Here is a 115,343-nt window from a genome sequence, read left to right as displayed (position 1 = left end):
CAAAGGTATTACGGCCATGACGTTAGTTGCCAATCATAGTGCGTTAAATGCCCGTATCATAGGATCTAATGAGCATGAGTCCCATTATATTTACGACTTACTACAATCTAATACTAGTGATCTTAAGCCAGATGTCCTCTCAACCGACACCCATGGTGTTAATCATGTTAATTATGCCTTATTGGATTTATGCGGTTATAGTTTTGCGCCTAGGTATGCTCAGTTCACCAGTGTGATCAATGACCTATTTAACGTAACTGAAAGCGACGACGGAAACACGCATCTGGCGCTGAAAAAGCCGATAAAAATGAATGTGATTGAAGAAGGCTGGCAGGATATTCAGCGTATTGTGTTATCCCTTCAAGAAAAACGCACAACACAGGCATTGCTAGTACGCAAATTATCTGGTTATCCATCTAGACACCCTATATTACAAGCATTAACGGAATATAATAGGCTCATCAAAGCCCAATATTTACTTGATTATATTGATGATGCAAGTCTGCGCCAATATGTTCAACGAGCACTGAACCGAGGCGAAGCCTGGCATTTCCTCAGGCGAGCTATTGCATCGGTCAATCGTGACCAGTTCCGTGGAAAAAACGAATCAGAAATAGTCGTCTGGAACGAGTGTGCCCGTTTGACGGCAAATGCTATTATCTACTTTAACTCGATGATCCTAAGTCATCTATTACTGCACTTTGAAGAAGTTGGTGACGAGGAAAAAGCAGCAATAACTCGACAAGTATCACCCGTTGCATGGCAGAACATTAATCTGAGCGGCACTTATCAGTTCGCTAGTAACCGCAAACTACCTGATTTACAGGAAATAACTAGGCCTATTGTTGAAAATGAAGTCTAAAATGAAAGGTAACCCAGCTCCACAAGCCATTAACTGCGAGGGTTGTGGCGATTTATGTTACTTTAGAGGGGAAAATCCCTAGAACCCCTCTGTGGCTAGCAGCCCAAATCGACTTTGGTTCTCCCCAATTGATTTGGGCTGCGTTTTTTCTGGTTAACTAAGCCGTTGATTCCCGCTTAATCAATCTTGGAAGGTAATTTCGAACAACATCTGCTTGTTCATTGGCAGCAAAACTCAGAGCCAACTTAGCGGCATTTTGGGCCATCTCTTCAATCGGGTAGTGCAAGGTGGTTAATTTAGGTCTTGAATAGCGAGACAAGATCACATCATCGAAACCGATGACAGAAACGTCCTGCGGAACCTTAAAACCATTGTCCTCTAGCGTTGATATTGCGCCTATTGCCATTGCATCGTTATAGGCAAAAAGTGCCGAAAAGGGCTTGCCCGATGCCAGTAACTTCTGGGTCGCAATTTCTCCGCCTTTTAAACTCGGCTCGTTTTCACTCACCATATCGTTCTCTAGTTTTAGAGCTTGCTCTACCAATGCCAGGCGAAACCCCTCCAAACGAAGTTTGGGGTCATCAATGGAATAGTTGCTGTTGATGCATGCGATTTGTTTGTGGCCCAAAGAGGCAAAGTGTCTTGCCGCTATGCGGCCGCCCTCAAGGTTATCCAACCAAACACAGCGATCGTTTATCGACTCGATAAAGCGGTCAATCAAAATTAAACCCGGAATGCGCTGGGACAATTCAATTAATGTCGTCTCTGCTAACAATTTACTGTGGATGATTATGGCTTCGCAACGCCGCTCTACTAAAAGGTCAATTGCCTGTTTTTCGCTTTCGGCAGACATAGAACTGGTGCTGATCAGCAATTGAACATTGCTGTCTTTGGCAATTTTATCGACTCCACTGGCCAGTGCTGCAAAAAATGGATCAGAGAGGTCGGGGATCACCAAACCAATGGTCGTGCTTTTTTGAGTGACCAAAGCTCGAGCGTTTGCATTGGGGGTATAACCCAATTCGTTCATTACAGAGAGAACCTTGTCTCTCGTTCTTTGTCCAACTTTTGGACCTTTATTGACGACTCTGGACACGGTCGCGATGGAAACCCCGGCAACTCGAGCGACATCTTTTATTGTGGCCATTTGAAAACGTTTACCTAATATCTAAAATACTTCCCTCGTTATAAAGTATGAATATTTAAAGTCAATACATAGGGTTAATATATCTAGAATCGGTTATTTAGGGAAAACGTTTGCATTTAAAAATGTAAACGTTTACCCTTTTCCTTAATGAATCCCTGATTTTTCATCTTTGGAATAATTATGAGCCAGACTTTTGATCCAACAGAACATCCACATCGTCGATATAACCCACTGATAAATGAGTGGATTTTGGTTTCTCCGCACAGGGCAAAACGCCCTTGGCAAGGTCAAGTTGAAACCTTAGACGAAGAAGAAAAGCCAACTTATGATGAAAAATGTTACTTGTGTGCGGGTAATACCCGAATTAATGGTGAAATAAACGAAAAGTACGAAAAGACGTTCGTATTCACCAATGATTTTGCTGCGTTAAAAACAGACACGCCAGATTATCAAGAAGACGATCCCCTGTTTAAGATGCATACCGAACAAGGCGAGAGCCGCGTTATTTGTTTTTCACCTGATCACAGTAAAACACTGCCTCAGTTAACCGTCGATGAAATCACCGAGGTGGTAAAAACTTGGCAGGGCCAATGTGAAGAGCTGGGGCAAACCTATAACTGGGTACAAGTTTTTGAAAACAAAGGCGCGATGATGGGGTGTTCTAACCCGCATCCTCACGGCCAGATTTGGGCGCAACAACACCTACCGACCCTCGTTGAGAAAAAGCACAACTCACAACAAGCCTATTTTGCTAAGCAAGGTTCAAACCTATTGCAAGATTACGCTAAGCGCGAAGTCGAAAACCAAGAGCGGGTTGTGGTTGAAAACGATGATTGGGTTGTTGTCGTGCCATATTGGGCTGGCTGGCCTTTTGAAACGCTATTGCTGCCAAAATTTGCTATTTCGCGCATGACTGAGCTTACAAGCGAGCAGCAAGTCACCCTTGCCGACATTGTTAAGCAAATTACGACTAAATATGACAATCTGTTTAACTCTTCATTCCCTTATTCAATGGGCTGGCACGGTGCGCCGTATGACAACGAAGAGCACCCTGAGTGGACCTTACACGCCAGCTTCTTCCCGCCACTTTTACGCAGTGCAACGGTTCGCAAGTTCATGGTCGGTTACGAAATGATGGCAGAAGCACAACGGGATCTCACCCCGGAGCAAGCTGCAACAAGATTAAAAGAACTGCCGTCAATCCACTATAAGGAGGCCAAATAATGTCTCGCATTGAAAACCTAACTGCCAAATTTGAACAAACTTTTGAATCTGCACCAAAAACTGTGTGTCACGGACCTGGTCGTGTCAATTTAATTGGTGATCACACCGACTACAACGACGGTTTTGTTCTGCCAGCGGCCATCAATTTTGGTACTGACATAGCGGCTAGTCCTAGAGAAGACCGAACTGTTCGAGTTATTGCCTCGGATATCAGCGAGCAGATGGAAACCTTCTCTTTAGATTCGATTGAATTTAATGAACAAGTCATGTGGGTCAACTATGTTGCGGGCACGCTAAATTGTTTGATGTCCCATTACCCGGACCTTAAAGGTGCCGACATGGTGGTGTCGGGCAATGTTCCACAAGGCGCGGGCCTAAGTTCCTCTGCTAGCTTTGAAATTGCTATTTTACGCACATTCGTGGAGCTCCACGGTTTGCCGCTTGATGGTGTCACTGCGGCACTGATAGGCCAAAAAGCCGAAAACGAGTTTGTCGGTTGTAATTGCGGCATCATGGACCAGCTAATATCCGCTATGGGTAAAGAAGGCAACGCTATGTTGCTCGATTGTCGCAGTCTTAGTTTTGAGCACGCTCCGGTTCCTGAAAATGTTTCTGTCGTGATCATCAACTCAAACGTAAAACGCGGTTTAGTCGATAGTGAATACAACACACGTCGCGAGCAGTGTGAAGCGGTCGCAAAATACTTCGACAAACCGGCTCTTCGAGATGTCTCGCTTGCTGAGCTGGAGGCCGACCAAAGCAATATTGACCCCGTTTTATATCGCCGGGCGAGGCATGTTATTACTGAAAACGACAGAACTGTTGCGGCATTAGAAGCGCTAAAAGCCAGTGATTTAAAGACCATGGGAGAACTCATGGTGCAGTCTCATATGTCTTTGAAAGATGATTTTGAAGTGACAACCAGCGAAATGGATTATTTAGTTGAGATCATTGCTAATGTCATTGGCGACAAAGGCGGCGTGAGAATGACAGGCGGTGGCTTTGGAGGTTGCGTCGTGGCGCTTGCTCCAGATGAAATGGTCGATGGAATTAAAGCGACAATTGAAGAGTTGTATCAAGCCAAAACGGGCTTGTTAGCGGACGTTTATGTGTGTGCTGCCAAGGATGGCGCCTTTTTTAAAGCGTAAGGCACCTTTTTTAGATTCTTCAAGTCAGACTAGATTGGTAGGAAAACCAGAATGAAAGTATTGGTAACAGGCGGTGCCGGTTATATTGGCTCCCACACCGTATTGTGTTTATTGCAACAAGATCACCAAGTTGTTGTGTATGACAACTTGTGTAACGCGAGTGTCGAATCGATAACTCGCGTTGAAAAATTAACGGATAAATCTGTTGAATTTGTCGAAGGGGATATCCGTGATAGAGCAGCGCTGACTGAGGTTTTTCACTCTCATCAAGTTGACGCGGTGATCCACTTTGCTGCGCTAAAGGCGGTAGGTGAGTCGTCTCAAATTCCATTGGCTTACTACCAAAACAACGTTCATGGTTCGGCGACGTTATTAGAGGTCATGGCTGAAAATAACGTTCAAAACTTTATCTTTTCATCTTCAGCAACCGTGTATGGTGAGAGTAATGAACCGCCATATAAAGAGACCATGGTTCTTGGTCAACCGGCTAGCCCTTACGGGACATCGAAAGTCATGGTTGAAAACATCATGCAAGATGTTGCCAAAAGTAATGATAAATTTCGCGGTATTTCGCTTCGTTATTTCAATCCTATTGGGGCGCACGAAAGTGGCCAAATTGGCGAGGACCCAAAAGGTATTCCGAATAACCTTCTGCCGTTTGTTGCACAAGTGGCGGTGGGTAAACGCGAAAAATTAAGCGTATTTGGTGATGATTATGCAACCAAAGACGGAAGCTGCGAGAGAGATTATCTCCATGTTATGGACCTTGCTGAAGGGCATGTTGCTGCGCTCAATTGGTTAGCGTCTAAGCCAGAATTTACGGGTGTTGAAGCGTTTAACCTTGGAACTGGCACGGGCATTTCGGTCTTTGAAATAGTGAACAGCTTTGAGCAAGCGACAGAGCAAAAAATTCCATTTGAAGTGGCGCCCAGACGCCAAGGTGATTTACCAGCATTTTGGGCGGATGCCAACAAAGCAAAAGAACAGCTCAATTGGCAAGCAAAACGCAGTTTAACCGACATGATGAAAGATACATGGCGCTGGCAGTCTGGCAATCCTCAAGGGTATGTCAGTCATGACTAGGCTTAAGCGCCACGTACTGAAAAACGCATCGGGAATGGAAGTTGAAATTCTTAATCTCGGTGCCCGAATTGGCCAGATCTGGTGTCCAATCAATGAACAGTTAGTACCCATGTTGGTTGCTTATGACAAGGCAGAAGGATTTGAAACCGATGAGTTTTACCTTGGTGCTACGTGTGGCCGCGTTTGCAATCGTATTGGCGGCGGCACCTTTGAGCTAGCTGGGCAAACCTATTCACTTGATCAAAACGACGGTGACAACACATTGCACGGTGGTACCGGTAATCTGTCCTTTCAGTACTGGGAAATGGATTTGGAAAATGCCACTTCCGAGAAAGTGGTTTTGTCTGCCCAAAGCCACGATATGCAAGGGGGATTTCCGGGGTTGCTCAAACTTCAAGTCGAGTACTGCTTAACTGATGAAAATGGGTTGGAAATACACTTTCGAGCTAACACTAACAAAGCTACGCCAGTTAATTTAACTAACCATGCGTATTTTAGCTTGGGTGAGGCTACGGCCAAATCTCTAGAGATGAACGTTCAAAGTGAGCAGTTTTTGGAGCGGCTCGGCATCGGTGTGCCGACAGGGGAGTTGTTGTCTAGCGAATTAGTTTCTAAAGATCTGAAAACAGGTGTCAATATTGGCGAGTTGATTGAAAATTCTAGCTATCAGCAAATTCAGCAAGAGCAGGGGCTAGATCATTGTTTTGTTCTGCTTGGTGAGACATCTGAAGCTAAAGCGAGTCTCTCGTCTAAAACGACCGGGATAAAAATGGACGTTTTTACCGACCAACCAACCGCTCAGGTTTACACGGGAAAATTCCTCTGTGGCGAATTTGTTCCCTATCAAGGTGTGTGCATTGAGTGTCATGGTTATGTAGATGCGGTAAATCAACCCCACTTTCCAAGTGTGATTTTACAACCTGACGACACCTACGAAAGCTACATTCGTTATCAGTTTTCTGAAACGGCGTCTAACAGATAAGGCGTCGCAGGTAGAGCGCTTCGTCTACTTAATGATTTCTAGAACGGCTTTGAACTCGGGTGCCTGACTGGATTGGAGATATTGGTAGATACAATTTAAGAATACGTTTGTTAACGTGAATGGCATTAGAGAGTTTTTGGGTAAACTTCAACAGGAAATTAGCTTCTAGTTAAAAAATGCACCGTAGGCCATTTGCATATATTTGAACTGAGACAAGCAAAGCTGCGTGAAGGAGGAGAATTTATTACACCTAGGCCAACATAGGATAATCACGTATAGAAATTAATAGGGTAACAGTTTTCCTTTTTCCTTAATTTTGTTACCCTAATTGTTTTAAGCGAATTGGGAAGCTCTATTGTGGTAACTATAAGAGATGTAGCTAAAGTGGCTGGTGTTTCTACCGCAACCGTATCTCGTGTGGTGAATGGTCAAGGAAAGGTTGGTGAGCAGTGTCGTGCGCGTGTGACTAAGGTAATAAAAGAGCTGGGATATGAAGGCGGTAGTAAAAAGTCTAATACTCCGGTAAACAACGCTCCAATTATAGGCCTAGTTACTCCTAAAATATCTATGACTTTTTTTGGGTTATTAGCTGCTGGCGCTGAAGAAGCTGCGAGAGAATTAGGCTGTAACCTAATGATTTGTAACTCTCTATACGAAAAAGAATCCGAATTACAATCAATTAACTCGTTATTAGAGCAAGGCTGCCAATCAATCATCTTGCACAGTGAATACACCGAGGAAAAAGAACTCGAATCATTAGCGAATAAAATTCCTGGTCTAGTCCTAATCAATCGGTTTGTCCCATCAATCTCTGAGCGATGTGTGTGGTTTGATAATATATCGAGTGCGCAAAAAGGGGCTAATTTTCTAATTGAATCAGGACATAAAAAAATCGCAGTAATAAGCAGTATCTATCAGAACGGTGACCCTAATGCCCGGTTGATGGGAACAAAACAAGCGATGTTGTTGAACGGACTGAACTTAGAAAAAGATATGATTTTTGAAGCCGCTGCCAATATTGAAGGTGGGATTGAGGCGACACTAGAACTCATTAATTCCGGGAATTCATTTACAGCGATAATTGCTTACAATGACTTAATGGGAATAGGGGCTATTCACGCACTTAATGAAGCTGGCATCAGAGTGCCGGAAGAAGTTGCGGTGTTAGGCTTTGATGATCTACCAATAGCAAAAGCGTGTTTACCCAAGCTTTCTACCATGGCGTACCCAATAGAAGAAATGGCAAAATATGCTGTCAATTTATCTAAAACACTTCTGGATGACTCGCCAAAACACTCTAAACAAACCCACCTTTTTGTATCCGAATTGGTTAAACGCCAATCGACCTAGCATGATTAAAGCACCGTCGAAATAGAGTTCTAGTTTTTTAGAATCTCATTCTTAGTATTTTTTAGGAAAGGTAAACAAATCTGATTTGTTTACCTTTTTCATTGTTTAAAACTAAGTCTAGAAGAGTCTCTTATTCAGGAATTCTAGAATCCCACTATAAAAATAGCTATTTAAATTAAAGGTTTAGATGCACTTGGTAAACAAAAGGTTAACAAAGGGTAAAATGATCTTGTTATGTTTACCTCTTGCTGGTATAAATATCCATCAGCGTTACCCAGGCAACGTTTGAATATTTAAAAAATAACAACTAATGTTATGCACAACAGGTGATTACGAATGAATACTAAATTTAAATTAGCTGGTTTATCCCTAGCAGTACTACAAGTATTAAATAGTCCGCTTGCTTTGGCTGATGACACGGCCAAAGTCGAAGCAGAAAAAGATATCGAAGTAATTGAAATTAAAGGTTTTGGTTCTACATTAAACCAAGCGCTTAGAAACAAACGTCATTCTGAATCTACCGTTGAGTTCGTTTCAGCTGATGACTTAGGAATCTTGCCTGACGTCACTATTACTGACGCAATAGCGCGTTTGCCTGGTGTTGCAGCTGATCGCGACCGAGGTAATGCGAGCCGCTTATCGATTAGAGGTTTAGGGCCTAGATTAAACGCGGCTACCTTAAATAATCGAGAATTAGTGAGCGCTGAACCTAGTCGCGATGTACGCTACGAACAATTTCCGTCTGAGCTCATTAGCTCAGTTGAAGTGTATAAAACACCAATGGCAAACCAAGTAGAAGGCGGTATTGCTGGATTGGTAAACATGAACTTCGTAAAACCTCTTTCAAAGGACACATCAATTTTCAACGTGGGCGCTAGTGTCATGCATTACGAACTAGCCGACGACCTGCCTAACGCCGATGCACAGGGCAGTAGAGCAAACATTAGTTATGTCACCCAGATAAACGATAGTTTTGGTATTGCTTTGGGATTATCCACTCAAGAACAACCTTCAATTCAAAGAGGCATAGAATCTTGGAACTATAACAACACACCTGCAAATCAGGGGGATGTAGATGGCAATGGCGTAACTGAAGCTAAGCCGTGGGGAGGTCAAATAGACTCAAAAATGGGTAACAATGAACGTTTAGGTGGTCTTGTTATTCTTGAGTGGGAACCAAACGACGAAATTAACATACTTTTTGATACCTTCTATTCCAAATTCGATATCCAAGAGCAAGAAGACCAAATGTACTTTGACAGTTGGGGCGACTGGCAAGGTGGGCAAAATTGGGCTTATAACAATTCTCAAACTAGTCCAATCATAATTTCAAGTGAGTTCGGCGGCGAACAGTTGGTAGAAGGTGCACTTCCTTGGGCGAGCCATTCCATCCACAATGCGATGTGGTTTCAAGAAAATGAATTGTTAAGCACAGGTGTAAAACTTGAATGGCAGCGAAATGACTGGTTGGTTAAAGCCGATCTTGGTTATTCTGAAGCTAGCATTGAATCGGTCTGGGTGGACATCACTTCTAACTACAATGGCGACGCATACGAACTCGGTTGGAGCACACATGACGCCGACCAACTTTCCGTTTGGTTACAAGAAAATCCAGACAATGGATTAACCAACACAAATATCTCCGATCCAGCTTTGTATTCTTTCAGCGCTATGGCTGCTGACCAAGACAGAGAGTTAACCGATGAAATGCTGAACTTTTCTTTAGACGTTGAACGAATGGTTGACTGGGGTCATATTGAGTTGGTCTCATTCGGTGGGCGAATTTCGCAACGCGAAAAAGCAAACGATGAAGTCAGTTGGTCTCGTGATGTAGTCAATGACCTAGCTTATGCTGATAACGCTATAGCTTACGACTTGGGCGATAAAATTGTAGCGCCTTCACTAGTAGGCCTTAACGATTGGCACTCTGTCGCAAACAATGTGTTCGGTGGTTTAGCTGACCGTTCAACGGGGACTCGAAATGACGTGGCGTCGTGGCAAATTGAAGAGGACAACACCGCTCTCTACGCAATGGTTCGTCTAACCGGTGAACTGTTTGGCCTAGAATATAGCGGTAATGCGGGTATTCGTTATGTATCGACAGAGGTTACGTCATCGGGTACTCAAAGAGTGAGCGAAGGATGGCAAACGGACAATGATATTGACTGGTATGAAGTAGTATCACTAAACCCTGTCACTATCGAGCACGATTACAGTGAGCTGTTACCTTCTGTTAACTTGTTGTTTACACTTTCAGAAGACTCTCAGGTTCGTATCGGCGCTGCTCGTACCATGTCTCGTCCACCACTTATTGAGATGCGCACTGGTTTCGATATCGATTCAACGGTTGTGCCGCCCGCGGCAAGTGGTGGTAACCCAACCTTAGACCCGTTTATCGCCAACCAAGTTGATATTAGTTACGAGTATTACTTTGGCGATGACGCGGCTATCGCAATCAATACTTACTATAAAGACCTTGAGACTCATATTGGTCGCACACAAGATACAATTGTAGTAGGTGATGTGGAGATGCCACTGACAGGCCCCGCGAATGGCGATGGGGGAACTATTAAAGGTGCAGAGGTTCTTTATCAACAGTCACTGACGTTCCTGCCTTATCCATTTGATGGCTTGGGGGTCTATGCAAACTACTCTTACGCTGATAGTGATGTCAAAGAGTTTTACCCTGAAAATAATCCGTTTGCGTTAGGTGGTTTATCTGAACATGTTGGTAATTTCACATTGTGGTATTACAAATCGGGTTTTGATGCCCGCGTTTCATACAACTATCGAAGTGAATACACCACAGTAAGTAGTTGGGAGCCAGAAAAAATCGCTTTGGCTGAAGCAGAAGCGACCGTGGACGTAAGCTTTGGTTACGAGTTAACTGAAAACCTGAAGTTGACTTTACAGGCTCAGAACCTAACCAATGAGCCAGCGGTTTCTTATTATGACAACGATACCACTCGCCCAGCTCAATACAATGAATGGGGTCGCCGCTTCCTAATCGGTTTTAACTATTCTCTTTAATTCTTAAGGCCTCCGGTTCTGGAGGCCGCTTTTCCTTTTTCTCAATTTAAAACAAACGAGGTCGATTATGCGTGCCATAGCCTTTTTCGCCATCTCATTATTCACGCTAGCAGCTTGTCAGCAGGACAAGATAAAGGTGCCGTCACAAACAATAGCGGAAAGCGCACCTGCAATTGTTTCTTTGAATCAAGACTGGCAATTTCAACGATCAGAATACTTACAAGACTCCATTGAACCATCGGATTCAAAATGGCAGATAGTACAATTACCTCATACTCCAAAAGTTGAGCCATTGTTGGTAAATGAACAATGGCAAGGCATTGCTTTGTATCGCAAATCGATGGATTTAAGCGCTTATAGCAATAAACAAAACTTGTTTGTAAAGTTTGAGGGCGCAATGAATGTTGCGGAAGTATGGATAAACGATACTTACCTAGGAAAACACCTAGGGGGTTATTTGCCATTTCAGTTTGATATTTCAAACTACGCAGGGCAGTCAAACGTTGAGCTAAAAGTTAAACTTAACAATCTGGATAATTGGGTGACTGGCCCAAAACCAATGCACCTTCTTGATTTTAATACCTACGGTGGTTTGTACCGTGACGTCAACCTCATCGTTGAGGGGCCCGTCTATATTACTGATCCAGTGTATGTAAACGAAGCCGCTTCAGGTGGTATTTTTGTTACGACAGAATCTATTGATAAGAATGAAGCAAAAATCAAGGTTCGTACCCACATCCAAAATAGCTCGCCGACTGAACAACCTATTGAGTTGGTTCAAGAGCTTTGGTTTGACGGTCAACGCGTATCTATAACCAGTAAATCTCTGTCTTTGGATGCTACCAACGCGAAACAGCATGAACAAGAGATAACGGTAAACAATGCACGTCTATGGCACCCTGACCACCCGCATCTATACACATTGAAGACCCAGATACGCCAACAGGATCAGATATTAGATGTTGATTCTACTCGTATTGGTATTCGTCAATTTACTTTTAACGAGAAACATGAGTTATTGATAAATGGTGAAGTGACTTTCTTGCGCGGTGTTAATCGTCACCAAGAATACCCGCATCTTGGTTATGCAACTTCTCCAAATGCGGATTATCGAGATGCGGTAAAAATAAAATCAGCCGGATTTGATTATGTTCGTTTGTCTCATTATCCCCATTCAAAGGCGTTTATGGATGCTGCCGACGAGCTTGGTCTAGTATTGGTAGATGCTATTTTGGGTTGGCAATATTATTCGCCTTTCCCCGAGTTTCAACAGCAGATCTTTCAGACGTGTCGTGATCTTCTTCGCCGTGACCGCAACCACGCTAGCGTATTAGCTTGGGAGTGTTCATTAAATGAATCGTGGATGCCGGAAGACTTCATCTCGGAACTAGATGGTATTGTTGAGGCTGAGTATCCGGGCGCTTTTTCTGCGGGCTGGCAACCAGAGTACGACATCTATCTACAAGCACGACAGCATAGAATGCAGCACTATGAAGAGCCTACTCAGCCATATAACGTCTCTGAATATGGCGATTGGGAATATTACGCGCAAAATGCCGGTTTGAACCAAGACGCTTGGGGCAATCTCAAAGAGGAAGAGCGTACCAGCAGACAATTATTGGGATCTGGCGAAAAACGCTTGTTGCAACAAGCAACAAATGTGCAAGAAGCACACAATGATAACTTGTCGACGCCTGCCTATTCTGATGGTTACTGGGTTATGTTTGATTATAACCGAGGTTATGCAGATGACTTAGAAGCATCTGGCATTTCAAGTATTTATCGTTTGCCTAAATATTCTTATTACTTCTTCCAGTCTCAGCGTTCACCAAAGATCGTTTCCTCGCAATACGAATCTGGGCCGATGGTTTTTATCGCGAGTGACTGGAAAGTAGGATCGAGTAACAAGGTTCGTGTCTTTAGCAATTCACAAAAAGTTGAATTGTATTTGAACGGTCAGCTAGTTGGATCGAACACGCCTACGATTGACAGTATTTCTAAACACTTAGCTCATCCTCCTTTCTATTTCAGCGTCCCTGAGTTCGAAGCTGGTGAGCTTGTTGCAAAAGCGTATATTGACGACAAACTAGTAGCGACTCACAAAGTGGTTACACCTTCTGACTCGAGCCAGGTTAAGCTGCATATTGATACGGCTGGTAAACCAATAGTCGAAAATGATGTTGTGTTTGTACATGCTGAATTGTTAGATATTCAAGGTAACCCAAGTTTAGAAAACGGCGTAGAAGTAAACTTTGTTGTTTCTGGTGGGGCGGAAGTCGTCAACCCTGGTCCGATAGTCACTAAGCGAGGTTTTGCATCGGCATTGATTAAACTTAAACGTGGTTTTACTGGCGGTTCGATTAGGGCCCAAGTTACTGGTAACCCCGCAATGACCGCAGAAATTAAGTTGTAGGAGGCCGTATGCAATTATCTTCATTAGATACAGGTATATTCATATCTTACGCAATAATATTGCTTGCTATTGCACTTTGGATTTCACGTAAAAACGACGACAAAACGCTTAATACGGAAGACTACTTTTTGGCGAGTAAGGCGCTACCTTGGTGGGCAATAGGCGCATCGCTGATTGCGTCTAATATTTCCGCTGAACAGATAATCGGCATGTCTGGTTCTGGCTACGCGCTGGGCTTGGCCATAGCATCTTATGAATGGATGGCTGCGATAACCCTTATTCTGGTGGGTAAATATCTGCTTCCAATATTCTTGGAAAACAAGATCTACACAATGCCTCAGTATTTAGAACGTCGTTTTGACAAAAAGGTTAAAACGGTGTTGGCGATATTTTGGCTGTTGGTTTATGTCTTTGTTAATTTAACGGCCGTTTTGTGGTTAGGTGGACTGACAATTGAAACCGTCGCTGGTATTGATTGGTTGACCGGAATGACCTTACTCGTTTTGTTTTCCATCGCCTACTCCATGTATGGAGGGTTAAAGGCCGTTGCATATACCGATATCTTACAAGTGGTTTTACTCGTATTCGGTGGTTTGATGCTGAGTTATCTGGCATTGGACGCTGTTTCAGGAGGCGAAGGAATGCTCGCAGGTTTTGGAATCCTTACAGAAAGGGTACCTGGGCACTTTGACATGATTTTATCTCCTGATAATCCGAATTACATGAGTTTACCCGGTATATCAGTCTTGATTGGTGGCTTGTGGGTCATGAATTTCAGTTATTGGGGCTTTAACCAATATATAATTCAACGTGCATTGGCAGCTAAAAATATTGGTGAAGCTCAAAAGGGGATTGTGTTTGCTGCATACTTAAAATTACTAATGCCAATTATTGTCGTTCTACCAGGTATTGCTGCTGTTGTTTTATACCCTGAACTGAGTAAGCCTGATGAAGCTTATCCATCTATGATGAACCTGATGCCTGAAGGTTTGAAAGGCCTAGTATTTGCGGCATTAGTGGCCGCAATCGTTTCGAGCTTGGCGTCGATGACAAACAGTATCTCGACTATTTTTACAATGGATCTTTATCGACCAATTGTGAAAGAAAAGTCACAAAGTCACTATGTTTGGGTTGGAAGATTAACGACTGTTGCGGCGATGGCAATCGCGCTAGCAACTGCGCAGCCTTTGCTAGGAAAGTTCGACCAAGCGTTCCAGTACATTCAAGAGTTCACTGGCATGTTTACTCCAGGTATTGTTGTTATTTTCTTACTTGGTATGTTTTGGAAAAGAACGAACTCTTTGGGGGCGCTATCAGCCGCCTTAGGTTCTGCTATCTTATCATTCGCTTTAAAAATAGCGTGGCCGGAATTACCATTTATGGACCGTGTGGGCATTGTGTTTTTGGTTTGTATACTACTTGCCGTGTTAGTTTCATTATTGAGCGAAGCACCAAAGAACGACGAGTCTGTTTCTCTGGCTAATATTTCTTTTGCGACTAAGCGAACTTTCAACATAGCGTCGTGGGTTTGCGTTTCAATATTAGTTTTACTTTACGTAACTTGGTGGTAGGGCGGAGCTTCGATGCACTTTCATAGAATCAAAAAAACGTCAGTTGGAGGCGCTAAAATGGCTTTAAAATTAGGTAGTGCCGCAGTTTGCGTTGTCGCTTCTTTGCTTAGTATGTTTAGCCATGCGGACAATGCGGTAGTCAAAGATGGAGTCGTGTTTGAAGCAGATGGCAAAGAAATGCGACGTTTTGGCGTCAATTACAATACGCCATTTGCTTTTGGCTATCGCTCTCACCAACGACTCGGTGTGGATCACAAAGCGGCAATAGATATGGACGTCGATCACATAGCCCGATTGGGTTTGGACGCCTATCGAGTTCATATTTGGGATCGCGAATTGAGTGACGCAAACGGTAATTTAGTTGATACTCATCATTTAGAGCTGTTCGATTATCTGATGCTAGCTCTAGAAAAGAAGGGCATAAAATCAATTATCACGCCAATGGCTTGGTGGGGAAATGGCTATCCTGAGCCGGATCTTCAAACCGGTGCTTTTGCAGAAAGTTACACAAAATCACAGATGAATGAAGATCCCAAAGCTGTTAAACAAACTATTAATTTTGTTACCCAATTGTTGCTTCACAAAAATCGCTACACAGGCAAGCCTCTAGGGTTTGACGAAAATGTCATTGCATTTGAGTTGTTCAACGAGCCAAAACATAAATCTGATGTGGAAGACAGTAAAGATTATGTAAATAAGTTGATTTCGTCTGCGAGGGCTAAGGGCGTCACTAAACCACTTTTTTACAATATCAGTGAACAAGGCGATTGGAGAGAGTTTGCCGATGCTATCTGTCGTTCTGAAATAGATGGTATTGCTTTTCAGTGGTACCCAACGGGGCTAGTGAAAAACAGTCGTCTCAACACAAATGTGTTGTTTAATGTGGCTAAGTATCACAACCCGTTTTCAAATTTAAAGGCCTGCCAAAACAAAGGCAAAATGATTTATGAGTTTGATGCTGCGGATGTGACTCGCTCTGTGATGTACCCTGCGATGGCACGCAGTCTTCGCGCTGAAGGGTTTCAATGGGCGACACAGTTTGCTTATGATCCGGCGGCAACTGCCCACAGTAACTCTGAATACAACACACATTATTTGAACTTGTTGTACACGCCTTCGAAAGCAATTAGCTTGATGATAGCGGCGGAGGCTTTTCGCCAATTACCAAAAGACTACAAGCAGAGTCGTTACCCTAAGAGTAATGAGTTTGCGGACTTCGCGTTGGACTATCATCGTGATTTAGCCACTTTAAACCAATCTGACCGTCTAATTTATACCAACGATAATGATTTGTTGGCCTCTGATTCAGTGAAGCACATTGCTGGTGTTGGCCAATCCAAATCGATTCAATATGGTGGTTCAGGCGCCTATTTTTTGGATAAAGTTGAGCCTGGCGTATGGCAGTTAGAAGTTTATCCAGATGTAATTAAGGTGTCAGACCCTCATTTACCGGGCAGTTTAAAACGTCAAGTTGGTGCCTTGATTGTGAGTCAGCATGCTATCAAAGTTGACTTGAAAGACTTAGATGATCGATTCTACTTTTTAGGGCTTAACGAAGGTAATAACCTAAAAGGCCAAGCAGTTGGACGACAATTTGTAGTTAAACCAGGAATTTATTTACTAAGCAATAAACCCACAACTGAAGACTTGGTGAGCCAAATTGACTCGAACTACTATTTGCCAAATACGGTAATAAACGAGCGTTCCGAACCTCACGAGCAAGTGAAAATTTGGCATCAAGTACAAGATAGCTATAACGTATCTGATCGTCGCCGCTTTTCGTTTAACATGTCTTCACCGCATGAAATTGAACAAGCAAAAATCTACGTCCGTTACGCAGGAGATCATAATTTCACTCAATTTGATTTGCGTCGTGAAACGCAGAACCGTTATTCTTTCTTACTTCCTGAAAAATGGACAAAGACAGGGCAATTAGAATATCAAGTTGCCGTGAAGACAAATGCTTCGTGGTCGAGTTACCCAGGGGGCGTAGCTGGCAACCCCAGTGAATGGGACTTTGTTAATCCAACGTCACTTTGGAAAACTAAACTAAGGCCGAAACAGACGATTGTTGAGCTGTTTAACCCGGTATCGGATCAAACCACGTTAATCTATCCTAAAAAAGGGCGCGCAAAATGGGAATTCATCGCCGGCGAAAATGGGTTAAATCAAGCTTTAAAGTTAGGGGTTGAAGGACTATCTCAAGACAATAATTGGCTTGCAAGGTCATCGTTTGCTGAAGACAAATCGCTATCTGATAAAAACCTTAAGGGATACAAACACCTTTTAATTAAAATCAAAGCGCACTCAAAGAGGGAATTTGTTAACTTTTCGTTATTAAATGAAGATGGTCTAGCATTTGGCACTACGTTTGAAGTGAGTAATAAGTGGACATATAAGTTCATCGAGTTGAACAAGTTAAAACCCAACTCAACTATGCTAACAAAATCGTACCCAATGTTTTTACCGATTGAACTGGCGCATCAGAATGACTCGCTGGGCGATCTTGAAAAACTTCAAGGCTTCCAAGTTCGTTTTGAGCAAAATGCCTACGCTAAACCTAAGGATAACAAATGGCATGGTATTGAAATTGAACTTATTGCGCTTCGTTAGTAGTTTATAGGATGAACTAACGTATCACCGAGAATGAATGACTTTGAATAATGTCAAATTAGCACTGGGCAGCGGTTTTTTCGCTGCCTTTTTCGTAGCAAATGGCCTCGCGGCTTTAGCAATTCCATATTATCAGATGGTGCTAGCGGTCGATCCTTTTATATTGGGCTGTATTCTCACGTTACCCGTTTTGATTTCCGCGTTTTTTAGTCCTGTTATCGGTAAAAAAATAGATTCTTTTTGCAACAGTATTGAACAACGTGCTGTCTTATTGAGGTATAGCGGCTGGTGCTGTGCATTGGCTTTTTCCGCGATTTGGGTGGTGCCAGAGAAGTGGTCAAACTATCAAATACTCTTGTATTTGTTTTTCTTTTCTACCTTGTTTTTTGTATCCGCAACCGTCCTTAATATCACGATACGGACCATTGCTTTTCTGAGTATCAAACGTAGTTCTGAGACAAATGAGGTGATGGCGTTTACCAACTATTTTGAAAAGTTTGGGTCGTTAATCTATTTTTGGATGTTTCCGATTGCCCAGTCCAGCCTTTTCATGAGTTTAACGAGTGGAATTAAGGTTGTAGGGGTATCAGTTGGCTGTTTGTTAATAGGCGGATTGAGCCACTTATCCAGTATTTGGTCTAAATCCATTCCTCAGTCGAACAGCGTAAAAACAGAAAAGAAACAAGATGTCAGTATCTCTAATCGAATCAAACCACCTCTAAATATTATTCTGGCGATTACTTTTATTCAGTTTGGCGTAATTGGATGTGTTCTATTTTTTGATTTTTATCTAATTGTCTATCACATGTTCTCGGGAGACCTGAATGACGGCGTTTTCTGGAAGGGTGTGCTTTCAACCGCATATGCGGTCGTTGGCCTCATTACTATTCCATTGGCTAGAAATCTGGTGGAAAAGTTTGGTGTCCTTAAAGTTTTGGTTGCTATCTATAGCCTAAATTTACTAAACGGGATTTCAAAGTGGTGGGTTTTCCAACCTGGGATGGAATATTGGCTTTTATTGGATGCCATTTCGGGTGCTTGGGTATGGACAGCGATGGGCGTTTTACTTCCAATATTGTTAGTCCAGTTATCGAAGCGTAATGCCCAAGAACAAGGCGTCAGTCAAGAGGCTGAAATATTTGCCAAACACAATAAGTTCATTTACCTCGGTCTTTTTTGCTCCTTTTTCTTTTCGGGAATGATATTAAGTTATTTGGGATTCGGCTCAGGTCAATCACTTTTTGACCGCGATGCAGCTATTGATACTCTGAGAGTCATGCTTACTTTTGGCAGTGTTTTGGGTAGCGCAGTGGTTTTACTGTTCTTAAAACGGTTAAAGCCTAAATTGGCAAGTTACAAATAGGCTTTTCTTCTATCCCTTTTGCCGCCGTTCGAAAGTGGAACAGCTTTCCGGCATCGGGAAACGCTAATCTTTGCTGATCCGTCATTGGTGCTGTCGCTGTAGTTATATAAACGTCAGTGTAGTCTTCACCGGCAAATGTAATGTTGGTTACATAAGGTGCAGGTACCTCAATCTTTTCAATCATTTTTCCATCTGGACTATAACAATATATTGCGCCGCCACCCCAGCTTGCAATCCAGATATTGCCATTAGAATCGACAGTGAGTCCGTCAGGGAAGCCTTGGTTTTCGGACCATTTTATGAAGACTGATTTATTGAGTTTTAGAGAACCGTTGCGCTTTGTTAGCTTAAAAACGGTTCTTTCGGTTGAGGAAACCGAGTAAATCGTATTACCTGAACAATCAAAAGCAGGACCGTTTGATACGATGTAATTTGAATCAACCGATATGCATTTTGAGTTGGTATCGAACGTCAGCAACTCGCCTTTAGGCGCTTTTTCAGCTTCATCCATAGTGCCAAAAAAAAGTTTGCCTTCCCGATCACACTTAGCGTCATTTAGCCTTATCCCCAAAGCTTGTTTATCATTTTTCCAAATTAACGTTTTAGATTTTAGTGCTAAATCAAACCGGTAGATACCAGAAACACAGCCGACAATTAAATTTTGCTTGGTATCCATATTAACCCAAGAAATTGTCTCGTCAAATGAGTGGGCTGTTACCATTTTAGTTGTCAAATCTAGCTTGAATAATCTAGGCTTTTTTATGTCTACCCAATAAATGGCCATTTCAACTTTACTGAAGAAAAGTCCTTCGCCAAGAAGCGTTTTGGGAGTTTCTAAAGCGACACAAATGTTTGAACCTGTCATGAGAAATGTAGGAGTGCAAATTAGATAACGAGTACAATACCTGAAAGTGTAGCCACTAGTAAAACTAAGAATCGCATTGCCGACGCGTTGATGAGTTTGTCAAAATGAGTGGAAAGATAGACGCCAATTAAAACAGCGGGTGCCAAAGACACAAAGGCGTATAAATCTTGTATTCCGCTTTCCCCTGTTATCCATAATGCAACGATGGCGATAGTATTTAAATAAACGAAATAAATACTCAAGTTTGCTTTGACCGTTGTTTTCTCTTCAGATTGGTAAAGTAACCCCATTGGGGCACCACCTGCAGAGGTGATTGTGCCCATTAGCCCAGAGATACTTGAGGCAATTAAACTCGTTAAACGAGTGACTTTTGGGGTAATGCCCATAATTGACAGCGAGACGGCGAATAACATAAGAAAACCAAATATCTTTTGGTACTGGGTTGCAGATAGGTTACCAATTAACAGAGCGCCCAATAGCACTCCTAAGGCGCCACCAATAAACGAGTGTTTTGTCAGTGAAAAGTTAATTCTTTGCCTAAATTTAAACGATAAAATGAGGGTGTTAAATAGTGCAAGTAAAATCATTGGGCCTGGCACTAATGAAGGCGCAACAATAAAAACCAAAGGCGCACTAAATAGGGGTTCTAGGGATTTTCCCCTCTAAAGTAACATAAATCGCCATACTCACCATATTTAAAGGCATACAAAGGTGGGTTACTTCTCCAAAGTATGGCAAATTATGAGGTTAACAACCCCTTAAACTTAATTTAATTCCTATGGCTATAAAAAACGAACTATCAATTCTTACCAAAGCTGAGCAGCTTGATCTATATTCTCCGCCGCTATTATCACTTGAACAACAACGATTGTATTTTACGCCAAACGAGATCGAGTTAACAGAGTTGAAAAGTATTCGCCTAAGGAACCACCGATGCTATTTCATTGCGTTATTAGGGTATTTTAAGTCTAAGCCTGTGATTCTTTCACCTAGCTTTAACCTCATCTTTGACGATATGCAGTTTATTTCAACGCAAGTTCAAGGAGGCAAAGGGATCAGGCCTTTCAGCATTAATAAGATGCAGCGTGACCGTATATATCAAAGAATACTGAGGTTATTAAACTATCAGAAATGGGACGAAAGTCTGCACTTTGCGCCGCTGTACGAACATCTTGTTATGGTCGGCAAAGCTTGGCTTGAGCCTCGTTATCTATTCGATGCAGCCGCTGAATATCTAGCAACGCATAGAATTGCCATCCCTAAATATACTGTCTTACAAAAGCTTATCAGTCGTGTTATCCAACAGGTCAAGAAGGCGTTAAATAATAAGCTTCGTATTCATGTTTCATCTGAACTACACGGATTTCTAAATACTATTATCGATGACAAAGATGGGCTCTCCTTAAGCCAGCTTCGAGCCGGTGCAAAAAGCGTTATGGTGACAGAGCTAAAAAAAGAACTGACGGTGTATCATCAGTTACAGCCTTATACAAGACAGATTGATAATGCTGTTAAGGGCTTAGCCTTATCGTCTAAAAACCAACAACACTTCGGTGAAATGGTGGATTATTATGGCAGTAAACTAAAACGCTTTAAGCGTCCACAGCAACACCTATGGTTGCTGTGTTTTCTGACTCAACGCATACGGCAAAGCCTAGAGCGATTGGCTGATGGGTTTATTCATCATATCCGTAAACAACAAGAAGCTGCGCATGCGTTTGCCCAACAGGCAGTGTTTGACTCATGGAGGTCAGCTGCAGACAATGTCACCAAAGCCGCAGAATTACTGCATCTGTTTGTTGATGACAGTATCGACGATAATCAACCATTTGCAACGGTTAGGCAACAAGCATTAAGTGTAATGAATAACCAAGATATAGAAACGCTATGCCTGTACTTAAAAAAGCAAAAACGCACGGTAGAAGAATATCAATGGCAATATTATGATGATCAAAACGGGTTAATTGAGCAGTTATTAAGGCCCGTGTTTCTATGTCTTGAATGCCAAGCAGGTAAAGGCTCAGAAGCATTAGTGACCCAGCTCAAAACCACAAAAACAGAACTATTAGCAGGTAATACATTGCAAACAATGGATAGTACACTTATCCAACAAAAACATCGTCCATGGTTAATTAACAAGGATGTTGTTCATCCACAGCGATACGAATGGTTGCTTTACCGTCAACTGGCTTCTCGGCTTAATGGTCGAATTTACTTATCAAACGTCACTAAATATCGTGCGCTAGAAGACGACTTAATTGCATCGTCAATACAGCCTGATCTATTGGCATCATCAACATTGGAAAAGCTAAAGCAGCCGATTCAGAAGCTACTGCAAGTAAAACAAATACGCTTAACAACATCCCTAGAAGATGTTGCTCGTCACATTGATAATGGTGATAACCGCAATGTGATCATGAAGAGCCGAAGTGGCACACGATGGCGACTGCCAGTTAAAGGCTCCCAATCACTTGTCAACAACCCTTTCTTTAAACAAATGATCCCCGTCAGTATTGCTGATGTGTTGCGTTATGTTGAACAAGAAACCAACTTTATGCAATGCTTCGCACACGTGCTGCCAATACAAAAACAAGTAGGCGCCAATCAGGATGATTTATTGGCTATTCTAATTGCGAATGCGACACATCGCGGCGTATATGGGATGGCACAAATATCTGATCGCAGTTATGAGCATCTAAGCACTATACAAGCTAATTATATTAGGCCTGAAACCTTGCAAGAGGCTAGTGATATCATCAATAACGCAGTAGCGGCACTCCCTATTTTCCGCCACTATCACATCCAAGAAGACGTCCTGCACGCCAGTACCGATGGGCAAAAATTTGAAACTCACCTTGAGACTTTTAAAACTCGCTACTCCTCGAAATACTTCGGCACCAACAAAGGTATTACGGCCATGACGTTAGTTGCCAATCATAGTGCGTTAAATGCCCGTATCATAGGATCTAATGAGCATGAGTCCCATTATATTTACGACTTACTACAATCTAATACTAGTGATCTTAAGCCAGATGTCCTCTCAACCGACACCCATGGTGTTAATCATGTTAATTATGCCTTATTGGATTTATGCGGTTATAGTTTTGCGCCTAGGTATGCTCAGTTCACCAGTGTGATCAATGACCTATTTAACGTAACTGAAAGCGACGACGGAAACACGCATCTGGCGCTGAAAAAGCCGATAAAAATGAATGTGATTGAAGAAGGCTGGCAGGATATTCAGCGTATTGTGTTATCCCTTCAAGAAAAACGCACAACACAGGCATTGCTAGTACGCAAATTATCTGGTTATCCATCTAGACACCCTATATTACAAGCATTAACGGAATATAATAGGCTCATCAAAGCCCAATATTTACTTGATTATATTGATGATGCAAGTCTGCGCCAATATGTTCAACGAGCACTGAACCGAGGCGAAGCCTGGCATTTCCTCAGGCGAGCTATTGCATCGGTCAATCGTGACCAGTTCCGTGGAAAAAACGAATCAGAAATAGTCGTCTGGAACGAGTGTGCCCGTTTGACGGCAAATGCTATTATCTACTTTAACTCGATGATCCTAAGTCATCTATTACTGCACTTTGAAGAAGTTGGTGACGAGGAAAAAGCAGCAATAACTCGACAAGTATCACCCGTTGCATGGCAGAACATTAATCTGAGCGGCACTTATCAGTTCGCTAGTAACCGCAAACTACCTGATTTACAGGAAATAACTAGGCCTATTGTTGAAAATGAAGTCTAAAATGAAAGGTAACCCAGCTCCACAAGCCATTAACTGCGAGGGTTGTGGCGATTTATGTTACTTTAGAGGGGAAAATCCCTAGAACCCCATCATGTGTTGTCGTTGGACCAACGCAGTTTCACCTGCACTGGATGCGGGATGCATCAGAGTCGAGATGTCTCTGCAGCAGTGACCATTGCACGCAAAGGAGAATTAGGCATTATCGCGGACGGTCTTGTCGCGAGGGTAGCCCCCATAGCTCATCAGAAATCAGGCGTTAAAACGAAAGTCTTCGAGCGATTGAAGTTGTCTGTGGGAGATGAGAAAAGAGAAGTTGCATAGTCTTAAACCGCTATGTAACAGAAGCCCCGTGATCAGACTTGCTCTGTCGCGGGGTAGTTCACTTGTTAGCAATGACTACGGCACGTTTTGGGGCAGGGTACCCTTCGATGGTTAATTCGGTATTGTTCGGGTCAAGAAAATCAGACAAAGAGTGTCCTTCTATCCATGTTGTTTTTCTTTGTTCAGCCACGGATGTTTGGTCTACATCAACGGTGCGAATGTTCGAAAATCCTGCTCTGTTTAACCAGAGTTCCAAGGCTTTAACACTGGGTAGGAACCAAACGTTACGCATTTGTGCATATCTGTCTTGTGGCATAACAACCGTATTTTCATCACCATCCACTACAAGGGTTTCTAATACTAATTCGCCCCCTTTGCGTAATTGCTGTTTAAGTTGTTGCAAAAAAGTCATAGGGTCACGACGGTGATAAAACACACCCATAGAAAATACGGTATCAAAGGCATTGGCAGCGGGTAAATCTTCCACACCTAAAGGTAAAAAATACAAAGGGACAGTGGGTGCGTATTTTTGAGTAATCAAACTTTGCATAAAAAACAAAGGTGAGGGGTCGACCCCGATAACCATTTTGGCGTTTTGCTCGAGCATCCGCCACAGGTGATAGCCACTGCCACAACCTACGTCTAATACATATCTGCCATTGAGATTGCTGATATGGGGTAATAAACGCTCCCATTTAAAGTCTGAGCGCCACTCAGTATCTATGGTGACACCTGCAATATTAAATGGGCCCTTGCGCCAAGGCATGAATTGTTTCAATAATCCTGTAATAGCGGGACCGTATTGGGCTAATTCAGGAGTAAATGTCACTGTACCATCAACCACCTGCCATTGCGGTTGTTCTCCATGGGGAAATTTAGATAGCAGTTTTTGCCATTTCTGCCAGTCACCGTGTTTTTGTGCGTTTTCCCAATTGGCAAGTTCAGAAGGCAATTGAGCCAGCCAACTATCCAACGGTGAATCGATTAACTGATGTAAACACTGTTTAAAATGAGGGTGCATATATTTACTCTTTGTGTGCAATCAGAGACATGAAATTAAAACAACTAAACCAAGTTGTGATATTAGTAAAACCAGAGGCAGTCAGTCGCTGAAAATGTGTACTCATCGTATCGGTTTTCATGACATTTTCTAGTGCAGTTCTTTTCTGGCTGATCTCTAGGTCACTATAGCCATTGTTTTTCTTAAATTGGTGATGCAAATCTATCAGTACTTTATTAGGGAGTTCTTCTTCGGCTTTAAATTTCTCTGATAAAATCAAAATCCCACCGGGTAACAATGCATCATATATTTTAGCAAGCATCTGTGCTCTTTGTTCAGGTGCTAAAAACTGTAACGTAAAGTTCATAATAATGACACTTGCCGGTTGTAAATCTGTTAATGTAATATCATCAAGTCGGATAGAAACATCTGCACCATGGTTATACTGCCCGAGGTATTGCGTTGCTTTTTCGACCATGGATAATGAGTTATCAATAGCAATGATAGGACAGCTTTTAGTCAATTGTTTTGCTATACTCAGCGTAGCAATACCAGTGGCGCAACCGAGGTCATAAATAACGGTTTGCTCTTGTGCATATTGCTCAGATAAATATCCAATATTATCTATTATGAGAGGGTAACCTGGAATGGACCGGTTTATCATATCAGGAAAGACTTGCGCCACGTTTTGATCAAAGGAAAAATCAGTTATATCCGTTATCGGTTGTGAAAATAAATTGTCATTTTTGCGCATTTTGGTCTAAGATTTTATTTATGAGATAGAGTTATTGTACTTTATTATGAGTGAAGTCCACAATTAATGTTGCATCACAAGGGATACAAAAGATGAACACGTTTTTAATTGCCGATGACCATCCACTTTTTAGGGATGCCCTAGAAGGTGCCTTGGATCCATTTTTTGAAAACATGCAAATTGTGCATGCGGACTCAGTACAGACAACGCTTAAAGCAATAAAAACAAATCCAGATATTGATTTAGTTATTCTGGACCTAAATATGCCAGGTGCTGATAATTATTATGGTTTAACATCTGTGCTTGATAAAGTCACTGATACACCGGTTGTTGTTGTTGTTGTTTCAGCTAATGAATCTGATCAAGCCGTCAGTGTTGCTATGCATTTTGGCGCTAAGGGTTACATTCCTAAATCGTATAATTCACGTAAAATGGCACATGCAATTATGTCAGTTATGGAGGGTGGAAAGTTCATTCCAGAACGTTTTATAGACGTTTTTGAGGATAATGTCCCAGAACTAATTACTTCAATCAAGCGAGTGAAAGAACTCACTCCAAAACAGGTTAGAGTTCTCCATTGCCTGAAAGAAGGTTTGTCTAATAAAGAAATTGCAGATAAGTTATTCGTGACCGAAGCTACGGTAAAAGCACACATCAGTGCTATCTTCAAAAAATTTAATGTGAAATCAAGAACACAGGTTGTACTGTTAGTAGAAGAGTTAAATTTGGAAGAAAAAGCGAATTAAGTGATTGTGTTTATATCAATAACGAAAGGCCTAGTTTTGGTGGTTCCGAAACTAGGCCTTTTTCATTGGAGCTGGTTCTACTTAACGAATAACTAATTCATCTGGCGCAAAATCATCAACATTGATGGTTTTTAAACGGCCTTTTTCTGTTGTTCTTAAAAGTGTAGCTTCATCTTCGTCAATGATGCCAGCGGTTAACGCTTCATCAGCCAGTGCATCTAAACAAGTAAATGGCCGTCTTTCTCCCAGCGCTTGACATATGTGCGCATGTATTGGTTCGGCTTTTTGGACTAATTTTAAGGTAGCTTCTAGTTCACCCAATAAATTACCTGTTGTTTCTGCAATAAACTGACCTTCACCTAACCTAGTACGCGTCGGATTAGGTGCTTGTAATATGTGCGCAATGGCATGCTCAACTTTATCATTGGCCTTTTTATTCCAAATGCCAAAGGGTTGTAAGGTTAATTTTAGAAAAAACCGCACAACAGGGTTGGGGAAGTTACGAATGAATTCTGCTATCGCATAATCTATTTCAGACAAAGCATGCTGCATTGACCATATTAATAAAGGTAAATCATCTTTGTTTCTACCTTGGTCTGCGTAGCGTTTTAACGTTGCCGAAGCTAAATAAAGATGACTAAGTATATCACCCAAACGCGCAGATAATCGTTCTCGGCGTTTCAGTGAACCACCCAAAACACCCATTGCAATGTCACTCAAAAAGGCCAAATTTGCACTGTAACCATTTATTTGTTGATAATAACGTTTGGTTTCATCATTAAAAGGACTATGTCCCAGATAACCACGTGTAAAAGAAAACCATTTTGATGCGACAAAGTTGCTCAAAGCAAAACCAATATGGCCGAAAATAGCTTTGTCAAAAGCTATCAATGCGTCCTGTTTATTAGGTAATGCAGCAGCTTTTAATTCTGCGAGGACATAAGGGTGACAACGCATCGCACCTTGGCCAAAAATCATCATATTTCGGGTAAGAATATTGGCACCTTCTACGGTTATGGAAATAGGAACACCTTGGTAACCACGGCCTAAGTAGTTATTAGGCCCTAGCATAATCCCTTTACCGCCGTGAACATCCATAGCATCATTCATAACAGTACGCATATTCTCTGTGAGATGGTATTTGCAGATAGCTGAAATTACAGAAGGTTTTTCGCCTAAGTCGACCGCTGCAGTTGATAACGTGGTGACAGCATCCATCATGTAAGCATGCCCTCCAATCCGAGCGAGCATTTCTTCGATACCTTCCATTTTTGCAATAGGCATTTTGAATTGACGTCGAATTCTTGCATAAGCTCCTGTTGCTAACGCAATTGACTTAGCGCCACCTGCGGCACAAGAGGGAAGGGTAATACAACGGCCAACCGATAGACATTCCATCAACATACGCCATCCTTTGCCTGCCATATCTGGGCCACCAATAATGTAATCGAGAGGAACGAAGATATCAGAACCACGGATCGGTCCATTTTGAAATGGCACATTCAAAGGGAAATGCCGATTGCCAATATCTAGACCGGGTGTTGTGCTGGGTAATAATGCACAGGTAATGCCGAGCTCTTCAGTATCACTTAAGAGATGCTCAGGATCATATAATTTGAATGCAAGCCCAATGACAGTTGCGACCGGTGCCAGGGTAATATAACGCTTATCGAACGTAAGACGCATACCAAGGACTTGTTCACCATCCCATTCTCCCATACAAATTGTGCCAAAGTCAGGAATGGAACCTGCATCAGATCCTGCTTCAGGTCCGGTTAAGGCAAAGCAGGGGATTTCAGCACCGCTCACTAGGCGAGGAAGGTAATAATCTTGTTGTGCTTTCGTACCGTAGTGCTGTAACAGTTCGCCAGGGCCTAGAGAGTTAGGTACGCCAACGGTTGTCGAGAGGACAGCTGATACACCTGATAACTTTTGTAAAACGCGTGATTGAGCATATGCCGAAAATGCGAGGCCACCAAATTCCTTGGCAATGATCATGGCAAAAAACTTATTCTCTTTTAGAAACTGCCATATCTCAGGAGACAAATCGGCATCTTTATGATTAATTTGCCATTCGTCAACCATCGTGCAAACTTGCTCTACAGGACCATTTAAAAAATCGGCTTCCTCAGTAGTTAATTTTGGCGGAGTGACATCGTGTAACTTTTCCCAACGAGGCTTTCCAGAAAATAATTCACCATCCCACCAGACAGTTCCAGCAGCAATGGCTTCTTGTTCGGTACGTGACATTTCTGGCGTCACTGTTTTATATAATGTGAATATTCGTTCAGTTAAACATTTTTGACGGACTGGCGGATATGCAAGAAACAGTGAAATAGTCGCCCATAATAACCAGACCAATGGGTAATGGCCTAGGAGTTCTCCCAAAAACAATATAGCAATAAAAGCGCTTAAAGCAGTATATCCAGCAGATAACCGGTGATATGCACACAGTGCACAGACAATTAAAATTCCAATTATGGTAAAAATAACAGACATACGAATTCTCTACAAAAGGTCAGACCAGCCTAATGTAGAGAAGTCCTTAAACAAATTCAAGTCTAAACATGGGGAATAGTAAAAGAAAACTTACTGTTATTCTTCAGCAGCGTAACCTTTTGCTGGTAATAAGGCGTTGTCAAGAAAAGCGGCACCATCTGACATGGTGAGACGTTTTTCCACAAACCATTTCACTACCAAAGGATAAATGACGTGTTCTTGTTGTTGTACACGCTCTGCTAATATCGTCTCATCATCTTCAGCAAAAATAGGTACTTTTGCCTGTAAAATAACAGGGCCACCATCGAGCTCAGCAGTGACAAAATGAACAGATACGCCATGTTCAGTATCTTTATTTTCTAAAGCGCGCTGGTGAGTATGCAGCCCTTTGTACTTTGGTAATAAAGATGGGTGTATGTTGATCATCTTGCCTTCATACTGTTTTACAAAAGCATATGACAAAATACGCATGAAACCAGCTAAAACTATGAGGTCAGGTTCATATTTAGCAAGGACCTTGTCTAACTCTATGTCATACTCTTCACGAGATAAGCCAGAGTCTTTACTCGCTAGGATTTCAGTCGCAATACCTGCTTGTTGAGCGCGCTCTAAGCCATATGCTCCGACAACATTGGATAATACGAGACAAATCTCGCCTGGTATCTTTCCTTGGGTAACGTGGTCAATAATACTTTGTAAATTTGAGCCGTTACCTGATACTAAAACTGCTATCTTCACGCTTAACGGCTCATTACAACTGACTCTGAGCCAGTTTTAGTTGTAATAGTACCTATTTGCCAAGCATTTTCACCCAGCTCATTGAGGATGGTTAAAGCTTCCTCAACGGATTCTTGAGGTAATGCCAAAATCAGGCCAACACCACAGTTGAACGTGCGATACATTTCGTGTTCAGTCACGTTACCTTGGGTTTGTAACCAGGAAAATATTGCAGGCCAAGTCCATGTGGATTTATCAATGTTAGCTTGAAGATTATCCGGTAACACCCGAGGAATATTTTCCCAAAAGCCACCACCGGTAATGTGAGAAATAGCAGACACTTTGACGCTCTCTAGTAACTTAAGTGTGTTCTTCACATAAATACGTGTTGGCTCTAGTAAGTGTGCTTGGATGGATTTACCTTCTAGCTCTGCAGAAATATCAGCCTCGGTGACTTCAATGATCTTACGAATTAAGGAGAAGCCATTTGAATGTGGGCCAGAAGACGCTAGGGCAATTAAAGCATCGCCATCTTTTACCTGTGTACCATCAATAACGTCCTCAGCTTCTACTACGCCGACACAGAAACCTGCAACGTCATAATCGCCACCATGATACATCCCTGGCATTTCAGCGGTTTCACCGCCAATCAAAGCACAACCAGAAATTTCACAACCTTTGCCTATTCCAGAAACTACGTCAACTGCCACATCAACATCAAGTTTACCTGTAGCATAGTAATCCAAAAAGAATAGTGGTTCCGCGCCTTGCACAATTAAATCATTGACACACATTGCCACTAAGTCGATGCCGATACCACTGTGTTCGTTACAGTCCATAGCTAAACGTAGTTTAGTACCCACACCATCAGTTCCTGAGACCAGCAGTGGGTTTTTGTATTTGCTTGGTAATGAGCAGAGTGCACCGAAACCACCTAAGCCGCCCTTGACCTCTGGACGATGTGTTTTCTTAGTTACCGATTTTATACGTTCAACTAATTCATTACCGGCATCGATATCGACTCCGGCATCTTTATAACTTAGGGAAGGGGATGATTTACTCACGTTCGCTCTCTTTCATATAAAATAAACCCGTGCATTATACGTTGAAATACATAACAATATCACTATAAAGTTGTACAGATATCAAGAACAAGGAATATCCGTTGAATAGAAACGTGACACAAAAAGCAATTAATCTATTGATTGTTTGGTTTATTTTTTTGCCATGCTGTGTTTTTGCGTCTATTTATACCCCGTTGAACTTCTCTCAAGTTCCAGTTGCTAACCAATCGTCAAGTGCACAAAATGTAGCCATTAAAAGTGCGTTGCAAAATGTTTTAATTAAAATGTCAGGCAGCGTACAAATTTTAGATGCGCCAGAGGTAACAGCCTTGCTAAAACAAAGTCGTGCTTATGTGGAAGCGACCCGTTTTATTGCAAATGATACCTTAACTTTAGAAGTGGAGTTTAATGAATCTAAACTACACACTTGGTTAAAACGCAATGCTTTACCACTTATGAGTGACACTCGACCCGAAACTCTGGTGTGGATGATTGTCGATGAACCTTCCAACTCTGAACGCATGCTAATAGGCGATGGCAATATCAGCACTCATCACTCTATGCTCCGCGACGCATTCGATCGCCGAGGACTGCAGGTATCTTTACCTTTGTATGATTTAACCGACCTAAGTCAAGTCAATGAAATAGATATTTGGGGACAGTTTGTTGATGTCATATTTGAAAGTTCTAGGCGCTATTCGCCAGATTACGTAGTCGCGATAAAACTGTTTGTGAATCAGGAACTCAATTGGCAACTTGACTCTTTTATTAAAACTGAACATTCGTTGCAGTTAGGTTCGTACACTGGTGCTGATGAGCAATCAGCCATAATGAGTTTTGTGAACGACTACGCAGAAGTGATTGCACAGGAATATGCGATTGATACCACTTTGTTTGCCAAAGGCGAACAAATTAAAACGCTGGTAACAATCGATAATATGGGATCGCTGACTGATTTGGCTCAGGTAACAGCCTACCTAAAAGGGCTAAATATTATTGAGCAAATAACCTTACAATCACAAATGGGGCAGCGTTCTACATTTGCGGTGTCACTATTAGGGCCGCCAGAACAATTAGCAAAGTTAATTCAACAAAACGCAAAAGTATTGACCCTTGTTGATAAAACAAAGAACAGCGAATCTCACTTCAGGGGCGATGAAACAGAAGATTTATCTCAACTAACAGGTCAAGCAAGCCGACCATCGATGGAGCCATTACCACATCTTTATTTCAATCGTATGCCATAGTCGTTATACTTTATCGCAGTCAACACAATTTATTATCTGATGGTCGCAGCTATGCAACTTCCTTTGTCAATTAACGTGTCACCAAAGCAAGATTTTGCAAGCTTTGTTGTGGATCCAGATATTCCTTTGTGTCATTCCTTACAAAATATTCATACCAAAAAAGCATCGATTGTTTTTGTTTATGGACCAACAGGATCTGGTAAGTCACATTTGCTCAATGCAGTATGTTTAGCCCAACCCAACGAACATCCTTTTATGTTTTTAGATGCTGCTTCGTTAGCGCCATTTTTTCAAGCAACGAATGATGCCAGGGAAGTGTTAAACGGTTTGGAGTTAAATCATCTCATCTGTATAGATAATGTCGATAGTTTATTACCAAACCCGCAGTGGCAGTTTGCGCTGTTTGATTTGATTAATCGTGTGCTAGAACATGGGCACAGTATTATTATAACGAGTCAAAAGAAATACGATGATGCTGAATTCACATTACCTGATCTGCGCTCTCGTCTAGTTTGGGGGGAAACTTACTATCTAGCTCAGTTGGACGATACTCAGATTTACACGGCATTAAGTCGGTATATCGAGTCAAAACAGGTAAAGTTTCAAGACCAATCATTGCGTTATTTGTTGAATCACTTCCCTCGCGACATCAGTATTCTAAAATCGTATATTGATGAAATTGACTTGCATGCGCTAAGTCAAAAAAAAGCCATTACGATCCCACTTATCAAAGATTGGTTCGCAGCTTCAGATGCGAGTTAAAGACGTCGAATATCGAACATAAAAAAACCTCTAAAAGTATCTCTGTTCTCATGCTTTATGTGAGAGATATGTTTAGAGGTTTTTAGATTAGTGTTGATGGTGATTCAGTAAGTCCTGTTGCAAACGTAAGGCACGTTGTTGATCGGTCAACTGCATTGCCTTGGCGGCCTTATTTGCGCCGCTGATATCAAGATTATCAAACCAATCGGCTGTGGTATCCATGAATATTGGACTAGGAAGATTTTGTTGAATACCCGCTGCATTTAACTCTGGCAAAATACGCTCGACGGCAAACAATACTCTATCTTGTAATGCTACATCATTAAAACGGTTTCTTTGTCCCCATACCACACGAAGACTAGGATCAACATCTCTGCTGGCCAGAACCGCAATATCAGAATCAGCATCCAGTCTATATTTCATCATAAACTTTTCAAATAACAAAGCATAGTCCTCACGCGTCGTATAAAACGCATAAAAAGATGTCGCTACATCACTGGAAAATAAGTTTGCAATGGTTTGAGCAGTCGTATCTTTTTGCGCTTCAGTGGCATCATCGCCACCAAAATTTACCCTAGCAAATGCTTTGAGTTCATCGGAACGCAATGGCAACTGTTGTGCTAATAAATCTGAATCAGGATTTTGTGAGCTTCGGTTAATGGCAGTAAGTGGACTCAATGAAGTGGCAAGTTTGGCCCAAGTACTTGGTGGAAAGAAGTCATTAGCATGACCAAGTTCATGGTACATTAACCACGAAATGTCTGCTTCTAAATCAGAGAAAGAACGAGTCCTTCTATCAGCAACAGCATAGGAACCAGCAGGATAATAATCGTTATTTTTCACATAGCGCCAAGGGACAATAAATTGTAACTCAGACCCAAAACCAGAACGATAATCAGGAGCTTCGTTTAAAGTATCGCGCTCAAGTGGTGTTAACCAGAAATTATCGGCATCCAAATATATAGCACCAGTGGCAGACCAATAAAACGAAGGGCGCACTTCATAAGATATGACTATTCCAGTGACACCTCTTAATAGTCGCAGCATGTCCGGACCGACTGCTGAGCTTTCCAAGTATTGTTTAAAACGATCTCCCATCCAGGGGTGAGATACGAGTGTTCTGTCTAAAATATCCTCAACACTAGGATCCATGTTTTCCATACCGATTAAAGGAAGGCGGCTAAAGCGACATGATTCATTTAAGATATTACTATAAATACAGACTTGTAAATCATCTGCATAAGGAGAGTCTGCATGGTAAGGGAACATGTTTTCGGTAACGATATTCTCTGAATAACGCGGGAAATAACCGTTCTGTTCATCTATATCTGCATTTCGCACACCTAGTAACACCGACTCTGTCACCGTTTGACCGTTACTCAATACGATATCCGCCTGCACATTAAAAACGCTATCACGAGACACTTCTGGTGCGGCAAAGAAGACTCGGTTGTCTTGGACTTCAAACGCAATCTCAGCAGCATTAGGGGTACTTTTCGCTGCAATTGACCATTCGGCAGAATTTACGGTTAAGCCACTAGCTGGGTCGATTCGAAATGAGACACGACCTTGTTCAACCGCACTGTGTGCCATACGAATATTCGCTAGTTTGGTACTATTACTTGCAGAAAAAGAAACATTGCTCAGCACGGGGGCTGTTGCACAGGAATTGTTTTTGTTTGTACTGCACACTTTGGCACTGACTGAAAAACTATAAGAGCCAGCTTGTGGTACGATAAAACCGGTCGTTGGAGTATGAGGAGATATTAAATCAATCGTTGGGCCTGATGTTTGGCGCCAAGTTACATCAACCAGCTTGGCACCCGATGTGGGTACTAATGCCAAACCTCCATTACTATTTGCTATGTATTGCGCATCGCCATAAATAGCGAGTCCATTTTCCGTAGCTAGTGGAGCAAAAGCACTGGAGGGTGGTGCTGTAGGCGTATTCGGTCCATTATTAGGTGTGTTCGTTGCAGAACTACCACCACCACCGCATGCTGATAAAGTTAATACCGCTGTTGTAAGAAGTAACTTTTTAAACATATCATTCACCTTCAAAACGTTTTTTTTCAGCTTCCATAACATCTTTTAATTTAGGTAGTGCACTACCGGTTTCTCGTCCTTTTAGTCTCGCGTAACCACTGCATCCCACAAACATAAGGATAGCAAGCAGAAGCTCAATAAACGCAAAGAGCCATTGCTCAGGCACAGCATACCAGACAGTAATAGCATGCATCATGTAATAAAGAACCAAAAAACTTGCCCAAGCATGCGTGTATGGCTTACCTTGGATAATGCCTTTTGCAGGAAACAATAAGGGCAAAATATAGAAAATTAGAATAAACGCTGTAGAGTACGTTTGCTCTGCAACCAACCAAAATTGCCAAACCGCAGACCAAGCTAACAGTCCTATAAAGCCAAATAATGCCATTTTTCGCATAGTATTTGTGTAAGGTGAAACTTGCATATTAGTGAGCCTCTAATTTTTTAGCTATCATAGCTAATCTTTTACCCTGAGCAAATGCCAGTGCTTTTTCTGCATCACTGAGTGTAGGCGTTTTGTTTACAGCGACATGCGAAGGGCCGTAGGGTGTCCCTCCAGACTGGGTACTATGGAGCTCAGCTTCACTATATGGTAAACCACAAATTAACATACCATGATGTAACAAAGGTATTTGCATACTCAACAAGGTCGCTTCTTGCCCACCATGCATAGAGCCAGTAGAAGTAAATACACTAGCTGGTTTATTAATGAGTGAGCCAGCTAACCACTGAGCTAGGGTTTGGTCAATAAAATATTTAACAGCTGCAGACATATTACCAAACCGAGTCGGGCTGCCTAGCGCTAGTCCTGCACATTCTTCTAAATCTGATAGTTGTACAAATGGTGCTCCGGCCTCCGGAACGGCCTTCGCATGTCCGTCAAGGTTAGATGTTACCGGTGGGATTTGCCGTACTTTAGCCTCCATACCACACGATTCAACCCCTTTTGCAATGGCTTCTGCTAAAAGCTGTGTACCACCGTGCACACTATAAAAAGCCACTAAGATAAACGACGAAGACATATGTTATCCTTGATCAATGATGGCGAGAACTTGTTCTGGTGGTCGGCCAATTGCCGCAGCGTCTTCGGTTTCCAAAATGGGGCGTTCCAATAGTTTTGGTGCAGCTAATAAACCGGCTAATAACGCGGCTTCGTCACTGGCTTTGGTTAACTTTTGTGCGGCAAACTCTGCTTCTTTAGGGCGCATCATAGACAATAATGAAGTCACACCTAATTTTTTCTTGAGGCGTAAAACTTCAGATTCTGTCAAACCTGTTTGGAGATATAAAATAGGTGTAACTGTGATATTGTTCTGTTCTAGCAACGCGAGTGTTTGTCGCGATTTTGAACAACGTGGGTTATGATATAAACGTAATGCAGACATGGTAATAATCAACTTTTATATTGGTTCATGTTAAAGTGCTACTGGCAATATAAACTACAATAAGAATAACGACAATGAAGAAACATGTACTTTTATATATCTTGTTAGGCATACTAAGTTTGTCGCTAGGGCTAGTCATTTACCAGTCTCAAAATAATGACTTTTACGATTCCACAGGGCAGGGATATCGTTGGTCAGAACTTAATCAAAAAATTTTCATTGTCAATTATTTTGCCGAGTGGTGTGCACCTTGTTTGAAAGAAATACCAGAACTCAATGAATTCTACTCCTGGGCACAAACGCAACCACACGTTGTTTTCGTTGCTGTAAGCTATGACCCCTTAGATGTTGCAGCCGTCAATCAACTTCGAGTTAAATACGATATTCAGTTTCCCGTATTGGCTGAGGTCGGTGAACATTTCCCAATAACACCTCCTGCATATTTACCAGCAACGTTTATTACTTATGAGAAGAAAGTTTTCCCGCCATTATTGGGAGAACAAACTTTTGACTCATTACAAGCCGCTGTCAAAGAAGTCGAAATATTATTAGCTTCCCGCTAATTTTTGCATGCGTTCTTGGCTTTCTCTAAATTGTGTTATGCGAGCGCGAATACGTTGTTTTAACAAATAACTCTCAGCAAAATTATAGGCAAATTGCAGTTCATCAATCGCTTTGGGATAAATGGCCATCAGGGCATACATTTCAGCTTTGTTTTGGTGCATATTAAGACGTGACTGAGAACGGGCATAAGCATCACTAATCAAAGAGAAACCCAATAGACTTTTGTTGTGCACCATCAAGAAATCTTTGAGTAACTCTGTAGCTTTATCCCATTCTTTATTTTCTATATAACTATTTGCAAGATTCAGTGTAATTACCGGGTTATTCGGAATTTTTTGATTGATAGGCGCTAATAGTTGAATGGCTTTAGGTACCTGAGATAGTCCTATATAAGTATCCGTCATGGCATCCAAATATGCGAAATTTTCTGGTGCTGTTAAGAGAAGTTGCTCAAGGATGCGTTGAGCTTCGGCATACTTTTCAACTCCCATATAAGCCAAGGCTAAACCGTACTGCCAGGCATAATCAGGCCAATCTTTGGCAATACTGGCATTGGTAAAATAAGCCAAGCTTGCTTGTGCCGAGTACATATAGCGAGCATGGATCCTAGCTTTAACAAGATGAAACATCATTGAACTAGGGCGATTTTGACTCGGTAAATTCTCAGCTCGATTCCGCGCTTCTGCAACCCTCTCTTGAGAAAGAGGGTGAGTTAACAAAAATGCGGGGGGAATAGAGCCCCAGCGACTTTGTTCAAGCATTTTGCTAAAAAAACTCGCTGCAGCAAAAGGGTCAAATCCAGCTTCTGCTAGAATTTTCATCCCAATTCTATCAGCTTCTCTCTCATGTGTTCGTGTGTGATTGATCGCATTCTGAATCATGCCTGCTTGACCTGCGTAGATTGAAGCGAGTCCAGCCTGAGGCGAGGCCATCATCAATAATGCACCACCGATCATAGAAGCGACTTGTAACGGGGAGGTTTTTTCCATAGCTTGTTTTTTGCGAACAATGTGGCGTTGGGTAACGTGCGCAATTTCATGACCAATGACTGCTGCTAATTCAGCCTCGGTATCAGCGTGATAAACCAAACCTGTATGGATACCTACATGCCCCCCATAAAATGCCATTGCATTAATCGCAGAATTATTGATGACGAAAAAAGTAAACGGGAATTTAGTGTTCTGCGCATGTATCACCATTTCATTGCCAAGGGACTGAATATATTGGTTAACGACGGGATCTTGTAACACACCTGCCTGACCACGTAACTGACTATAAAAAATGTTACCGATTGCCACTTCTTCATCTAAAGACAAGGTATTCGCTGCAACAACACCGATTTCAGGCAAAGAGTTTTTATTATTAAGTACTTGTGCGCTAGCAACAGAAGCTGTTAGGCAGTAGATAAGTGATGTAAGAAAAGCGATATGAAAACGCAAAAAAATTCCCCAGAATTGTGATTTTTTAAATTTAGCGCTAGATATGCGTGTTTTTAGCAACCTAACTTATCCAATGAAAGCTAAATAATGGATAGTTTTGAGGTCAATAAGTTCCTTTTAAGAAAGAAAATCTAGTCCTCATCTTAATATTTCTTTACTATATAGATGTTAAAACGAAAAAGGAACCAACGCACAATGTTTTCAATGATTGAACAATGGTATCAACGCAAGTTTTCAGATCCTGATGCATTGATGTTACTGATTTTTATTTTATCCATCAGTGTGGTATTGATTGTCTGGGGTGGTTTTTTAATGCCTGTTTTAGTGGCAGTCGTGCTGGCGTATTTACTCGACGGTATTGTCACCAAAATAAGTAATAAAGGGGCATCGAGAACACTCAGCACAGCAGTGATATTGTTCCTTTTTATCGGTTTTACTTTTATTTTAACGCTGAGTTTACTGCCTACCATTTCTCAACAAAGCATTAATTTTATTGAAGAAATCCCCGTTATCTGGCAACAAATTCAAAGCTGGATAGTCACATTGCCGGAAAGTTATCCGGAATTAGTGCAGGCAGAGCAAATTGAAAGCATTATGGGCGATATTAACCTCAAATTAGTTGGGGCGACCGAGGATATTATTAGTATATCATTTGCTTCGTTGGTCAATATTGGTGCGTTGTTGATATATCTAATACTGGTACCTCTAATGATGTTTTTTATGCTCAAAGATAAAGACGCATTAATGAGTAATATTGCTAATTTATTGCCTAAAGAACGTCGTCTGATTCGCCAGGTTGCCAATGAAATGAACGTGCAAATTGCTAACTATATACGCGGAAAGGTCATTGAGATCATCATTGTTGGCACCATATCCTGTGTCGCTTTTGTCTTAATGGATTTGCGTTACGGAATTTTATTAGGTGTGTTAGTTGGGCTATCAGTTTTAATTCCTTATATTGGAGCGGCTGTAATAACAATACCCGTTGCACTAGTCGCTTTTATTCAATGGGGTTGGAGTGCTGAATTTGGTTATTTGATGCTGGTGTATGCGATCATTCAAGCATTGGATGGGAATTTATTAGTCCCTTTGCTATTTTCAGAAGCAGTCAGTTTGCATCCTTTATATATCATTATAGCAGTGTTATTTTTCGGAGGGATTTGGGGCTTTTGGGGGGTGTTTTTTGCCATTCCATTAGCAACCTTGGTCAAGGCACTTATCCATGCATGGACACCAGAGTGGCGCCCCAAAACTGAGCCACCAAAGTCTGCTGAAGCCTAATATCATGCGGGTATCATGGGGAATATCATGGGTAGTATCATGGGTAGTATCATGAGCAATATCAGGAGACTAGCAGAGTATATTAAGTGCCAAAATACCAATATCAACCAACGCTAAAATAGCGACAAAAAAATACCCAAACAATGTTGGGTATTTTTTTAACTGCGTTACATTGAAATGTATGACGGAAAGCATAACTAAAAAAATAGCGACTGAACCACCACACCATGCTTAGTTTTCTAAATAACCTAATACCGTGGTGTGATGGTCTTTCGTTTTAAATTTATCAAATACATGTTCAATTTGACCTTTTTCGTCGATTAAAAAAGAAATCCGATGAATACCATCATAGACTTTGCCCATGAATTTCTTTTCTCCCCATACACCAAACGCTTCAGCTACTTTGTGATCCTCATCACTAAGTAATGAGAAGTTTAGATTTTCTTTTTCAATAAATTTAGGTAAGCGTTTTACTGCATCAGGGCTAACGCCAAACACGACGACATTTTTTTCAGCTAACACTGTATGTACGTCTCTTAGGCCTTGTGCTTGAATGGTACAGCCTGGTGTCATGGCTTTTGGATAGAAATAGACTAATACCTTTTTACCGGCTAAGTCAGTTAAATTAACGATTTCTCCATTCTCGTTGGGTAGAGAAAAAGAAGGGGCCGGTTGGCCTGCTTGTAAAGTTTGCATTATTCGCTCCAATTAATATGATGCTTATCAGTAATAGTACAGGTCAAACATAAACTATCGAAAAAACGTTTTGTTGTTGTCGAGAAAGCATCTACATCAAGGTCATCAGGAATGCTGACAACAATTTTACACCTGACATTTTCACTATCATCAACACTCGACGATTTTTGTCTCAAAGCGTTAATACTCGCCGAATGACTAGATAAGAAGACCGATACTTTTTCGAGTAAACCCGGCGTGTCTGGTCCAGAAAACTCTAAAGACAACAAATGTTCTATGTTTTGTTTGGCATGCGCTTTAGTACGTTTTAGCAGACTTAATAGTTCAAGTTCACTGGAAAGTGCTGGCAATGAAATTTCTGCTTTGGTGATTTCAGGATGATGTCCTTCAATAATCATGGTCAAAGAAAAGTCAGTGCCAAAGTTAGCCTGACGTGAATCAAGTATATTACAACCTGCAGCGTTGACGGCTTTAGCTAATTGACTAAGTAAACCGGTGCGATTTTCCCCGAGAAATGTGCAAATAAGTTGTTGTTTCATAACGTCTGTTTGAATATGTTTGTATATAGTATTCCAACCTTCATTAGAACCGTCAACCTCGGGAGAATTTATTTTACCAATGTAGTATTGCTTAGCATCCTTGACCTGTTAAAATTAGGGAAATTATTTTGTTGTTTGAGGATAGTATGTTTAAAGGAAGTTATGTTGCATTAGTCACCCCTATGTTAGAAAACGGAGAGGTAGACTATCCAGCACTACAAAAGCTTGTTGACTTCCATGTTGAACAAGGCACTCATGGGATTGTATCAGTTGGCACAACAGGGGAGTCTGCGACTCTGTCTTTTACCCAACACATTGATGTCATCAAAGCAACGGTCAAAGCTATCGCTGGCCGTATTAAATGTATTGCAGGCAGTGGTGCAAATTCGACCGAAGAAGCGATCTTTCTGCAAGAACAAATGGCTGATTTGGGAGTTGATGGATATTTGAGCGTTGTACCTTATTACAACAAACCCCAACAAAAAGGAATTCTAGCTCATTATTTAGCGCTTGCGGATAAGGCCACGTTACCTATTATATTATATAACGTGCCGGGTCGAACCGTTGCGGATATGCAATCGGACATTGTCGCAGAACTGGCTAAACACCCTATGATTGTTGGCTTAAAAGATGCTACTGGTGATTTGTCTCGATTAACAGAGCTGCAAAGTTTGGTCTCTGAGGATTTCCTGATTCTGAGCGGTGATGACGCTACAGGTTGCGAATTTATGTGTAATGGTGGGCATGGTGTGATTTCTGTTACAGCGAACATTGTTCCTAAGCAAATGAAATTAATGTGCGAAGAAGCTTTATCTGGTAACATTGAAAAAGCTAAATCAATAGATGCAAGTATTGAAAAGTTACACACTGATTTGTTCATAGAATCAAACCCTGTGATCCCTAAATGGGCACTGTATAAAATGGGGTTAATAAATTCTCCAGCGATTAGATTACCGCTTGTTTTACCGGAACTTTCTAGTCAAAAACAAATCGAAGCAACCATTAAAGAATATCAATTATAAGGTTATCGATGAGAAAGTCGTTTTGTTTCACAAGTCTGTTAGTCATTGCACTTTCAGGCTGTTCTTCAATAGAAGAGCGAAGAATCGCGTCTGGCAGTTTAGCTCATACGAAATATAAAACTATTGGTCAACCGGACATTCCTGAGGGACTGTCTGTACCAAAAACTTCGCTGCAGTATATCATTCCAGCTATTGAAGATAATGGTCAACCGGTTGGTAAAAATCTTCCAGTAGTTTCACCATCGCTTATTTTGGCGACTCCTTCTGGTACTTATTTAGAAGAGGGTGCACTTACTTCATCGGTAGTGATTGATAAATTAGATAATGAAGTGAGTGTATTATCCTATACTGCGAACCAAGTTATTGGTTATTTAAACGCCCAAAGCATCCCTTACACATTGCTTTCAGAAGATAGTTCAGTCATCCAAACTGATTGGATTATTGAAGTGTTAGAAGGTAATTCTCCTTGGTATGCACTGAATAGCGTAGATAAGGAATTAGGTAAGCGTTTTAAAATTACCATCGCGCCAGCTTCCCACGGTAGAACAGCCACTGTCACAACGGAGTTAACAGACTTTGTGGTCAGCGAAGGAGACGATTTGGTTGACTCTTTAGATGATTTTGTGAAACGTGAGGTGGAAGCGGAGTTGTTAAATGCGATTTTACAGCGTTATGCCCAAAGCCAACAAGTCCAAGCATTAGAACGGATGTCACAAATTCGAAGTGGTATTAATACTGATGAAGGGTTTGATAAATCTGGTAATCCAGCGCTTGTTCTGAATACACAATACGATATTGCGTGGCCCAAATTTCAGCTGGTGTTACGTAAGTTAGGTTTTAACGTAAAAGATTTAGATAAATCTAATGGCTTAATTTTTGTCAGCTACCAAGGCGCAGAAGATAGCTCTTGGTTCTCACTATTCTCGGATGAAGGATTACCGCTTGAAGAAGATGACTACCGTATTCAATTAACGGCGTTATCAAGTGACCAGACAACAGTGACATTTATGGATGAACAAGCAACACCTTTTACTCCAGCATCCCTTTCAGGTATTTATCCAGAGTTTGCTGAGATTCTTCAACAAGATAATTTAGATCTTTAATTTAGGTTTTATACATGCAAAAACGTGATGAATTATATCGTGGTAAAGCAAAAACAGTTTTCCATACCGATAGTGCTGAACATTTGATTTTAGAGTTTCGTAACGATACCTCTGCTTTTGATGGTGAGAAGATTGAACAACTTGACCGTAAAGGTGAAGTGAATAACAAGTTTAATCACTTTATCATGCAGCATTTGGAAGCCGCTGGTGTACAAACTCAGGTTGAATCTTTAATTTCTGATACAGAATCCGTGGTTAAAAAACTTGATATGATTCCTGTTGAATGTGTGGTTCGTAATGTTGCTGCCGGGTCTTTGTGTCGTCGCTTGGGTGTGACAGAGGGGATGGATTTAAATCCCCCAACGTTTGAGTTTTTCTTAAAGAACGACGCACTCCACGATCCTATGATTAATGACTATCACATCGTTTCATTTGGTTGGGCGACTGAAGCACAAATATCCCGCATGAAAGAGTTGACGTTTAAAGTGAATACTGTCTTATCTGAACTATTTGCAAATGGCGGTATGATCTTGGTTGATTATAAACTGGAGTTTGGTGTTGATAGTGCAGGTAATATTATCTTAGGCGATGAATTTACTCCGGATGGTTGTCGTTTATGGGACAAAGAAACGCGTAACAAAATGGATAAAGACCGCTTCCGTCAAGGTCTTGGCAGCGTCGTTGAAACCTATATTGAAGTGGCAAAACGCTTGGGGTTAGATCTTTAATACAAACGTCTAGAGCCAATACAAAAAAGCTGTGTCGCATCAATTAATTGCGCCACAGCTTTTTTTATGTACGTCTTTTTTGCATGGTAATGCTAGTGCTAGAAATATCGAGGCACTTTTTGAATATAGGACTGATATTCTTCATTGTACATATCATTAAGAAAGACTTCTTCTAGACCAATCTGAATTCTCAGCGCTATCAAGCCGACAATTAAACAAACCAATGAGAATACATTAGGCCACGCTAGGAAGAACCCCATTTGCGATGTGGCGACTCCAATGTATGATGGATTTCGGCTTCGTGCATAAATCAAACGCGTCACTAAGCCAGGGTTCGAGTGATTATCAATTCCTGAGCGCCACGCGGTATCTAAAATAAAATTACAATAAATAGCTAATGTAAAACCTAACAGCATCATCACCGCTCCTGTAAAATGAACAATGGGGTACTGTAGACTCGTTAAAGGGATAAGTGTTTGTGCAATACTTGGGTCAAATACATGATAAACACACATAAACCATATCGCGCCTCGAAAGACTCTAAAGACCAAATGGTTCCACCAGTGCAAGCTATGCTTCTGCCCCATATTAACTAATGTTGCGTCACATTGCTTAGCTCCCCTGATTTTAATCATCACACTATAAAATAGGGCAACAACAGAGTAGAATGCAGCTAAGAAATATGCAATAAATGTTTGAAACTCTGTGTCTTGGAACGTTTCCATGAGAACACCTTAGTCAGGTTAGTTATCGATTGTTTGTCTATTAAGCATAGTAGACAAATCTTTTTACCATTCATTTAATCATATAAACCCTGATATTTAACAAAATAAATAAAATTATGACTAAAACTACGACTAAAAGACTAAATAAATTCATCAGTGATACCGGGTACTGCTCGCGACGTGAGGCAGATAAGCTGATTGAGCAAGGTGCTGTTTTGGTGAATGGCAAAGCCCCTGAATTAGGCACTAAAATTGCTGATAATGATGAAGTAAGTGTGCATGGTAAACGAATTAACCAAGTGGCCAGTGATAAATCGGACCGTGTGTATATTGCTTACCATAAACCGGTAGGCATTACGTGTACAACAGAGCGACATATAAAAGGAAATATTATTGATGCGATTGGTCATGACAAACGTATTTTCCCAATTGGCCGACTAGATAAACCCTCAGAAGGTCTAATTTTATTGACGAGCGATGGTGATATCGTCAATAAAATTCTTAGAGCTGAAAATGCACATGATAAACTTTATCGGGTTACCGTAGATAAGCCGATAACTCCTAGTTTTTTAAAGAAAATGGCAACTGGGGTGCCAATATTAAATACGGTCACTAAACCTTGTCAGCTTACCCAGAAGGGGAAAATGTCTTTTGATATTGTTTTAACACAAGGGTTAAACCGACAAATTCGTCGGATGTGCGAGTACTGTGGTTATGAAGTAAAAAGGCTGGTCAGAACACGCATTATGCATTTAACCTTAAAAGGATTACCCAAAGGCGCTTGGCGAGAGTTAAGTGCTAGCGAATTGGCAATGTTGCAAACCTCTGTTGCCCACTCAAGTAAAACAGCAAGCCCGAAATAGAAATAGTCGAAATAGAAAGGCGAGAACTAAACGGGCTTAAGTTTTTGTTGTAATAAATAAATACGTGTGAAAAATGCAATAGCTCCAACAGTGAGACCAACAATAATGCCAATCCAGAATCCTTGCACCCCCATGGCCGGTACCCAATTATCAGTGAGTGCCAGAATGTACCCTATAGGAAGGCCTAACACCCAATAACTGATTAACGAAAGAATAAATAACCAATTCGTGTCCTTGTATCCTCTGAGGGCGTTTGCAGATACAACACCAATGGCATCTGATATTTGAAATAGGGCACCTAAAAACAAGACTGAAATCGCGAGTTCAACCACCGGCATTTCACTGGTATATAAATTCGCGATCGCATTAGCTAAAGTTATGGTCAGTGTCGCTGTTATTATGGAGACACAGGTGGTTAAAATAGTGGCGGCCTGTATGGTGTGTTGGCAACGTCGGTATTCACCAGCACCATATTCGTAACCGACTCTAATAGCGGTCGCCATGCCAATACTTAGAGGAAACATAAACACTAAAGAGGAAAAGTTTAGGGCGATTTGGTGAGCTGCAACTTGGATAGCGCCCAGGGGGGCTAATAACAACGCAATAATAGCAAATAAAGTCACTTCGGTAAGCAGAGTAAACGCGATAGGAATACCTAACACAAGCACCGTTTTTAACAAGCTGAAACGCATTGTAGTAAGCGACGTAAAAATACCAAAAACCTGCATCTTGGTTGCGTAATGAGAGTATAACATTGTCGCTATACACATCGTAATCCAGACTATCATAGTCGCTAAACCACAACCCGCACCGCCCATTTCTGGAAACGGTCCTATCCCATAAATGAAGACCGCATTGGCTGGTATGTTAACGATAAGCCCTAATACCATGATGATCATTGACGGGCGCGTAATAGATAAACCTTCACATGACTGTCTGAGCCCTTGATAGACAGCAAAAGCAGGCATTGAGAGTAATAGATAATACAAATATTCATGCACAATAGGATAAATATCTTGAGTGACGCCAAATACATGCAAGATAAACGGTAAAAGCTCAATGAGACCGATACTGCATATTCCCAAAACGAATAGAATAAAAACACCATGTTGGATTATTTGTTTAATATCGGTATGTTTTTTTTGACTTTGTAATGAAGCAACCAATGGCACTAATGCCATAGCAATGCCTTGAATGAAAAACATAATCGGATTAATGACACTGGCCCCAATTGCAACTGCAGCCATATCAACTGTCCCATAACGACCAGCCATTACAGTATCGGCAACGCCCATTAACATTTGTGTCAGCAGGGCTATATACAAGGGCCAAGCCAATGTAATTAAAGATTTAAATTGGGTTATACGCAAAATGAACTCGACGTTAAATGATGACAAAAACACTGTTTAATTAAACTAAGTGGAATTTTTATCCTAAGGTTGCGTTTAAAATCCTTTTAATTAAGAACACGCTCGTCAGTATAATTAGTTAACATTATTAACATTAATTTAACGTCACGCGTGAGCTAAACCAATGACAAACATTAATGAACGCAATCATATTGCGCATATTAATACGACGCAAGAAGTAAATATTATCAGTGATGGTCTCGTTGCCATACCCATGTTGCAATTACTGGATACAAATGGTGAATATCTAAGTCATAACCCGTCACCATTGACCCAAGAATCAGCGCTAAAAATTCTATATAGCATGCATTATACCCGCTTGTTGGATGAACGAATGGTCAGTGCCCAGAGGCAAGGTCGGATTAGTTTTTATCTAGCATGTACTGGGGAGGAGGCTGCAGTTGTAGCATCAACAGCAGCATTAGAACCTGTTGATATGATTATGTCACAGTACCGTGAGCAAGGCGCACTGGTCTACCGTGGGTACACGACTGCACAGTTTATGAACCAGTTATTCAGTAATAAATTAGATCCCAATAAAGGTCGACAAATGCCCATTCATTATGGGGATAAAACACTTAACTTTATGACGGTTTCGTCCCCATTGGGCACACAAATCCCCCAAGCGGCAGGGTATGCTTTTGGTCAAAAGTACACCGGTGAAGCCGCACTGACTATTTGTTATTTTGGTGAGGGGGCTGCTTCAGAAGGAGACTTTCACGCAGGTTTAAATATGGCAGCTGTACTCAATTGTCCTACGATATTTTTTTGTCGCAACAATGGCTATGCCATATCTACACCTACGGCTGAACAGTTCGCTGGAGATGGTATTGCCTCTAGAGGTATTGGTTATGGGGTAAAAACGATTCGAGTGGATGGCAATGATGCGATGGCGGTATTCGCTGCTACGCAAGCAGCACGCAAAATCGCGTTAGCTGAATCCTGCCCAGTGTTAATTGAAGCCATGACCTATCGTTTGGCCGCACATTCAACCTCTGATGATCCTTCTGGTTATCGCAGTGCGGATGAAGAAGTTAAATGGCAAGAAAAAGACCCCATTGCTCGCTTACAAAAATATTGTATAGCCCAGTCATGGTTAGATTTGGAACATTTAGATGCTTATATCACACAATCTCGGGCCGAAATATTAGCCGAAGTAAAACGTGCCGAAAAAGAAGATTATGCATCGATAGACGACTTGTTTGCTGATGTTTATGCCGTTTTACCAAAACATCTTGATACCCAAAAACAATCACTCCAAGCACATATCAAAAAATATCCAGAAGCTTATCCCAAGACTGCAAGGGAGTTGTTGTAATGGCGCAAATGAATTTATTGCAAGCAATTAACAACGCACTCATTACAGCAATGCGAGCAGACAACAAAGTATTGGTGCTAGGCGAAGACGTAGGGCATTTTGGTGGTGTATTTAGAGCAACCAGTCATTTGCAAGAAGAGTTTGGTCGTGAGCGTTGCTTTAACACTCCCTTGGTTGAACAAGGCATTATTGGTTTTGCTAATGGTTTGGCAGCTCAAGGGTGTAAGCCAGTAGCAGAGATCCAATTTGGTGATTATATTTTCCCTGCGTTTGATCAAATTATTAATGAAACGGCAAAATTTCGCTACCGTTCAGGCGGACAATTTGATTGTGGCGGTTTAACGATTCGCACACCGTATGGCGGAGGCATTGCAGGGGGGCATTATCATTCCCAATCACCAGAGGCTTTTTTTGCGCATATCCCTGGTATTAAAGTCGTTATCCCAAGAAATCCATACCAGGCTAAAGGATTGTTATTAAGCGCTATACGTGAACCTGACCCAGTCATATTTTTTGAGCCCAAACGCTTATATCGAGCTGCAGTCGGGGATGTACCTGAAAGCGACTATGAATTACCCCTCGGTCATGCAGATATTGTGCAGACCGGTTCAGATATCACATTAGTCGCATGGGGCGCTCAAGTCGAAATTATTCAAGAGGCGGCACAACGTGCTCTGGGTGACGGAATTTCGTGTGAAGTCATAGATTTGCAATCCATTTTACCTTGGGATATCGCCACTGTGAGTACATCAGTGGTCAAAACGGGACGTTTGTTGATTAACCATGAAGCTCCGCTTACAGCTGGATTTGCTGCGGAGGTAGCCGCAGAAATCCAATCCCAGTGTTTTTTATCTTTAGAGGCTCCGATTATGCGGGTGTGTGGGTTAGATACCCCTTATCCATTAGTCCATGAAAAAGAATATATGCCAGATGCGCTTAAAACATATGAAGCCATTATCGCAACGATGAATTATTAAGGAGTCATGATGCAAGAGTTTATTTTACCCGATATAGGCGAGGGCATTGTTGAATGTGAGTTGTTAGAATGGCTCGTCAGTGAAGGTCAAGTTATTCAAGAAGATGATCCAGTTGCCGAAGTGATGACAGACAAAGCAACCGTACAAATCCCCGCTATGCACAGTGGCACAGTCGCCAAGCTATATTATCAGGTAGGGGATATTGCTAAAGTTCATGCACCTTTATTTGCCCTTATCCCAGATGAACATTGCGAGTCTGAACCACTACACAAATCAGATCTAGTCAATAAATCAGTTCCTGTAAACAAACCAGACCGAGTTACAAACTTGGGTTCTCAACCTCCACAGTCAAAAGTATTGGCGAGTCCTGCTGTTCGACGGATTGCAAAAGAGCAAGGGATTAATATTCAAACGGTACAAGGCTCAGGTAAAAAAGGCCGAGTGCTCAAAGAAGATCTACTGGAACAAAATACCACTTTGGGTAACACAACTGAACGTAACCCGAGTGTGCATTTGCCCAACGTCAACAATAGCAATTACGATGATACTAATGACAATCATACCAATGACGATACCCAGCAGTTTGAGGCACAACCAGCAGCACTAACGGTTCAGACTGTCACAGCTGATCGCGTTGTTCCATTACGTGGTATGCAAGCAGCAATGGCTCGACACATGATAAATTCGGTACAAACAATACCGCATTTTTCTGTCACAGATGAATGTGCTATACAAAATCTATTAAATATGCAAACGGCATTACAACCTGAATTTGCACTGCATGACATTAAGTTAACGTTACTCCCATTTATGATCAAAGCGTTATCATTAGCACTCCATAAATATCCGATTATCAACAGCCAAGTTTCTGCTGATATGCAAGAAATAATATATAAAGGGCAGCATAACATTGGTTTTGCAGTAGATAGTCCTCAGGGGTTATTAGTCCCGAATATTAAAGATGTTGCACAAAAAAGCTTATTCGAAATAGCCCAGCAGGTACAAGTATTGATTAAAAAGGCGAAAGCAGGAGAACTTAAGGCATCTGAGTTGCAAGGGGGGACGATAACGATTTCTAATATTGGCTCGATAGGTGGATTAGTAGCCACGCCTGTCATTAATCATCCAGAAGTGGCGATTGTCGCGGTAGGTAAAATACAGCGACTACCTAGATTTGATGAAGCAGGTAATATTCATTCTCAAGCTATCATGAATGTATCCTGGTCAGGTGACCATCGTATTATTGATGGCGCTACTATGGTGAAATTTAATAATTTATGGTTGAAGTTTTTACAACATCCTACAAAGATGCTGGCTCATTTAAGGTAAATAACGTTATCATACAAAAAAATCAGCTAAGGTGCTTATGCTAAGTTATCAACACATTTACCACACAGGAAATCATGCCGACATTCTCAAACATATGACACTGTTGAGTACGTTGGGCAAACTTAGTCAGAAAACGAAACCTTTTACAGTCATTGACACTCATGGTGGTGCTGGTTTATATCCTCTCGCAGCTTCTGAAATTCAACGCAGTGGTGAATTTGCCAGCGGTGCTCAACATTTGGTAGATGCTAGTGCCGTCTTAGAGCATCCTTTGCTTAAAGAATACGTCGCGGTATTGCTACGTTGTTTGCAGCATGGTGAACTACCTGGGAGTCCATATTTGTTGAACTCTGCACTGCGTGAGAATGACCAAATGCATGTCTGTGAATTACATCCTCAAGCGTTTGCTGAGTTACAAAATAACATTGGGGGAAAGGGGGTTAACTTATACCAAGAAGATAGTTTTGTCGGTTTAAAACGACTCTGTCCACCTTTGATTAAAAGAGGTTTGGTGTTAATCGATCCACCCTATGAGCAAACAGCTGAATACTCTTGGGTAAAAGATGCACTGTGCGAAAATTTCCCGAAATGGCCAACCGCAGCATATTTATTATGGTATCCGTTATTGTCTAGCAAAGCAGGCCCTAAATCAGGACTAAGTGAACAGCTTTGTCACTCATTAGACCACTCAATTGAGGCGAAAAATATTGCTCAGTTTGAACTGTATATGACTGATTTTGATGCTACAGCTGTCGGTATGTTTGGTTCTGGAATGCTGTGTATAAATTTACCATACGGTTGTTTTGAGGAGGTTCATACCAGTTTGAATGAAGTAGTTGAAATCTTGAATTCAGTCAGTTCACAGCGTTTTGTAGTGCGCGCTAAATGGCTCCAAGTACCTAATTAAACATGCCTAATACGCAGGCCAATATTCAACATTTTTATATTCCAGAGGATCAATCTTTTTATCTCCTGTCCTCTAAAGATGCAAAAAAGCTCAAAAATTGGTTTGCGCTATGTACCAAAGAATTACAGCGACTCGGTTATCATGATATTCAGTTAATTGGTAAGGGGGCGTTCGGTTTCGTTTTCGCTGGCACTACCGAGACGGGACAAGAATACGTTTTCAAATTCTCACGCAGTGATTTACCACAAACGATTCAAGATCGCTTAGAAGAAGAAGCATACATGTTGAGTCAAGTCTCACATGCTGCAGTGCCAAAATTTATCGCTTTTCACAGAGCTCACAACCAATCCATATTGGTGATGGAGAGGGCTCCGGGTAAAGACTTAGAAGAATACTCATTGTGTTTTGGTAAAATACCGCCGCAGATGGCAATCAAAGTACTATTACAGCTTCTCGATGTTTTTAATTATCTACACAGTAAAGCCAATGGTAAACGGATCCAAATTCATGGCGATATAAAACCGTCAAATTTAATATGGGATGAATCTTCCGAAACATTACAAGTTATTGATTGGGGCAGTAGTGTTTTTGCTCAGTGTGATCTTCGCGGGCAGTATGTGAGTGATAATTTTATGGATTTATTGAGTCAAGATATGCAAACCTCCAATGCTCGTCTTGGTGATGTTTATTTCATTGGTGACGAACAAATGCAAGGGCAGTTATCATCGCCAATTTTCGACTATCAAGGTTTAATGAGTACGATTTATGCGCTTTGCTCAGGCCAGGGGGCACGGTTTGGCAAAGGTGTTATTACCCCAAACTCCCTAGGTTTGCCCAAAGTTTGCGCTGACATCATGAATGCACTCTTTGCTAAGGAACAAGTAAATCGCTCCGAGGGCATCAAGTATCTCAATACACATCAATTTTATTTGCGTAATTTAGTTTTTAATCCATCTTACACCCCTACCGAGACAGTATTGTTACCTTGTTATTTGTCTGTTATTGAACGGGATGTTGAGACAGTTGTGTACAGTTCTCGTAAATCATTTTTACGAGAAGAGGTGTTAACTGACGACATTACCATTGAACAGAGTCATGATGCTCAATTCGAACGCTACTATAAACAATACTTACAAGGCATGGGCGATAATGAAAAAGCGTTTATCACTGCTGTTAGTCGATTAGGGAAATTTCCGCTCGTTGGTGGCATGGCTATTCGTTGGGACAAGCAAGGGATAGAAGTAGATGCGCATTTTACTTTATATGCGCATAGTATGCAGCGCTCGGTAGAGCAATCTCTGGCAAATGTGATCACACTTGCCAGAGCTATTCACCGCAAAGGTGTTTTCAAAGCGTGTTTGTTCGATGCGAAAATGACGCAGCATTTTTCTCGTGAATCGGCAACTGATATATTTGTGATTGATAGTGCGGCCAAGATCCCATATCGGGTTAACAATGAACTCAATGATGTCCAACTTTCTCGGGAACATTCCTATTTCGAGGATGGTAGTGATCCTGATGAAAATTTAACACTGCCACTTGGTATACAATGTGTCATCAATGAGTTGAATACTATTCGACATTCAGGGTGTATTATTTTTGAAGTGTTGTCGACACATATGAAAATTCATAGCAGTTTAGTTTTGCTTGATGAAAGTAAAGAAGTTCGTTTCAAAAGCCTACTAGATGATATCATCAGGCATGTAAACGATATCAATGACATGGGGATGGCTGGTTTTATGAAACTACCCGGCAAAGATCCTCAGCGTTTTTCATATGCTGCTACAGCGCCAGAACATTTTTATCCGCGCAACGTGAAGCAGCGCCAAACAAATGAGAAGAGGAATGACCATTTCAAACGTTAATCTACAAGAACTTTTAGATCTAGAGGTATTAGAAGAGGGATTATATCGCGGTATTAGTTGGGACTTAGGTTTTCCAGCGGTCTTTGGCGGTCAGGTATTAGGCCAAGCGTTAGTTGCCGCATATAAAACAGTGGACAAAGATCAGTATGCACATTCTTTTCATAGTTATTTCTTATTGCCTGGCGATGCGAGTAAACCCATCGTTTATGATGTGGAGGTCGTTCGCGAAGGTCGGAGTTTTTCAACTCGCCGAGTCAAAGCGATTCAACACGGCAAAACCATTTTTTACATGACGGCCTCTTTCCAATTAGAACAGCCAGGTTTAAGTCACCAGTACGGTAATATACCTCGTTTACCAGTTCCTGATTCTTTGGATTATGATATTGACTTATTTGCGCAAAAACATTCTCCACTGAGCCCCGAACTGAGTAAAACATTGGAATATCATAAACCTATTGATATCAAAACAGTGAACATAAAAGAATGTTTCGGTGCTGCAGTAGTGGAACCTGAACGGTTTATTTGGATGCGCAGTCGCCATGCAATCAGAGATGAGTTAATCATGCATCAGGCAGCACTGGCCTATGCATCAGATTACCATTTTTTATCGACAGCCTTGCAAGCACATCCCATTCACAGTCAAGATCCACGCTTGCGAATGGCAACCATAGACCATGCCGTTTGGTTCCATAAACCTTTAGATTTTAATCAATGGCACATTTATCATACGCAAAGCCCATTCTCTGGTAATTCACGAGCACTTGTTAAAGGACAGTTCTTTACTGCTAGTGGAGAGATCGTCGCAACGACAATGCAAGAGGGCATGATTAGAATAAAAGAATAAATATTTATTCTTTTTTAATCTAAACCAATATTTATAGTGCAAGGGAGTTTGTTCACGTTATAAACACAGATTTTGGTAAAATTATGTACTAGATTAATGCCTTATGATTGTATATATTTTATACAGTTTTTATGTGTTTCACGTTGGCTCTCCCGAGTCTATTTAGATACCGCACCTTCATTTGTGCGGTTTTTTTTTTACTTATTAGTTAATTTTATGTTCGGATATTGTGGAGCAGGACTATAGGATAATAGTCATAAGTATGATTCTTTATTATGCTAATAAAAAATTTACTAGTGAGGCTATTTATGCGTACTTTCAACACCTTCATTCCTAATAACAGAACACTGATGGGACCAGGACCGTCTGATGTTTCCCCACAGGTTCTTAATGCGTTAGCCAGACCCACTTTAGGGCATTTAGATCCACAATTTATTGAGTTAATGGATGAAACAAAAGCCTTATTACAGTATGTATTTAAAACTGAAAATCAGTTAACTATGCCTATATCTGCACCAGGTTCAGCAGGTATGGAAGCGTGTATTGTTAATTTAGTCGAGCCAGGTGAAAAAGTCATCGTTTGCCAAAATGGTGTGTTTGGTGGGAGGATGAAAGAAAACGTTGAACGGGCAGGCGCTGAAGCTATTGTTGTTACTGCACAATGGGGAGAACCAAACTCCCTAGAAAGTATTGAAGCAGCTTTACATGCTCACCCAGATGCCAAATTTGTGGGGTTTGTACATGCAGAAACTTCAACGGGGGTGAGAAACGATGCGCAAGCAATCTGCGCACTTGCTAAGCAACATGATTGCATGACTATTGTTGATGCTGTTACGTCACTGGCTGGGATTGAATTGCGTGTTGATGATTGGCAAATTGATGCGATTTATTCAGGATCACAAAAATGTCTATCATGTGTTCCTGGATTGTCTCCAGTCAGCTTTAGTGACAAAGCCCTCCATAAGATTCAACATAGAAAAACTCCAGTACAAAGTTGGTTTTTAGATCTTAACCTCATTGTCGGTTATTGGGGCCAAGGTGGCAAACGCGCTTATCATCATACAGCGCCAGTGAACAGCTTGTACGCTTTACATGAATCTTTGCGTTTGGTGCATGAAGAAGGGCTGGAAAATAGTTGGCACCGACACGCTGCTATGCATGAGCTTTTAAAAACAGGTCTAACCGAGTTGGGACTAGAATTATTAGTTGCTCCTGAATCACGACTACCGCAATTAAACACCGTTGTCATTCCTGATGGAGTAGATGATGCGCTGGTGCGTAACCGCTTGTTAAATGAATTTAACTTGGAGATAGGCGCTGGTTTAGGTGCACTGGCTGGTAAAGTCTGGCGTATAGGTTTAATGGGCCATGCAGCGACGACCAAAAATATCGATTTTTGCTTGTCTAGTTTACGCACAGTGTTACGTTAATTAGCTGTAATGACAGGTATTTATGTCATTGTGACAGGAAAATAAACTACCTCTGATCTTTAGCATTTTATGGTACAGGTCACATAAGGGTTAACATTCTTTGCTTGGAGTGTTAACCTTTTTTTATAGGCTCACTGTGACATTCACATCCACGAGATGTTGGTTACTTCTAAAAAAAAGAATCATAATTCATGCTGCAAATCATTTGGTTGATTTTTATCCTCAGCGCATTTCTTGCTAGCTGTTATCAAGTCTTCTTTTTAGGTAATTTAGGCGCATTTTCAGCTGTGATGGACGCAGTTATGGCCATGGCAAAATTATCGGTTGAAATCGCTATTGGTTTAATTGGTTTATTGGCGTTTTGGTTGGGTATATTTCAAATCGCTGAGCAATCAGGACTCGTTAACCGCTTTGCTAAAGTACTCGAACCTCTGTTATCTCGTTTGATGCCTGAAATTCCCAAAAACCATCCTGCATTCGGTAGTATTACAATGAATTTGTCGGCGAATGTTTTGGGCTTAGATAATGCTGCTACGCCATTTGGCATTAAAGCCATGTCTGATATGCAAAGTCTAGCGCAGGACAAAAGTACGCTAACCAATGCTCAGATATTATTTTTGGTCCTCAATACGTCTTCAGTGACTTTATTCCCCATTGCTGTTTTTTTATATCGCACAGAGGCTGGCGCGATTAGTCCAACGGATGTCTTTATACCCATTTTACTTGCTACGAGCGCATCTACGTTGGTTGGCGTATTAGTAACATGTTTAGTACAAAAAATTAATCTCTTCTCTCGTGTGATTGTACTATATGGACTTGGATGTATCGTTTTACTCGGTGCAATTATGTTGTATTTTATGCAATTAGCGGCCGATGTTTTAGCCACACAATCATCTCTTATTGCTAACTTTTTATTGTTGACATTTATTGTCTTAGTATTGGTTTTAGGTGCACGGAAAAGATTAGATACCTATGGATTGTTTGTCGATGGCGCCAAAAAAGGCTTCGATTTAGCCATAACCTTGATCCCTTATTTATTGGCTATGTTATTTGCAATAGGGATGTTACGAGCGAGTGGGGTACTCGATTTTTTGATGACCAGTATTGCTAGTGTTTTACATATCTTTGGTTGGGATACTCGTTTTGTCGATGCTTTACCAACGGCATTAATGAAACCACTCAGTGGTAGTGGCGCACGTGCACTTATGATCGAGACCATGCAGTACCATGGGGCTGATTCATTTGCTGGCAGATTGGCCAGCGTATTACAAGGCTCTACAGAAACTACATTTTATGTATTAGCTGTGTATTTAGGCGCAATTGGTGTTAAGTATTCTCGATATGCAGTAGGCTGTTGCTTGGCAGCCGACGCTGCAGGAATAACGACAGCGATTGCGGTGAGTTATTGGTTTTTTGGCTAGTATTTTATGGGTAATTGATAATTATGAAAAACCAGCAAGTCTCGATTGGTTTATGTAACCCAAAGTCAGCTACAAATGTTGCTAGTATCTTAAGAGCGGCTGGCTGTTTTGGTGTGGACCGGATTTTGTATACTGGTCAACGATATGCCTATGCTAAGAATTATAATCCAGATACCCGAGACTTTCATAAGATGATACCTACTATCGGTGTCACGGATTTAATGGAGTTGCATCCTGCAGATACTGCGGTAGTGGTGATAGAGTTAGTGGAAAATGCTATCCCTTTACCTGAATTTACTCACCCAGATAAAGCGTTTTATATATTTGGTCCTGAGGATGGGTCGGTGCCTCGCGATTTAGTCGCACAAGCAGATTCAGTCGTTTATATTCCTACCTTTCACAATATGAATTTAGCGGCGACTGCAAACGTTGTTTTATATGATCGTTTAGCCAAATCACAGTATGTCGCAAACAATGAGTTGATTAAACAAAGTCGTGACAATAACAACAATATGTCTAGATAGTCAGTTTGTATTCAGAAAAAACGTCTACACTCAAAATATGTTTATTTTTAGAGTTGTATTTACATGCAAAAAATTCTTTTTAGTATATTGGTGTTTAGCCTAACCTTATCCATTGATATGGCGTCTGCCGCGAACCCTGATCCACATAACTTTGAGCCACTCCCCAGACAAATTACGGTTAATGGTTCTGCAAATGTAGCGCAGGAGCCAGATCAAATTACATTTGTAATAGGTATCGAAGAGCGGGGTTCAGATCCGAAGACCATGCAAAGATCGGTGTCTAAAACGGCGAATAAAGTCGTCAATATTCTTAAAAAATCCGGCATAAAAGATACTCAAATTCAATCAATGAGGATGCAATTACAGCCGTTTGTAGAATACAAAAATGGTCAACGCGTCCAACAAGATTTTGTTTTAGGACGCACCATACAGGTTACGCATAACCTTTTTGATGCACATCCAGTAATACTGGAAGAAATTGTGGCGATTGGTGCAACTCGGATATCAGGCATACAATTTACAGTGAGCGACCAAGATGTACATTATCAAAAAGCATTAGAGTTAGCGGTTATCAATGCACGAGAACGTGCTCAAGCGTTACTGACGCCATTAGGCGAAACATTAGGTGAGGTACTACAAATCCATGAAAACAGTCGTAATCATGGCCCCGTTCAGCATAATCGAATGTTAATGGCAGAGAGCCAAGCTGACAATCAGCTGAATCTGCCTGGTCAAAAGATGGTCAATGCACAAGTAAATATCACCTTTGCTATTGCAAAATAAACGTCTAACCCTATAGTGTGCTTATTAATAATAAATCAGAGTGATATTTTATGGACTACGCCTTATTAAGGGAACAAGTAGCAGGGCTGATTGCAGATGAAAAGAACGCTATTGCCAATTTAGCAAATGTTGCTGCCGTTTTATTTAATGCTTTAGAGGATGTTAATTGGGCGGGGTTTTATTTGGTCGATACCACCAAACCTGAAGAACTAGTGCTGGGACCATTCCAAGGCCAACCGGCTTGTGTCAGGATCCCGTTTAACAAAGGGGTATGTGGCGCAGCTGCAAGTACATTAACGAGCCAATTAGTGGCAGACGTGCACGCATTCCCAGGACATATTGCTTGTGATGCAGCGTCAAATTCTGAAGTTGTCATCCCGATTGTGTGCGAAGGACGCTTGTATGGTGTGCTAGACATCGATTCACCATCGCTGAATCGTTTTAATGATACTGATCTTGCTGGATTAGAAGCTATTGTAGCGACACTGGAAACACAATTATGAAAGATTTAATTGATATTCATGTGGTATTATCTACCGCAGATGATATGCAAGATTATCATGACGATCCACAAGCCGCATCCGACAATCTTAATGATATTTTATTTCTGCTTTTTGATCATATGGATAATGATTGGGATGTAGAAGCCATTGAAAAATGTCTACAGTATTGTTGGCAAGTTTGGGTTCACGACCCGCATTTGGGTGAATTAGATGCAGAAGATTTTCAGCAAATAGTTGACCATTTGCTTGCAACTTGGGAAGATGCACTTAATGATGAAGAACTTAATTAAATAAGAGTTACATGGAAACCACCCAAAAAATTACGGACAGCAAAGCTGCCATTGCCTTATTGGCTGAACTTTTTCCGCAAACCTTTTCAACAAAAGGCGAAGCTAAGCCATTAAAAATAGGTATTTTTCAAGAGTTAGCAGAACGCTTGAAAGACGATGAACGTATCTCCAAAACAACACTGCGTTCTACTTTACGTCATTATACTAATGCTTGGCGTTACCTTGAATGTATAAAAGAAGGGGTTTTTCGAGTTGATCTAGATGGTCAAGCTGATGTTGTTATCGAGGCTGAACATGCTGAGTTTGCAGCAAAACAATTGGCTGAGAGTAAAGCTAAAGCAGCTGAGAAGAAAAAGCTGACAGCGAAAAAGCCCAAACCACCGCAAAAACAATTTAAAAAACCTGCGTTTAAGTCTAAAGTTAAAGATAAACAGAGTGCTCATTCAAATACGCCAAAGCTTGAAGTAAAAGAGCTTACTGCAGCAGATTTGGTTATCGGAAAAGCAGTGTCAGTCAAAGTGGGTAAAGTTCCTATGTCTGCGACTATTACTGAACTTGCAAAAGACGGTATTCAAGTACAATTAGATTCAGGTATGTCTGTTAAAGTACAACAAGACCAACTTCGCATTACTACTAAACGGAAATAATATGCCAATGACATTTACTCGAACGTTTTTATCCGCAGCGCTTGCTTCTACTCTTTTGACAAGCACCGTTTTAGCGTCAAGTTCGAGTTCTGTCATTCCCCAATTAGCGCCTGAAAAACAACACACTAAAGCAGCTAAGAGGGTCGTAGGTACTTATCTAAGAAATCATTACCAATCTTTTAAACTGAACGATGCCTTTTCGCAAAAGGTATTTGACCGTTATTTGCGTAACCTTGATTACAACAAGAACTTTTTTCTTGCGTCCGATGTGACTAAGTTCTCTATTTATGCAGACAAATTTGATGAAGCCCTTACCACAGGGGATATGTATCCAGCCTATTTGATTTATCAACAGCTTTTAGAACGCCGAGTTGAACGATTACAGTTTGCACTTTCATTATTGGATAAGACTTTTGATTTTGCTCTCAAGGGCGACAAATTTTATTACGATCGTGAAGACGCACAGTGGGCAGAGAATAGCGCTGAACTAGATGAAGTTTGGCGTCAAAGAGTGAAATATGATCTCTTAAATCTAGTGTTAGCAGATAAAACCCAAGAGGAAGCTAAAGAGGTTTTACATAAACGTTATACTCGTTCTTTAAAACGCCTTGAACAGACTAAGTCTGAAGACGTTTTCCAAACATTTATGAATGCTTTTTCAAGAAGTTTAGAAGCTCATACTAGTTATTTGTCGCCTCGTAATGCTGAACGTTTTCAGATGCAAATGAATTTATCATTTGAAGGTATTGGGGCATCACTACAAACTGAAGACGATTATACGGTTGTGCGAGGTATCATTGCTGGTGGTCCTGCTGATAAGTCCGGTAAACTAAAACCTGAAGATAAAATAGTGGGTGTAGCCCAAGCTACGGGAGATTTTACCGATGTAGTAGGTTGGCGTTTGGATGATGTGGTTGAATTAATCAAAGGCCCGAAAGGCTCCAAAGTTCGCTTACAGGTTTTAAAAGATACGACTGACTCAAAAACACCGATTGTCGTTGAATTTACTAGAGACAAAGTGAGATTAGAAGACCGTCAAGCAAAGTTAAATATCTACGAAAGCTCATCTTTGGACAGTGCTAAGCAAAAACTGGGTGTGATTGAAATTCCATCTTTCTACAATGGATTAACAGGGCATGTTAGAGAGTTAATTAATGAAGCGTCGGCAGCCAACGTCTCCGGTATTATTGTTGATTTGCGAGGTAATGGCGGTGGTTCTCTCAATGAATCACGTACACTGACCGGTTTATTTATCGATAGTGGACCTGTCGTCCAAGTTCGCTCAGGTTCTGGTCAAATAAATATCGAGCGTGATGTAGATGGTATTATTCACTATTCAGGTCCGTTAACGGTCATGGTTGATCGTTATAGTGCATCTGCATCTGAAATTTTTGCTGCTGCTATTCAAGATTATAATCGTGGGATTGTCATTGGTGAACAAACTTTTGGCAAAGGCACTGTGCAACGTCATAAAGGTCTTGGCCGTTATTATGATATGCAGGAAAACCCACTTGGCAGCATTCAATTCACCACGGCTAAGTTTTATCGCATCAATGGCAGTAGCACACAGCATAAGGGAGTTATTCCTGATATCGCTTTTCCTTCTGCTGTAGAGCCAGAAGAGTGGGGCGAAAGTAAAGAAGAAAATGCGCTCCCTTACGATAAAATTAACCGTGCAAACTATTCATCGTATGCCGATTTGAACGGCGTGGTGGATGTGTTAACCGCAAAGCATCATAAACGGGTATTACAAAATCCTGAGTTTGCTTACATTCTTGCTGATATTGATGAAATTGTCGCCAATAAAAACAAGAATTATATTTCTTTGGTCGCCGAAGAGAGAAAGAAAGAAGAACAGTCAGCAAAAGCAGAGCGCCTAGAGCGAACGAATGAACGCTTACAGCGCCTTGGTAAGCCAATCATCAAAAGTTTAGATGAAATTGAAAATTTACCTGATGATTTATTAGATATAGACCCATTCTTAGATGAAGCTGCAAATATTACATTTGATTTAATCTCTACGGGTAAATTTGCCAGTCTTCGATAACATCCTGCAAACACTGTAGACGACATCCTCAAAACTAAAAATAATAAAGGGGTTTTTATGAATAACAGAGGGGAATTTTCCTCCAGACTTGGTTTTGTTCTTGCTGCATCTGGTTCTGCAGTAGGGCTTGGTAACATTTGGGGATTCCCATCACAAGTGGCACAAAATGGTGGTGCTGCTTTTGTTCTCGTTTATTTACTTCTTGCCTTTCTATTAGCGTATCCTGTTTTGATGGCAGAATTAGTCATCGGTAGAGCAACAAAATCAAATGTGATTGATGCCTTGGGCGAGATTACTAATAGCAAAGTAGGACGCTATGTCGGTGTTTGGGGAGCCATCACTGCATCCCTTATTCTATCTTTTTATGCCATTGTGGCTGGGTGGATGATGGCTTATTTTATAGAAGCTATTCTGGCTCTGTTCGGCGGTGACTCTATTCTTAGTTGGTTTACTGATAGTTCTATATCCAGAAACTGGTTATTTTGTTCAGTATTTCTATTTTTTACCGCCCTTATTGTAACCGGTGGTGTCAAACAAGGTATTGAGAAATGGTCGGTACGATTAATGCCAACTCTGATTATTCTTATTGTTTTACTCATTCTCTATGTTTCATCCCAACCAGGTGCTGGTGCAGGTTGGAAAGCTTATTTACTTCCTGATTTCTCAATTATTTTTGACCCTGAACTGTTAATTAGTGCTATGGGGCAGGCATTTTTCTCGATGTCTCTTGGTGTTGGGACAATGCTTGTGTACGGCTCCTATATTGCGAAAAAAGAAAACTTACCAAGCTTAGGTGCTTCAGTCGCCCTAGTTGATATTGGTGTGGCTGTGCTTGCAGGTATGTTAATTATCCCTGCTATGTATGTAGCCCAAGCTAATGGGGTTTCAATATTTGCCGATGATGGTCAACTAGTTGAAGGTGGTGCATTAATATTTTCGGTTTTACCCAATTTATTTGATTCTATTGGCTTCTTTGGTGGTGTTATCGCTATTGTATTCTTCTTGTTGATGACGATTGCATCTCTGACATCATCGATTTCAATGTTAGAAGTGCCAGTATCTTATTTAGTAGAAAATAAAGCACTTCCTAGATCTCGATCGGTTTGGTTAATGTCTACCATTATCTTCTTAATGAGTAGCATAATTATATTTAATTTTGAGAGCTTATTTGGTTTAGTGATTGCATTTACCACTGAGTACTCACAACCTTTATTAGGTTTGTTAATTTGTATTTTTGTTAGTTGGATTTGGCACAGAGATGCTGCTTTAGAAGAGTTAAGCGCTGGACATCCTGATATTAAAAATTCCTTTTTTGGCAAGGTGTGGCCGGTATACGTAAAATTCATATGTCCGGTGATCATCATTGTCATGTTTGTTCGCACAATCTGGTCTTAAATCATGGGAAATAATAACGTGTCCAAATCAATCAAAGAAGCGTCGTTACTAGATGCTGTTATTCCACTGATATTGCTTATTATAATGATGGGCAGTGCCGTGTATTTATTTTCTGATAACTCGTCATATGGACCCAATCAAATCGCATTGTTAATGGCTATGGGGATTGCTGCTATTATCGGCTTAAAAAACGGTCATCAATGGAAAGATATTGAACAAGGCATTATTAAAGGGATATCTATGTCTTTGGGGGCTTGTTTAATTTTATTTGCCGTAGGTTCGCTGATCGGTACTTGGATGCTTTCAGGGACAGTGCCTACCTTAATTTACTATGGTTTAGCATTATTAAATCCGCAATTTTTTTATGCGGCGAGTTGTTTGATTTGCGCAGTAGTTGCTATGAGTATTGGAAGTTCATGGACTACAGCTGCTACGGTTGGTGTGGCGTTGATTGGTGTGGCCACAGGGATGGACATGTCGTTAGCTATTACAGCTGGTGCAGTGGTTAGCGGTGCATATTTTGGTGACAAAATCTCACCTCTTTCAGAAACAACCAACCTGGCTCCTGCTATTGCTGGTACTGATTTGTTTGAACATATACGCTATATGTTATGGACTACGATCCCTAGTTTTATTATTGCACTCGTGTTATTTGTAATATTGGGTTTCACTGCTGATACTAGTGCCACAGGTGCTAGAATTGAACAGATGCAAGCCGTTTTAGCTAATTCTTTTGAACTTGGTGTTCATTTACTTGTTCCATTAGTGATTTTACTTACCTTAGCCATCAAAAAAATGCCAGCTTTTGCTGCTGTCTCTATTGGCGCTTTATTGGGGGGAATTTGGGCTGTATTATTTCAAAGCAACTTAGTCACTTCCTTGAATACTTCTGAATATAGTGGGGCAGTGGCGCAGTTGATTGTCGTATGGACTGCTTTATTTGATGGTGTCGTATTTTCCACCAGTGACGAGAATTTGAATAGTTTACTCAGTCGAGGTGGCATGTCTTCGATGCTCAATACAGTATGGTTAATTATTTGTGCGATGTCTTTTGGTGCTGTTCTTGAGCACGTAGGTTTACTCAAACGTATCGTAGCCACCCTGCTTAAAGGTGCGGATACTATAGGTTCTTTGGTTTCAAGAACCATTTTGACTTGCTTTGGTACAAATATTATTACGGCTGACCAATACATATCCATTGTTATGCCTGGTCGAATGTATCAAACCGCCTTCACTGATAAAGGCTATCACCAGTTGAATTTATCTAGAAGCTTAGAAGATGGTGGGACTTTGACTTCTCCACTTATCCCCTGGAATACTTGTGGTGCCTACATGCATAGCGTTTTACTTGTACATCCTTTTTCTTATGCTATGTTTACATTTTTTAATTTGATCAACCCAATCTTAGCTATAATTTATGCATATGTTGGCATCAAAATTTTAAAATTAGATCCACCGAAGGTGACAGTCAAGCCGTCAGTATAAAGGAGTTCCTGATGCTCGCAAAACGCAGAGAAGATTACCAGACTGCTGGTTTTTCTATCCCTCTTGTACATTTAGATTTTAACTTAAACAGTGAAGCTACCATTGTCACAAACACCATGTTGGTGCTTCGTGAAGACCATTCTAAACAGTATTTGCGTCTTGATGGCCAAGACTTAAGCTTGTTAGAGTGTTTAGTGAATGGCGAAGTTTTTTCAGACTACGAACTCACTAATGATTATTTGCATTTAACGTTACCTGATAATGAGCATGAGTTTACTATTGTCGTGAAGACATTGTGTAATCCAAAAGCAAATACATCTTTAGAAGGGTTATATTATGCTTCGAATACTTTTTGTACCCAATGCGAAGCTGAAGGCTTTCGCCGAATCACTTATTTCTTGGACCGTCCAGATATATTGTCATCATATTCGGTATCAATTACAGCAGATAAAGATGCTTATCCCTATTTATTGAGTAATGGTAATTTAACGTCTAAAGAAACTCTCGCCGATGGCAAGCATAAAGTGTCTTGGCAAGATCCACACAAAAAACCAGCTTATTTGTTTGCATTAGTTGCTGGTGATTTTGATTTGTTAGAAGGGCATTATGTCACTTCTTCAGGCAGAGAGGTCGCCTTACAGATTTTTGTTGAACAGGGGCGTCAAGCCCAAGCTGAACATGCCTTAGTATCGTTACAAAAGTCTATGCGCTGGGACGAAGAAACCTATGGTTTAGAGTATGATTTAGATATATACATGGTTGTTGCTGTCGATTTTTTCAATATGGGGGCTATGGAAAATAAAGGCCTTAACATCTTCAACAGTAAATTTGTCTTGGCCCAACCCCAAAGCGCCACCGATGAAGATTATTTCAATATTGAATCGATCATTGCCCATGAGTATTTTCATAATTGGACAGGGAACCGCGTTACTTGTAGAGATTGGTTTCAACTGAGTCTAAAAGAAGGATTGACTGTGTTTCGTGACCAGCAATTTAGTGCAGATATGACCTCCGAACTCAGTAATCGCATTAAGCAAATCAATGTGATGCGCTCTCAGCAATTCGCTGAAGATGCGTCAGCAATGGCACATCCAATTCGACCAGATGAAGTGATAGAAATGAATAATTTCTACACGCTTACAGTGTACGATAAAGGTGCTGAAGTCATTCGAATGTTGCACACTTTGCTAGGCAAAGACGGTTTCAGAAAAGGTATGGATTTATATTTTGCTCGGCATGATGGTCATGCAGTCACTTGTGATGATTTTATAGCTGCGATGCAAGATGCTAACGCCTATGATTTGAGTTATTTTGCGCATTGGTACAGTCAATCAGGCACGCCTCAAGTAACTGTGCAACAGTTGTATGATGCAGCACAAAAAACGTTAACCGTGGTGGTTAAACAAGAAACCAAACCTACGTTTGACCAAAAGAATAAACGCCCGTTACTTTTGCCGATCAAATATGAATGTATTGCCGCAAATGGTGCTGCACAATTCTGTGTTGAAGATGCTAGAGAAGGGTTAGTGATCATGACTGATACGACCCAAACGATGACGTTTAAAGAAGTACCTGATGGCACTTGTATCAATCTGTTTACTGATTTTTCTGCACCAGTAAGGGTAAACCAGTACAACGATTTAGATGCTTGGTTTCATATTTTACGTTATGCCAAACAACCATTGACGATTTGGGAAGCTAGTCAAAACATTTATAGCTCTATCATCCTTGATGCGTACCATGCATTATCAACACAACAGTCTGTTGATTTTGCCAGCGTGATGAATTGGCAGACCTTTAATACGTGGTTAGAAGCCCAAGCTGGTCAACCCGAGCTGTTAGCTGAAGTGTTGTCTTTACCTACTATCGAGCAACTTTTACAAGACTTAACACATGTTGATATTTTGCTGTTACATGCCGCAAAAGCGCAATTTGAAAAAGCATTAGCTATGTTTTCATACAACACGCTGCAAGCATTATTCACCAATTTAGAAGCGGTACAATCTACCTATGTTTATCGCACCGAAGATGTCCATAGACGCAAGTTAAAAAACGTTATTTTACAGTATATTTCAATCAAAGAACCAAATGCGTGTTTTGAACAATTTGTGCATAGTAATAACATGACCGATTTGCAAGGTGCTTTAAAAATTGCAATCAACATAAATCATCCACGTGTGGATTGGTTGCTTAATGAGTTTAAAACGCGCTGGTCACATGATTTAGTAGTGATGGATAAATGGTTTGCTATGCAAGCATCACAAGAATGTTCGGATATTTTGGCTAAACTAACTTTGTTACAAGAGCATCCGGCATTTAGCATTAATAATCCCAACAAAGTCAGAGCATTGATTGGCTCGTTTGCGATGTTTAATACCTTAGGTTTCCATGCTGAAGACGGTAGTGGCTACCGCTATGTGGCAGATTTTATCATGGAGTTAGACGGAGTGAACGCGCAAGTAGCAGCACGTTTAGTGACTCCGTTAACACAGTGGCAGAAATATAACACGGTGCGTCAGAGGTCAATGTGCGCACAACTTGAACGAATTTTAGTTACCCCTGATTTGAGTAAAGATGTTTACGAAAAAGTTTCGAAAAGCCTTGCCCAAAGTTAGGTATGTTCATTTATCATTTTTCGCTACGCCTGCCGTACTCAAAATGTCTTGGGTTCTATGAAGGCTCTATCCGCTACGTTATTGTTACAGACGACAATGGGAAACGCATTAGACTGGGGACGCATCATTTGCGCCCCTTTATAACAAACCAAGGCCTACACGGTTATTTTCGCATGTTCGTCAATCAAAATTCAGCAATCGAACGTATCGAGAGAGTACGTTAGCTAAACAAGTGACACCGAATATAAATATTAATTTGTTATTTTTGCAGTACTGGTAGGATTAGTCCTTGCAGTTACTAGTAAATAATGTAATTATTTTGTTAATAACTATAAGTGAAGTATTACTACAATCACATACGTGGTGTTTCAGGAGAATAAAAACTATGATAAATAGCCCCACCTTGTTCCAAAAATCCAAACTTGCTATAGGAATTGCCGCATTATTTGCTGCGACGACCTTATCTGCACATGCCGCAGAATTTGAGTTTGGTGATGTGACCGTAAACATTGATTCTACTTTTACTATTGGTACAAGTATCAGAGTTGAAGATCGCAACATGAACCTTATTGCAAAAGCTAACCAACCTGGCTTAGACTGGAGTGGCTATACAGCATTAGGTAATGTGATTTACCAGAACCAAGACGTTTGGGCCCAACAGGTGGGTGGTTATTCATCAAACGGTGACCTAGGTAATTTGATGAACGATCCAGGTGATGCTTTTTCTACCCAATTCTCTGGCTCACATGAAATAGACATCCAAAAAGACAACATCGGTTTCTTTGGGCGAGTGTTTTATTTCAAGGAATTTACTGCAGACAGTAACGACACTTGGAACCGCCCAATCGGTGGTGGTAATATCGACCTTTGTGCCTCCAAAAAAGCCGAAGAAGAGCTATGCCAAGATTTTCGACTGCTTGATGCCTTTGTGTATGGTGATTTTGATTTAGGTGAAATGCCACTCACTATCCGGGTGGGTAACCAAGTAGTTTCTTGGGGTGAATCTACATTTATCCAACATGGTATTAACACTACCAATCCAGTTGATGTCACTCGTGCCCGCTCTCCAGGCGCGGAGTTAAAAGAAGTATTTATCCCTGTAGGCATGGTGTACGCATCATTAGGTCTAACGGAAAATGTGAGTATTGCAGGTTATTACCAATACGATTGGGAGCGTTCACGTTTACCGGTAGCTGGTTCATACTTTGCGACCAATGATTTTGCCGGTGAAGGTGGCCAGGCCTCGACTATTCAACTAGGTTTCTCTGGTAACCCAGATATTCACCTAGACTTTTTACTTTCAGAATTAAACGCTATCGGTTCTCAAGCGAATGGTTTATTAACTGCAGGTGGTGGTAATCCTGCTGCACTGGCTCCATTAGCTGCAGCTATGTTAGCTTATCCGACCAAAGTTGCTATCAGAGATGAAGGCGATAAAGCGCATACTGATGCAGATGATGGTGGTCAGTACGGTATTAAAGTGGCTTGGTTTGCTGAAGATTTAAATGAAACTGAATTCGGTTTCTATCACATGAATTACCATAGTACTCGTCCATTGGTTTCTGGTGTTACGTCAGACTTCACTCAAGGTGGTATTATTGGCGATTTAGCTTATTTAGCACAAAACACTGTCACTAAAGACAACATCATGGATTTAAATACTTTCACTAAAGCTGAATTTGTTTATCCAGAAGACATCAAGTTATACGGTGTTTCATTTAACACGACTGTTGGTGAAACAGCTGTTGCGGGTGAAGTCTCTTATCGACAGGATGAACCGTTACAGTTAGATGACGTAGAACTGCTTTATATGGCTATGCCTGAACAGCTTGGCAATGCTGGTTTACGTGATGATCTTGTTGGTATTTCTCAATTAAACAATATCGGGTTACGAACTGGTCCTGGTCAGTCTGCAGATGGTTATTTACTCTCTGATACATTCCAAGCACAAGTTACTGTATCGCATATTTTCGGTCCTGCCCTTGGCACTGATAACTTAGTATTACTTGGTGAAGTCGCTTATGTCGATGTTATTGATTTCCCAGATCCAGAAGTTATCCGTTTAAATGCTCCGGGGACCGCACGAACCGCTGATTTATTCCGTTATGTAGATGCTTCGGGTAACGTTTTAGCAAATCCTGTTCCATTAGAAGGCTTACATACTGGTCTTTCCGATGGCCCAGAAACGAATCCATTTGCTTCACAAACGGCTTGGGGTTATCGCTTATTAGCTGTAGCTGATTACAACAACATTTATGCAGGTATTAATCTACGTGCTCGTGCAACATTTGCACACGATGTTGATGGCACTACGCCAGATCCACTATTTTTATTCACAGAAGATCGCAAGTCAGCAAGTATTGCATTTACTTTTGATTACTTAAGTAAATTCTCTGCAACAGCTTCCTACAATGCGTTCTGGGGTGGTATTGGTACTACTAACGCATTATCAGATAGAGACTTTGTATCTTTTAACGCAAAATATTCATTCTAAGTTAGGTGTAAAACATGATTAAAAAAATAAGCATCTTATCTGCAGCACTAGCCATTACTTTTGGTTCTGTAGCTGCCCACGCAAATGTTAGCGCGACAGAAGCCGCTCGTTTAGGCGCAGATCTAACACCAATGGGGGCCATTCAAGCCGGCAATGCGGATGGTTCTATCCCAGCCTGGACGGGGGGTATAACTACAGCGCCAGCTGGTTATTCAGTAGGAGACCATCATCCTAATCCGTTTTCAGATGACAAAGTGTTATTCACTATTGATAGCTCAAATTATAAAGACTATGCGGAAAATCTTTCTCCTGGTCAAATGAAGTTGTTTGAGTTGTATCCTGATACTTATAAAATGCCTGTGTATCAGTCACGCAGAACGGCGTCTTACCCTGAGTTTGTTTATGAAGCCAATAAAGCAAATGCGGTAAACGCAGAATTATTAAACGGAGGTAATGGAATTAAAAATGCCATTATGGGAGTTCCTTTTCCTATTCCACAAAATGGTTTAGAGGCGGTCTGGAACCATATTCTTCGTTATCGTGGTGATAATGTGCAACGTTATGGCGGTCAAGCGGCTGTAACTGAAGGTGGTAATTTCACTATTATTGGTTTTGATGACCAATTAAAAATCAAATATTCAGAGCAGGGGGTGAGTGCTCAAGACATTATGGAAGACAACATTTTGTTTAAATTTAAGCAAAATGTTACTCGTCCAGCTCGTTTAGCAGGTACGGCGTTACTTGTGCATGAGACAGTGGATCAGGTGGCTCAACCACGCCAGGCTTGGACGTATAACACAGGACAACGTCGTGTACGTCGTGCTCCTAATGTGGCATTTGATACGCCGGGAACAGGTTCTGATGGTTTACGTACTACCGATGATTTTGATATGTATAACGGTTCTCCAAATCGTTATAATTGGGAGCTAAAAGGTAAACAAGAATTGTATGTTGCTTATAATAGTTACGATTTGCATAGCGATAAAGTATCATATGATGACGTATTACATGCAGGTCATGTGAACCCTGATCTAACTCGTTATGAAAAACACCGTGTATGGGTAGTTGAAGCTAACTTAAAAGATGAATTCCGTCATGTTTATAACAAGCGGGTGTTCTATATTGATGAAGATAGCTGGCAAATTATGGTGGCAGATTTGTACGATGAGCGTGGTGGCCTATATCGTGTAGGTGTTGCTCATGGTCTAAATTACTATGAAGTGCCTACAGCGTGGTCAACGTTAGAAGTATTACATGATCTAAACTCTCGTCGTTATTTAGCATTAGGTCTAGATAACGAAGAAAAAATGTATGACTTCCAAACGGTCTTGAATGATCGAGACTTTACTCCACAAGCTTTACGCCGAGCAGGCAGACGTTAATAACGATAGAACAACGGTTGGCTTAGGTCAGCCGTTTTACTTTATGGACTACTATGAAATTTTCTTATCTTTCTTTATTGTTTTCATTAATCGCGACACCTGCGGTCATTGCGGCACAAGAAAGCAGTATTGCTTCACACCTAGCAAATAAGTCGTTGTTGTTAGATATTATTAACATTGATACGGACCGTTTTATGGCTGTCGGCGAACGTGGCCACGTATTATCCGGTTCATCACTTGATAATACTTATCAACATATTATCCCAACTAAATCGACATTAACGGCGCTGACACAACTAGACAATGGTTTATGGGCGGTGGGTCATGATTTAACGATTTTACATTCACCAGATATGGGGGAGACTTGGCTAGTTCAGTTTCAAGACATCAGCAGTGAAAAGCCCTTTTTAGATGTGTTATTTTTTACTGAGTCTCATGGTATTGCCGTTGGTGCATATGGCGCTTTTTATCGCACGCGAGATGGTGGTGTTACATGGCAAAAAGAATTGAATGCTTCTCTATTGCATCCTGACGACCAAGCATACCTTGATGAGATCCGTGAACTAGATGGTGAGGAGTTTTACCTAGAAGAATTAGCCTCTATATTACCACACTTTAATCGCGTAACATTTGCCAATGGTATTCTTTATATGGTTGGAGAGACCGGTATGATTGCGCAAAGTCAAGATCAAGGGATGACTTGGCAACGCATTGAAATTGATTATGATGGGTCTTTTTTTGCTATAGCTGATACTCCAAAAGGTCTTATTGTAGGTGGATTAAGAGGGAATACTTTTATGCAAACCCCTAATGGTTGGCAAACTATTACTTTGTGTGAAGAGGCTTCTGTAAATTCATTCACCGTCCTTGATTCAAATACCATATTAGCACTACAGAATAATGGTTATTACACGTCCATTGATATATCGAATATGGACCAGGACATAACATGTAAGAATAATACCGTTTCATCGATTCAAAGCTCTGAAAAAACTTCGATATTGAATGCCATTCGTTTTAATGATCAGGTTATTTCAGTTTCTGCTTCTGGTCTTTCCTCTTTTAACAATAACAAGAAATAATGTATGCAAAAATTAACTCATTTTTTTGAAAGTCTTTTGTTCGGTTTCCGAAAAACGGTCATTGGAATTTTTGCTGTTGCAACTGTTGCTTTGCTATTTATGGCGACTCAGCTAAAGCTAGATGCAGGTTTTGAAAAAAACATCCCGTTACAACACGAATACATGCAAAATTATTTAAAACATCGAGCAGACTTCGATGGTGCTAATAATGTCTTAGTGTCGGTGTGTGATACCTCTGGTAACATTTTCAATCAGTATTTTTTTGATACTTTAAAAAACGTCCACGATGACGTGTTTTTTATCAACGGTGTAGAACGCTCATTGGTTGTTTCTCTATTTTCACCGGCGACTCGCTTCACAGAGATTGTTGAGGGGGGATTTGCTGGTGGTCCAGTTATTCCAGCAGACTTTAATTCAAGTAATCCGGATGCGTTACTGAAGGTTGCACAAAATATTGAAAAAGCGGGGATTGTTGGTAATCAAGTATCTTCAGATTATAGCTGCGCCATGGTAAAGGCGCAGCTGTTATCAACTGATCCTGAAACTGGTGAAGATTTGAATATGTTACAAATCGGCAATCAGTTAGAAACTGAACTACGTGATAAATATGAAAATGATCGCGTCACGCTGCATATCATCGGTTTCTCAAAAATGATAGCGGATGTCGCTAATGGCGCAAAAGATGTCCTTACCTTTTTTGCCATAGCCATCGCCATTACGACGATCATGGTGTTTATCTTTTCTAAGTCTATTATGTTAACTGTCTTGCCAATTGTTTGTTCACTCGTAGCTGTAATTTGGCAGCTCGGTCTGTTGACATTATTTGGTTTTGGTTTAGATCCTATGTCGATCTTAGTCCCATTTTTGGTCTTTGCCATCGGAGTTAGCCACGGTGTCCAAATGATCAATGCAGTGGGCAATAAAGTGGTAGAAGGTTTATCTAGTCTGGCGGCGTCAAAACTGGCTTTTGCTTCATTATTAGTGCCAGGTGGAATTGCTTTACTATCGGATACCGTAGGTTTCTTAACTTTACTTGTGATTGATATTGGTATTATCAAAGAATTAGCTATTACCGCGAGTATGGGTGTGGCGGTTATTATTTTGACAAACTTATTCTTGTTACCAGTGCTGATGTCCTTTGTTTCTTTTAATGATGCTTATCATGCTCGTGCGAAACGCAAAGTTGCTAACCCTACTAATTGGAGTGCATTCGCAAAATGTTGCGATAAGCCTAAAGCGATTATCATTGTTAGTGTCACTGCAATCTTATTTGTTTTGGGTGCAATGCAAGCTAATACCCTAAAAATAGGGGATCTGCATCCAGGCGCACCGGCATTACACGAAGATTCAAGATATAACCAAGATACCTTTTTAATTACTGATAAATATGAAATCACAGTCGATTACATTTCTATTTTGGTTGAAGCATACCCTGAAGCTTGTACTTCTTTTTCCGTGATGAATGCCATTGATGAATTTCAATGGCGCATGACGAGTATTGAAGGCGTCCAATCCGCGGTTTCTCTGCCGCATATTGCAAAGAAAATTAACGCCGGTTATAACGAAGGGAACCCGAAATGGAACATTTTACCGCGTAATGAGGCTGTCTTAGTGCAATCCATTGCGCGTATTCCATCTTCCACAGGACTGCTTAACGGTGATTGCTCAGTCATGCCAGTAATCTTGTTCATGACCGATCACAAAGCGGAAACGATTAGCAGGGTAGTGGATGCGGTGAAGGAATACCGTCAACTATATGCTGCTGAAGGGCTCACTTTTGCCCTAGCTTCTGGCCCTGTAGGCGTAATGGCAGCAACTAATGAAGCTGTTGCAGCTTCACAAAACCCGATGCTCGTATATGTGTTTGGTGCTGTTATTATCTTGTGCTTGATGAGCTTCAAGTCGCTACGTGCAACATTATCAGTGGTTTTACCATTGTATGTGGTATCGGTTTTAGCGCAGGCATTAATGACTTTCTTACAAATTGGTTTAACGGTATCAACGCTACCTGTTATTGCTTTAGGCGTGGGTATTGGGGTCGATTATGGTATTTATATTTTATCGACGATGATGCGTAAATTAGATGAAGGTGCTGACGTACATGATGCATACCTAACGGCCTTACAAGAGCGTGGTAGCGCAGTGTTGTTCACCGGTATAACGCTTGCGATTGGGGTGAGTACTTGGGTGTTCTCTAGCTTAAAATTCCAGATGGATATGGGAATTTTATTAACCTTTATGTTTATCGTAAATATGCTCGGTGCGGTGTTAGTTTTACCTGCACTTGCCCGTTTATTATGGTGGAATCGAAAGGGCACAAATAAACAACAAGGTGATTTAAAAGATGCCAGTTAAGTAAAAATTATTTCTATCATTTTATGCAAAAAAAAAGGGCGTTTATCGCCCTTTTTTAGTATTTTTTTGCATACTTATTTATGTTGCCAATTTATTGGAAAATAAGTGTTTAAATCATTGAAATAATTCGTCAAAATAGTTTCAAATTCATAATTTATTGCCGATAAGATAAGATCATATGGGCTAAATTATACCCGAAACGAATCTAAGGATAAGACAATGACAGTTTCTCAAACATCGGTTATCTTCGATAAAGTACTGCGTTATATAGATAGTAAGGCGGATAAAAAAGATGCGAATCTTATTCAGCGTTTTGCCCAGATCTTATTTAAAAACATATCGGCAGACGATTTGTCTGGGCGTACAGACAGTGACTTGTATGGTGCAACACTGTCATTGTGGCAGAAGTTTTCTCAGTTCGATGCGACCCAACCCACCATTCGTGTATTCAATCCCAAAATAAATAAAGACGGTTGGCAATCAGAACATACTATCGTTGAAGTATTAGTGAAGGACTCGCCATTTTTAGTAGACTCCATTCGCATGTGCTGTAACCGTCTAGGTATTACCACGCATCTTTTACTACATAGTCCAATCGCTGTACAACGCGATAAAAATTTACTCGTTCAATCATTTAATACGGATACCAAAGAGCAGGCACATGAAACGGTTTTCTTGATAGAAATCGACAGACAAAGCTCAACTAAAGCATTACAAGTTATCACAGATGAGATCGCTTCGGTTGTGGCAGAAGTTAATCTTGTTGTGGGGGATTGGCTGCCACTAAAAGAACGCCTTTTGAGTACCCAAGCAACGATACAAGATTCGGCCTTTCAATATCCAGAATCCGTAAAAACTCAAGCACTTACTTTTATTAATTGGTTAGCCGATCACAATTTTACGCTGATGGGATATCGTTACTACACTGTGACCTCAGATCAAGGGGACTTTGTGTGGACCCCACATGATGAATCTAGCTTGGGTATTATGAAAAATACCACGCGTAAACGCGAGCGGAGGATTTCTAACTTACCTTCGACGGCTAGAGCCGTCACACTGAATTCAGAGCCATTAATTCTAACCAAAACAACCAGTATGGCGCGTGTCCACCGCCCGGCATATATCGACTACGTAGGTATTAAGGAACATGACGCCTTAGGTCGAGTTATTGGGGAACATCGTTTCTTGGGATTGTATTCGGCTTCGCTTTACAACTCGTCGGTGATGGATATCCCGGTCTTAGGACATAAAATTAACGAAGTCATTGCCTTAGCTGATGTGTACCAAGGTTCACATGCTAATAAATCCATTATTAATATTTTAGAAACGTACCCACGTGATGAATTACTGCATTCTACACCAGAAGAGTTAGTCAAAATTGTCACTGGCATATTTCAAATGCAAGAGCGAGGCATTACCAGAATGTTTACGCGCAAAGACGCTTTTGGGCGTTTTATTTCTTGTTTGGTATATGTTCCCAGAGAGCGCTACAACACCGCTTTACGTAAAGCGACCCAAGCGTACTTAAAACAAGCCTTTGCTACACAACAAGATGTAGAATTTACCACTTACTTTTCAGAGAGTGTGTATGCACGTACCCATTATATTGTCAGGGTAACTGACAATACGACTGCATATCCAATTGCTGATATTGAGCACAATGTCATTGAGCTCAGTAAAACATGGGATGATCGTCTTGCCAGTGTAATCCGTTCATCGTATGGCGAAGCGAAAAGTGTGAAGTTGATTAATCGCTATGCGCAACATTTCAGTCAAGCATATATGGATGAGTATTTGCCAAGTGCTGCATTGGGCGATATCAACAAATTAGAGCAGTTAGACCCTAATAATCCCCTTGAGATGTTGTTTTACCGCTCTCAAGAGACCGGCTCAGAGAGTCAAGCTGTGCGACTAAAACTGTATCATAGACTTACTCCGATTCACCTTTCAGATGTACTCCCCATGCTGGAAAACTTCGGTTTGCGAGTGATTGATGAAACGCCATATAAAATCAAAGGCGCGGATGGTGAAGCAAATTGGATCATGGATTTTTCTATGTTACATCCTGCTTTCCCCACCGCCGATATGAGTGTATCTCAGCAGCTATTCCAAAGCGCATTTGCCCAAGTATGGACGAAGCATTTAGAAGATGATGCGTTTAATCGTTTAATCCTATCTGCAAACGTGACGGGGCGAAATGTCACAATTTTGCGCGCATACGCAAAATACATGCGGCAAACCGGCAGTTCTTTTGGTCTAGATTATATAGCAAATACGATGTCTGCTTATCCAGAGATCAGCGGTCAAATTATTCAGCTTTTTGACATTCGGTTTAATCCAGCACAATCATTTAGCCAAGCGAAGCAGGATAAGATAGAAAACGAAATTTTAGCCGCTTTAGATAAAGTCTCTAATTTAGATGACGATCGCATTATTCGTCGATATCTAGATATGATAAAAGCAACAATGCGAACTAACTTTTATCAAAACACCTTAACTGGTGAGCAGAAAGCTTATGTATCATTTAAAATGATGCCTGAGTGTATTCCTGATATGCCACTTCCTTTACCTAAATTTGAGATTTTTGTTTACTCACCACGTGTTGAAGGTGTTCATCTTCGCGGTGGTAAAGTGGCTAGAGGGGGATTGCGTTGGTCAGATCGAAAAGAAGATTTTAGAACAGAAGTACTGGGCTTAGTCAAAGCCCAGCAAGTTAAAAATACCGTTATTGTGCCAGTGGGTGCAAAAGGTGGTTTTATTTGTAAACAAGCGCCCGTTGATAATTCTCGAGCAGCATTTATTGCCGAGGGTCAAGATTGTTATCGGATCTTCATTCGCAGTTTACTCGATGTAACTGACAATATCATTGATGGGGAAATTGTTCCGGCAAGAGATGTCGTTCGCCATGATGACGATGATGCCTATTTAGTGGTCGCTGCCGACAAGGGGACGGCGACGTTTTCCGATATTGCAAATGAAATCGCTCAAGAGTTTGATTTTTGGTTAGGTGATGCGTTTGCTTCAGGTGGTAGCGTAGGTTATGACCACAAGGGGATGGGGATTACTGCAAAAGGGGCATGGGAATCAGTAAAACGACATTTCCGTGAAATGGGGGTAGATTGTCAGACTACAGAATTTACGGCGGTTGGTATTGGTGATATGGCCGGTGATGTATTTGGTAATGGTATGTTACTCTCAGAACATACGAAAATCGTTGCGGCATTTAACCATATGCATATTTTCTTTGACCCAAATCCAGATGCTGCAGCGTCCTTTGTAGAACGCCAACGCTTATTTGCAGATCCAAGTCTAAACTGGGCTGATTATGATCCGTCTCTCATTAGTTCAGGTGGTGGTGTGTTTGAACGTTCAGCAAAATCCATTAAATTGTCCAAGGAAATGAAAACCTTACTCAACACAAGTAAAAGCTCGATGACACCGAATGAACTCATCCACAATATTTTGCAAATGTCAGTGGATTTGATTTGGAACGGAGGCATCGGTACTTATATCAAAGCCGCTTCTGAAACACATGCTGAAGTTGGTGATAGAGCAAATGATGACGTTCGCGTTAATGGCGCTCAAGTCAAAGCAAAAATTGTAGGCGAGGGTGGAAATTTAGGTGCCACGCAACTCGGTCGTATTGAATATGCGAAACAAGGTGGGCGTATAAACACTGATTTCATTGATAATGCAGGCGGAGTTGATTGTTCTGACAATGAAGTCAACATCAAAATTTTACTGAATGATCTAGTTAAAAATGGTGACCTGACTGTAAAACAGCGCAATGCCTTACTGTATTCCATGACTGACGATGTATCTGAGTTAGTACTGGATGATTGTTATCGCCAAACAGAATCGATTTCGATTAATGCGTTGGGTGGTGCAGGTCATTTGCGTGAGCAATTGCGTTTCATTCATGGGCTTGAAAGATCTGGTGACCTGAATCGTGAGTTAGAGTTTTTACCCAGTGATGAAGAGATATCTGATCGTCTAGCCGAGAATACTGGGCTAACACGTCCTGAGTTATCGGTGCTAATTTCGTACAGTAAAATGGTACTGAAAGAAGAATTGAATACTCCGGACATCACTGATAATAGTTATTACCAAGCACTACTTGTGAATGCATTCCCAGCTGAGTTACGCAAAAAATACGTAGCTAATATGGAGAATCATCCGTTACGTGCCGAAATTATTACCACGAAACTGACCAATCAGATGATCAATACCATGGGCTTTAACTATACCTATCGTATGCAGGAAGAAACGGGAGCAAAAGTTTCGGATATCGCCCAAGCGTATAGTATTGTCTCCGGTGTCTATGGATTAGATGAGTTATGGTCAGGCGTTCAGGATTTAGATAACCACATCGATGCCCAACTACAACTAACGTTGTTAAACAATATCCGTCGTTCGTTACGTAGAGCTGCACGCTGGTTTATCAGAGAAACGACTAAGTTTACTTCCATAGAATCTGCGATTGCTTTCTATCGTCCAATGTTTGAAGAACTAACGACGAACATAGAGGCGTATCTTGTTCCTGAAGAGGTATCCGTGTTAACTAATCTGACTACAAGTTATGTTAATGCAGGAGTCCCAGAACCGCTGGCGCATAAAATTGCAGTGCTAAGTAATACATTTAGTGCCTTTGATTTGGCTCATATCGTAGAAGATACCCAAGCACCTAAAAGCGTAGTTGCGCGTGCGTATTATCAAATGGGCTACCAGTTACAGCTTCACTGGTTCTTGGATCAGATCAACAATATTGCGGTCAATAATCATTGGCAGGCACTGGCTCGGGCGTCTTGTCGTGAAGAGTTAGATCATCAACAACGGGCAATTACCTGTGCATTTTTATCTGGACACACTGATGTAACTGAAAGTACTGATGTCGACCCTGCACTTGGCGCATGGATGGAGCAAAACACACTCTTGATTGAACGCTGGTGCAGTATGATGAGTGAATTTAAAACGAGTACAACCCACGAGTTCGCAAAATTCTCAGTCGCATTGAGAGAGTTATTATTGTTAAGTAACAAAGTAAATAGCTAGCTACTCAAGGGTTAAAAAACTCAACAATAAAAGCCGCTATATTGTATAATGTAGCGGTTTTTTTATTGCTACACTTTAATACTTTGGAGAGTCCATGTTTTCTTTGGCACATAAAGCCCTAATGAGTTGTGAACCAGAAGTCGCACACGACCTAACTATCGGGTTTCTTGCTCGAACTCAACGTACCTTTATAGCCAATGTTTATGCACAGCAGTTGCCAGCTAAACCAGTGACCGTTTGGGGAATTGATTTTCCTAATCCGATTGGTTTAGCCGCTGGACTTGATAAGAATGGGCAGTGTATTGATGCCTTTCATAAAATGGGATTTGGTTTCGTAGAGATTGGTACCGTTACCCCAGTGGGTCAACCTGGCAACCCCAAACCTCGTTTATTTAGAATTACTGAAAAAGACGCTATCATTAATCGTATGGGTTTCAACAACCATGGCGTTGATTTTCTATTAGAACGTGTCAAAGAAGCGAATAACGAGGGTGTTTTAGGCATAAATATTGGTAAAAATAAAGATACGCCAGAAGAACAAGCACTCGATGACTATTTGATTTGTCTGCGCAAAGTGTACCGTTATGCCGATTATATTACGGTAAATATTTCTTCACCAAATACGCCTGGATTACGTAATCTTCAGTACGGAGAGGCCTTAGATAACTTGTTGGTCGGTCTAAAAAATGAACAAACCAAACTCCATCAAGAACATCGCAAGTATGTCCCAATAGCAGTGAAAATTGCGCCTGATATGAGTGATGAAGAAATTGAATCAATCGCCAGTTCTCTTTTAAAAAGTGGCATGGATGGTGTGATTGCGACTAATACTACGTTATCCAGAGACACTGTGAATGGTCTACCACATGCTGAAGAAGCAGGTGGATTAAGCGGTGCAGTTCTGACGGAGAGAAGTTTAGAGGTCACTCGACAATTAGCGAAAACATTAGCTGGGCAGTTACCTATTATTAGTGTGGGAGGGATTAAAGATGCTGCCTCTGCACAAGCTCGATTAGATGCGGGAGCGAGTTTAGTCCAAATTTACTCAGCATTTATTTACCAAGGGCCACCGTTGGTCAAAGCGCTCGTTGAAGGAATTAAGTAATTGGAACATAATATATTAGTCACTACCGCGAAGGGCTTAGATCAGCTTTTATTCACTGAAATCCAAGCAATATGTCCAAATGCGAGTTTGAAACAAACTCCAGGTGGGGTATATGTGAGTGGCGAGATAGCCGATGCCTACCAGATTTGCTTGTGGTCACGTTTGGCTAACCGTGTTCTGTGGTTACTTACGCATGCACCGGCAGCCAATGAACAAGAATTATATAATGCTGCAAATGCCATCGATTGGCCTGCTCAATTTCATTTTGCATCTGATTTTATGGTGCAATTTAATGGTACGACTAAAGCAATAAACAATACCCAATTTGGAGCTTTGCGAATTAAAGATGGTATTGTTGACCGTTTTGTAGAAGACGGCACATCCAGACCATCTGTATCAAAATTATCTCCTGCTATTACGATCCATGCTAGGTTACACCGCGATGAGGTTTTAATAGCCATTGATCTATCTGGCAAATCGTTACACCAAAGACACTATCGAGAAGATACCGGTGAAGCACCACTGAAAGAACATGTTGCTGCAGCGATGCTATATCGTAGTGGCTTTACCAAGGCGATTACAGAATTTGACTCTGTGGCATTACTCGACCCAATGTGTGGTTCAGGTACCATCGCCATTGAGGCAGCATCAATGGCCGCAAATATTGCACCTGGTCTAGCACGTGAAAAATGGGGATTTGATGCTTGGCTAGGACACCATAAATCGCTATGGCATGACTTAAAAACAGCGGCACTTGCAGCTCAAAAAAGTCATCAGCATCGTATCTTTGCCAATGATATTGACCGTAACCTAGTCCGTATAGCGAAAGCTAACGCTGACAATGCTGGGGTTTTTGCCAGTATTCAATTTTCCCAAAAAGACGCGAGCAAACTGACGTTACCTGTCGAGTTACCCTTGGATGAAACCGGTATGGCGACAACGCCAGCGTTTATAGTGAGTAACCCTCCATACGGTGAACGGCTCGGCGAACTGGCAACATTATTGCCAATGTTCAATACTTTAGGGGACCATTTAAAAGTCGCTTTTGCAGGGTGGTCCGTTTCGTTACTCTCTTCTAATCGTGAACTACTTCGTCAAATTCGCTTGCGTTCCAAAAAAGAATACGCCATGAATAATGGTAAACTGGAATGTAAGTTAGTGAATTACGCGTTAGATTCTGCGAATTGTGAACAAATTGCCCAGCATAGTGGACAGCAAGATTTTGCCAATCGCTTAAAGAAAAATCTAAAAAAACTGAAACCTTTTATTAAACGTGCACAGACGAATGCATATCGTATCTATGATGCAGATTTACCTGATTATAATTGTGCCATCGATCGTTTAGATGACTGGTTAGTGGTTCAAGAATATGCACCACCCAAAGATATTCCGCCAGAAAAAGCTCGCCGCCGAATTCATGATGTGTTATTACAATTACCCATCATAACGGGTGTCGATACAAAAAAAATTGCGGTTAAAGTGCGTGAGCAACAAAAAGGGGCCAAGCAATATCAAAAGGTGAACGACCAGCAAAATCGCATCACAGTGTTTGAGCATGGTGCTGAATTTTATGTCAATCCTACCGATTATTTAGATACCGGATTATTTTTAGATCACCGTCAAACAAGGCAATTGTTCAAAGCAGAAGCCCAAGGTAAACATGTGCTAAATCTGTTTGCTTATACTGGCTCAGTATCTGTCCATGCTGCCAAAGGTGGCGCTGCTTCAGTCACTACCGTGGATATGTCCAACACTTATTTGGATTGGGCCAAGGATAACTTTAGTCTAAACCGTTTACGCGGTGCCTATGATTTTATTCAAGCGGATTGTGTTGAGTGGATGAAGCGCAACCATAAAAAGTTTGACTTAATCTTTCTCGATCCTCCTTCGTTTTCTAACTCCAAACGGATGTCAGGTACTTGGGATGTGCAACGGGATCACGTGAGTATAATTCGTTGTGCGGTGGAGAGTTTACAGCCCTACGGAGTAATTTATTTTTCAAATAACCTGCGTAGCTTCAAATTAGCTGATACTGAGCTAAGTGAAATGGGTTTAGCGATAGAAAATATTTCAGCTCAAACCTTACCAGAAGATTTCCAAAGAAATCCAAAGATTCATCAGTGCTGGCGTCTTACCAAATGCTAAATGTGTTGCCTAAGTTTTGTTTAATATCAGGACAGGATTGCACGTTGTGCACAGAAGCGGAGGATTTAATCTACGCGACTGCTCCTGAACTTGATATGGGGATTATTGACGTGCGCTCTGACCATAACTTATATCATTTATACGGCGCACAGATTCCCGTATTGTTGAATACACAATCAAATATGGCTTTGTATTGGCCATTCACTGCTACTTCTATTTCTGAGTTTATACATTCATGAGTTTGTTACAAATAAAGCAAGGTTCAGTTATTTTTGGTCATCCACCTTTGTTAGATGGTGTTGATTTTACGCTCCACGCTGGAGAAAGAGTCTGTATTGTAGGTCGCAATGGTTCCGGCAAGTCGACTTTTATGCAAGTGATTGAAGGTCGTATCATTTTGGATGACGGACAGCGAATTTTTGATAGTAACTTTACGATATCCCGTTTACCACAAGATCCACCGGAGAGTGTGGAAACCTCTTTATTTGATTATGTGGCGGAGGGTCTAGAAGGTGTAGGGCAGTTATTACAAGATTTTAATGCGATTACACATGTGGTTGCTGATGATCCAAGTGAGAAAAACTTACAACGGATGATGCAATTACAAGAGCGTTTAGATAGTCAAAATGCGTGGCAATTTGAACAGAATATTCAATCCACCTTGACTATGCTACAGCTCGAACCAGATACGATGTTATCCAGCTTGTCTGGTGGTTGGCGACGTAAAGCTGCATTAGCCAGGGCATTGGTTGCGCAACCGGATATTTTGTTACTCGATGAGCCTACCAACCATTTGGATATCGATATGATCAAATGGCTCGAGTTGGCTCTAAAACAGTTCAAAGGCGCAATTGTTTTCGTTTCACACGACCGTGCATTCATCCGTTCATTGGCAACGCGTATTGTTGATTTAGATAGAGGGGGTTTAACTTCATATCCTGGAGATTATGCGACTTATCTGGAACAAAAAGCACATGATCTGGAAGTTGAGGAAAAGCAAAACGCCGAATTTGATAAAAAACTTGCCCAAGAAGAAGTATGGATAAGGCAGGGAATAAAAGCACGTCGTACCCGTAATGAAGGCCGAGTCAGGGCACTAAAAAAATTACGTGAAACTCACAAAGCTAGACGCCAAGTCCAAGGTAATGCACGCATTGAAACCCAGCAGTTGAATGCATCAGGTAAACGCGTATTTGAAGCTGAAAACTTATCATACACGATTGCCGATAAATGCATTGTTGATAATTTGAGTCTCAATATTGTACGTGGTGATAAAATTGCTTTTATTGGTAAAAATGGTTGTGGTAAGTCGACTCTGATAAAATTACTGTTAGGTCAGTTAACGCCGCAAAGTGGCGCCGTCATTCAAGGTGTTAATTTAGATGTCGCATATTTTGATCAGCATCGCGATGCCCTAGATTTAAATCAAAAGGTGGTTGATTGTGTTGCAGAGGGTAAACAAGAGGTCACCATCAATGGAAGAACACGCCATGTGATAAGCTACCTTCAGGATTATCTATTTGCACCGGATCGGATCCAAGCCCCAGTGAGTTCATTATCTGGTGGTGAAAAAAACCGTTTGATGTTAGCAAAATTGATGTTACGTCCCAGTAATTTATTGATTCTCGATGAGCCAACCAATGACCTTGATGTGGAAACCCTAGAGTTATTAGAATCTTTATTGGTGGAATACACAGGTACCGTTATTTTAGTGAGTCACGACAGGGAATTTGTCGATAATGTCGTTTCCTCGTGTTTGGTATTTGAAGGTGACGGTAAAATCACTGAATTTGTTGGTGGTTATAGTGACTCGGCAAGTTGGTATGCTGACCAAGCAAAGAAAGCCCAAGAATTAATGGATATGGCCGGAACTAAAAACGGCAAAGAGAGTCCTAAGCCTGAAACTAAATCTGTTGTTAAGTCACAGAAAAAGTTATCATATAAAGAATCACGTGAGCTAGAACAACTCCCAGAACGGATTGATGAACTAGAAACACGTATAAATAATTTACAAGAACAAATGAGTGAAGCAGATTTCTTTACCCAAGACATAACTGTCACCCAACCAATTATCGATGAATTGGCACAGTGTGAAACATCACTAGAGACAGCTTATGCGCGTTGGGATGAATTAGAAGCACTCCAAGAAAACCTATAATAAAGTGTTAACAGGAACTATATGAACGTGTTGTCGGTGTCATCTAAGCGAAAATTATCATTACGTACCAAAGTTAGTAAACTTGCATTAGCTTGTTCAATGTTGTCTTTAACCGTGTCCTTTAACGCGCTTTCTGCCCAATACGACATTCAAGAACTCGCCACAACAGACTTAGGCGTCAATATATTCGCACAAGGATTAAACAATTCAGGGACAGCATTAGTCACCGTCCAAGATACCTTTAACCCTCCTTTAGATTTTTCTCTCATCGATTTTACCAACGAAGAATTAATTGCCAATCTAACGGATGTGGAATCGGCGGCTGCCGGAAATCCGAATGCTGATGATTATACCTACTTAGCATCCATTGCTCGAATAGCATCACGTCAAGGTTCTTTGTTTTCTCAACAAATGTCTTTGTATCAATCTTTTACACAAAACGGTACAAACATAGAAAGAATGCTGGGGTTTGACCAAATTACTGACAGTACCAATGGATATACTTTTGGCAATGATATTATTGCTCGTGGTATTAACGACAGTAACGTTGTGGTTGGAACTAGTGAAGGTTTGTATTCCAAAGTTGATTTTACAAATAGCTTAGATGTCGACGTAACGTATGTTGTAAGCGATTTTTCTCGACGTGCTTTTGTGCAAAATGGTTCAGTAGTCACTGAGTTAGCTCCATCAATGACGATAGGTGGGGGAATTAGTGAGGCTTATGACATTAATGCGAATATGCAAGTCGTCGGTTTTTCTACCGTTCGAGAAAATTCTATCATCACTAATCTAGTGACGTTGTGCTCGGATGATGAAACCCGAGGTGATCAGCCTGAAAGTGTGTGTTTGAGTAATATTGGTAAAGATAGTGGTTATTTGACGCGGACTGATCGCCGAGCTACGGTATGGGAGCTCGATAATAGTGGTCAATTAGTTTCGACGACTGAATATGATCTGCCATTTGATCCTGCGGAAGTATTTGCTGATAGCGAAAACTTAGAAGATTTTGTTTTTTATAATACCGCTTTTGCCATCAATGATAACGGGATTGCAGTAGGGGAAACTCAGGCTATTAATTCTGCTGAACGTTCAGTGATCACTGCCGCTATCTACCAAGATGGTGTGACTCGCGAGTTTATCAGTAAAGAAGATTATTCGGGCAGCTCTGCAACAGATATCAATAATGATAATATCATCACCGGTTATGCATTAAAAAATGTCAACGGTACCAATCGCCGTAAAGGTTATTTTTATAATATGGCGACCGAAGACTTAGTGTTTTTTGATGATTTTTTCCCTGGGTCTGCTAGTGAGCCCAAAGCCATTAATAATAACGGCCTGATTGTTGGCGAAGCAGAAGTGGAATTTGTCACCAACACCACGCGTCGCCGTAATGGTTTTGTGTATGACTTAAATACCGAAACATTTACCAACCTCAATGATCTCGTAGCTTGTGATAGTCCTTACACGATAGTCGGGGCAAGTGCCATAAACGACGATAATATCATTTTGGCCAATGCGCTTGTTAATCGACAGGCTCAAGATATTGCTGGTGAATTGGTATTTGATGATAATGGCGATCCCGTTTTGATCGATAAAGTGGTTACTGTACGACTCAATCCAGTCGTCAACGGTGAAGTAGATGATTGTTCTAGTGATGAAGAGGAAGTACGTCCAAGACAGGGGGCCTCACTTTCTTGGTTTACCTTACTAGGAGTGTTCGGGCTCATTACATATAGACGCCGTAAAATGCAGTAATTTTTGACGTAGTCGTCAATAAAAGTGTCATATATCATAAGGTAATAAACGTATATTGTTTATTACCTTTTTGTTTAAAGATTAATCGTAATATAATCAGTGTGTTATCAATTTCTTAATAAAAAGCAACATTTTCCCTCTTGTAAATACATCATATCAGGCGTAAATATAATACATCAGTTTTGCTTATGGGCTTTAAGTGACTATAAGTAATCTGATTTTTTGTAATACAACAGAGGTTTACCAATGAAGAGACAAAAAAGGGATAAAATGACCCGAGCTCACGCAAAGGGTTACCAGGCTGGCATTGCTGGTCGCGCCAAAGAGAATTGCCCATTTCAGGAATCAAACACTCGTTCTGAATGGCTAGGGGGATGGAGAGAAGCTGTTGAAGACCGAATAACCACCTTTGGAATGCGTTAATCATTCCAGGACAAATTCAAAAAAGGCCAGTTTAATAAACTGGCCTTTTTCACTTTTACTTTTTCACTTTTACTTTTTCACTTTTAGGAATTACGTTCTTATTAGGTATTAAATACAAGTATTAAAATGCGCTCGTATCGCTAAATAAACCTACTTTTAAATCTTTCGCTTCGTAAATAACACGACCGTCAACCGATACTGTACCATCAGCTAAACCCATAAATAATTTACGTTTAATTACGCGCTTCATTTGAATGTTGTAGGTCACTTTCTTTGCAGTTGGTAAAATTTGTCCCGTAAATTTCACTTCACCTACACCTAATGCACGACCTTTACCAGGACCACCTGACCAACCTAAGAAAAATCCTACTAATTGCCACATTGCATCAAGGCCTAAACAGCCTGGCATAACTGGGTCCCCAGGGAAGTGACAATCAAAGAACCATAGGTCTGGAGTGATATCTAATTCAGCTTGAATTTCACCTTTATCAAACAAGCCACCCGTTTCAGTGATATTTGTAATGCGATCCATCATGAGCATATTGGGCGCCGGTAATTGACTATTACCGGCGCCAAAAAGCTCGCCTTGACTACATGCTAGAAGTTCTTCACGAGTGTAACTGTTTTGATCTAAAGTCATAAAATGTGTTCCAATATAAATAGGGGAAGATAAACAGCGTGTAATTTAGCGAACACTTGTACGCTTAACAAGTCTGAACAGTAAAATATTCGAAATTAATTTACACTCCATGTCTGTTCCGTAGGATAATAAAGTAAAGCATATAGAAGGTATGATGACTAATGCGTAATAAAACATTGCAAGCAAATGCTGAAAAACAAAAACGTTTTCGCGAAAAACAAAAAGCGTTAGGCAAAAAAATGGTCCGTGGTTATGTCTCTCCCCAGGCACTTGTCTGTTATGAAGAGTTACAAGATAAAACCGGCTGGAGTGATAGTGATATTTTGTCAAATGCGTTACGCATAACATATGCAGCGTACAAAAAAGGACAAATTAGAATATTAAATCAATATTTAGAAGATAATAAAATGTAGTTTAATAGCCGCTCCCCAAGTGACACTTAGACTACGTGTTTTTGCAAAATGCGTTTGGATTCCTGTTTAACACGGCTGCGTTCTTTAAATTCCCAGGCTCTTACCCGAGCGGCCCTAGCACCATCTTCCATGTCCATAATCGGTGCTGGGTATTCATTGGCATCATCAATAGCAAATAACAGTCTTTCCATAGGAGAAACATCCCAGGGCGTATGCACCATATCTCTAGGGAAATGGGCAAGTTCAGGTACCCAATTTTGGATAAAGGTACCGTCTGGATCTTTTTCCTGAGATTGCTTTATCGGATTGTACAAACGTATAGTATGAGTGCCAGTAACACCCGCTTGCATTTGGAATTGTGGATAATGAATACCAGGTTCAAAGTCTAAAAACTGTCGCGCTAAGTGATGTACACCCAAGCGCCAATCAATATTAAAATGATGGGTTAAGACGCTAACTAACATAGCTCGCATCCGAAAATTGATATATCCAGTTGCATTGACTGCACGCATATTCGCATCAATGATTGGAATTCCGGTTTGGCCTGTCTGCCACGCGTGCAAATAACGCTCTATGACGGCAGGGTCTTGTTCATAAGGATAATCTAAATAGCCTTTATTAATGCATTCGTATTCCATAGACGTTTCAGATTCAAATTTTTGAATAAAATGACAGTGCCAATGTAATCTAGACGCAAATGCTGCGAGGGGACGTTGCCAGTGCTTTGGTTTATCTTGAGCAACGTCCATCAGCTTTTTGTAGACTTGCCGAATACTGACATTACCCCAGGCTAAATAAGGGGAAATGCGAGAACATGAACGACGCGCATCATGCGGACGAGATATATGTTTTTGATAGTCTTTGCCTCGGTCCACAAAAAAGTGTTGTAGTGTATGCCACGCTCTTTTTTCTCCCCCAACTTGAAACATTGGGTGTTTGTCTCTGATCCCAGGTTTTGGCTCCCATAATATTGGACCACTATGGTGTTGGTGCGACTTTGGTGTGATGTGTTCTGCTAGCTCGTTTATGGCGGCTTTTGTTAAAAATGGAATTTCTGCCAGGTTAGGATCATCACAAGGAGCACTGATGACGTGCTCCCAATGTTTAGCCCAGTGTTTACGATGGTTTAATCCTCGAGTGACAACGGAATATGGAAACTCTTGCCATCTAATACCTAGCTTTTTACATTGTTGCTTTACCGCACGATCTCTAGCAAAGGTAATATTTAACCCAATCTCTTGATACGAATATAAATTGCGCACCGTATAGCAAGACTGAAGGTGGGCCAAAACGTCAATGACCTCTCCATTTATAGTGAGTATTTGAGTATTAAAATCTGATAATTGCTGATTCAAATCTTGAATAGACTGATAAATAAACCGCCAATGACGCTCACTGTAATGTGGATCTTGCTCTAAAGAGGGTTCGCAAATATAGACCACAAGTACCGGCACATCATTGTTTTCAACTGCACGCAAAGGCGCATGGTCGCGTAAACGCAAATCACGTTTGAACCAAATAACATCAAATATTGTTTGTTTGCGAGCTTGTTTTAAGTCCATTGGGCGATGAATTCACCTTTAGGATCGTAGGTGTCGGCTTGTTTTTGTAGATTAAATTGACGATGACCACGAGGATCACAACCAACACCTGCCAAATACTGCCAGTTACCATAGTTACTAGCCGGATCATAATCAATTAACATGGATTGGAAATACGCAGCACCATAACGCCAATCTTGGCCAAGCTCATGCACATAACAACTCGCAACAAGCTGACGACCACGGTTGGACATAAAACCGGTTTCTCGTAATTGATTCATACAAGCATTGATTATGGGGTAGGGAGTTGTCCCATTGACCCATTGTTGATGTACTTTCACCATGTGTTTGTTAAAAGGAGCTTGTTGCTGCACTCCAGCATAAACATATAATTCATAACCCACTTTTAAAGCGTGCCATTGAAAAAATTCACGCCACAACAATTCAAAGAATAACCAATAAGTTGAATCATTAGCCACCACTTCTTGTTCATAACGGGTGATTTCAGCCAACACCTGACGAGGAGAAATACATCCCGTAGCTAACCATGCCGAAAGTTTACTAGAGAAATCCCAGCCATCAAGACCGTTGCGAGTCACTTTGTACTGTGCTAAAGCATTTGAAGTAAAGGTGTAATAAGCCATTTGTGCTTGAGCTGCTTTTTCACCACCCACCAACTTTTTCGCAATACTATTTTCGAACACAGGACTTACCGAAGGTAGTGCAGCCATGTTTGCTGCATCCAAGGTTTGATATACGGCTTTTTTATCATCTAACGTAGCAGGTAAATAGCTAGGTGCGGATATCGGTTTGCGTGGCGTGGACTGTTTTTCCACTTTTTTCCGAAAAGGTGTAAACACATCAGGTAACTCAGCAAGCGACATAGGTAAATCGGCTAAATTATATAAAGTATATGCATTTGCCTCACTAAACTTTACGTCGGTGTGCTTTGCTTTCAACAAAGTTAAGCGTTCATTCTCACGGTACCCAGTATGATAGTGTTTAGCGACATGTGTAATGTCGTTGTCAGTGATGAATTTACTTATCACATCTACTGGTTCGCCATACAAAACCACTAATTCTACATGGTATTGTGCTAATGATTGACGTAGTTCTGCGATAGCCTCATGTAAAAAACGATAACGGTGAGGACCTAACGGTTCATGGGTGAAGTATGTTTCTCTAATATCAGCAACAGAAAAGCAATATACACAGACCAAACTATCCACCGAGCGCGCAAGTTGTGTTAATGCAGGGTTGTCGGAAATGCGTAAGTCGTGTTCAAACCAATATAAACCATTTTTCATATAACATTATTTTTTAATTGTGGATGAAGTAAGTACTCTTATGTCTTTCGATAGGTTCAAAGAAAAAAATAAAAAAAGTGAACGGATGCATGGCAATTAGCGTAATAACAGAAAAATATTTAAGGTTTTATATGTCTCAAGTATTGTCTATCGTTTGGTTGCGTAATGATCTTCGTTTAAGCAACAATCCCGCATTATTATATGGTGTAAATCAAGGCACAATTTTACCTATTTATATTTATGATGACACAGTTCCTGACCATTACGCGATGGGCGCAGCATCAAAGTATTGGCTGCATCGCTCACTCCATGCGTTAAATGCGTCAATGGATAAAAACCTGCAAGTTTTTAAAGGCAATCCGTTGAGCATTTTGCAACAGCTACTACGTGAATTCCCCAATGCACATGTACTTTGGAATAGAGGCTATGAACCATGGCAAATTGCTCGTGACGCCCAAATTAAACAAGCTTTAAAAGAGCAGGGTGTCATCGTCAAAAGTTTCAATGGGCACTTGCTGTGGGAGCCAATGTCTGTATTGAAAAAAGATAACACCCCATACAAAGTGTTCACACCTTATTACCGCAAAGGTTGTCTGCAAAAAACACCGCCCGCATATCCATCTGCAGCACCAGAAAACATTCAATATATGGTTGAATGTAAATCATCGACCTCTATTGAGAAACTCCGACTAGCTCCGCAAATTGCTTGGCACAAAACCATGGATACTTTGTGGCAACCTGGAGAGGCCGGTGCCAAAGAAAAATTAGCGGTGTATTTAGAAGGTGCAGCTAAAACTTATCAAAATGATCGTAACTTGCCAGCAGTTAAAGGTACATCGTTATTATCTCCGCATCTACATTTTGGGGAAATATCCCCACATCAAGTGTGGTATGCAGTAATTGATGCATTTGGTGGCGATATCGAAAACGCAGATTGTGATACCTATCTATCTGAACTTGGTTGGCGTGAATTTAGTCATTATTTACTGTTCCATTTTCCACATATTACCCATGATAATTTCAATTCTAAATTTGATGCATTTACTTGGGAGCATAACGATGCATTATTAACGGCATGGCAAACTGGGCAAACAGGTGTACCTATTGTGGATGCGGGTATGCGAGAATTGTACGAAACAGGTTATATGCACAACCGAGTTCGGATGGTCGTAGGCTCTTATTTAGTAAAAAACTTATTGATTGATTGGCGTTATGGTGAAAGATGGTTTTGGGATACCTTACTCGATGCAGATCTTGCAGCAAATACTGCTAGCTGGCAATGGGTCGCAGGTACAGGTGCAGATGCTTCACCATATTTTAGAATTTTTAATCCAATCTTACAGGGAGAAAAATTTGATAAAGAAGGGGAGTATGTCAAAAAATATTGTCCGGAATTACGGTTATTACCCAAAAAATATATTCATCAACCATGGAATGCGCCTGCGGATATTCTCAAGGCTTGTAAAGTCACATTAGGTGTCGATTACCCTGAGCCTGTGGTCGATCTAAAAGCTTCACGAGACAAAGCATTAGCCGCTTTTGCCAAAATGAAAGAGGCTTTATAAATGGGGGCTTTGCGTTTAGTACTAGCAGATCAGTTAACTTTAAATGTAGCCGCTTTACAGGGCATTGATGTATCAACAGATGTGGTACTACTTGCGGAAGTGCACAGCGAAGCCAGTTATGTAAAGCATCATAAAAAGAAAATCATCTTTTTATTCTCCGCCATGCGTCACTTTGCCCACGCATTGCGAGATAAAGGCTACCAGGTTCATTACACGCAATACACTGACGATGATAATCAAGGTTCGCTAGGGGGTGAGGTCGCTAAACGTTTAACCCAATATGATTTGTCTGAGGTTATATGTACTCATCCGGGTGAGTATCGGGTGTTGGCAGATATGCAAACATGGACTAAACAATTGGATTGTCCAGTGACAATTCGTGATGATGACCGCTTTATCGCCCAGATTGAGGATTTTGCGAAATGGGCTGATGGTAAAAAACAGCTTCGTATGGAGTTTTTTTACCGTGAAATGCGCAAAAAGTTATCTTGTTTAATGCAGGATGGTCAGCCAGAAGGGGGGAAGTGGAATTACGATGCTCAAAATCGTAAATCATTACCCAAACATATCGACGTTCCTCAACACACACAATTTGCGCCAGATACGATTACGCAAGCAGTGATTGCATTAGTTGAAAAGGAGTTTGCCGATCATTTTGGCGATAGTGACAATTTTCATTATGCCACCACTAGAGCCGATGCGCTTAGGGTGTTAGATGTATTTATTGAAGAACGTTTGGCGCTCTTTGGTGATTATCAAGATGCCATGGCCGAAGGGCAACCTTGGATGTTTCACTCTCATATTGGTTTATATTTAAATAGTGGATTATTAACGCCATTAGAAGTCACCCAAAAAGTGGAACAGGTTTTCTACGCTCAAGGTGCGCCTCTTAACGCAGTGGAAGGTTTTATTCGTCAAGTGATTGGTTGGCGTGAATACGTTCGAGGTTTGTACTGGTACAAAATGCCTGGCTATGAACAAGAGAACTTTCTGGAGGCCCAATTAGCACTGCCTGAGTTTTTTTGGACGGGTAAAACTAAGATGAATTGCTTGTCTCAATGTATCACAGAAACCAAAGAAAACGCGTATGCTCACCATATACAACGTTTAATGGTCTTGGGAAATTTTGCGCTAATTGCGGGACTAACGCCTGAAGAAGTCAATGAATGGTACTTAATTGTGTATGCTGATGCATATGAATGGGTGGAATTACCCAATGTATCTGGCATGGTACTATTTGCCGACGGCGGGGTCCTAGCTAGTAAGCCCTATGCTGCTAGTGGTGCTTACATCAATAAAATGTCTAATTACTGTAAGAGTTGCCACTATTCTGTCAAGGAGAAAACTGGACAGACAGCATGTCCGTTTAACTACTTATATTGGCATTTTTTGCACCGGAACCAAGCGCTGTTGCGCAGTAATCATCGCATGGGGATGATTTATAACACCATGGGTAAAATGGCACCAGACAAGTTAGCGGATATGTTAGCTGATGGAGATACCTTCTTATTAAAATTAGCTGGCAATGAAGATGTTTAAACACCATTTTCATGGTCTATATCTTTCGTTGTAGAGGTTGAACCGATGAAAAAATCGCAACTGCCAACTAAGATTTGTTTGGTTTGTGAGCGCCCTTTTACTTGGCGAAAAAAATGGGAACGTGACTGGGAGAACGTTAAATATTGCTCAAAAAGATGTATGGGAAACCGCAATAAAGATTCTAATAAATAAATTATAAATCAGCCGATATAATAAATGATTATCAACAAGGAATGTATCATGTCATTTATTATTGAGGGCTGGACTAGCCCTGTTATCCCTGCATCCGAAAGCCAACGTATTGATTCTCTAACCCAACATGGTTTGTTATTGCATACCTCAGAGGATATCTTTGATACATTCACCTCTCTAGCAAAATCATTCACACATGCAGATGTATCGGTGCTTTCATTTGTTGCTGAAGATAGCCAATGGAACAAGTCTCAAACACTACCTGGTGCACGTAAAATCGACCGAGAGTTATCAATTGACGCCCATTTAATTGGCGATGGTCTAGATTATTTACATATTCCTGATATGCAAGCAGACGAGCGTTTTTTTAATCACCCAAGAGTGACTGATGGAGAAACTATTCATGCATATTTAGGGGTTGCTGTACATGACCGAAATGGGCATATTTTAGGTGTTCTTAGTGTTTATAAAACTATTGCATATAAGTTTTCGTCTGCAAATATCGAACACCTTACTTTATTAGCACAACAAGTAGAACAGGTAATATCTCGCACTCATAATGTTATGGCTAGTGCCCAAGAAAATCAGATCATGGCACATGAAACACTCAAAGAGGACAATACTAATACGTCATATGCCAAGTTTACTGGGCTGATCAATGGTTCACAAGCGTTTATCCATCAAGTTCAGGAAAGTATGGGAAATGTGCAAAATATCACAGGCGTACAAGGCCAAATATTAGTGTTAGAGATCCAAAAGTTTCATTATTTGAAAACGTTATATGGGACTGATTTTATGCAACATTTGGACAGGGAGATCCAGTATCGATTGGCCAACATTTTGCCAGAAAGTTGTTGTACTGGGCGACTAGATAAAACCCAATTTGGGATCTATTTAAGTGCTGAATTACACATATCACAGGTAGATTATTGTACGGCACTAAAAGAGAGTTTGGAGGCGCCTATTGAGTACTCAGGTAAACATATATACCTGAATATCAATATGGGAATATCAACGATCTACCATCCACATTCAGATTTACAGGAAAACATCTCTGCAGCAAGAGAAGCACTAAGCTATGCGGGTATTCAGAATCAGTACTATCACGAACATGATGATGAATACGAACGTCTATTGGAACGAGCCTCGCAAATAGAACAGCGCTTGCGCAGTGCCGTAAACCAAAATGCATTTACACTGGTCTATCAACCCATTGTTGAGACACAAACACAAACGATGATGGGAATGGAAGCATTGGTTCGTTGGCGCTGGAAACCTACAGAATTTTTATCGCCTAGTGAATTTATTCCTATTGCGGAATCAGTAGGGTTAATTAAACCATTGAGCAAATGGATTTTACGTACTGCATGTATCGAATTCGCAGGATTACAAGAAGAGTATTCCGCTCCATTATACCTATCGGTCAATATTAGCCCATGTGAAATCAGTGCCGAAGATTTTGTCCATAATGTGTTTAGTGCATTACATGAATCTGGTTTGCGTCCAGCACAGCTACAACTGGAAATTACAGAACATGCCCTTATGACTGATTTTGCTAAGGCGGTTACCAAATTAGAACAGTTAAATCAGGCTGGAATTCGCATTGCGATTGATGATTTTGGTACGGGCCATTCATCGTTACAATACTTGCAACATTTACCTGTAGACACGGTAAAAATTGATCACAGTTTTATTGAGCAAATCAGTATGAAAGGAGAGGGCACCCCCATCTTGAAAGCGATTATTGCATTAAGTCATGAAATGGGGATCCAGTTGACCGCTGAAGGGATTGAGCAATGGCATCAAGCCAAGTATGTAAGAGACAATGATATAGCAACTGCCCAAGGATTTTATTATGCCAAACCAAAATCCATCAAAGAAACATTACTCACTTTGACTAACGTCGATTTTGCTTAGCATTATCATAAGAAAGTAATTGGTCTCTGGCCGTCTTTGCCAACTCAAGACGAGCCCGAGACAAATCAATAAACACATCTAGTTCATCGATTTGTTTAGGTATCTGAGTAATATAAGAACTCGAAACTGAGACAAACGGTGAAATAGGGGAAGCCTCATGTTCAATCAGTGCTTGGGCAATCATATCATTAATACGGTTCATTTTTAGCTTGGCACCGACCTCATTACAACCAGGTAAAAACATATAAAAGTCGTCTCTTCTGGCTAGTAAAGTAATATCATTATGTCGATAAATCAGAGATTGCATGATGGTGGAAATAATCTTTAATACGCACTGTGCGTGTTGTTGGCCATGACAATTCACCAATAATTGAAAGTAATCAATGTTCAACGCAATCAATGAAACTGGTTGTTCCAGTCGCAAACATTCAGCCCAACAAAGCTTCGTATGCTGAAGAAAGAACATATTGTTTTTTTGCAAGGTGGCATCATCTAAAGCAAGTTGCTCAATATGGTAACGGGCTGCTTTTAACTCTGATAACAATGCAAATACACGCATCTCAATGTGTCTAACAGCAATAGGTTTTAATACCACATCCATCTTATAAAAGGCTTGCTGCTTAATATAATGATCGAGATGTTCAATATGTGTTGCTATAAAAAATGGCGGTATTTGACCAGTATAAGATTCATCAAAAAGGGACTTGATATCCACTGATGATTCCCGGATAGGCAGTAAATCAATTATGATTAAATGGTAAAAGACGTTTTTTTTAGCTAGTTTTTTTATCCTTAAACGTGCTTCAAATGAGGTTTTGATAACATCGACAGTAAAGAATTTTTCTAGCGTTAAACGCTTAACTTTTGACTGAACAGGGTCGTTATCGATGAGGAGTAATCGGGGTTTCATAAATCTTCTTATTAGCAATGAGTATTCATCCGTGAATCTATTAAGTCTAGTAGATAAAAGGAATAGCGCCATTAAATGCCCCCAAAAAAAGCAAACTTTTTTCTTGTTGCAATGCGTATCAATAAAAGTCATACTGTATATATATACATACATCAAATGGATGTCATTGCGGTAAGCAATATCACAAGTTTAAACGTGGGTTTACTTACTCTAAAATTGTCAAAACAGGAAAGTCTATGCTCGAGAAACTCAGCTTTGTACAACGCCAAAGGCTACAATATATTGATTTTAGATTGATGTTCACTGGTGAATTGACACGCCAAGAAATAGTACAACGCTTTGCGTTAGGCCTAGCAGCAGCATCAAGAGATATCACGCTTTATAAGACATATTGTCCAAATAATATGCATTATGACAACGTTCAGAAAAAGTATTCAATCACTAGTGACTTTTCGCCTTTATTTGAACACGATCCTAAAGAAACACTTATGAAACTGACACATGGGATCACCGATGGCCAAGAAAATGTGCAGGATATTGCATTTCCCGTTACTGCGCCTAGTGCATTAAACATTCCGGATATTACCTGTGTAGCCAAATTATCACAGGCGATTATGCAAGGTTTAGCGGTTAAAATGATCTATACATCACTCAGTTCTGGTTCAGCTGCAAGAGAATTTATCCCGCATAATATTGTGGATAACGGTTTGCGATGGCATGTCCGCGGATTTGATCGAAAATCACAGAGTTTTCGTGATTTTGTCATTACACGTATTACCAAGGTTGATTTAATAAAAGAAAATGATGCAGCAGTACTGGAAAACGAAACCATTCAACATGACCACCAATGGTCACGTATGATGCCATTACAAATTGTGCCACATCCACATAATGTAAATTATCCAACTGCGATTGAATTAGATTTTGGTATGGATAACGGTGTACTAGAAGTGAATGTAAGAGCCGCAATGGCGGGTTATTTATTGAGGCGTTGGAATGTTGATTGTACTTTAGATGGCACATTAGCAGGTGCAGAATATCAACTGTATTTACGCAACCACCAAACTTTGTATGGTGCAGAGAACCTAACATTGGCGCCAGGCTATAAAGAAGACAATGCGTTATTAGAAAAGTATTAATGTTTATAAATGAAAGCGTTGTACGTGAAAAAAATGATAAATAACTAAGAGATATTGGTTTCAGGGGCGTAAATGCCCCTTTTTATTGGCCTTAAACTAGAGTTCGTATAATGTATATTATGTTAAATTAACTATATAATGCATATACGCTGTGCCCAATATGATATGAACATTGCGTTGGTTGTTTGCTATTGGTGCTCTTCCAACTCATTTGCTTGAGCTTCGTTTGTTTTATGCGGTGTGTGTTGTTGAGCAACTTTACCAATACATTCCTGTACATAACCATCAGCGACATTTTCAAGTAATGGTTTGGCATAGAAATACCCCTGTGCTTGATCACAGTGTTGTGAAATCAACACATCATGTTGCGCAGATAGTTCTACTCCTTCTGCGACTGTGGTGAGTCCGAGTCGTTTGGCTAGTTCAATAATACCACCTAGTACATCAGCGGCTTGGATGTCATCAGATATGTCTGCCATAAAACTTTGATCGATTTTTAATACATCAATCGGCAATGAACGTAACTTGCTCAACGATGAATAACCGGTACCAAAGTCATCAACAGAAATCCGAACACCTAATGTTTTGATATGTTCCAGTTTCTTTATCGCGGACTTTTCGTCTTTTAAAATAGCCGTTTCGGTAATTTCAATTTCTAAGTATTGACCAGAGATCTTATATTTACTCAACGCATTGGCTATTTCAGTATACAAATCAGCTCGATGCAGTTGCACTGTAGAAACGTTAATCGATACTCTGAAGTTTTGCAGACCATCACTAACCCAGGATTGGATTTTTTGACACGCTGCATCAAGTACCCAACGGCCAATATCTAAAATTTGCAGGTTTTTTTCTGCCACCGGTATAAACATATTGGGCGGCACATTGCCTTTTTCTGGGTGATTCCAACGCAGTAAAGCTTCAAAACCATCTAAACCATAATCATCGACTGTGATACGCGGTTGATATACCAAACTAAATTCATTGTTAGTGATTGCTTTGTGCATGGATGTTTCAATAAACTGCTGCTCATTAACTTTGTCTTTGATGCCTTCAGTAAAAAATGTGTGTTTGTTTTTCCCTAAACTTTTTGATTCATACATTGCGATATCTGCATTTTTAAGCAGTTCTTTGCGTTCTGTACCATCATAAGGAAACATCGAAATGCCAATACTTGCACCAATGAACACCTCATTATGCTCGATATGAAACGCCTGGGATAAATCATGTACCAGTTGTTTGAAGGTAGCTGAAAGCTGTTCCTTATCGACTTGTCCAGGTAATAATAACGTGAACTCATCACCTCCTAAGCGAGCAAAAAATGGTGAATTTTGCGTGACCAGCCCCCTGCCCTTTATATCGTCGATATTAAACAGCGCTTTGACTCTTTGCGCGGCTCGTTGTAGTAAAATATCACCGATATCATGACCGAGTGTGTCATTGACGATCTTAAAGTTATCTAAATCTAGGAATACGACCGAGAACGCAGCATCATTGCGCTTGGCATATGCAATTAACGTATCTAAATTAGACTGAAAAGAGAGTCGATTAGGTAATCCAGTTAATTCATCAATGTAAGCTAACGTTTCGATACGCTGGTTATTTTCAATAATTTCACTGCGCATATCCAATATTGAATGGCTTAATTGACCGAGTTCGTCGTTGTAACACTTTAGATCAATACCACTTTCCATTTTTCCTTGGGCGATATCAGTAACGAGATGGCGGATTTTGTAGATAGGTGCTAATAAAAGCTGCCTTACATATGCTAGGCTTAAGACCAAGATCATCACTGTAATGAAGCCTAACCACATGATAGCGGTCTGTGCGAGCTCATTAGCGGCTACTTTAAATTTATATGTCGGGATCCCAATATGGAGCATTAAACCGTGCTGTAAATGTTTAGTGTGAATATAAAATGGTTGATTGACGCCTTTGATTAACACATTTTCTACATTGTTTTGTGTTTTAAACACATCTAGATCATCGGGTACGCCATATAATCCATTGTTATAAATGATATTTCCTTTAAAATCCGTTACCAAAAGTAGATTCGTTGCTCCTACATATAAGGAATTCATAAGTTCATCAATGTAATCGAGATACATAGTCACCGTAAAATAATTCCACTGAAACACGGCATCATCCGGATTGTTTTGATTGACGGGGGTAAATGCAAGTGGCAAACCTAAGCTAATGGTATATTTATTCGTACTGGGCTCTTGCTCAATAAATGACGCGATATCCTGGGTGCTTTGTTGCTGCAGTAACAGATAAAACTTCCAATCACTTTTATCAAAAGAAAAATCAGCATTTTCACGGTTATCTAGACTGGTATCAACTTCACCATTTTCGAGCAACAAGTTCATCTGAAAATACTCAGGATAAATAAGTTGATAATCGCTTAATTGTCTTATCAATGAAGGTTGAAATACCGAATAGCGTTGTTCATCTCTAGTAATGTAGTCTTGTAACAAGCGAGAGTTAGTGATTAAACGCAAGTTACTTTCTGTAGTCTCCAGTGTTTGATTGAGACTTGGCGCCAATGAGTTGGCAAGAGAGCTGACCTCAGAGGTAAGTACATTTTTCGAATTCTGCAAAATGTAATCATAAGCAACTACACCTATAGCCAACACAGGAAGTGTGACAATAAAAATAAGAGGTATAAATAGCTTTTGTTGTAATTTCACTGTGTATCCTTACGTGTGAATTTTGGCGCAAATATTGGTGTTTAACGTGGTTATGCGAACAATATTATTGTTTTGCGTTTACGTATGCCGTGTTGTACATACGGTATGTGCGAGGGGTAAACAACTGATAAAACTCAGATTTTTCTACTAATTCTTGGGGTGGATAAATCAGAGGGTTATTTTTATGTGCCTCATCCATAAAATTTAAAGCGCTCTGGTTACTGCTTGCTGAACCAGTATATTCTGAAAACTCAGCCGCGCGTTTTGGGTCATTAAGAAAATTAATAAATTGAAAAGCGATGTCTTTTTTCTGGCTACTTGCAAGAACTGCAATATGATCTGACCATAGCGCCGTTCCTTCTTTGGGTACCACATAACCAATATCTTCACTCAGTTCCTGTAACACCATTGCATCACCATTGTAGCCAAGCGTCATATATACATCATCCGTAAGAATACTGGAGTCTTCTTCTGTCCCTATAAAGTCATAGGCATACACATACTCTCGTTGTGCTTTTAACAATTTACTTGCAGCCATAATTTCTTTTGGCTTGATAGAATTAAATGAGTAGCCCTGTGCTATTAATGCCGACCCCATAGCATCACGGATGTCGTCGACCATCACAATCTTTTTGTGTAGAGACGGGTCAGGCTGGTATAAATCCATCCAGCTATCGACATTTTGTATCTTATCTTTGCGATATATAATCCCCACAGTTCCCCATACTAGCGGAGTCGTAAATTTTTGTAATTCGGGACTTTGCTCTAACCAATTTACACCTATATGTTGCTTATTAGGAATTGCATTTGCTGGAATTTGGGCCAAAAGATTGCCTTTGCGAACATAGCTGATAAAGCCATAACCACTACCGATAATGAGATCCAGTCCAGCCCCTCCATTATTAAAAATCAACTCATCTTTGAGTTCATCAGATTCGTAATAAACTTCTGTTATGGAGTAACCCGTTTCCTCATAAAAAGCATCTTTTATCGACTGGGGCATATAGTTTTCCCAGTTATACAGTACCAATGTTTTTTCATTGGCTTGTGCGGGACTAAACACTAACCAGGTCGATATACTAATAAGTAAAATATGTTTGATTAAACGCATAGATCCTCCTTGATGAATGAAAATAATTCGCTATTATCCGGCTATGTCGAATTAAAAATTAGCAGAGAAGTTAAAAAATAACTGTTCGTCTGCTTCGCCCATTGAAAATTCATGATCTGAATACCCGACAGATATCTCACCAAATTCATCAAAAGCGTAACCAACAATGACTGAATAATCAGAATAACGGTCTACACCATCATCGTTTAAACCATAATGAATGTTTGCTGATACTTCGTCACTTAATGGATATGAGACATTCAGCTCTAAATAATCCGTATCCAAATCCAGGTCTTGGTAATAATTAAATGCAAAATAGTCATGTCCTAATCCAACCATCCACTCTATGGAGCTTTCGGTTGCACCGGTGTATTGATAAGAATTAATGAGCATATCCACATAGAAGCCATCGGCCAGGTCAAAACTATAGCCTGCATATAAATCAACTTCGAAACCGTTCTCTACACCAGCAAAATCGTATTGTGATGTCCAAACACCCGCGTAGAGACCGTTCTCTTTAGCGACCTCAACACTTCCTTGTAACACCGGTCCACCATCACTGAGATCAAAACCACGCCAATTATAATGAGATGCGAAGGTGATATTGTAAGAAACTTCTGTGTTCGCGAGAGAATTTGCACTAAAAGACAAAGCCAATGTGCTTAGTCCAAGCATACTTATCGTGTGTTTAAGGTGTGATTTCATAGCATTGTTCATCCGTGTAAGCTAACTGACAAGAGACAACCCTCATCGAAATTGAGGGTATGATTTGTATTTAGAATATATCGGCAGGAAAGGATGAGCATTTAATGCTATTTGTGTGATTAATGTCGCTTAAGTAATGAATCTGGTAGACCCTTGGACAATTAACTTTTAATTTCTATACAGCTTTAATCCAAAATCAATAACAGAAATCATTATGAATGATTTTTATACAGACATTCATCCTCCTTTTATCTCATTCTTTGGTAGGAAAACAAGACTGCAAGCCATTGAAATTAAAAGTTTAGGTGACTCAATCTAGTAAATATTTTTATATATAATTATATTGATTACGATCAAGATAATTGTGAAAGGAAAAGAAAGAATGAAATACTCAGTTGTGGCACTTGCTATTTTCAGTGCATTATCACACGCTAATGCCACGGACAGCGATGCCTCCTCCAATAATACAGAAGTTATTTCTATTATCGGGAATACTCCATTACAACAAACAACTGATACTGCACAGTTAATCGGTCAAACACAAACGTTGACAAGTAAAGAGCTAGGTTTAACGCCAACGCGTTCTTTAGCAGAGATCCTAAGAAGCCAGTTTACAAGTGTGAACATTAATCACGTACAAAACAATCCTTTTCAACCTGATGTCCAATATAGAGGCTTCACAGCTTCCCCCTTACTCGGTTTACCCCAAGGCGTCTCTGTATACTTAAATGGAACTAGGTTTAATGAACCATTTGGAGATACGGTGAACTGGGATCTCATCCCTTTAGAAGCTCTTGATAATGCTGTGTTATTTTCAACATCTAACCCTGTCTTTGGACAAAATACCTTGGGTGGTGCATTGGGTCTAAACACTAAAACAGGTTATACATTTACTGGTACACAACTAGATGCTTCTCTAGGTGAGCATGGCAGAAAAGAATTAACGGTTCAATCTGGGATTGATCAAAACGATTGGGCGGCTTATGTTTTAGCCTCTCACTATGAAGAAGATGGATGGCGTGATTACTCCCCGTCTGATGTGACTCAGGTTCTAGGTTCGTTGAGTAAAAAAATTGGGCAACATCAAATCGATTTTACTTATTTAAACGTCACTAGTGAATTATTAGGTAATGGTGCTATCCCTATCGATTTACAAGAGTTTGCAGGTGCAGGTGCTGTATACACCCATCCTGATAAAACAAGTAATGATCTTGATTTCGCTGCATTAAATGGCACATTTGTATTATCCGATGACACGACCTTGCAGACTAATCTTTTTCTAAGAAAAAATACGACAAATTCAATCAATGGCGACGATAGTGATTTTGGGCCATGTTTTCTTCGAGAAAATGTTATTACACTTTGCGAATTGGATGATGATGACGATGACGAGCAGTCACCAACGAACGATGATTTATTTCTAGATCACGATGATGATGATGATGACATTCCTTTTGCTGATGGAGATGAAATAGAAGCTGTTGAATTTATTGGCTATGATGGTTTGGCTTTATCTGAAATAACCGCTATCGCAGCAGATGAATTAGATGGTACTTACAATACTGGTAAGTCGCAAAATGAAAGTTATGGTACAACTCTGCAATTAAATCACCGAGTTAATCTTGCGGGCTTAAACCATGCACTAGTTATTGGGTTAACGTATCAAAAAGCGGATATTACTTATGCGTCTGATAGTGCCTTTGGTATTTTGGAAAATGATACGGCTGAAGACTCTAGAACAGTAATACCCTTAAATTTATTAAATGCTGAAGCTAGAGTTCGTTTGGATGTCACATCAACCCATAAATCACTATATTTTTCCGATATAATCGAGGTGTCTCCCCAATTATCTATGAATGTGGCCGCTCGGTTCAATCAAGACCATGTGTTAATGAATGACTTGCTTGAAGATGGCGAAGGTTCGTTAGATGGTGACCACCGTTTTTCACAATTTAATCCAGCCATTGGTATAAATTATCAATTAAGTGATACGTCCGAATTCAACATAAGTGTTGCCCAATCTTCACGTGTACCCAGTCCTGCTGAATTATCATGTGCCGATGAAAATGATCCTTGTCGTTTACCCAATGGTTTTGTTGCTGATCCACCACTGGATCAAGTGGTTACGCATACCATTGAAGCAGCTTTTAAATATTCTACCATTAACTTCAGCAATAGCGTGACGTTATTCCACTCAGTTAGCACCGACGATATTATATTTCAGCAAGCTGGAAGTACCTCCTCGCGTGGGTATTTTGTGAATATTGACAAAACTCAACGTCAAGGTATTGAGCTATTAGCGGATTGGCAAAACACTCAATGGTATGTCTCTGGAAGTTATACACATCTAAATGCGACTTTCGAAGCACCATTTGTTTCATTTAGTCCAATGAACCCTATGGGACCCAATCGTCAAGTCTCCCCAGGCGACACCATTCCAGGTCAACCAGCGCAACAATTGAAAGCTCAATTGGAGTATAAAGGTATGGATAATATGTTATTTGGTGCAGAATTACTTGCAGCTTCTAGTCAATATTATAGAGGGGATGAAGCAAACGAAAATGCACAAATTAGTGGGTATGGCTTGCTAAATTTGTATGGCGTTTATGAAATTAATGAACACACGAGTCTGTCATTCCGTATTGATAATGCACTAGATAAATCATTTTATACGTTTGGTACTTATGGTGAAGCTGACGAGGTCCTCGAAGACATTTATCCAGAGATTGATGACCCTGAGTTCATTGGACCGGCCCATCCTCGCATGATATCGGTTGGTGTCACTTACCAATTCTAACCAATGAATGAGATAAACTCCTACTAAAGGTGGGAGTTAAATCTGGAGTTGTCCGTTAGAATATTGACAATAAGCATAATCAATTATGGTGTTCAAATGGTACCCATTGTAAAAAAAGTCCTGTCCTGTACTCTTCTTACTTTGGGTATCTTTTCTGCATGTAGCTCTAGCGCTCTAACCGAGTATAAGACCTCTACTACCGCCTTAGCAAACGCCACCAAAGCACTGCCAGTTATCAATGTGGGGGTACTCAAATTTGGTACTATAAACTGGGAAATGGATGTCATTAAGCATCATGGACTAGATATACAAAATGGTTACACACTCAATATCATTCCATTTGCTAGTAAAAATGCAGCATCTGCAGCATTACAAAGCCACTCTGTTGATATTATTATGACGGACGTATTTTGGGTGGCTAAACAACAATCCATGCGTAAACCTTATTTGTTATATCCTACCACGAAATTAACAGGCGGGATCTATAGCAGACAAAACCACCCTACATTCGCACAGTGGCTATCACAGAATCCTCGTATTGGTATAGCAGGGGGTAAATATGATAAGAATTGGTTAGTCACACAAGCTTATATCAAGCATCAGGACTTAGAAAAAACCAAACTACAACTTACATTTGCGGCTCCCCCTTTGCTAAACCGTATGGTACAAAAAGAAAACAATACGGCTGTCATTAACTTTTGGCACTATACAGCTCGACTCAAAACATTGGATTTTGTGCCGATCATTACAACTTCTGAAATGCTACAAGCGCTAAACATAAATACTGATGTCCCTATGTTAGGATGGGCTTTTCATACTACCTTTGCGAGTGATAACGAAACGTTATTAACTCAGTTTTTACACAGCTCACATCAAGCAAAACAGTTATTATTAGGTAGTAAGCGCGAATGGGAAAGAATTAGACACTTAATCAAAGCGGAAAACGAAGATATCTTCATACAGCTTTATCAAGACTACCCCAAAACACTACTGAATAATTTTACTGCTGCCGAAACGATCTCTTTTGCGGATGCATATAGCATTTTTGCTGAAACACTTGATTTATCGCTGGATTCTCCAACTAATGTTTTCTGGCCTAAAGCACAAAGTGTTTGGCTTGAGGCCACCACGCAAACTGTAGAGTAAACACTAATCCATGGGTATTTTAGGTAATAAAAGTTCTTTACAGTGTATATTTATCATCCTTCTCATAATGCTTTGGCAAGTGCTAGCTAGTGTTATCGATTCACCTGATTTACCTTCAATCATAAACGTCTACAGTGCATTAACGTTTCACTATCAAAAGGGGGAATTACTCTATAATTTGGGGATAACATTATATCGGGTCTTATTCAGTTTTTGTTTGGCAATGGTGTTAGGGATATTTATGGGGATCCTCATGGCACACCGACACCGCATCAATGTATTTAGCGATACAGTGTTAGTTGTATTGTTGAATATCCCTGCCCTAGTGACGATTATGTTAGCGTATATCTGGTTTGGTCTCATTGAAACAGCAGCTATTTTTGCTGTTGTCTTGAATAAATTACCCAATGTCATCGTGAGTATTAGAGAAGGCGCTAGAGTCATTGATCCAAAGTTAACCCAGATGGCTAAAGTCTATCGTTTGAGCCGTTTTACTTATTATCGCTTTATCTATTTACCTCAGATATATCCTTATATCTTACTGGCAGCCAGAAATGGTTTATCCTTAATTTGGAAAATTGTGTTAGTTGTAGAGTTACTCGGTAGAAGCGATGGTGTCGGTTTTGCCCTGCACTCTTTATTTCAATTTTTTGATATCGCAGGGATCCTAGCATATACATTTTGTTTTATCGGTATTGTATTTACCATCGAGTTTATTCTCTTCAAACCATTCGAAAAATTAATACAAAAAGGCCGTAAACATGTTTAATGTTGTCGTTAAAAATAAACAGTTTCAAAATATAACGGTTATAGCGGACGTTGCATTGACCATTCAACCAGGAGAACGTATTGCGTTAATCGGTCCGTCTGGTTGTGGTAAAACGACGCTGTTAAATATCATAGCGGGTCTTGATGAAGAATATCAACACGCTAGGATAACAAACAAAAAACTAGGCTATATTTTTCAAGAAAACCGTTTATTACCTTGGTTAACCATCCAAGAAAACATCTTGCTGGTAGCACCAGGTCAAATAGAGGTTTGCAGTGCTTTATTAAAGCAGTTAGGTTTGGAAAATGTTGCTCATTTTTATCCAGAACAACTATCAGGAGGGATGCAAAAAAGAGTCTCTATCGCGCGGGCCTTTATTAACGAACCAGACTTGTTGTTACTCGACGAGCCTTTTGTTTCTTTGGATGAGCCTACTGCCGATGGCTGTCGCAGAGAGTTGAATGACTTAGTACGACTTCACCAAACAACTGTACTATTAGTAACACATGATATTGAAGAAGCGTTGACATTCGCCGATAAAATTTACTTTTTATCCCCTAAACCCGCAACGATTATCCATACCTTAAATTTACGAGAAATGCACCAAAGACCCACCAAGCAATGTTTACTCAAAGAATATCCCCATATCTTGGCTGGTTATATTACATAGTTTTTTACAAAAGTGTGAAACATCTCATCCTTTGTGCCTAATACTTCTGTTCACATCTAATTAATAATAAAAATCAACAACTTGCTTAATTAAATATACGTTTAATTAACATTATTGTTCATGGTGTTAACAATAACAGGAATCCAAGAACATGAAACACACATTACAAAAAACTCTTATTGCTTCTGCACTATCTCTTGCTGCTTTTAGTAGCCAAGCCGCTGTTGAAATTTACAACAAAGAAGGTATGACGTTTAGTGCTGATGGCCTCGTAAATATTTTTTATGTTAATTCAAACATCGAAGCAACAGATGCTGCTGGTGTCACATCAGAACGTGACCAGTCTCGAGTCCGTATGGGCTTCTTACCCAACAATGTTGGTTTTAACTTTGGTAAACAACTGGATGATGTCAAAGTAGAAATGCGTTCTTCTTTTTGGGTGAGCGTGAACGATACAGATTTAAATCGTGGCGCCAATGCCTTGGGAACAAATTCGCTGATTGATGTCCGTCAATTTTATGCAAAAATATCTGGTGACTTTGGTTCTGTCACCTTAGGGAAAGATTTTGGTTTATTTAATCGTACCAATATCCTAGGAGATGAATTATTACTGGGTTATGGTCAAACTTCAGACACATTTGGTTTAGTCGACGGCGGTAATGTATCTTTCGGTAATATCTCCACGGGTTATACTTACCCGTTCCCTAAAGCACAAATAACCTATCGCTCACCTGATATGAGTGGTTTAACATTAGCCGTAGGTATCATGGATCCGAATAAATCTGGTATCATGGATCCGAATAAATCTGCTCCAGGTTCTTCAGAAGATACACCACGAGTTGAGTTTGAAGCGGTGTATTCACAAGATATGTTTAAAGCGTGGGTAAATGGTGTTTCACAGTCTAGTGAACTAGCTGACGGTACTGATACTGATCAATCAGGTTTTGGCTATGGTGTTAACGTGAAATTCTCCGGTGTGTCACTTACCGCATCAGGTTATACCTCTGAAGGTTTAGGACATGTTGCTGGCCTAGACCACGTTGTCGGTGCTGACACAAATGAGTCAGAAGGTTATTTATTACAAGCTTCTTATACCATGGGTGACAATCGCTTTGTGATTTCATCTGGTGAGACAGAGAACGATGACCAAGCGTCAACTACAACTCATAAAAACTTTGCGTTAGGTTACTTCCGCACAGTTCGTCCAGGAGTTATTTTAGTGGCTGAATACAATAATACTGAATCAGAAAATTCGGTCAGTTCAGTTGCTGAAGACAATGGTACATTCTCTATTGGAACAGTTGTTACTTTCTAAAATTAAATATATTTAATTTTAATTAGTATGCCCCGAAAACGCCTCAATTGAGGCGTTTTTTTTATTCCTTAAGACGGTTTTTTAACCATACGAAAGTAGGATAAATTAACGCTACAAAAACATTAATAAAATGTTAAATTAAAGTCATAATTAATTTTTGAAATTGTGTTATGTATAAACTTTTAGTCGTTGATGATCATCCCATTTTTAGACAAGCCATCAGTGGTATTATTGATGAAAAGTTTCCTGGTACCCAATGTGATGCTGCAGAATCTATCGAAGCGGCAGTAACTCAATTACAAAACAACAGTGATTACGATTTGGTCCTTTTAGATTTAAATATGCCAAATACTTCAGGGTTAAATGGCCTACTCTCTCTGCGTAATGAGTTTCCAGAAACGCCTGTAGTAATTGTCTCAGCTGAAAATGACAAACAGCAAATCTTACAAACTATTTCTTATGGTGCTGTAGGTTTTATATCCAAATCATCTTCAGTAGAGTCAATTGCAGACTCTCTAAGTTCGATATTCAATGGCAATGTCTGTTTGCCTTCCGATATTATTCGTACCGCATCCACACAAACCGCACCTCAAGCTAAAAAAGAGTTTGAAATATTACCCGAGAAAATTCATTTATTAACTCGTAAAGAACTTATGGTGTTAAAACACTTAACAAAAGGTGAAGCGAATAAAGCTATCGCATATGAAATGAATATTTCTGAGACTACCGTTAAATCACATGTATCTTCCATCTTGAAAAAACTTGGAGCGACCAATAGAGTCAAGGTTGTTGTTGGCAGCGCTAATATCGACTTTGACCAATATTTAAAAAGATAAAGACCTTGATATGATAAAATTTGACGCCTTATAAAATCATCGTTCTTGCACTATAAGTTTTGTAAAACCATTTTCAATCGCAAAGGTTTTAATGGTTTGTTGAGTAAACGTATTCCTTTTCTTTTCGTTTTTTCTTTAAGTGCTTGACTGAAATTTGCGGTGATCATCACAACAGGCAGTATTTTTGTACGCATTGCATTGATGTATTGGCTTTCATCTAAACCGTTTTTGTTATTATCTAAATGATAGTCAACAATTAAAACATCACAATGATCCTCAGCGACATTCACTTTTTCTTTTAATTCTGTGAGGCTGGTCGCTGTTGTGACATGCATCCCCCACTGAGTTAACAATGTTGCCATACCTAAGCAAATATTAGGGTCGTTATCAATCACCCAAGCATGTTGCCCCGCTTGGGATTCAATAGGCGTCGCCATTGATAAAACAGACTTTGTTGCAGATTGATTATGTGCAATAGGTACATCTACCCAAAATTCAGCTCCATGTTCTAATGTAGATTGAACCCCTATTTTGTGACTCAATATTTTTGCTATTTTATCTACAATGGCAAGTCCTAACCCAAGACTGTTATGGGCATCAGAACGGGTATTTAAACGTTTAAACTCATGATAAATTTCAGCCAAATGGTTTTTTGCAATTCCTTTGCCGTTATCACTGACTACGATTCTGAGGATTTCTTCATGTTCTTCAACATACAGGTGGATGTGAGTAGCTTGAGCATGTTTTACCGCGTTGGATAAATAATTTCTTAAGATCCTTGCCAGCAACATACTGTCGGAATAGACATTTGCACTAACTGGGCTAAAAGTAAAACTGATATTTTGTGCTTGAGAAATCGTTTCATAATCATTCGCAATATTACTCAGTAACGAATTTAGTTGAAATACTTGATTATCAGGTTGAATGACACCTGCATCCAGTTTAGATATGTCAATTAAAGTAACGATTAAGTTTTCAAGGTCGTTTAACGAATTCTTAATCGAATGTACTAATGCGTTTTTTTGGTCCGCTGATATTCGACTAGTAAATGACGACGCAAATAGTTGCGCAGCATTAAGTGGTTGCATAAGGTCGTGACTGACAGCGGCTAAAAATTTGGTCTTCGATTCATTGGCTTGTTCTGCTTCCCTTTTCGCTAAAGACAAATTACTTTGCGCATGTTTTCTTATATTTATTTCTTCTTGTAACTCTGTAGTTCGTTGTTGAATACGAATTTCTAAATCATCGTATGCGTTTTGTAACGCAGTAGCTGTATTAATTCGCTCAGTAATATCTGTTATCATTACGAAAAACCCATCTACTTCTTGTTGGTGATTAAAATTAGGTACATATGTTTTTAATAAATATGCCTCATCTCCCAACTGATTGACCTCCTTACTTTCAAAACTCACAAGCTCACCCGTTAGTGCTTTATTCACATAACGTTCGAGACGCTCATAATTATTGAATAATTTTGATGTTTGGAGATCACGACCGACCAAATTAATATTTTGCGGATTATACCAACGGTTGTAAGCTTTATTTGTAAAGGTAAATTCCTTATTTTTGTTAATATACGCAATCATAGCAGGAACATTATCGGTGATGGTACGTAACCACGTTTCACTTTCTCTTAATGACTGTGCATAATTATACTGATTGGTAATATCAACAAACGTCTTGATGGTTTGACCATTGGTTAAGCGGTGGTGTTCAATTTGAATGACTTTTTCATTGCTCAAAATCTGCTGGAACTCATTATCTAAAGGAATATCATCAATCAATAATTCAGTATACTCAGCAGCATCTTTAATATTTGTAATGGTATTGAGTTTTCTTTTGCTCAGTTGGTCTAATGCACTCAAGGTAAGAAACTCTTTATTCCATACCTGGATATCGCCATAAGCATCTACCAATAAAACGCCTTGATTTAAATTATCAATTAAGCCTTGGAGAAGTTTATTTTGCTTATCAATGGCTCTCTCATAACGCTCTGATTCAGCTTGTTTCAAATCAGTAATATCAGTAAATAACAATACCGACCCATCGTCAGAGGTAGGCCTTTCGGTCAATTGGAACCAACGGTTGTTATTTAAGTGATAAATTGATTGGTTATTATTACTTGGTGTTAAACTTAAAATAATACCTTTGCTTTTGGCTAATGACTTTAATTCATAATAATTGTCACCGGCTTTAGGATAAAATTTAAATTCACGCCAAAACTTTTCAAATCGAGTGTTTAACAACAGTATTTTACCTTTGTCATCCAGCAGTACAAAGGCCTGATTGATACTCTCAATCGCATCAGAAAAACGTTGTTTAGCCTGAGTAGCAACATGATTCGCATGAAGAAGTTGTTTATTCACTTCTTGTAAGTCTTTCAATGCGACATTTAACTCGTGAGTTTTGATATTGACTTGATGGGACAAATGAACCGAGTTTTCAAATACTGAATAAGCCACATTTTGATTACCACCTCCTTCTTCAATGCGGTATATTAATGCGTCATTAATTTTTTTTAATTTTTTATTTTCTGCTTTGTAGTATGCCAACTCATCGGCGGCGCAGGTAAATGTTAATGGCTTACTAGTCATTGTGTAGCTCTTTGCTAATAAATACGCCGGTAAACGTTTGATTCAAATGTACGCCATTTAAATGTTCACCATAAGCATTAAAACCTATCAAATTAAAGTTTTTTTGCAGTTGTCGGGTATCTTTTTCAAGCTTTTTCTCGGTCACTTCTAAGCGCCGTAAAAAACAATCAAAGCCTAACACCATAGCAGGTGATCCCAGTCCATTTTGTTTGTATTCTAATAATTCCCTTAACGGAGTATTGATATCTGTTAATTGCACTTCATTCAACACGATCCCAACATCCACGGCACAATAAAATGACAAACTATTAAAATCTTTATTCACTCTTTGAATAGAACGAATATAGTATTCTCCCCTTACCTTGACAGCCAGAGGATGGATAGAGAATACTTCTGGCTCTAATTGATCTACATTCATACCTAAAGTATTTGCATAAACCTCTGCAGCCGGTTCGCCATTAATTTCGAATACTTGTCTGGTTTTGGGATCTGCATCGGTCACAATTAATTTTTGTACACTCGCGAGCACATGGTGGGTAGAAAACACAGAAAATTTTAAGGATGTATTAAACATAATTATGACAGCAGAGGACGTTTTAAATTGACCATCATAATAGATAAATGTCTGATTCAATCCCTGATCATCTCCAGCGCTACCACCAAAATGCGGGAAATTTTGTGTCGCAGTATCAAAATTAACTAGAAATTCTTCCTCTGCGGATGACAAGCCATCTACCAAAGAAACAATAAAGGATTGTGTAGCAATAGGTGCCATTGCTTTTCTTTTCAGATCAGCATGTAAATATTGCATCACTTTCTGTGCATCAATAAGAGAAAAGTTCTGAATATCTTCGACGTATGAATAACTAAAACTAAAGTAATTCGGATTAAAACCCACTGCAACGATTGTTTGAGTTTCATACCCATTGCCAGCAAACTCACCCGCGGTCGTGCACCCTAAGCAAGTCTTATCCACAAATAAAGTCTGCATTTGTTGGGCAACTACATCTAAATCAAATAAAGATGAGCAAAAAAATAGAATAATATCAGTATTTGTTGTGTGCAGTTGTTCATAAAGTTCTAAACAAGCAGCACTAGCATTTGATTTATTCGATATAGCTTGATAAGTAAACATAAATTAAACAATTCTTTAACTTTATTTAAATATATAGGTTTTAACCTATAATGCATAGCTTAACAGAGTTGATATAAGACTAATGCCCTACATTCTTTACTTTTATTGATTTATTTTTGTACTTATCAATGACACAAATATTAGGATTTTCAATCGTAACTACACATTCCAAACATTGAATACACTCTGCATAATCGATTGACCCATCTTTATTAATGGCATCAATATCACATTTTTTAGTTTTACAAAGTTGACAAGGAGTACCACATTCAGACCGTCTTCGTAATAATTTTAATAAGGGATACCTACCCACAATAGCCAAACCTGCGCCTAATGGACATAAATATCGACAATATACTTTGTGGATCTTGAGACTTAATAGCAACAATAAAACAGCATACAAAACGAATGGCCAAGTACGAACAAAATACAACGTTATTGACGTTTTAAAGGGTTCAACCTCCGCAAGTTTCTCTGCTATATCAACCGAAAAGAATGCACTTGCCAATAATCCCAGCAATATAAAATATTTTAATGATTGCCCCCAACGATGCTGTTGTGAGTTAAGTTTTATCTGTTTTATTCGGCAACGTTTAGCCACCCAACCAAGTATTTCCTGCAAAGCCCCAAAGGGACATAACCAACCACAAAACAGCCCACGACCGACAATAAAAAGACTAATAAAAACAAATACCCATAAAATAAAAATCACTGGATCGAGTAAAAACACTTGGATTTTAAAGCCATTTAGCACAGCTAGAAGTAAGGTATATATATTGACTACAGAAAGCTGCCCTTGAGCATAAAAACCAATAAAGAACAAAACAAAGAATAAGGAAACCGCGCGAACTTGGTGAGTGAGACGCGTGTGTTTGACTAAACTTTGTTGTTTAATAAATACTCCGGTGAGCAAGATCAAATATAGACACGTTATCACTATAACCCCCACCCTTTCTGACCAGATACGCTGCCATAATGGAATAGGAGTAGCTGATTTGGCAGCTGGGTTCAACTTAAACAAATTCGTTGGCAAATCTAACGTGGTAGTAAATACATGTTGCTGTGTATCAAAAAAAGAGGCTTGATAGTTAATACCCAAACCTAAATCAATAGTTCGATTTAACTCAAACCCTGTTTGTGATTTCAAACGGAGTACTTTTACATCATTATATGAGGGGACTTCGGTAATAAACTCAGGTTCATAAAAACTATAAAAATCGATATCTTTTAAAGCCACTGGGAATGTATTTTGGCTTAGATTCAAACGAGCTGGTACAGTTTGCGCTATAAAATCGTCGCCAATAAACGAATAATCACCACGACTCATCACCAATAAGGGCTGCTCGCCTGGCTTTAAGTTTTCTAATAAACGTGTTCTTTCAGACTCACTCAATAAATTTCTGGCAACAATGGGAATATCCAAAAACGCAAAATACAGTTCAATAAAGTGCTCAAACGCCAAAGGAACATCGTTGATAGCTGCCCTCACTTCACTAGGCAGATTTACCAAGTCATTTCTGTGTACTATCCATTTTTTTATATACCCTTGCTCGACTAATTCGGTAAAGGATAAGGGGACAAATACATCGGGATCAATGAGCATATTGGAAGGTGCAACAAACCCATCTAATTTTGCCATCGCGACTTTGAGTGCCGCAGTAATAATCGTATCATTTACGACCAACACAGACACTGTAGCTTTTGTCACACCATCGAAATAGGTATTATCCGGTACGCTTTTATCTTTGGCGTCA

General features: G+C 40.3%; 90 protein-coding genes (2 of these 90 only partly in view). 63 read left to right on the top strand and 27 right to left on the bottom strand.

The features are described 5' to 3' along the window. Positions 1-862, top strand: the 3' portion of a protein-coding gene (locus NLF92_RS01270; protein WP_008126957.1) for a Tn3-like element ISKox2 family transposase. It extends 2,123 nt beyond the left edge of the window; 862 of the gene's 2,985 nt are visible here — the last part of the coding sequence; the start codon falls outside the window, past its left edge; the stop codon is at positions 860-862. Between the two features lie 157 nt (positions 863-1,019). Here NLF92_RS01270 and NLF92_RS01265 read toward each other — a convergent pair whose 3' ends face one another. Continuing rightward, positions 1,020-2,009, bottom strand: coding sequence for a LacI family DNA-binding transcriptional regulator (locus tag NLF92_RS01265; RefSeq protein ID WP_254098041.1), 990 nt, complete (start codon positions 2,007-2,009; stop codon positions 1,020-1,022). 180 nt (positions 2,010-2,189) lie between these two features. On the opposite strand from NLF92_RS01265, the gene NLF92_RS01260 reads away from it, so the two are divergent. The 10 genes from NLF92_RS01260 to NLF92_RS01215 all read left to right on the top strand — a co-directional run bounded on the left by NLF92_RS01260 (position 2,190) and on the right by NLF92_RS01215 (position 18,786). Then, a complete protein-coding gene (locus NLF92_RS01260; protein ID WP_254098039.1) occupies positions 2,190-3,233 on the top strand; it encodes a UDP-glucose--hexose-1-phosphate uridylyltransferase in 1,044 nt (347 codons plus the stop codon). Next, positions 3,233-4,381 carry a galactokinase gene (gene galK / locus NLF92_RS01255; RefSeq protein WP_254098037.1) on the top strand — a complete coding sequence of 383 codons (1,149 nt, stop codon included), beginning with the start codon at positions 3,233-3,235 and terminating at the stop codon, positions 4,379-4,381. The genes NLF92_RS01260 and galK overlap by 1 nt, the downstream gene beginning before the upstream one ends. Positions 4,382-4,432: 51 nt before the next feature. Beyond that, positions 4,433-5,464, top strand: coding sequence for a UDP-glucose 4-epimerase GalE (gene galE, locus NLF92_RS01250; RefSeq protein WP_254098035.1), 1,032 nt, complete (start codon positions 4,433-4,435; stop codon positions 5,462-5,464). Beyond that, a complete protein-coding gene (locus tag NLF92_RS01245) occupies positions 5,448-6,446 on the top strand; it encodes an aldose epimerase family protein (RefSeq protein ID WP_349293212.1) in 999 nt (332 codons plus the stop codon). The genes galE and NLF92_RS01245 overlap by 17 nt, the downstream gene beginning before the upstream one ends. A 357-nt stretch (positions 6,447-6,803) precedes the next feature. Further along, positions 6,804-7,796 (top strand): LacI family DNA-binding transcriptional regulator, encoded by a 993-nt coding sequence (locus NLF92_RS01240; protein ID WP_254098031.1) that lies wholly within the window; start codon positions 6,804-6,806, stop codon positions 7,794-7,796. 336 nt (positions 7,797-8,132) lie between these two features. Further along, a complete protein-coding gene (locus NLF92_RS01235) occupies positions 8,133-10,826 on the top strand; it encodes a TonB-dependent receptor (protein WP_254098029.1) in 2,694 nt (897 codons plus the stop codon). A gap of 67 nt (positions 10,827-10,893) precedes the next feature. Next, the gene (locus tag NLF92_RS01230) at positions 10,894-13,239 is read left to right on the top strand and encodes a glycoside hydrolase family 2 protein (protein ID WP_254098027.1); all 2,346 of its coding nucleotides are present in this window, start codon (positions 10,894-10,896) and stop codon (positions 13,237-13,239) included. 8 nt (positions 13,240-13,247) lie between these two features. Further along, positions 13,248-14,810, top strand: coding sequence for a sodium/sugar symporter (locus NLF92_RS01225; RefSeq protein WP_254098025.1), 1,563 nt, complete (start codon positions 13,248-13,250; stop codon positions 14,808-14,810). Positions 14,811-14,867: 57 nt separating this feature from the next. After that, positions 14,868-17,423, top strand: coding sequence for a glycoside hydrolase family 5 protein (locus NLF92_RS01220; protein WP_254098023.1), 2,556 nt, complete (start codon positions 14,868-14,870; stop codon positions 17,421-17,423). A 43-nt stretch (positions 17,424-17,466) separates the two neighbouring features. Beyond that, a complete protein-coding gene (locus NLF92_RS01215) occupies positions 17,467-18,786 on the top strand; it encodes an MFS transporter (protein ID WP_254098021.1) in 1,320 nt (439 codons plus the stop codon). Here NLF92_RS01215 and NLF92_RS01210 read toward each other — a convergent pair. Then, complete coding sequence (locus NLF92_RS01210; protein WP_254098019.1) at positions 18,764-19,651, bottom strand: SMP-30/gluconolactonase/LRE family protein; 888 nt, start codon at positions 19,649-19,651, stop codon at positions 18,764-18,766. The genes NLF92_RS01215 and NLF92_RS01210 overlap by 23 nt on opposite strands. A gap of 20 nt (positions 19,652-19,671) precedes the next feature. Next, entirely contained in the window at positions 19,672-20,277 is a 606-nt protein-coding gene (locus NLF92_RS01205; protein ID WP_284700327.1) for a TSUP family transporter, read from the bottom strand. A 152-nt stretch (positions 20,278-20,429) separates the two neighbouring features. On the opposite strand from NLF92_RS01205, the gene NLF92_RS01200 reads away from it, so the two are divergent. Continuing rightward, positions 20,430-23,414 carry a Tn3-like element ISKox2 family transposase gene (locus NLF92_RS01200; protein ID WP_008126957.1) on the top strand — a complete coding sequence of 995 codons (2,985 nt, stop codon included), beginning with the start codon at positions 20,430-20,432 and terminating at the stop codon, positions 23,412-23,414. Between the two features lie 138 nt (positions 23,415-23,552). Beyond that, positions 23,553-23,735: a hypothetical protein gene (locus tag NLF92_RS01195; protein ID WP_254098017.1), complete on the top strand. Its 183-nt coding sequence runs from the start codon at positions 23,553-23,555 to the stop codon at positions 23,733-23,735. 58 nt (positions 23,736-23,793) lie between these two features. Here the strand turns inward: NLF92_RS01195 and cmoB are convergent, their stop codons facing one another. Both cmoB and cmoA read right to left on the bottom strand, forming a co-directional pair. After that, positions 23,794-24,756 (bottom strand): tRNA 5-methoxyuridine(34)/uridine 5-oxyacetic acid(34) synthase CmoB, encoded by a 963-nt coding sequence (cmoB, locus tag NLF92_RS01190; protein WP_254098015.1) that lies wholly within the window; start codon positions 24,754-24,756, stop codon positions 23,794-23,796. Between the two features lie 4 nt (positions 24,757-24,760). Next, positions 24,761-25,489 (bottom strand): carboxy-S-adenosyl-L-methionine synthase CmoA, encoded by a 729-nt coding sequence (gene cmoA, locus NLF92_RS01185; protein WP_254098013.1) that lies wholly within the window; start codon positions 25,487-25,489, stop codon positions 24,761-24,763. 92 nt (positions 25,490-25,581) lie between these two features. On the opposite strand from cmoA, the gene NLF92_RS01180 reads away from it, so the two are divergent. Further along, entirely contained in the window at positions 25,582-26,235 is a 654-nt protein-coding gene (locus NLF92_RS01180) for a response regulator transcription factor (RefSeq protein WP_254098011.1), read from the top strand. Positions 26,236-26,316: 81 nt separating this feature from the next. Here the strand turns inward: NLF92_RS01180 and fadE are convergent, their stop codons facing one another. The 3 genes from fadE to purM form a co-directional block, all read right to left on the bottom strand. Beyond that, positions 26,317-28,734, bottom strand: coding sequence for an acyl-CoA dehydrogenase FadE (gene fadE, locus NLF92_RS01175; protein ID WP_254098009.1), 2,418 nt, complete (start codon positions 28,732-28,734; stop codon positions 26,317-26,319). Positions 28,735-28,830: 96 nt separating this feature from the next. Beyond that, positions 28,831-29,472, bottom strand: a complete 642-nt coding sequence (purN, locus tag NLF92_RS01170; RefSeq protein ID WP_254098007.1) for a phosphoribosylglycinamide formyltransferase — start codon at positions 29,470-29,472, stop codon at positions 28,831-28,833. 2 nt (positions 29,473-29,474) lie between these two features. Continuing rightward, the gene (gene purM, locus NLF92_RS01165; RefSeq protein WP_254098005.1) at positions 29,475-30,515 is read right to left on the bottom strand and encodes a phosphoribosylformylglycinamidine cyclo-ligase; all 1,041 of its coding nucleotides are present in this window, start codon (positions 30,513-30,515) and stop codon (positions 29,475-29,477) included. 101 nt (positions 30,516-30,616) lie between these two features. On the opposite strand from purM, the gene NLF92_RS01160 reads away from it, so the two are divergent. Next, entirely contained in the window at positions 30,617-31,762 is a 1,146-nt protein-coding gene (locus tag NLF92_RS01160) for a DUF2066 domain-containing protein (RefSeq protein ID WP_254098003.1), read from the top strand. 51 nt (positions 31,763-31,813) lie between these two features. Then, the gene (locus NLF92_RS01155) at positions 31,814-32,524 is read left to right on the top strand and encodes an HdaA/DnaA family protein (RefSeq protein WP_254098001.1); all 711 of its coding nucleotides are present in this window, start codon (positions 31,814-31,816) and stop codon (positions 32,522-32,524) included. Positions 32,525-32,611: 87 nt separating this feature from the next. Here the strand turns inward: NLF92_RS01155 and NLF92_RS01150 are convergent, their stop codons facing one another. Genes NLF92_RS01150 through arsC form a run of 4 tightly spaced genes read right to left on the bottom strand, consistent with a single transcriptional unit; the run spans position 32,612 to position 35,955 of the window. After that, on the bottom strand, positions 32,612-34,570 hold the full coding sequence (locus tag NLF92_RS01150) for a hypothetical protein (protein WP_254097999.1): 1,959 nt from the start codon (positions 34,568-34,570) through the stop codon (positions 32,612-32,614). A 1-nt stretch (position 34,571) separates the two neighbouring features. Beyond that, on the bottom strand, positions 34,572-34,994 hold the full coding sequence (locus NLF92_RS01145; RefSeq protein WP_254097997.1) for a DUF2069 domain-containing protein: 423 nt from the start codon (positions 34,992-34,994) through the stop codon (positions 34,572-34,574). A 1-nt stretch (position 34,995) separates the two neighbouring features. Next, entirely contained in the window at positions 34,996-35,592 is a 597-nt protein-coding gene (gene wrbA / locus NLF92_RS01140) for an NAD(P)H:quinone oxidoreductase (RefSeq protein ID WP_254097995.1), read from the bottom strand. A gap of 3 nt (positions 35,593-35,595) precedes the next feature. Then, a complete protein-coding gene (arsC, locus tag NLF92_RS01135; RefSeq protein WP_254097993.1) occupies positions 35,596-35,955 on the bottom strand; it encodes an arsenate reductase (glutaredoxin) in 360 nt (119 codons plus the stop codon). 74 nt (positions 35,956-36,029) lie between these two features. On the opposite strand from arsC, the gene NLF92_RS01130 reads away from it, so the two are divergent. Continuing rightward, positions 36,030-36,518 carry a TlpA family protein disulfide reductase gene (locus tag NLF92_RS01130; protein ID WP_254097991.1) on the top strand — a complete coding sequence of 163 codons (489 nt, stop codon included), beginning with the start codon at positions 36,030-36,032 and terminating at the stop codon, positions 36,516-36,518. On the opposite strand, the gene bepA is transcribed toward NLF92_RS01130, so the two are convergent. Next, positions 36,504-37,958: a beta-barrel assembly-enhancing protease gene (bepA, locus tag NLF92_RS01125; protein ID WP_254097989.1), complete on the bottom strand. Its 1,455-nt coding sequence runs from the start codon at positions 37,956-37,958 to the stop codon at positions 36,504-36,506. The two genes, NLF92_RS01130 and bepA, sit on opposite strands and share 15 nt — an antisense overlap. A gap of 195 nt (positions 37,959-38,153) precedes the next feature. Between bepA and NLF92_RS01120 the strand changes: the two genes are divergently transcribed. Beyond that, positions 38,154-39,239 (top strand): AI-2E family transporter, encoded by a 1,086-nt coding sequence (locus NLF92_RS01120; RefSeq protein WP_254097987.1) that lies wholly within the window; start codon positions 38,154-38,156, stop codon positions 39,237-39,239. A 231-nt stretch (positions 39,240-39,470) separates the two neighbouring features. Here the strand turns inward: NLF92_RS01120 and bcp are convergent, their stop codons facing one another. Together bcp and NLF92_RS01110 are read right to left on the bottom strand one after the other, a co-directional pair. After that, entirely contained in the window at positions 39,471-39,935 is a 465-nt protein-coding gene (gene bcp / locus NLF92_RS01115) for a thioredoxin-dependent thiol peroxidase (protein ID WP_254097985.1), read from the bottom strand. Continuing rightward, entirely contained in the window at positions 39,935-40,474 is a 540-nt protein-coding gene (locus NLF92_RS01110; protein WP_254097983.1) for a glycine cleavage system transcriptional repressor, read from the bottom strand. Before NLF92_RS01110 ends, bcp begins: the two co-directional genes overlap by 1 nt. 146 nt (positions 40,475-40,620) lie before the next feature. On the opposite strand from NLF92_RS01110, the gene dapA reads away from it, so the two are divergent. The 3 genes from dapA to purC are packed head-to-tail and all read left to right on the top strand — an operon-like array spanning position 40,621 to position 43,327. Next, complete coding sequence (gene dapA / locus NLF92_RS01105; protein WP_254097981.1) at positions 40,621-41,496, top strand: 4-hydroxy-tetrahydrodipicolinate synthase; 876 nt, start codon at positions 40,621-40,623, stop codon at positions 41,494-41,496. Between the two features lie 8 nt (positions 41,497-41,504). Further along, on the top strand, positions 41,505-42,599 hold the full coding sequence (gene bamC, locus NLF92_RS01100) for an NlpB/DapX family lipoprotein (RefSeq protein WP_254097979.1): 1,095 nt from the start codon (positions 41,505-41,507) through the stop codon (positions 42,597-42,599). Between the two features lie 14 nt (positions 42,600-42,613). After that, the gene (purC, locus tag NLF92_RS01095) at positions 42,614-43,327 is read left to right on the top strand and encodes a phosphoribosylaminoimidazolesuccinocarboxamide synthase (protein ID WP_254097977.1); all 714 of its coding nucleotides are present in this window, start codon (positions 42,614-42,616) and stop codon (positions 43,325-43,327) included. A gap of 98 nt (positions 43,328-43,425) precedes the next feature. Here purC and NLF92_RS01090 read toward each other — a convergent pair whose 3' ends face one another. Continuing rightward, positions 43,426-44,052, bottom strand: coding sequence for a methyltransferase family protein (locus NLF92_RS01090; RefSeq protein WP_254097975.1), 627 nt, complete (start codon positions 44,050-44,052; stop codon positions 43,426-43,428). A gap of 116 nt (positions 44,053-44,168) precedes the next feature. Here NLF92_RS01090 and rluF point away from each other — a divergent pair, with 116 nt between their 5' ends. Continuing rightward, positions 44,169-44,915 carry a 23S rRNA pseudouridine(2604) synthase RluF gene (gene rluF, locus NLF92_RS01085; protein ID WP_254097973.1) on the top strand — a complete coding sequence of 249 codons (747 nt, stop codon included), beginning with the start codon at positions 44,169-44,171 and terminating at the stop codon, positions 44,913-44,915. A 26-nt stretch (positions 44,916-44,941) separates the two neighbouring features. On the opposite strand, the gene NLF92_RS01080 is transcribed toward rluF, so the two are convergent. Beyond that, positions 44,942-46,312 (bottom strand): MATE family efflux transporter, encoded by a 1,371-nt coding sequence (locus tag NLF92_RS01080; protein ID WP_254097971.1) that lies wholly within the window; start codon positions 46,310-46,312, stop codon positions 44,942-44,944. Positions 46,313-46,457: 145 nt separating this feature from the next. Here NLF92_RS01080 and NLF92_RS01075 point away from each other — a divergent pair, with 145 nt between their 5' ends. From NLF92_RS01075 to rmf, 29 genes are all read left to right on the top strand, one after another. Further along, positions 46,458-47,642, top strand: a complete 1,185-nt coding sequence (locus NLF92_RS01075; protein ID WP_254098315.1) for a thiamine pyrophosphate-dependent dehydrogenase E1 component subunit alpha — start codon at positions 46,458-46,460, stop codon at positions 47,640-47,642. Then, complete coding sequence (locus NLF92_RS01070; RefSeq protein ID WP_254097969.1) at positions 47,642-48,619, top strand: alpha-ketoacid dehydrogenase subunit beta; 978 nt, start codon at positions 47,642-47,644, stop codon at positions 48,617-48,619. The genes NLF92_RS01075 and NLF92_RS01070 overlap by 1 nt, the downstream gene beginning before the upstream one ends. 9 nt (positions 48,620-48,628) lie before the next feature. Then, entirely contained in the window at positions 48,629-49,948 is a 1,320-nt protein-coding gene (locus NLF92_RS01065; RefSeq protein ID WP_254097967.1) for a 2-oxo acid dehydrogenase subunit E2, read from the top strand. 37 nt (positions 49,949-49,985) lie between these two features. Beyond that, entirely contained in the window at positions 49,986-50,855 is an 870-nt protein-coding gene (gene rlmJ, locus NLF92_RS01060; protein WP_254097965.1) for a 23S rRNA (adenine(2030)-N(6))-methyltransferase RlmJ, read from the top strand. 2 nt (positions 50,856-50,857) lie between these two features. Continuing rightward, the gene (locus tag NLF92_RS01055) at positions 50,858-52,720 is read left to right on the top strand and encodes a protein kinase family protein (protein WP_254097963.1); all 1,863 of its coding nucleotides are present in this window, start codon (positions 50,858-50,860) and stop codon (positions 52,718-52,720) included. Then, positions 52,707-53,564, top strand: coding sequence for an acyl-CoA thioesterase domain-containing protein (locus NLF92_RS01050; RefSeq protein WP_254098313.1), 858 nt, complete (start codon positions 52,707-52,709; stop codon positions 53,562-53,564). The genes NLF92_RS01055 and NLF92_RS01050 overlap by 14 nt, the downstream gene beginning before the upstream one ends. A 308-nt stretch (positions 53,565-53,872) precedes the next feature. Then, positions 53,873-54,994 (top strand): pyridoxal-phosphate-dependent aminotransferase family protein, encoded by a 1,122-nt coding sequence (locus tag NLF92_RS01045; RefSeq protein WP_254097961.1) that lies wholly within the window; start codon positions 53,873-53,875, stop codon positions 54,992-54,994. A 191-nt stretch (positions 54,995-55,185) separates the two neighbouring features. Next, the gene (locus NLF92_RS01040) at positions 55,186-56,415 is read left to right on the top strand and encodes a nucleoside recognition domain-containing protein (RefSeq protein WP_254097959.1); all 1,230 of its coding nucleotides are present in this window, start codon (positions 55,186-55,188) and stop codon (positions 56,413-56,415) included. Between the two features lie 23 nt (positions 56,416-56,438). Continuing rightward, complete coding sequence (locus NLF92_RS01035) at positions 56,439-56,939, top strand: TrmH family RNA methyltransferase (RefSeq protein WP_254097957.1); 501 nt, start codon at positions 56,439-56,441, stop codon at positions 56,937-56,939. A 63-nt stretch (positions 56,940-57,002) separates the two neighbouring features. Continuing rightward, positions 57,003-57,722 carry an SIMPL domain-containing protein gene (locus tag NLF92_RS01030; RefSeq protein WP_254097955.1) on the top strand — a complete coding sequence of 240 codons (720 nt, stop codon included), beginning with the start codon at positions 57,003-57,005 and terminating at the stop codon, positions 57,720-57,722. A 50-nt stretch (positions 57,723-57,772) separates the two neighbouring features. Beyond that, positions 57,773-58,225, top strand: a complete 453-nt coding sequence (locus NLF92_RS01025) for a GAF domain-containing protein (protein WP_254097953.1) — start codon at positions 57,773-57,775, stop codon at positions 58,223-58,225. Beyond that, the gene (locus NLF92_RS01020) at positions 58,222-58,515 is read left to right on the top strand and encodes a hypothetical protein (protein WP_254097951.1); all 294 of its coding nucleotides are present in this window, start codon (positions 58,222-58,224) and stop codon (positions 58,513-58,515) included. Before NLF92_RS01025 ends, NLF92_RS01020 begins: the two co-directional genes overlap by 4 nt. A gap of 11 nt (positions 58,516-58,526) precedes the next feature. After that, positions 58,527-59,162, top strand: a complete 636-nt coding sequence (proQ, locus tag NLF92_RS01015; RefSeq protein WP_254097950.1) for an RNA chaperone ProQ — start codon at positions 58,527-58,529, stop codon at positions 59,160-59,162. Position 59,163: 1 nt separating this feature from the next. Continuing rightward, entirely contained in the window at positions 59,164-61,209 is a 2,046-nt protein-coding gene (gene prc / locus NLF92_RS01010; RefSeq protein WP_254097948.1) for a carboxy terminal-processing peptidase, read from the top strand. 57 nt (positions 61,210-61,266) lie between these two features. Then, complete coding sequence (locus NLF92_RS01005; protein ID WP_254097946.1) at positions 61,267-62,604, top strand: sodium-dependent transporter; 1,338 nt, start codon at positions 61,267-61,269, stop codon at positions 62,602-62,604. 3 nt (positions 62,605-62,607) lie between these two features. After that, positions 62,608-64,089 carry a Na+/H+ antiporter NhaC gene (gene nhaC, locus NLF92_RS01000; protein WP_432420196.1) on the top strand — a complete coding sequence of 494 codons (1,482 nt, stop codon included), beginning with the start codon at positions 62,608-62,610 and terminating at the stop codon, positions 64,087-64,089. Between the two features lie 11 nt (positions 64,090-64,100). Continuing rightward, the gene (pepN, locus tag NLF92_RS00995) at positions 64,101-66,704 is read left to right on the top strand and encodes an aminopeptidase N (RefSeq protein WP_254097942.1); all 2,604 of its coding nucleotides are present in this window, start codon (positions 64,101-64,103) and stop codon (positions 66,702-66,704) included. A gap of 2 nt (positions 66,705-66,706) precedes the next feature. After that, a complete protein-coding gene (locus tag NLF92_RS00990) occupies positions 66,707-66,928 on the top strand; it encodes a DUF2835 family protein (RefSeq protein ID WP_254097940.1) in 222 nt (73 codons plus the stop codon). Positions 66,929-67,089: 161 nt separating this feature from the next. Continuing rightward, positions 67,090-69,198 (top strand): DUF1302 domain-containing protein, encoded by a 2,109-nt coding sequence (locus NLF92_RS00985; protein ID WP_254097938.1) that lies wholly within the window; start codon positions 67,090-67,092, stop codon positions 69,196-69,198. A 14-nt stretch (positions 69,199-69,212) separates the two neighbouring features. Then, a complete protein-coding gene (locus NLF92_RS00980; RefSeq protein ID WP_254097936.1) occupies positions 69,213-70,580 on the top strand; it encodes a DUF1329 domain-containing protein in 1,368 nt (455 codons plus the stop codon). Positions 70,581-70,633: 53 nt separating this feature from the next. Further along, positions 70,634-71,662 carry a WD40/YVTN/BNR-like repeat-containing protein gene (locus NLF92_RS00975; RefSeq protein ID WP_254097934.1) on the top strand — a complete coding sequence of 343 codons (1,029 nt, stop codon included), beginning with the start codon at positions 70,634-70,636 and terminating at the stop codon, positions 71,660-71,662. Between the two features lie 3 nt (positions 71,663-71,665). Then, positions 71,666-74,017, top strand: a complete 2,352-nt coding sequence (locus tag NLF92_RS00970) for an efflux RND transporter permease subunit (RefSeq protein ID WP_254097932.1) — start codon at positions 71,666-71,668, stop codon at positions 74,015-74,017. Positions 74,018-74,236: 219 nt separating this feature from the next. Continuing rightward, positions 74,237-79,069 (top strand): NAD-glutamate dehydrogenase, encoded by a 4,833-nt coding sequence (locus NLF92_RS00965; protein WP_254097930.1) that lies wholly within the window; start codon positions 74,237-74,239, stop codon positions 79,067-79,069. 94 nt (positions 79,070-79,163) lie between these two features. Further along, a complete protein-coding gene (gene pyrD / locus NLF92_RS00960) occupies positions 79,164-80,174 on the top strand; it encodes a quinone-dependent dihydroorotate dehydrogenase (RefSeq protein WP_254097928.1) in 1,011 nt (336 codons plus the stop codon). Further along, entirely contained in the window at positions 80,175-82,319 is a 2,145-nt protein-coding gene (rlmKL, locus tag NLF92_RS00955; RefSeq protein WP_254097926.1) for a bifunctional 23S rRNA (guanine(2069)-N(7))-methyltransferase RlmK/23S rRNA (guanine(2445)-N(2))-methyltransferase RlmL, read from the top strand. Beyond that, positions 82,313-82,558: a glutaredoxin family protein gene (locus NLF92_RS00950; protein WP_284700337.1), complete on the top strand. Its 246-nt coding sequence runs from the start codon at positions 82,313-82,315 to the stop codon at positions 82,556-82,558. The genes rlmKL and NLF92_RS00950 overlap by 7 nt, the downstream gene beginning before the upstream one ends. Further along, positions 82,555-84,477, top strand: a complete 1,923-nt coding sequence (gene uup, locus NLF92_RS00945; RefSeq protein ID WP_254097922.1) for an ATP-binding cassette ATPase Uup — start codon at positions 82,555-82,557, stop codon at positions 84,475-84,477. Before NLF92_RS00950 ends, uup begins: the two co-directional genes overlap by 4 nt. Positions 84,478-84,498: 21 nt before the next feature. After that, positions 84,499-86,235 carry a DUF3466 family protein gene (locus NLF92_RS00940; protein WP_254097920.1) on the top strand — a complete coding sequence of 579 codons (1,737 nt, stop codon included), beginning with the start codon at positions 84,499-84,501 and terminating at the stop codon, positions 86,233-86,235. A 246-nt stretch (positions 86,236-86,481) separates the two neighbouring features. Beyond that, positions 86,482-86,658, top strand: coding sequence for a ribosome modulation factor (rmf, locus tag NLF92_RS00935; RefSeq protein WP_254097918.1), 177 nt, complete (start codon positions 86,482-86,484; stop codon positions 86,656-86,658). A 121-nt stretch (positions 86,659-86,779) separates the two neighbouring features. Here rmf and fabA read toward each other — a convergent pair whose 3' ends face one another. Beyond that, a complete protein-coding gene (gene fabA / locus NLF92_RS00930; RefSeq protein WP_254097916.1) occupies positions 86,780-87,298 on the bottom strand; it encodes a 3-hydroxyacyl-[acyl-carrier-protein] dehydratase FabA in 519 nt (172 codons plus the stop codon). Positions 87,299-87,459: 161 nt separating this feature from the next. Between fabA and NLF92_RS00925 the strand changes: the two genes are divergently transcribed. Continuing rightward, positions 87,460-87,711, top strand: a complete 252-nt coding sequence (locus NLF92_RS00925; RefSeq protein WP_254097914.1) for a hypothetical protein — start codon at positions 87,460-87,462, stop codon at positions 87,709-87,711. Between the two features lie 26 nt (positions 87,712-87,737). On the opposite strand, the gene NLF92_RS00920 is transcribed toward NLF92_RS00925, so the two are convergent. Both NLF92_RS00920 and NLF92_RS00915 read right to left on the bottom strand, forming a co-directional pair. Beyond that, positions 87,738-89,273 carry an FAD-binding domain-containing protein gene (locus NLF92_RS00920; RefSeq protein ID WP_254097912.1) on the bottom strand — a complete coding sequence of 512 codons (1,536 nt, stop codon included), beginning with the start codon at positions 89,271-89,273 and terminating at the stop codon, positions 87,738-87,740. Continuing rightward, complete coding sequence (locus NLF92_RS00915) at positions 89,264-90,559, bottom strand: DASH family cryptochrome (protein WP_254097910.1); 1,296 nt, start codon at positions 90,557-90,559, stop codon at positions 89,264-89,266. Before NLF92_RS00915 ends, NLF92_RS00920 begins: the two co-directional genes overlap by 10 nt. Positions 90,560-90,690: 131 nt before the next feature. On the opposite strand from NLF92_RS00915, the gene NLF92_RS00910 reads away from it, so the two are divergent. From NLF92_RS00910 to NLF92_RS00895, 4 genes are read left to right on the top strand one after another with little or no spacing between them, the layout of a single operon-like run. Further along, a complete protein-coding gene (locus tag NLF92_RS00910; protein WP_254097908.1) occupies positions 90,691-92,124 on the top strand; it encodes a cryptochrome/photolyase family protein in 1,434 nt (477 codons plus the stop codon). Next, positions 92,125-93,663, top strand: a complete 1,539-nt coding sequence (locus tag NLF92_RS00905) for a cryptochrome/photolyase family protein (RefSeq protein ID WP_254097906.1) — start codon at positions 92,125-92,127, stop codon at positions 93,661-93,663. It abuts the gene before it with no gap. Between the two features lie 45 nt (positions 93,664-93,708). Further along, entirely contained in the window at positions 93,709-93,855 is a 147-nt protein-coding gene (locus NLF92_RS00900) for a DUF2256 domain-containing protein (RefSeq protein ID WP_254097904.1), read from the top strand. Between the two features lie 48 nt (positions 93,856-93,903). Beyond that, complete coding sequence (locus NLF92_RS00895) at positions 93,904-95,772, top strand: bifunctional diguanylate cyclase/phosphodiesterase (RefSeq protein ID WP_254097902.1); 1,869 nt, start codon at positions 93,904-93,906, stop codon at positions 95,770-95,772. Here the strand turns inward: NLF92_RS00895 and NLF92_RS00890 are convergent. After that, entirely contained in the window at positions 95,753-96,682 is a 930-nt protein-coding gene (locus NLF92_RS00890) for a GGDEF domain-containing protein (RefSeq protein WP_254097900.1), read from the bottom strand. The two genes, NLF92_RS00895 and NLF92_RS00890, sit on opposite strands and share 20 nt — an antisense overlap. A gap of 236 nt (positions 96,683-96,918) precedes the next feature. On the opposite strand from NLF92_RS00890, the gene NLF92_RS00885 reads away from it, so the two are divergent. Next, entirely contained in the window at positions 96,919-97,821 is a 903-nt protein-coding gene (locus NLF92_RS00885) for a WYL domain-containing protein (RefSeq protein WP_254097898.1), read from the top strand. Between the two features lie 188 nt (positions 97,822-98,009). Here NLF92_RS00885 and NLF92_RS14245 read toward each other — a convergent pair whose 3' ends face one another. The 3 genes from NLF92_RS14245 to NLF92_RS00870 form a co-directional block, all read right to left on the bottom strand. Further along, complete coding sequence (locus NLF92_RS14245; RefSeq protein WP_254097896.1) at positions 98,010-100,511, bottom strand: bifunctional diguanylate cyclase/phosphodiesterase; 2,502 nt, start codon at positions 100,509-100,511, stop codon at positions 98,010-98,012. A gap of 64 nt (positions 100,512-100,575) precedes the next feature. Then, positions 100,576-101,622, bottom strand: a complete 1,047-nt coding sequence (locus tag NLF92_RS00875; protein ID WP_254097894.1) for a polyamine ABC transporter substrate-binding protein — start codon at positions 101,620-101,622, stop codon at positions 100,576-100,578. 51 nt (positions 101,623-101,673) lie between these two features. Further along, positions 101,674-102,327 (bottom strand): TorF family putative porin, encoded by a 654-nt coding sequence (locus tag NLF92_RS00870; protein ID WP_254097892.1) that lies wholly within the window; start codon positions 102,325-102,327, stop codon positions 101,674-101,676. Positions 102,328-102,709: 382 nt separating this feature from the next. Between NLF92_RS00870 and NLF92_RS00865 the strand changes: the two genes are divergently transcribed. From NLF92_RS00865 to NLF92_RS00840, 6 genes are all read left to right on the top strand, one after another. Beyond that, entirely contained in the window at positions 102,710-105,124 is a 2,415-nt protein-coding gene (locus tag NLF92_RS00865) for a TonB-dependent receptor (RefSeq protein WP_254097891.1), read from the top strand. A gap of 96 nt (positions 105,125-105,220) precedes the next feature. Next, complete coding sequence (locus tag NLF92_RS00860; protein WP_254097890.1) at positions 105,221-106,270, top strand: substrate-binding domain-containing protein; 1,050 nt, start codon at positions 105,221-105,223, stop codon at positions 106,268-106,270. A gap of 10 nt (positions 106,271-106,280) precedes the next feature. Beyond that, entirely contained in the window at positions 106,281-107,039 is a 759-nt protein-coding gene (locus tag NLF92_RS00855; protein WP_349293211.1) for an ABC transporter permease, read from the top strand. Continuing rightward, entirely contained in the window at positions 107,032-107,709 is a 678-nt protein-coding gene (locus NLF92_RS00850) for an ABC transporter ATP-binding protein (RefSeq protein ID WP_254097887.1), read from the top strand. The genes NLF92_RS00855 and NLF92_RS00850 overlap by 8 nt, the downstream gene beginning before the upstream one ends. A 151-nt stretch (positions 107,710-107,860) precedes the next feature. Then, the gene (locus NLF92_RS00845) at positions 107,861-109,024 is read left to right on the top strand and encodes a porin (RefSeq protein ID WP_254097885.1); all 1,164 of its coding nucleotides are present in this window, start codon (positions 107,861-107,863) and stop codon (positions 109,022-109,024) included. Positions 109,025-109,194: 170 nt separating this feature from the next. Next, positions 109,195-109,860, top strand: coding sequence for a response regulator (locus NLF92_RS00840; protein ID WP_254097883.1), 666 nt, complete (start codon positions 109,195-109,197; stop codon positions 109,858-109,860). A 50-nt stretch (positions 109,861-109,910) separates the two neighbouring features. On the opposite strand, the gene NLF92_RS00835 is transcribed toward NLF92_RS00840, so the two are convergent. From NLF92_RS00835 to NLF92_RS00825, 3 genes are all read right to left on the bottom strand, one after another. Next, on the bottom strand, positions 109,911-112,454 hold the full coding sequence (locus NLF92_RS00835; RefSeq protein WP_254097881.1) for a hybrid sensor histidine kinase/response regulator: 2,544 nt from the start codon (positions 112,452-112,454) through the stop codon (positions 109,911-109,913). After that, complete coding sequence (gene nosP, locus NLF92_RS00830; protein ID WP_254097879.1) at positions 112,447-113,589, bottom strand: nitric oxide-sensing protein NosP; 1,143 nt, start codon at positions 113,587-113,589, stop codon at positions 112,447-112,449. The genes NLF92_RS00835 and nosP overlap by 8 nt, the downstream gene beginning before the upstream one ends. 79 nt (positions 113,590-113,668) lie before the next feature. Next, positions 113,669-115,343: the 3' portion of a 4Fe-4S binding protein gene (locus NLF92_RS00825; RefSeq protein ID WP_284700324.1), read on the bottom strand. It continues 410 nt past the right edge of the window; 1,675 of the gene's 2,085 nt are visible here — the last part of the coding sequence; its start codon lies off the right edge, out of view; its stop codon occupies positions 113,669-113,671.

It is taken from the genome of Opacimonas viscosa (assembly GCF_024199005.1).
GTDB classification, from domain to species: Bacteria; Pseudomonadota; Gammaproteobacteria; order Enterobacterales; family Alteromonadaceae; genus Opacimonas; species Opacimonas viscosa.
The sequence above is the reverse complement of the archived record's forward strand: the minus strand, read 5'-3'. Positions and strand labels throughout refer to the sequence as shown.

Excerpts from the sequence above, each read along its gene's own strand:
- NLF92_RS01120 (WP_254097987.1), top strand. The coding sequence starts at position 38,154 with ATGTTTTCAATGATTGAACAATGGTATCAACGCAAGTTTTCAGATCCT.
- NLF92_RS00855 (WP_349293211.1), top strand. The coding sequence starts at position 106,281 with ATGGGTATTTTAGGTAATAAAAGTTCTTTACAGTGTATATTTATCATC.
- NLF92_RS00875 (WP_254097894.1), bottom strand. The coding sequence starts at position 101,622 with ATGCGTTTAATCAAACATATTTTACTTATTAGTATATCGACCTGGTTA.
- rluF (WP_254097973.1), top strand. The coding sequence starts at position 44,169 with ATGACTAAAACTACGACTAAAAGACTAAATAAATTCATCAGTGATACC.
- NLF92_RS01180 (WP_254098011.1), top strand. The coding sequence starts at position 25,582 with ATGAACACGTTTTTAATTGCCGATGACCATCCACTTTTTAGGGATGCC.
- purC (WP_254097977.1), top strand. The coding sequence starts at position 42,614 with ATGCAAAAACGTGATGAATTATATCGTGGTAAAGCAAAAACAGTTTTC.
- NLF92_RS01235 (WP_254098029.1), top strand. The coding sequence starts at position 8,133 with ATGAATACTAAATTTAAATTAGCTGGTTTATCCCTAGCAGTACTACAA.
- NLF92_RS01005 (WP_254097946.1), top strand. The coding sequence starts at position 61,267 with ATGAATAACAGAGGGGAATTTTCCTCCAGACTTGGTTTTGTTCTTGCT.
- nosP (WP_254097879.1), bottom strand. The coding sequence starts at position 113,589 with ATGTTTACTTATCAAGCTATATCGAATAAATCAAATGCTAGTGCTGCT.
- NLF92_RS00845 (WP_254097885.1), top strand. The coding sequence starts at position 107,861 with ATGAAACACACATTACAAAAAACTCTTATTGCTTCTGCACTATCTCTT.
- NLF92_RS00975 (WP_254097934.1), top strand. The coding sequence starts at position 70,634 with ATGAAATTTTCTTATCTTTCTTTATTGTTTTCATTAATCGCGACACCT.
- nhaC (WP_432420196.1), top strand. The coding sequence starts at position 62,608 with ATGGGAAATAATAACGTGTCCAAATCAATCAAAGAAGCGTCGTTACTA.
- NLF92_RS00985 (WP_254097938.1), top strand. The coding sequence starts at position 67,090 with ATGATAAATAGCCCCACCTTGTTCCAAAAATCCAAACTTGCTATAGGA.
- uup (WP_254097922.1), top strand. The coding sequence starts at position 82,555 with ATGAGTTTGTTACAAATAAAGCAAGGTTCAGTTATTTTTGGTCATCCA.
- wrbA (WP_254097995.1), bottom strand. The coding sequence starts at position 35,592 with ATGTCTTCGTCGTTTATCTTAGTGGCTTTTTATAGTGTGCACGGTGGT.
- bamC (WP_254097979.1), top strand. The coding sequence starts at position 41,505 with ATGAGAAAGTCGTTTTGTTTCACAAGTCTGTTAGTCATTGCACTTTCA.
- arsC (WP_254097993.1), bottom strand. The coding sequence starts at position 35,955 with ATGTCTGCATTACGTTTATATCATAACCCACGTTGTTCAAAATCGCGA.
- NLF92_RS01110 (WP_254097983.1), bottom strand. The coding sequence starts at position 40,474 with ATGAAACAACAACTTATTTGCACATTTCTCGGGGAAAATCGCACCGGT.
- NLF92_RS01245 (WP_349293212.1), top strand. The coding sequence starts at position 5,448 with ATGTCAGTCATGACTAGGCTTAAGCGCCACGTACTGAAAAACGCATCG.
- NLF92_RS00840 (WP_254097883.1), top strand. The coding sequence starts at position 109,195 with ATGTATAAACTTTTAGTCGTTGATGATCATCCCATTTTTAGACAAGCC.
- NLF92_RS00905 (WP_254097906.1), top strand. The coding sequence starts at position 92,125 with ATGGGGGCTTTGCGTTTAGTACTAGCAGATCAGTTAACTTTAAATGTA.
- proQ (WP_254097950.1), top strand. The coding sequence starts at position 58,527 with ATGGAAACCACCCAAAAAATTACGGACAGCAAAGCTGCCATTGCCTTA.
- NLF92_RS00950 (WP_284700337.1), top strand. The coding sequence starts at position 82,313 with ATGCTAAATGTGTTGCCTAAGTTTTGTTTAATATCAGGACAGGATTGC.
- NLF92_RS01045 (WP_254097961.1), top strand. The coding sequence starts at position 53,873 with ATGCGTACTTTCAACACCTTCATTCCTAATAACAGAACACTGATGGGA.
- rlmJ (WP_254097965.1), top strand. The coding sequence starts at position 49,986 with ATGCTAAGTTATCAACACATTTACCACACAGGAAATCATGCCGACATT.
- NLF92_RS01225 (WP_254098025.1), top strand. The coding sequence starts at position 13,248 with ATGCAATTATCTTCATTAGATACAGGTATATTCATATCTTACGCAATA.
- NLF92_RS00915 (WP_254097910.1), bottom strand. The coding sequence starts at position 90,559 with ATGAAAAATGGTTTATATTGGTTTGAACACGACTTACGCATTTCCGAC.
- NLF92_RS00870 (WP_254097892.1), bottom strand. The coding sequence starts at position 102,327 with ATGAAATCACACCTTAAACACACGATAAGTATGCTTGGACTAAGCACA.
- NLF92_RS00920 (WP_254097912.1), bottom strand. The coding sequence starts at position 89,273 with ATGGACTTAAAACAAGCTCGCAAACAAACAATATTTGATGTTATTTGG.
- cmoA (WP_254098013.1), bottom strand. The coding sequence starts at position 25,489 with ATGCGCAAAAATGACAATTTATTTTCACAACCGATAACGGATATAACT.
- pepN (WP_254097942.1), top strand. The coding sequence starts at position 64,101 with ATGCTCGCAAAACGCAGAGAAGATTACCAGACTGCTGGTTTTTCTATC.
- NLF92_RS00925 (WP_254097914.1), top strand. The coding sequence starts at position 87,460 with ATGCGTAATAAAACATTGCAAGCAAATGCTGAAAAACAAAAACGTTTT.
- NLF92_RS01195 (WP_254098017.1), top strand. The coding sequence starts at position 23,553 with ATGCATCAGAGTCGAGATGTCTCTGCAGCAGTGACCATTGCACGCAAA.
- pyrD (WP_254097928.1), top strand. The coding sequence starts at position 79,164 with ATGTTTTCTTTGGCACATAAAGCCCTAATGAGTTGTGAACCAGAAGTC.
- galE (WP_254098035.1), top strand. The coding sequence starts at position 4,433 with ATGAAAGTATTGGTAACAGGCGGTGCCGGTTATATTGGCTCCCACACC.
- NLF92_RS00970 (WP_254097932.1), top strand. The coding sequence starts at position 71,666 with ATGCAAAAATTAACTCATTTTTTTGAAAGTCTTTTGTTCGGTTTCCGA.
- NLF92_RS01130 (WP_254097991.1), top strand. The coding sequence starts at position 36,030 with ATGAAGAAACATGTACTTTTATATATCTTGTTAGGCATACTAAGTTTG.
- rmf (WP_254097918.1), top strand. The coding sequence starts at position 86,482 with ATGAAGAGACAAAAAAGGGATAAAATGACCCGAGCTCACGCAAAGGGT.
- NLF92_RS00850 (WP_254097887.1), top strand. The coding sequence starts at position 107,032 with ATGTTTAATGTTGTCGTTAAAAATAAACAGTTTCAAAATATAACGGTT.
- NLF92_RS01200 (WP_008126957.1), top strand. The coding sequence starts at position 20,430 with ATGGCTATAAAAAACGAACTATCAATTCTTACCAAAGCTGAGCAGCTT.
- NLF92_RS00990 (WP_254097940.1), top strand. The coding sequence starts at position 66,707 with ATGTTCATTTATCATTTTTCGCTACGCCTGCCGTACTCAAAATGTCTT.
- NLF92_RS00835 (WP_254097881.1), bottom strand. The coding sequence starts at position 112,454 with ATGACTAGTAAGCCATTAACATTTACCTGCGCCGCCGATGAGTTGGCA.
- NLF92_RS01230 (WP_254098027.1), top strand. The coding sequence starts at position 10,894 with ATGCGTGCCATAGCCTTTTTCGCCATCTCATTATTCACGCTAGCAGCT.
- NLF92_RS01150 (WP_254097999.1), bottom strand. The coding sequence starts at position 34,570 with ATGTTTAAAAAGTTACTTCTTACAACAGCGGTATTAACTTTATCAGCA.
- NLF92_RS01265 (WP_254098041.1), bottom strand. The coding sequence starts at position 2,009 with ATGGCCACAATAAAAGATGTCGCTCGAGTTGCCGGGGTTTCCATCGCG.
- NLF92_RS01065 (WP_254097967.1), top strand. The coding sequence starts at position 48,629 with ATGCAAGAGTTTATTTTACCCGATATAGGCGAGGGCATTGTTGAATGT.
- NLF92_RS01030 (WP_254097955.1), top strand. The coding sequence starts at position 57,003 with ATGCAAAAAATTCTTTTTAGTATATTGGTGTTTAGCCTAACCTTATCC.
- NLF92_RS01145 (WP_254097997.1), bottom strand. The coding sequence starts at position 34,994 with ATGCAAGTTTCACCTTACACAAATACTATGCGAAAAATGGCATTATTT.
- fabA (WP_254097916.1), bottom strand. The coding sequence starts at position 87,298 with ATGACTTTAGATCAAAACAGTTACACTCGTGAAGAACTTCTAGCATGT.
- cmoB (WP_254098015.1), bottom strand. The coding sequence starts at position 24,756 with ATGCACCCTCATTTTAAACAGTGTTTACATCAGTTAATCGATTCACCG.
- NLF92_RS01220 (WP_254098023.1), top strand. The coding sequence starts at position 14,868 with ATGGCTTTAAAATTAGGTAGTGCCGCAGTTTGCGTTGTCGCTTCTTTG.
- NLF92_RS01020 (WP_254097951.1), top strand. The coding sequence starts at position 58,222 with ATGAAAGATTTAATTGATATTCATGTGGTATTATCTACCGCAGATGAT.
- dapA (WP_254097981.1), top strand. The coding sequence starts at position 40,621 with ATGTTTAAAGGAAGTTATGTTGCATTAGTCACCCCTATGTTAGAAAAC.
- NLF92_RS00980 (WP_254097936.1), top strand. The coding sequence starts at position 69,213 with ATGATTAAAAAAATAAGCATCTTATCTGCAGCACTAGCCATTACTTTT.
- galK (WP_254098037.1), top strand. The coding sequence starts at position 3,233 with ATGTCTCGCATTGAAAACCTAACTGCCAAATTTGAACAAACTTTTGAA.
- fadE (WP_254098009.1), bottom strand. The coding sequence starts at position 28,734 with ATGTCTGTTATTTTTACCATAATTGGAATTTTAATTGTCTGTGCACTG.
- NLF92_RS00890 (WP_254097900.1), bottom strand. The coding sequence starts at position 96,682 with ATGAAACCCCGATTACTCCTCATCGATAACGACCCTGTTCAGTCAAAA.
- NLF92_RS01055 (WP_254097963.1), top strand. The coding sequence starts at position 50,858 with ATGCCTAATACGCAGGCCAATATTCAACATTTTTATATTCCAGAGGAT.
- NLF92_RS01070 (WP_254097969.1), top strand. The coding sequence starts at position 47,642 with ATGGCGCAAATGAATTTATTGCAAGCAATTAACAACGCACTCATTACA.
- NLF92_RS00910 (WP_254097908.1), top strand. The coding sequence starts at position 90,691 with ATGTCTCAAGTATTGTCTATCGTTTGGTTGCGTAATGATCTTCGTTTA.
- NLF92_RS00865 (WP_254097891.1), top strand. The coding sequence starts at position 102,710 with ATGAAATACTCAGTTGTGGCACTTGCTATTTTCAGTGCATTATCACAC.
- prc (WP_254097948.1), top strand. The coding sequence starts at position 59,164 with ATGCCAATGACATTTACTCGAACGTTTTTATCCGCAGCGCTTGCTTCT.
- bcp (WP_254097985.1), bottom strand. The coding sequence starts at position 39,935 with ATGCAAACTTTACAAGCAGGCCAACCGGCCCCTTCTTTTTCTCTACCC.
- NLF92_RS01210 (WP_254098019.1), bottom strand. The coding sequence starts at position 19,651 with ATGACAGGTTCAAACATTTGTGTCGCTTTAGAAACTCCCAAAACGCTT.
- NLF92_RS00885 (WP_254097898.1), top strand. The coding sequence starts at position 96,919 with ATGCTCGAGAAACTCAGCTTTGTACAACGCCAAAGGCTACAATATATT.
- NLF92_RS00860 (WP_254097890.1), top strand. The coding sequence starts at position 105,221 with ATGGTACCCATTGTAAAAAAAGTCCTGTCCTGTACTCTTCTTACTTTG.
- NLF92_RS00900 (WP_254097904.1), top strand. The coding sequence starts at position 93,709 with ATGAAAAAATCGCAACTGCCAACTAAGATTTGTTTGGTTTGTGAGCGC.
- NLF92_RS00895 (WP_254097902.1), top strand. The coding sequence starts at position 93,904 with ATGTCATTTATTATTGAGGGCTGGACTAGCCCTGTTATCCCTGCATCC.
- NLF92_RS01025 (WP_254097953.1), top strand. The coding sequence starts at position 57,773 with ATGGACTACGCCTTATTAAGGGAACAAGTAGCAGGGCTGATTGCAGAT.
- NLF92_RS01155 (WP_254098001.1), top strand. The coding sequence starts at position 31,814 with ATGCAACTTCCTTTGTCAATTAACGTGTCACCAAAGCAAGATTTTGCA.
- NLF92_RS00965 (WP_254097930.1), top strand. The coding sequence starts at position 74,237 with ATGACAGTTTCTCAAACATCGGTTATCTTCGATAAAGTACTGCGTTAT.
- NLF92_RS01090 (WP_254097975.1), bottom strand. The coding sequence starts at position 44,052 with ATGGAAACGTTCCAAGACACAGAGTTTCAAACATTTATTGCATATTTC.
- NLF92_RS00940 (WP_254097920.1), top strand. The coding sequence starts at position 84,499 with ATGAACGTGTTGTCGGTGTCATCTAAGCGAAAATTATCATTACGTACC.
- NLF92_RS01260 (WP_254098039.1), top strand. The coding sequence starts at position 2,190 with ATGAGCCAGACTTTTGATCCAACAGAACATCCACATCGTCGATATAAC.
- NLF92_RS01035 (WP_254097957.1), top strand. The coding sequence starts at position 56,439 with ATGAAAAACCAGCAAGTCTCGATTGGTTTATGTAACCCAAAGTCAGCT.
- NLF92_RS01040 (WP_254097959.1), top strand. The coding sequence starts at position 55,186 with ATGCTGCAAATCATTTGGTTGATTTTTATCCTCAGCGCATTTCTTGCT.